Source organism: Litoribrevibacter euphylliae, from assembly GCF_042646085.1.
GTDB classification, from domain to species: Bacteria; Pseudomonadota; Gammaproteobacteria; order Pseudomonadales; family Litoribrevibacteraceae; genus Litoribrevibacter; species Litoribrevibacter euphylliae.
Genome location: NZ_JBHRSZ010000001.1, coordinates 57672 through 173014, shown reverse-complemented (window position 1 = coordinate 173014; position 115343 = coordinate 57672). Strand labels below are relative to the sequence as shown.

Sequence of the window (115343 nt, the reverse complement as noted above, 5' to 3'; positions counted from 1 at the left end):
GCCTTTTGCTGCAACATAACCAGCAACTAAACCAGCCCCAATAACAAACACCCAACCAACAGGAGTTGCGAACATTGCGACACTCAAAGCGGCTTTAGCTACTGCAGAACCTACAATAACACCAGCTGCAGTTCCTGCACCAAATCCTACGGTCTCCGTCACAGCCGTACGCTGCCAATCTTTACCCGCTTTGTAATCAGCATGAACATTATTCACACGTAAACCAGCATCCAGAAGAATAATACCCTTACCGCCATAGTTAGAAGCACGTTCAAAGTTTCGAACCAAATTAAACTCTTTCATTGAAGAAAGCATAATAGGCTTACTGGTTCTAGCGCCTTTGGCCTGGTTAATGCCTCGCTCTGCGTTGGTCCATACATTACCGCGCTTACCCACTTTCCCCATGTACTTATTAATTTCAGCTTGGAACCTTGCATGAAACTCCTTATGCAGCATTCTTGCTTTTTGTTCCAGCTTCATAAGCTCCATTTTAGGAACCTTCGCAATATGGGCTGCTCTCACCTGCTCTAACGCCTTTTGATAGTTAAGTGCCGATTTAGCAAAGACACTCATGCGGCTTTCCATAGCAGTCGCCGCTGCCCCAGAAAGCCCTGGAAATTCGGAGACAGCCTTAGGGATTGCAATATCTGTTAAGTATCTTTTGCTATGTTGACCAAAAGGCTGAATTTCGTTTTGATATAGCTCTGACAATGCCAATAACATTTCAGAACCATAAAACTCATTCATATCTGATATGTTTCGCCTTTCAGAAGCCGACAAAGATTGAATCTTCTGAAACATCAAAGCTAAATCCGGTCTCATTTGCTGCCAAGATTGTGGTTGAGCTGTGTTTGGACGAATGATGTAAGGTGTTCCCTTTTGGATAACCGGGCCGGATAGGTGAGGATTATCCAATTTGAACTGTTCTTCTGATGCTTGGCTACCTGGAAAGCATGGAGTTTGGGTAGTGCTGGACGCACTGAGGCATAGTTGAATTTGATCTGACATACCTGATCCTTTGGTAATGTTTGATAAGTCCTTTGAGGCGCAACTTTACCATTGAGAATCAGATAGTCATAACACCAGAGTGTGACCTGAACAGCAAAAATAAGAATGCTGTCAATAACCTACAAAAAGAAGCGAATGGTCAGGCGAGTTTTCTAAGTACCAGATACGAATTTAGACTCAGATAGCCCCACCGTTGACCATTACTCAAAAAAGGCGTTCTGCCCTAACTAAGACGGCATCACCCTCGGCCCCATCCAATTTAAGGTTTCTTCTGTTTGTTGGGTGGGCTTGTACTCTGCTGCGACATACCCACCGTATGTACTGTCTTCAATGATCTGGAAGAATTGTTTCAAGGCCAAACCGCCAGTTCCTGGTTCTCCTCGTCCTGGCATATCAGCAAACTGAATATGCCCAATTTGATCCGACTTTGTGGATAAATCATGCCATAGGTTTTCGCCCATCATCGCCATATGATAGAGATCGTATTGTGCTTTGATGTTCGAGTGGTTGAGACGATCCATCAGTGACCATAAGTGCTCTGCTCGATGTACCAAGAAACCAGGCATGTCTTTGGTATTAATGGCTTCAAAGGTAGTAAGGATATTATGCTCTACCAACGCATCCGCTGTTTTCACCAAGTTCCACTCAAAGGTCTGCCAGTACTTAGTTTCTTTTTCAGCGTCAAGGCAGCGACCCGCAAGCACATTCACTGCCTTCACCTCTAAAGCAGTTGCATATTGAATACACAAGTCCAGTGCTTGTGAATAGTCTTCCGTTAATTCAGGCACCGAAGCTAAGCCTTCACCTCCGGTCATCAGATCGCCAGCGGGTACATTGATCAAAACGATCTCAACTTGCGCAGCCTCTTTCGCTTTAACTAGATCTTCTACGCTTTCTTCGTAAGGAAACTGAATTTCAACCGACTCAAAACCACACGCACGCGCTTTCGCAAATCGTTCTAATAAAGGCACTTCGGTAAACATCAAAGATAAATTGGCACATAACTTCATGATTACGTATTCTCCGCGCTTAGTTTGTCTTGGTTTTAGCCGTGTATTGTTCAATCAAGGTACAAGGGTCTTGTTCCTTGTAGCCATTACTGCTGTGCATCCGCATCAACTCAGCACCTAAGCCAGCCATTGGGATAGAAGACTCCATAGTTTTGGCTAAATGATTGGCCATATCCAAATCTTTCAATAAGGTTTTGACGTGCCATTTAACGTCATCAAAATCCCGAGAAGCCATTCTTGGACCAGTCAGCTGCAATGGAATGGAATCAGCAAATCCTCCTTTGAGTGCTTCAGGAATCTGACCAGCATCCACTCCTGCTTTCTCCGCCATCGCCATCACTTCGGCCATCACTAACACATTGCAACTTACGATCATCTGGTTGCAAATCTTCGTGACCTGACCACAGCCTACCGGCCCCATTCGTGTCACTCGTTGTGATAGAGGTTCAAGTACCGGAGTCAGGAACTCAATCGTAGAAGCATCGCCGCCGCACATGATCGCTAAAGTCCCTTGCTCAGCACCCGCAACACCGCCTGATACCGGGCTATCAACCCACTCAATGCCGGTGGCTTTCTTGAGCTCATCAGCCATTGTTCGAGTCTGTTCAGGATCGATACTGGAAAAGTCGATCAAATAACGCGCTTTTGAATTCCTGTTATTTTGAACAGCTTGAACAATGCCCTGTTCACCAAACACGACCTCCCGGACTGCATCCGTATCCGAAACACAGGTCATTACCACATCTGAATCAACGACTAACTCAGCGATAGAAGCTTTAGCAATAGCGCCTTCATTCACCACAGAATCCAACTTGGTAGCAGATCGATTCCATACATTTACTTGGTAGCCTGCGGCCAACAGTCGTTTGGTCATTGGCGTCCCCATTAACCCTATGCCAATAAAGCCCAGAACGAGAGATTGCTGAGTCATACTTTTCACCTATTTCCGTACACATTACCGATTCGCTTAACCATCATCTTTGATCAAAAAGTGATCTAAGTCATTAAGGCGTCATTTGAGTGACGTATATTAAAAGAGCTACCCGAAAGGAAAGCAAATTAAGGAACCGTTAAACAATAAAAATTAACACCAAGACGATTAAACCAAGGAGTATAGGTATGTCGAAGATTAAAGTGGGTCAGAAGGCTCAGGTTACCCGAAAATTCACAGAACATGACGTTGGCCTGTTTTCAGAATTATCTCTGGATTTTAACCCTGTTCATTTAGACCCCGATTTCGCAGAGAAATCCATATTTGGACAACGAATTGTTCACGGGATGCTGGTTTCCAGCCTTTTTTCAGGACTGTTAGGGAAACAACTTCCAGGCGAAGGCACTAATTATGTAGGCCAGAATCTGAAATTCAAAAAGCCGGTGTATCTGGATCAAGAAGTAACAGCTATAGTCGAAGTCACTGAAGTGCGCGACGACAAACCCATCATTACCTTATCCACTACGTGCGTAAACGATGAAGATGAAGTCGTAATCTCTGGCGAAGCAGTTGTCTCATATAAAGGTTAATTAGCTACCAGTAAAAAGGCCTCTGAGCGAATACTCTGAGGCCTTTTTACTAAATTCAGATACTAAGTGCAGTAACTATTAATAATTAACAGCGAGCGTACGCTTTACATAAGTTCGTGGTACATCACACAAGATCTCAAACCTACCCTTTTCAGGCATTCAAGCATCCACTGTTTTACCTTTGCTCGACGCTAACCTATGATTCCAATGTGTTCACCAACTGCCTTAATTGCGCTCTAAAATGGCGCTCTAAGTTTTCGAACCACTCGCCTCTAGAGTCTGTATCTTGCTCATTAAGGGCTTCGAAAGCTCCAACTTACTTTTGGAAAAAGTTTTAAAGTGAGTCCATATCACGAACTTCTGATACCCCTTCCACTTATGCCACAATCATTTCAGAGTAACGCAGGGTTGCAGCCATTTAAGCGTTACCAGATCATGAATTGATGCACTCATCAACCCATTGAACTTCATAATAGGCAAAAAGCCTTATTTGGTTTTATCGGAAAATCTTTGAAAAAAGCGTTCGTCATAATGGTATCCTCCATGCGTATGTTTTCTTATTTTTAAGGTGATAAATCGGTTACAACAACTACTTCCGACACTAGTTATGTGATCGTTTAACTACGATATCTTCTGTACATTAATCAACCACCAAGAATTTGATCAGGATCAACAGAGTACTCGTATTTACCACATACAGTATGTGGTAGCTGATAAGAAAGATAACCAATGTTTTTAGGGGATGAAAATGACTAAGGCTCACTACAGTGATGTAAAAGATTGCGTTAATGACGTAATTCAACAATTAAATAAAAACATTGTATTAGGTATCCCTCTCGGTATTGGTAAACCAACGCAATTTATTAATGAGCTCTACCGACGGGCGAAAGAAGACTCATCCATCTCTTTAAAAATCATCACAGCGTTATCCCTGGAACGTCCTAAACCGGCACCGGGTTTAGAAGCCAAGTTTTTGGAGCCGGTATTTGATCGTCTATTCGATGGTTATGTGGGCCCGGATTATGTGGCAGATCTTAAAAAACAACAGATCCCTGATAACGTTCAGTTGTGCGAGTTTTTCTTTAAATCCGGCAGCATGATTAACAACGACTATGCGCAACAACACTACATTTTGAGCAACTACACGCATGTTGCGCGAGATATGATTGATCATGGCGCGAACCTATTAGCACAACAAGTATGTCGCGGAAATTACGATGGCCAGGATTACCTTTCATTAAGCAGTAACACCGACGTCACAGTAGATTTAATGCCGTTAATTCAACAAGAGCGCGCTAAAGGTAAGACCATTAAAATCGTTGCTCAAATCAATCAGAAAATGCCATTCATGTTGAACGACGCCTTAGTCAATGAAGACGACTTTGATATGGTGATTGATAACTCGGATTACTACACCACCTTGTTTGCGCCACCAAACATGCCAGTTACACCGGTGGATTTCGCCATTGGTATGCATGCCAGTGCGTTAGTGAAAGACGGCGGCACCTTGCAAATTGGTATCGGCTCTTTAGGCGATGCCATTGTCTATGCTTGCCAATTAAAAAATTCCGAAAATGCCGTGTATAAAGAAGCCCTCGCTAAATTAGGCGCCAAAAACTATCAGGCTCTGATTGATAAGATTGGTGACACTGAGCCGTTTAAAGAAGGGCTTTACGGCTCAAGTGAGATGTTTGTAAATGGCTTTTTGCATCTCATCAAGAATGGCATTGTAAAACGTAAAGTCTATGACGACTTACACATTCAACGTCTGATCAACGATGGAAAAATTAAAGAAGAACTCACACCTGAGTGTTTGGATGAACTGATTAAAGCAGGGTTCTTTGGCGATTTATTCCACGAAGAACAAGTCCTAAAAGCTAAACACTTTGGCATCTTCAACGAACGTGTGAGTTGGAAGCACGGCCAAATTTACCTAGATAATCGCACTTTGGGCGACAGCCCTCATGAACACGAAGTCGTCGATAAGCTAAAAAGCTGCGGCATAGGTAAGAAGTTAAAACACGGCATCATCATGCACGGTGGTTTCTTCCTCGGGCCAAAAGATTTCTACGATGCCCTTCATAAAATGACCATTGATGAATTAGAAGCGATTGGTATGACCAGTGTCGGCCACGTAAATCAGTTACTCATTAATGAAGATCTGGTGATTGCTCAACGCAAAGAAGCCCGCTTCATTAACACTGGGCTAATGGCCACTCTCAACGGAGCTGTGGTTTCCGATGGTCTAGAAAACGGAAAGATTGTGAGTGGTGTTGGCGGCCAATACAACTTCGTTTCTATGGCTCACGCACTGCCTTGTGCTCGTTCAATTCTCTTGATTCGCAGTACTCGAGAAAGCCAAGGAAAAGTCAGCTCCAATGTGGTTTGGAACTACGGCCACACCACCATTCCTCGTCATTTAAGAGACATTGTGATTACTGAGTATGGCGTTGCCGATCTACGTGGTAAAACCGATGTAGAGGTGATGAAAGCAATGCTTAATGTGACTGACTCCCGCTTCCAGCAAGAACTGTTGGACCAAGCAAAACAAGTTGGAAAAATTGAAGCTAGCTATGAGATTCCTGAAGCCTATCGTCAAAATACACCTGAGTTTGTAGCCAATACTATCGAACACTATCGCCAGCAAGGTTTCTTCTCTGCCTTCCCATTAGGCACCGATTTTACCGAGCAAGAATTACAAATCGGTGCGTGCCTCAAGCAATTAAAAGCCTTGCAGACTCACAAGATGGATTTGATGAAAACCTTGTTCAAAGCCTTCACTCATCACCACCAGGAAGAATCCGTTCAACCCTTCCTTGAACGAATGGCGATGACAGAGACTAAGAACCAGAAAGAAAAAATTGAGCAAAAGCTATTGATCCATCAACTGCATGAATTGGGGGTAATTTCTTAAAGCTCTAACTAAAGGTCGAATTTTAGAAAATCTAACGATAGAGGCACTTTATCGCCTCTATCCGACTACCACCTAATAACACTTGCATCTCAATCAACGTAAGCGAATAATAAGTAACCAATTACTGATGATAATTTGCTCATTAATATAACTACTAAAAAAAGCCCTCAGGATGGAATGCAAACTATCAAAAGAGCAGGAAGGCTCTATCTCTAAGCCCAGTCTTTGGTACTTGGCTGTTTATGCTATTTATGTAGCCACGGGATTTCTCGGCATTGCGTTTGTCAGCTTTCCCCCTGGCCATCTAACCGCCGTCTGGCTCCCTTCAGGCATCGCGTTTCTTGCCATTCTGTTACTCGGCCCGGTAGCCGCCTTACCAATTTTTCTGGGTTCTTTAACCATCAAATTGCCCTATTTGTACGATGACGATAAGGCCTTTTTGTCGTTACTGGTATTAACCTTGGTAGCTATCATCGAAACCGTACAACCCTGGTTGGCGCATAAGCTGTGGAATAAACACTTTCAACAACGGGGCATTTCTTCCGGCGCTGACGTTTTAACCTTTTTCTCTCGTATTGCCTTTGCATCCTGTGCCGTGACCGTCTGGTTTATCGTCGTTTTATTTATGGTTACCGGTTATTTATCACAAGAGATGATTCAACAAGAACTGATCCAGCAAGAACAAGTACTTCAAGAAATGAGCCTGTTCCAGCTGTGGTTTGAAAATACTGTGGTCATCACCATGGCTCATACGCTGGGAATTTTTTTGGTCGTCGCTCTGTATCAAAGCTATTGGTTAGTGAAACAAGACCCATGGTCAGCGAAAGAATATAAGATCGGTTTAACCGCCATTACCACCCTCTTAGTCGTATGTGCGATTTCCTTCTCTGTCACAGATCTAACATTATATCTACTGCTGCCCATCTTCCTGATTTTAATCATACATACCGGTTACGCAGGCTCTAGTGTCGCCCTTACCTTAGTCAGTATTTGGGCGATTGTCGCTACGGCAAATGGCCAAGGTCCGTTTGTTTCTGATGACACTTACATCAGCATGATTCACATAATGATGTTTGTATTATGTTTGGGGTTAACCATGCAATTCTCAGCATTAACCTTAGACAACCTCAATGCCAATAAACGAGAAATGGTCAATACCATTGAGAAACGTACTGAAGAATTAGAAAAGAAAAATCGTCAACTATTAGAGTTAGCATCAACCGATCATCTCACCGGGTTATGCAATCGACGCAGTTTTGAAAAGATCGCCAACAAAGAACTGGAACGAGCTCAGCGTTATCAAACGCCGCTCTCCATTCTTGCTCTGGATTTAGACTACTTCAAACAAATCAATGACACCCACGGTCACCCTTTTGGCGATGAAGTTCTTAAAGCATTCACCAATGTCTGTCTCGACTGTTTAAGGAAAACGGACTTAATGGCTCGTTTGGGTGGGGAAGAGTTTGCGGTGTTATTGCCCGAAACCACAGAGTATTTGGCGACCAATGTAGGAGAGAAACTGCGCATCGCCATCTCAGAAATCAACTTAACCACAGAAACCGGTGAAGTTGTCACCGTAACCTGCTCTATTGGTGTCACCACGGCTACGATGCAAGACGACAACATTGCGATGATGTTGCATCGAGCGGATGAAGCACTTTACGACGCGAAGAAGTTTGGCCGAAATAAAGTCTGTACCTACAAGCGACTCAATGATTCAAACGTAAAGCTTCCTCTTTAGAGAACATCTAAAAGAAAACTTCTTAACATGCCAAGCATCTGCTCTTACACGACATAGATTGATAATAAACACCACTTTCTATTATAGAAATCAGGCTTCTATACTTCATTTTTATCCGAGACTTAAAAGTTACTAACAAACCACTTAAGACGCATTGCGCTGGGCGTACAGCTGTGTAATGATTCGTCGTCGCTTGATCAGAGGGGAGTATTCAGTGAGGAATAAAAAAGCGCTTATCCGTAAGCTAAAGCAGGAGATGGCTAATGCGGAAAACTATGACGAATGGCAAAACGCCGCGCTTTCACTGGATCACTTGGAAGGAAACGATGAATGGAAACGCATCGATAAATCCTCTCTCTACGACTACACCTTAATCTCCCGCCGACTTGAACAACTTAGACTCTGCCATCGCACCAACGATATGGCACAGCTCACCCGTGCGCTTCGTGAAGGTCTTCATCATGACCTAGGCAACATGGGAAATCACAAGCTCTATGAAAAAAGTTACATCGGCACCAAAAAGCTCATCGAAGAATACGTTAACCAAGTATGTTACTCGCTGGATTACCTTTGCGATAACGACATCGACGCCTTACCACTGGATAAGAAGTTAGGTTTCTTTGAAGATACCTCTCTCAGTTTTGGCCGCCCGTCTTTGCTTCTTAGTGGTGGCGCAACCTTAGGTCTTTTCCACCTCGGCGTTGTCAAAGCACTTTGGGAACACAACCTACTCCCTCAAGTGATTGCGGGGTCGTCGGTAGGTTCGATCATTGCAGGCATCATTGGCACACGCACTGATGATGAGTTAGCAGAATTACTCGATCGTGATGATCACGATCTTCAAGCCTGGAAATATTTAGGCTTAAAAGGATTACTGCTTGGCCGCGGGATTTATGATGCTAAAAACCTTGAGCAATGCATTCGTAAAAACGTAGGCGATTACACCTTCCAGGAAGCTTACGAACACAGCGGGCGCAGTATTAACATTTCGGTGTCTCCTGCGGCCTCTCAAAACCAAAAGACCCGTTTACTGTGTGGTTACACCTCACCTTATGTAACTGTGTGGAGTGCCTCTTTGGCATCCTGTTCAATCCCTGGCATTTTCCCGCCGGCAACCCTGATACAAAAGAACGCAAATAACGCGCTCAGCCCGTATCTGCCATTACACCGTTGGGTGGATGGTTCGGTAAAAAGTGACTTACCGATTGAACGTCTAACGCACCTCTACGATGTAAATTACCACGTAGTCAGCCAGACCAACCCACACATTGTGCCGTTCATTCCTGAAGGCGGGCATCCACCCGATCCAAGTTGGACTAACTTGCCGTGGCGAATGATCAAGTCGGAACTGCAATATCACGGCAAAGGCGTATTTGATTTCTTACGGAAAAAAGCACCAACCGAATTGCTCCGACAAACAGCAGGTCATGCGTATACCGTAATGGCTCAACGTTACTATGGCGATGTCACCATTGCACCTAGTTATACGGTGTCCGATTACATGAAAATCACAAAGAATCCAACACAAGAAATGTTGAGACAATTCATGATTGAAGGGCAACGAGCCGCTTGGCCACAAATCAGTATGATCAAAGCCCATTCTCAAATCAGTCAAACGCTGGAACAGTGCATCAAGCGTACTAAGCGCCGTTTGAAGTTAAAGATATTTAGTTAATCCAAAAAGCTGGACAAAAACGTCTGTCCAGCGCCTCTATTTCTCTGACGTTCCCAGTGTCAAAACATGTTTCACTTGTTAACAATTTCTGACAAGAGGCTTCTGTTTTTTACACTTCTTAATTCATGAGCTGTCTATACTGGTTTCATGGATGCAATAATAATTACAGAAGATCATTCACTGACCCATCAGATCGAAAACTGGTGCGAGCACCATTATGTCTCGCTACAACAGTTTTCAACCTCTTCTTTTGCCTCCAACGAAATTACCTGCGAGTGTCTGGCTAAACGCTCGCCAGATCTTTTAATCATCGACCTTCGAGACAGCTTTCTACAAATCAGCGGCGATGAGCTAGCTAACATCCGCTCCTTGGTTTCCAACGACAATCCGCATCTCTATATTCTGTATTTTATTGATGAAATCGATCCTGAGTATTGGCTGAATGCGCATGAGTATGACTACCGTATTCTCATGCCAGCCCCCACCGGAAAGTTGGATGCCAAGCTCAACAGCATTTTGACCAACTACCGCGTCATGCATGAGCTCAAGTCGCAAGTGCTGTTGATGGAAACCCTGTTTGATCGCTCTCGCGACGGCATCGCCATTTCTGATAAGAATGGCAACTTGCTGATCACCAACCACCAGCTGAATTCTTTGTTTGGTTATCAAAATCATGGGCTGGACGGTAAGAACGTATCCGAATTATTGCCGCCACCGTACAACGAACACTTCCGCCAATATTTGTCCAAATTCAGCTCAACCCTTGAAGAATACAAACAAGGGCATAAATTTGTTGAGGAAGGCGAAGGCTTAGATATACACGGTCGTATTATCCCGGTTGAACTCTCGATCACGGAACTGCCTGGTCTGAATGAGATGCGCTATCTGGCAGTGATCCGTGATATACGACAAAAATCGGCAGATAAGCGCGCGCTTTCAAAAGCCACGCAATACGATGCCCTGACTCAGCTTCCTGGTCGCGAATTATTATTATCACGACTTACCAAACGGATAAATCAGTGGGACATCAACAAGATCAGCCAAGCACCTTGCTTACTGCTGATGAACATCAATCGTTTCAAAACCATTAACGAATCGCTAGGGCACAAGGAAGGCGATCAATTGTTAGTTGAGCTGGTACGAAGAATTCGCTTTCAGCTGTCGGAGCAAGACACCCTCTATCGTGTTGCTAACGATGAGTTTGCGGTCGTTCTCAAACAGGACATAACCGAAACCGAGATTGATTGCCTGACCGGGCAAATTCTTGATGATTTAGCCACGCCCTTCTTTGTCGGCACCTTGGATTTATACGTCTCACTGACGTTCGGCATTGCCAAAGCCAATCAGGACACCGATTCAGGCGAGCATTTACTTCAGTACGCCAGCAAAGCGCTGATGCAAGCGAAAGAAAACAGCCAGGCCATCAATTACTATGTCAGTGAGACCACCTCGTCCAACACGTATCGTCTTGAACTGGAATCGTCGTTGTTCAAAGCACTAGAGAACAACGAATTTGAGCTTTATTACCAACCGCAGGTATCGCTCAAATCAAATCAAATAATTGGAGCCGAGGCCTTGCTTCGTTGGAGTGACTCAAGACACGGTGCCATATCACCAATCGAGTTTGTTCCCATTCTTGAAGACACCGGGCTGATTGATAAAGTCGGCAGTTGGGTCATCAACAAGTCCTGTGCTTACTGGAAATTTTGGCAAGACGAAGGGCTGATTCGTGATAATCAAAAACTCTCGGTGAATGTATCCCCTTATCAATTCCGAAATACCGGATTATTAGTTTCAGTCAAAACCGCACTGGAAGAAACCGGTTTAAACCCCGAAAACCTGATATTGGAGATTACTGAAAGCACCTTATTAGCCGACGATGAGAACAATTTGGCTATTCTTAACAGCCTTAAGAGTCTCGGCGTTACGGTCGCACTAGATGATTTCGGAACCGGCTTTTCGTCGTTAAGTTACTTAACCCGCTTCCCCATCGACTACCTGAAGATTGATCGCGCCTTCCTGATTAACATTATGGAATCCACCAACGATGCCCATCTGGTCACAGCCATCATCAACATGGCTCATGGTCTGGAAATGAAAGTGATCGCAGAAGGCGTTGATAGCCTTGAAAAGCTTAACTTCCTGCAGCAAAAAGGCTGCGATAATTATCAGGGCTTTTACTTTTCACGCCCAGTGACAGGTAATGAGTTCATTCGAATACTAAATCAAACCGGCCATATGGAAGCCTGCTAAGAAGACATCGATTAGCGATTCAATTACCTCATAAACACAGTGCAAGAGCGAAAAACAAATCATCAATCAATAGTGACGAATAGCGTGATAATTCACATAAGTGAATGTTTCCGATGCTATAATTCTTTGGCTCCGTTATTTAACTAACCCTACTGCACGAGAATCATCAAATGAGTATGGATACCATCATAGGTTTGGCAGTCGTCATTGGCCTTTTTTTACTGGTTGTCTCCATGTACAACCAATTGGTTTCACTCAGAAACCGTTTCAAAAACAGCTTTGCTCAGATTGATGTGCAACTGCAACGTCGTTATGAGCTGATTCCTAATCTGGTAGAATCCTCAAAAGCCTATATGACCCACGAGCGAGAAACCTTAGCGCAAGTGATGGAAGCCCGTAACCAAGCCTCTGCTGCCAGCAAACAAGCCGCCGCTCATCCAGAAGACGCAACGGCGCTAAAAGCCTTATCAAAAGCCGAAAGTCGTTTAACCTCTATGTTAGGTGGTTTCTACGCAGTGGCTGAGAACTATCCCGACTTGAAAGCTAATGCCACCATCGCACAATTGATGGAAGAGCTGACTTCGACTGAAAACCGTGTTGCCTTTGCTCGCCAAGCGTTTAACGATGCCGTAATGACTTACAATACTTATCGCGAGCAATTCCCTAGTAACCTGGTTGCGAGTATTTTTGCGTTTAAATTTGCCGAGCTTTTGGAAATTGATGATCCTAAAAAGCGCGAAGCCGTGAAAGTCAGTTTTAATTAAATTCCCTCCCGATCTATTCCCAGGTTCCTGTTGCGTCAATGAATAAACGCGACAGGAACCTTGTGCGTTAAGGTTCTTCGATGGATTTTTTCGAACACCAAGCCAAAGCCAACACATCAAGTAAATACCTCATCATCGGTTATCTAATTGCGCTAGCCGTGCTTACGCTTGGCTTTAACCTCGCAGGCCTTCTAACCTGGGCAATGGCGACTCAGGCATTGCCCGTATTTGGAGGTGAAGCGCTTGGCAGTGAAGAGCAACACACCTTTTCCACATTAATTCACCTTTGGCTTGATACTCGTTACAGCTGGCAAGTCACGGTGTCTGTAGTTCTGTTCGTCGGGATGGTGTCCTTTGCCAACTGGTTAGGACTCCGCCAAGGCGGAGGTCAGGTCGCCAAGATGATGGGGGGCCGTCGTATACCAGCGAGTACCTACAATCACGATGAAAAACGCTTATTGAACGTCGTTGAAGAAATGGCCATCGCCGCCGGTTTGCCTGTGCCAGAAATCTTTGTCATGGACCGGGAAGATGCCATCAATGCCTTCGCGGCAGGCTATTCTCCGAACGAAGCCGCCATTTGTGTCACCCGAGGCTTGTTGATCAGCTTGAATCGGGATGAACTTCAAGGCGTTATTGGTCACGAGTTCTCACACATATTGAATGGCGACATGCGTTTAAACATACGCATCATCTCAGTGTTATCGGGCTTAGTCGCCATGGGTCAGCTTGGTCGCTGGATGATCGAATTAGCCGTTCGAGGTGGCCATGACAGCAAGGGTGGCATCCTGTTTTTACTCGTGCCTGGTTTGTTGATCTGGCTACTGGGCAGTTTGGGCGTCATCTGTAGTCGTGTAATTAAAGCGGCACTGTCTCGACAACGCGAATATCTAGCGGATGCCTCGGCGGTTCAATTCACTCGTCAAACGCAAGGCATTGCTTCTGCCCTCTACAAAATTCACACACACCGCTCTGAATCCCTATTAACTTCGCGGCATGCCGAAGATTTAAGTCATATGTGTATCGCTAAGACGTTGAACGTTCGGTTTTCTTCTCTGATGGCCACACACCCGCCCATGGAAGACCGCATCACTCGACTGGATAAAAGCTTCCTGACCAAAGCAAAAATACAATCGGTGCAAGAACGCTCAAACACACAAACCAGCATCCCTACTGATGCAGTACCAAGTGAACCAGCAACGCCTGCAACTGCTTATCAACCATTGGAAATGCATTCCTCTATCGCGGAGGGAACGCCCCCTCTTTCCAGTGATAATCTCTATGGCACGGAAATCCAACCGGAAGAAATGATCGAGTTCAGTTCACCCTTCCAACAAGCCAATGTAGATCACGCAATCGCATCCATTGGCCTGACAGATCAAACCAGCATCGAAGCAGCTCAGCATTGTCTGGCGGCACTCCCTGAGTCGATTGTGATGGGGTTGCGCCAACCTGACTACGCCTCTCTGATCCTGTTACTGCTATTGGCAAAAGCGAACTCAAATCCCAAAGCAGCCCTTGAATTACTGACTGATTCCAATTCACTTCAGTCGGATAAATCAACGGCTCAGATTGGCTTACCCAAAAGCGTCATTGAACACTATTTTTCAGAAGTAAACTCAGTCACCAATCACCCCATCTACCCACTGTTACAACTGGGTATCGCTACCTTAAAAGCAGCGTCCAAAGAGGAAAGACAGTCCCTTCTTGCCACGGCGAAAAAACTGATCCAATCAGATCGGCAAGTATCACCGCAAGAACTGTTCTTATACTTGGTGTTGTTCCGTCACTTTAATCCGAAAGCCAGCAGAAACCCCAAAGTGGAGTTTTCTTCTTTTACCCCAATTAAACAGGACCTCATTTATCTCTTCAGTTTCTTGAGTCGTTACACTGAGGAAAGTGTCCAAAACGAAGCCTTCCACCAAGCCATCAAACCATTCAACTTGGGTCAAGTATCACTTGAGAATGAAGACACTGTAGCCCACGGCAAACTGGCGGATGCCATCTTTAGAATTGAGCATCTGGCGCCGATGCTAAAACGAAGTGTACTCACGGCGGTGATCGACTTGATGAAGCACGATCACACACTCACATATGAAGAACAGGATTGGTTACGAATGTTGGCAGACTGTTGGGATTGCCCCGTGCCTTTGGCGGTAAATGGCAGCAGCGTCAGTCGCTAATCCAATTACAGAACGACTAAGCGGTAAATTGATGGTTCGACGCTTGATCCAAACAATCATCAAGGATTTGGCTTACCTCACCCAGATCATTGCAGTCCACCGCGAAACGATAGTGAATTCCCGCAATGATTGCATCATGGATACCTGCTATGGGTTGATCGACACACAGCACTTCGACTCTCATTCCCAAATTAACGACAGTATTTAACAAATTGGCTAACTGGGGGTTGTCATCGACCAAGCCGGTTAAGCCCGAGATTAGAACAAAACTGCATCGTTTTACTATGTTCGGCCAAACATGCCCTTCTTGTTCAATTTCAGCGAAGTGAATAACCTCAACGTCCTTATTTTCTAACACCGTATTTTCAAGCACTGACAATACGGGTGAATCTGAAACAAAATCTAAATAGAGAATAGTCTTCATGAATACGCAATCCTGTCGTTAATTATCCTATCGGCAGGATATAAGATCTATTTAGGGTTTCCCTTCAAATTAACGAGGTATCGACATCTCTCACGCCCATTTGAGAGATAGTCAGAAGAATAGCGCTGACAGGTCAGAATTAAGCAGGACGAATTACGTAATGGTAAATCGCAAAGAAATGGCAAACACTGCCACCGATAACAAACAGATGCCAAATGGCATGACTGAACGGCAGCTTGGGCATCATATAAAAAATGACGCCTACACTGTAAACCACACCGCCAATCATGAGTAAGGTAAAGCCTTCAGGATCAATGGAGTTAATGAAATCCTTACCACAAAAGACAGCGATCCACCCCATCAACAGGTAAGTCACCACGCGCAAGATTTTAAATCGATGACGGAAACATACCTTTAGAATAATGCCAACAGCAGCAATCCCCCAGACCAAACCAAACACCGGCCAGCCAATGGTTTCTCGCATGTTCACCAACAAAAACGGGGTATAAGAGCCGGCAATCAAAAGGTAGATTGCGCAGTGATCGAGGCTCTTCAAACGATCGCGTTTCACCGGGCAATGCACGGAATGATACACCGTGGAAGCCAAGTACAAAGCAACCAAACTAAGGCCATAAACAAAGGCACTGACGATGGCCCATACATCCTGAGCAGCAAACGCCGCAATCAATAAGAACACCAAACCAACCAAGCTGGCAACCGCACCTGCACCGTGAGTGATCGCACTCGCTAACTCTTCTTTAACGGAAATAAAGATATCTTCGGATTGAATATGATCAGGATATTGGGATGTCATTAAAAGTTCTCAGAATGAGATACGGATTCAAAAGCCCGAAAGATTCATCTCGAGCTTACCTCATAGACCATCGAATAGTACGCGAAAGTGAATCCTGAAACTAGCTACTGAAGCTGGTTGATATGAATCAACCAACGCTAGCTCCAAGCACAACTAACACAGCAGCAAAACTTACTAAGAAAGGAACGGTAGAAGAGATCATGGATTTCATAAGTATTTCCTCAAGCACGCTAAGTTATGTTCTTTAATTCAGATTTTGTGCCAGTCGCACAACACACTTTTTAAAGAATCTAAATATTATGAAGAACATAATAGTTGAGCGTTTTGATTAACTAATTGATCTGGCTCAGGGGACATGACATTCGTTAAGATTCATCCCACTTTTCAAGTGCTTGATCGTCAGAGTCTTTGGCATCCACCCACTGGCCTTCGCCATCGGCGGATTCTTTTTTCCAGAAAGGAGCGGTGGTTTTTAAGTGATCCATAATGAACCACGCCGCATTAAATGCATCCTCACGGTGCCCGGATAGAACCATAACCAAAACAATTTGGTCAGCTGGTTTTAATTCACCGACACGATGAATGATTAGCGCTTTATTGATTCTCCAGCGGCTTGCCGCAATGTCCGCTGTTTTTTGAAGCGACTTTTCCGTCATCCCCGGATAATGTTCCAAGGTCATGGATTGCTGACTGGCCTGAGTAAACTCGCGAACACGACCAACAAACATCACCTGAGCGCCATTTGTTACATCACCGTCCGTCCACCGTTGCGACAAGGCGCCCAAATCAAAATCCGCTTCTTGTACGGAAATTTCGATTTCACAGTTATGAGCACGTGTTGAATCAGACATCGTAAACTCAGACATATCAGCCCCCAGTTACCGGAGGAAAGAACGCGACTTCTGACGCGTTCTTGATCGAATCGTCATAACCCGCATGCTCTTGATCCACGGCCACCAACACACGTTGGCCTTTCAACGCCGATGTCCAAGGTTCTCCTCGCGCCATCAACAAGTCCTTTAACTGACCGGTGGTCTCGACACCTTCAGGTAAGACAAGCTCTTCTTCCGACTGACCAACGGCTTCTCTTAACCGCGCAAAATATACAACTTTCACTCAACTCACCTTGATAACGTTCATGAATAACCAGCAAACTTGTCAATAGAAGGAAGTGCCACAGCTATTCTCTAAAGCCACAGCCTCTCGTTCAGCACTACCGCCGCTCTCTAAAGTGCCGCAGCCTTTCCCTAAAGCGCTACAACCATTCTCTAAAAGGAAGAATTTTAACCTTAGCACCTGCATCAATAGCTCCTTGTTCCCGATCCAACACCATAAAACAATTGCATTCAGCTATGGACGACAACACTCCGGAACTTTGACTATTAAATGGCGTAACGTGAATTCTACCATCTTCACCCATTTCATAGTGAGCACGTTGGAAGTCCATTCGTCCGGGACGCTTCCTCACATCTTGAGTTACTCTGGCGGGTAAGAAGGCTAAAGGTTCCACTGCTTGCCCAGAAAACTGCTGAATGGCAGGTCTCGCCAACAACATAAAAGTCACAATTGCAGAGACCGGATTGCCCGGCAGTCCTAACAAATAGCCCGCCTGTTGTGACTCATCTTTAGTAAGTCGACCACAGGCAAAGGGTTTTCCTGGCTTAATCGCGACCTTCCAGAAATCAATATTGCCCAGCGCTTCCAAAACCGGTTTAACGTAATCGGCATCCCCCACCGATACACCACCCGTAGTGATCACGAAATCCGCTTTGTCAGCAGCTTCTTTAAAGGTTTTCTCAAACAACGCCTGATCGTCTTTTAACGTGCCATAGTCAATGATCTCACAACCGAGTTTTTGCAACATCGGCAACAGGAAGTAACGATTACTGTTGTAAATGGCGCCCGCAGGTAGTGCACTCCCCGGCTCAATCAGCTCATCGCCGGTAGAAATTACCGCCACAATCGGGCGTCTGAATACACAGACTTGATCAATGCCCACAGAAGCAATCAAGCCCAGATGAGACGCATCGATCTTGGTACCTTGCGAAACAATCACGCGTCCTTCTTTGATATCGTTACCCACAGGACGAATGTTCTCAGCCACCCGGTGATCATCCACACCATTGGCACTGTTTAGGGAGATCACATCACCATCGCGATTGATATCTTCTTGCATGATCACAGTATCCGCACCATCAGGCACTTCAGCACCGGTCATGATACGAACCGCTTCGCCCGGATTAACCGTTAATTCAGAAGCATCGCCCGCCAGACGAGTCGCAACAACCTGCCATTGGCCTTGGGCATTTGCGCCCTGAAGACGCAACGCGTAACCATCCATCGCGGAATTGTCTTTTGGAGGCACGTTGATTGGAGAGCACAGATCTTCGGCCAGTACACGGCCAACGGCATCGAATAAGCTAACGTTCTCGGTTGCGTTTTGTGCAGTTGCAACGCTTCCAACATCACTCAATAACTGTGCTAATGCTTCATCGTACGGCCGCATTGATTATCTCCTTGATTCTGAAGGTACTAGGCTCTAATTATCAGCGACTATACACCAAAGCAGACTGCAATAAAGCGCAATTCGCCAGAGCCTTGATCTGAGGCAGAATCAGCAGTTCCATAATGTATGGAGGGAAGGATAAAAAAGAGCACAAGTACCCTTAGGGAATCAAGGGACAAACAGGTACTTGCGCTTAAGGCAGCTCACAAGGAAGAGCCAGGAGACGAAGGTAAAAGGATCTTATCCAGAGGTTCCTAATAAAACTTATCGTATTGGCGCGATAAAACGGCTCTCGACGGTTTCTCTTTGATCTGGACTTTCTATTTCCCAAACCACAAACTCAATCGGAGTCACACGCTGAGATAAATGCTCAGGACGAACGGTAATTGCCATTGGTAATTGACTAATTTCACCTGGCATCAACTCAAGTGTGGTCACACCTTCCAGTGATTCGACATCAACACCTTCAACCGATAGCTGATAGGCCTTGGTTTCTTGAGTTTTGTTCATCACACGCAGGTTATAGCTGTTGATGATATCGCCGCGGTAATTCTCACGGAATAAGTTGGCGCCACGACCACGATCCACTTCCAAATCGACGGTGGATAATGTCATCACACCATATAACAAGGCACCAACAAACACCGACATCACTGCCGTATACCCCAACAAACGACCGTGAATTTTTGAAGGCTCTTTATGCTTGAGAGCATGTTCACTGGTGTAGCGAATTAGACCTCGATCAAAGCCTAACTTATCCATCACAGTGTTACAGGCATCGATACACTTACCACAACTGATGCATTCGTATTGAAGACCTTGACGAATATCGATACCAGTCGGGCATACCTGAACACACAAAGTACAGTCCACACAGTCACCGGGCTTCTGATCGGCACTTTGAACATGTTTACGCTTGGCAGATCTCGGCTCACCACGCTCAACATCGTAAGTTACAACCTGGGTATCTTTATCAAACATAACGGATTGGAAACGCGCATACGGGCACATATAAATACACACTTGCTCACGTAACCAGCCGGCATTCAAGTAAGTAAGCGCTGACAAAATAAATACCCAGCTGGTCGCCCCCCAAGACGCTTCAAAGGTAAATAGATCTACAGTGAGTTCACGTATCGGTGTGAAATAGCCAACAAAAGTTAATGCAGTGATAAAAGCTACAGCCACCCAAGAGAGGTGCTTGATGAGCTTCAAAAACACTTTATGACCGGAGATATCCGCCTTATCCAGTTTTCGTCGGGCATTACGATCGCCCTCAATCTGGGCTTCCAGCCACATGAATACCCATGACCACGTACTCTGCGGACAGGCATAACCACACCACACCCGCCCCGCAAACGCCGTTACGGCAAATAATCCAAAGGCACTGATCATCAAGGTAAAAGAAAGAAGATAAAGATCTTGTGGCCACATGGTCAGGCCAAAGATTAAAAATTGGCGATTGGTTAAATCCCAAAGTACCGCCTGATGCCCATCCCACTGCATCCACGCACAACCAAAGAAAGCTAAGAAGCCAAGTCCCGCCACCAGCTTTCGTATCTTGCTGTGAAAACCATCCGTAGCTTTAACCTGAATCTTCTCGCGGGCGATGACATTATCATCGGGGTTGAAGTGGTTAACGTCCTTGTGATCCGACTCAATTTGCACAAGTTCGATTTTGTTGGTCATTATTCGTCTCTCTCATCATTTTCTAATAGAGCCCAGAGGCTCACTATTGAAAATGCAGTAGACGTACCAACTTAAGAAAAATATTTATTTCTTATATTTCAATAAGTTATAGAAACAATCAAAAATATAGAGCGATATATGGTCACGGTATTTCGTGATGACGACATATAACCACAAACATTATCGGGCTATTCCAAGCTTTTTCATCTTAGAACGCAGCGTACTAGGCGGTAGATCCAGGACATCTGCCGCGCCTTTCTTACCTGAAATAACCCAATCGGTAGACTCCAAAACACGCAAAATATGCTGCCGTTCGGCGTCGGCAAGTGTCTTAAGTTCACTCACAGAACTGATAGTGCCAGTTTGAAGCGCTGACAATGAGTCAAGATCACTCATTTGAGCATCACTTGCTGTTATACCAAAGCCTGTCGGCTCAAACCCTGTCGGCTCGAACCCTGTCACTTCCAACCAAGGTGACTGAGTCACAATGGCGGCACGCTCTAGTAAGTTGTTAAGCTCGCGAATATTGCCAGGCCAACGATAACTGGAAAAACGCTGCATGGTTTGATCCGACACGCCAAACAGCTGTTTCCCTAACTGTTTTTCCAACTTATTCAAGCGATGACGAACCAAAGCGGGCAGATCTTCCTTTCTATCACGCAATGGCGGAATCACCATAGGAAAGACATTCAAGCGGTAATACAAGTCCGTCCGAAAGCTGCCTTCATCCACCATACGCCTAAGATCACGATTGGTTGCCGCAATCACTCGAACATCTACGGGAATTGGCGCCGTGCCACCCACCCGTTCAAATTCGCCTTCTTGAAGCACCCTTAACAGCTTCACCTGAACATCGAGCGGTAACTCGCCCACTTCGTCCAAAAACAACGTTCCACCATTGGCTAATTCAAATCGACCAATATGACGTTTAATTGCACCAGTAAAAGCGCCCTTTTCATGCCCGAAAAGCTCACTTTCCACCAGGTTGGAAGGAATAGCGCCACAGTTAACCTTAACCATGGGTTTATCTTTACGATGACTGGCCTGATAGATGGCATGTGCAATCATCTCTTTACCGGTGCCGCTCTCGCCTTGCACCAGAACCGTCGCATCCGTTTTGGCCACCTGCTCAACCTGAGTTTGGATCATCCGAAATGCGGGGCTATCGCCAATCAGCTCTTGAAGCTCCAGTTCGTCTTCAATTTCGTCTTTAAGGTAACGATTTTCCGCTTCCAGTTTTTCCGTCAGCGTCTGAACTTGATCAAACGCCTGTTGCAGCTTTTGTTCCGCCAACTTGCGTTCAGAAATATCCTGAAATACCACAACGGCACCGACTAATTCGCCGTTTTTGAAAATGGGGGTACTGGAATATTCCACAGGAAAACTGGAGCCATCTTTTCGCCAAAACAGCTCGTAACCAATCTTATGTTCAACACCGGTTTGAGCCGTCTTAAAGATGGGACATTCAGATTGAGGATAAGAACTGCCATCCGACTTGGTGTGATGGTGATAGGAATGAATCGGTTTACCGATGGTTTCTTCAGCGGTCCACCCCGTTAAGCGCTCAGCAGCAGGGTTAATAAAGGTCGCAACCCCATTACAATCAAGCCCATAAACACCTTCATTCATAGAACGAAGAATGAGCTCATAACGCTGAACGTATTCATTAATTGGCGTAGTCACTGCTGGCCTCAATCCTTACTGCACTGATTTGGTTCAAGATTATGACCCGATCCAAGACTATTGAGAAGGGCAATCCGTGATAGGAAGGGGTTTTAGTATGCGCTGATAAACACGTACGTTGGCTGGAATATCCAATTGAATAGGTTCATGGGTTCGAATATCCCACCGTGCGTTCAAGCCAAGCACCGTGGTGTATTGAGCATCGTGTTGACGCTGAATAGTCACTCGTTGTTCTGTCTGCTCATCACGAACCATTTGGTAATCAATGCAAGGCTCATCTTGTTTACGCTCTCGCAAACGCTGATCAACAAAGGTGCCAATGGTGAACCAGTCTGTGGAGTCCGATGCAAAGTAAGTGATTACCAACCGACCTTTGGAATCGGTTTTTTCCTGATACCCCAACTTACCATCGTAAGGCTGATAAACTGTTCCAGCACACCCTTGAAGCAACAAAAATAAAGCACCCAAGAGAAAAGGAAGACGTTTACTGTACATTGACTGACCTCGTTTCGCTTTCACCTTGAACACTCCTTCCTCACTCTATCTCAGTGTAGATTATTCCTGATACCAGCGATTTTCTTTATCCAATCGAATGATCGGCTGACTTAGCCAATAGAATCGGCCCGACCACTGGGATGGCAGCGTGCAATTAAAACGAGATCGACCCACTGGCGGGGCTTTTACGGTTTCCACCAGAAAGCCGTGATATTCATGTTCTTTGCCCACAAGCGCCAAAGGCACTCTTCCCTGCCCTGATGCGTAACAAGTAATCTGTTTCGCCTGAGTGTCCGACAGCATTGTCTCAAAATACACCGCAGGTTTAGTTTCATTATGCAGATACAGCCAGTCCTTCCGCTTCATGGGCGGAAGCTCATCCAACACATGATTATCAGGCAAGGTGTCGATCGACAACTCAAGGCCAAGCTTCACATCATTTACGGGCAAAGCCAGTGCATTTACCTTAGTCACGAAATCATCCAACGAAGTGTAGTAACCACCGAACGGAAACCTGGGAATCGCTTGTAGATCGGACATCACCCCTACTGCGCCAGAATGTTGCGCAAACCCAACATACCCCATTCGTTTCAACAACGCCTGAATTTGAGGGTTATATTCACCAAACGGATACGCCAGCGCCTTATGAGACTGCCCCAGCTCTTGCTCTATTTTGCTTTCCGCCGATTGAATTTCAGCTTTGATACGACTCAGCCATGCTTTATCCGTTTCACCGTCCAACTTACGAATCATGTGTAAATGGCTACTGGTATGATTGGCGAACTCCACACCCTGTTCGGCCATGGCTTTCATTTGAGACCAAGTCATCGAATGACGTAACTTTTGATCCACCGCTTCGGTGTTTACAAACACAGAGAAAGGAAAGTTTCGTTCTTTAAGTAAAGGCCAGGCAACATCATGAATCGAAGTATAGGCATCATCAAACGTAATTACGGCGGTCTTCTGCGAAGTGAGCTGACCTTTCTTCATACGCTCTAAAAACGCACTAAGAGAAATCACATCAAACTTCTGCTGCACCAAATAATCAAGATGCGCTTCAAATTCGTCGGGCTTGATGGAAGTTAGAAACGGCGTCTCTTCGCTGACATGATGATATTGCAACACTGCTATCGCTCGATCATCTTGCTCAAACGCCTTAACGATGGAGTACGTCATTGCCCAGAAAACGGCAACCAGCAAACACTGAGACAGTCTTAAAACAACCTTATTAACCAAACGACGATTAATGCCCTGCTTCATCGCTTTTTATTAGCTCCAAACATCGAAATTAAAGATCCGGGGAAACTTTGAATAAACCCCTAGGCTGTGACAGCGTTTTACTGCAAAAGTTGTCTCAAAGCCATGAATAGTTATTATTTTTCTGCGAAGGATCAACTTACGAATACAAAAACCGGAAACATAAAAACCGAGATATAAACTCTAAGTTTTGAATCTATTGCTCAACTTACAGGCATAAAATACCGAAATATAACATCCGGATTTTTGAGTCTGGTTGCGGGTCCTTCAGACCGAGAGCCACTTCTTTTTGTAAAGAGCGAACCGACGACCTTCGGCCTTACCCGTTTCAAACCCTGCCATAACTTACAGGCATAAAAAAACCGAGATATAAAATCTCGGTTTTTGAATCTGGTTGCGGGGGCCGGATTTGAACCGACGACCTTCGGGTTATGAGCCCGACGAGCTACCAGGCTGCTCCACCCCGCGTCATTGTGGGGCGCATTATATGGAGGTCCCCTAACCCTGTCAAACCTTTTTTACTTAGAATCTGATTTTTTTCGTTCTGCGTCTTTATTTAGTACAGCTTCTGGGGAATCTGGATCAAGGATGGTGTCTTCAACATTCTCCTGTTGCGCCACAAAGTGAAGCGCCATTTCAAACGAAGAACGAGTGAATTTAAGGACTTCAGCAAAGCCTTCGTCACTTAGCTTTCGAGCCGCATCATGACCACGCATGATATTAATAAACTGTCGTTCACGTTCGTACTGCGTAGTCACTCGGGCTGGGCCCCAGGTTTCAAGGAGTTTCCAAACTTCCGGGTTGTATGCGCGAACATACTTCAACACAAAAGGAACCGGGTCATGTCGAGCCAACAGTGCCGACAATCTAAGAATCAATTCAAAGGATAGCGTCGCCGTACCGTTTTCCACCGCTTCAACCAATCCCTTATCCGACAAATCCAACGCTTCGGCCAACTCATCTCGAGTGAGACCGGCCACTTCTCGCATATCTCGAAGCGACTCGCCGGCATCAGCAATCAAACGTAAATTTTCAGGCGACTGAACAAAGTTGGATGCTTTACTTAGGGTCGTAACGCCTGTCTTCCACGCCATTCTCAAAGCATCTTCTGCAACACGACGCACAAACGAAGAGCGCCCTGACGTTTCTGTACTGCCATTACTGTCAGACTTGTGAGACTTACCCTGGCGAAACGGATTATCTTCCGAGTAGGTTTTAGTCGTTTGGCTATCGGCTTTTGAAGCCTTTTGCGTACTTGATGCTTTATCGGAAGCCGATGTCTTGTGCTTATTATCCGGCGATTTATTCTTATTATCCGGCCCCTTCTTAGGCGAATCGGTCATGCTCGAAATCCTTTCTAGTTAGTCGGGAACCTCTGAATAATATGCCATGAGTATGAAAACACAAAGACACAAGACTCAGAATTTACTGAAAACACCTTATCCATCAACAACCTGTCGTAAAATCGCAACGTGCAGATCATCAAAAATTGAACTCTCAAGCCACAAATATTGTCAGAAATCTCAAAATAGCCTTTCCCTAGTACGGGATTGAACTAGGATTCCATGACATCAAGCTCTATAATCAGCGCTTAATTTTTTAACCATACAACTCACCCATATTTAGGAACAGAATATGAGCTACAACAACATTCCTGCGGGCAAAGACGCACCGAATGACGTGTTCGTTGCAATTGAAATCCCAGCGAACCACGCGCCAATCAAATACGAAATCGAAAAAGACTACGATGCGTTGATGGTTGACCGTTTCATGGCGACACCAATGTTCTACCCAGCGAACTATGGTTACATCCCTCAAACGCTAGCAGACGATGGCGATGCGTTGGACGTACTTGTTGTAACGCCATACCCAGTAGCTCCGGGTTCTGTAATCCGTTGTCGTCCTGTGGGTGTTTTGAACATGACTGACGAAGCTGGTGAAGACGCTAAGCTGGTTGCTGTTCCACACACCAAACTAACTAAGATGTACGACGACGTTCAAGACATCGAAGATCTTCCTAAATTGCTTCGTGACCAAATCGCACACTTCTTCGAGAACTACAAAGATCTAGAAGAAGGTAAGTGGGTTAAGGTTGAAGGTTGGGAAGGTGCAGAGGCTGCTAAGAAAGCAATCGTTGAATCTATCGAAGCTTACAACAAAGCTGAAGGTTAATATTGAGTTTTACTTGGTATTGATCGAAAAAAACCGCCCTTGTGGCGGTTTTTTATTGGCTTCGAACACACTATCAACTGGAAAGACGTTACATCCTCTTCAGTTCAGTCACCAAGGAGCCAATGACTTCACGAATTTGGCGACACCCCATTTGACTTATATAGTTCTATATTTCCGTATACCTAAGCTGAAAGTCATTTTCGATACCTTCTTTAGCTAGTGAAATACAATCTTTCAAATTTTCAAACAGCTTATCTAAGATATTATCATCAATACCTATGACAACATCTAATTCCTTTATATGCTCTCCCAAAAAAGGGGAATAGTAATCTCTATTAATTTCTCTAGGCGCTTTGAAGTAATATTTCCAAGAAGAAAATAAGTAAATATACTCCATTAGAATCGCTTTTTTGGTTTTGTACAATACAACTGGATAAATCGACCTTAACGGACAATCGCTGTCGAAAGACAAAACCAAATCCATCATTAGAGATAGAACAACTTTCAAATCATCAGGATGTAATATCGGTCCAAGAGTTCGAAATCCTTCGATTTCATCCGGTAAATTCTGAATAATCTTCTCCAGTCTAAAACCTAAATTTTTTATTTTACTTATCGTTTTCAACACATTGTCGGGAGGTACTGTCCCATAATTTGGAGCAGAGTACTCCAAAACTGTATTAATTGAGTTATGCAATAAAACCACTGACTCACGAAAATCATTATATAACATACTTAATCCAGCACTCTCCAAAACAGTAGTACGATTCGTATCAACAAAAACGCCCCAATAAATGAGGCGTTTTCAAAGAATAGTTAAAAGCGAGAAGCTACTCCTCTGACATCACGTCCCCACCAGCCTCACTCATACCACTGCGTAAATCACGAACTTTTTTAGCCAAGGTGTTTTTCACAAAATTCTTATATTCGAGATTATGGAAGTTCACAATAGTAGCCGCTTGTTTTTCCATGGCAGAGTAGAACTTAAGGTTATCCCTCGCCGTTGTCGCTTTTGACTTTTCTGCAGATTTTTTAACATGATCCATCAGACTATCACTCATGCTAATGGTCTGCTTGGCCATGTCTGACATTTCTTTGATCAGAGTTTCATCCAGGTAGGCGGCATCAAATTCAATCTGATGCGCCAATTGCTGAGCAAGGTTCAATGCCTTTCGGGATTCCGAATAGAAATTTTTAAGATGATCTTCTTGTTTAGTGGCGTGCATGCCCGCTAATTCTTGCGCGCCCAGCTTGGTTATTTTAGTGGCGGCATCGGCACTGGTTTTTCCCCAAACCACAAAGGCTTTGTAGATTTCTTCAACCGCCCGGATGGATTTACTGTCGATAACCACCGGGGAAAAATCCAGAGGAACGGAATCTTCGACCTTATAGTCCTTCATCATCTGGCGGTTCATTTTCACCAATTGTTGTTTGGCTTTTTGTATTTCCGCCTGAACAACCTTACGTGCCTCATCAGAAGCGGATCGCGCTTGCTTCTTTAGGAACCACCAGCCGAGTACGAACATAATCAGCAATATGACGGTAAAGCCAATGATATTAAATACAATGATTGTTTCTACTGAATTCAAACTTATTTCCTCAACTCGGACTCAATCCCTTCAGTCAGCTATCGGCCAATAAAACAAGAACTAAATATCTTTAGATACAATAACTTGGATCTCGTCACTCATCTTAAGCATTAGAAAGTTGTTCGAACAACCTATTTCTACTCTTCAATAATAGCTCAGTAATTACGGCCAGCCGGAAATCAATAAGCCGGAAACACCAACAAAGTGAATCTCCGGCTCAACAAACGATAATCACTTGGACTCGGCAATACCCTGCACTTTTAATCGCTCTCCATTCCCTACAGGCTTAAAGAGTAGAATCAAAGACGGCAGCAACGTAAGCGCGGCAAAAATGGCAGCGACCATCGCCAATCCGGTCAAAATACCAAAGTAAATGGTCGGTACAAAGTTCGATAATGACAGAATCGAGAAGCCGACCACGATGATCACTGAGGTGTAATACATGGCTTTACCAATACTGCCGTGACAACGCTCTACCGTCGCTTTGTAGTCTCGATCTTTCGGGAATTCTTCCAAGAAACGATGGATGTAGTGAATGGTATCGTCCACCGCAATCCCCACCGTAATCGCAGCAATGGTGATGGTCATCATATCCAATGGCAAACCTGCCAAGCCCATCGCGCCCAACACTAAGCCCGCAGCCAGCATGTTTGGAATAATCGCAACCACGGCCAGATATAAAGAACGGAACAACACCCAAAACATCACCATGATTGCCAGAAATACCACGCCCAAGGTTTCAATTTGGGAGGTAAACAAGCTTTGCAACATGTTGTTATACAGAACCATCATATTGGTCAGACGATACTGTTCGACTTCTAAACCGAACTTCTCATGCAGATCATTTTCGATCTTCGCCAGTAATTCAGCACGTTTAAGTTCCGGGTCTGAATCGATAATACGCATGGTAATTCGCGCCGTATTAGCATCTTCTGACAAGTAAGGTTTGATAAGGATATTCGAGACATCTTCCGGCACCATGGTTCGCACCAAGGCCAATTCAAAATCATTGAGTGGCTTATCCTCATTCAGCATGGTCGCTAAATCCATAACCGTACTTAACGACAGCACTTTACCAATTTCAGGATAAGACTCTAAATACTCGTGGATTTCTTTTAACCGCGCCAATTGCTTGGTCGTTAACCAATAACTTGGTTTGTTCGCACCGTCGGCTTGCCCAAAAGCATCGCCACCTTCTGCAAAGGGATCGGTAAAAGCATCACCTAGCTCTTCAAGATCCTCAAAGCCCTCATCGGACTCTTCAGCAAAGGCATCGCCTAATCCTTCATCATCAAAATCTACGGCTTCAAACGGGGTTTCCAGCGCCTTCACAAATTCAAAGAACGCCTGATCCGGTTTGATCACGATATCCAGTGGTGTCGTTCCCCCCAGTTCCTGATCAATGACGGACATCCCTTGGTAGATTTCGGTCTTCTCATCAAAGTAACCAATGAAGCTGTTTTCCACTTCCAGCTTGGTAATACCGTAGATTGAACCTGCCGCCAACCCCAGGCTCAACAGAGTGATCGGAAGATAGCGACGCTTAGCCAAGCCAGCAAAAAAGAGTGTGAAAGATTCAGTAAAATCGTGCTCTTCCACTGGTTCATCCACAGGAATCAATAACATCAACACCGGGAAAATCACGAAAGTCAGCAAGAAAGCCAAGCCTACGCCGGTTGCCATCATCCAACCAAAATCAATTACAGGTTTGATCCCGGAAAACACCAAGGACATAAAGGCAACGATGGTGGTTAATGAGGTGTACATACATGGCTTGATCATGTGCATGGTAGTTTCTTCTACCAATTTAAACTGATTCGCGTTCGGCATTTCCAAATGCAATTCACGATATCGCACCACCAAATGCACACACATCGACATGGTGATGATCAAAACCAAAGATACAAAGTTGGAAGAAATCACTGTGGCCCGCCAGTCTAACAAGGCCAGTAACCCTACTAACCAGACCGAAGTAAGCAAACAGCTCAACAAAGGCACCATCACCCAACGTACTTTTCGGAAGATGATCGTCAACATAGCAATCAGGAAGAGCACCACACCGATTCCGAAGGTCACCAGATCATCTTCAATGAAGCTGATCATGTCGGAAGTAATCATGGTCACGCCGCCCAAGAAAATGTCGGCATGATCCCGATGCTGAGCAAGGATGGCTCGTACATCTGCGATGGTTTGGCTTTCTCGTTTTAAGCGAGCTGCATTGTATTCAGAGAAATCGGCCTCGGCTTTTGCCAACTCATCCGTCGCAGAAAAGCCAGGCTCTTGCGACGCTTTTCTGAGCTCATTACGCGCATTCAATAAACGATAGTATTCGGTGTCTCGCTTTAGCGTCACCTGCAATGCCGTCGTCTTGGCATCATCACTCATTAACAACTGATAATAGAGCGGACTGCTTTGGAACTCTTTTAACGCTAACTCTTTATCGACGCCTGGCGTCATCAACGTTCTCATCCCTTGAGACAAATCCGTCAAACTGATTCTCGGGCTATCCAATAAGGGGACATTGAGAATACTGACCACAGCAGATACATCATCCAACGCTTCCAATTTAGTGGAAAGCAAACTGATTTCATTAATGCTCTTATCGCTGATGATGGATTCTGTTTTCGGTGCGTAAGTAATAAAAAGGAAATCATCGGCACCAAACTCTTTCACCACCTCACGGAAGTACTTGAGATCTTTATCATTTTCCAAGGTTAAAGAATCGGCCGACGCATCAATTTTGAACGATTGCCCTAGCACAACCGCCAAAACAGACAGCCCAAGAATCACCACCAACCAAAGCTTGGGTCTGGATAAAATAAGCGCGCGATAAAAAGAGAACATCAAACTACGTCCTTGTTGGCATTAATAAAGAGTAAAAAGTCAGGAGTCTTGTTCAGAGGTTCCCGTTATAAGATGCAGAACTATAAACCAAGATCAAATCAGTGCCTATGGCATTGATTAAAATCAATACATCATCAGAGCACAATTTTTTCACTTAGGTCTGTGTATTACACTGATGAGTATGACGTCAAACTGTGTCTAAGGGTTCACTATGAGTCTATTTCGATGGAAACCTGAATATGCCGTCGGCATCAAAATCATTGATGATCAACATCAAATTCTGGTTGGCCTGATCAACAAGCTTCATGACGCCATTGAAACCCACTTTCAAGACACGTCCTTAGAGTCTATTCTCGAAGAATTGTTCGACTATACCCGATACCATTTCACCACCGAAGAAACGTTAATGGAAAAATACGGCTATGAGCCCAACAAGCTGTCGAAACATAAAAAGCAGCATCAGTTGTTCATCGCCGAACTCAATAGCAGCCAAACCGACATCGATAACCTGACGCGAGAAGATGCCGCGTTAATTCAGGAGTTTCTAGTCAACTGGCTGAAGAATCACATTCTAAAGATTGATACTCAACTGGCGGAGTTCTTATTGAATCACGAAACGGTTCACGATCATCAACCCGACAGCGAGTTTAAAAACACAGCGACCACCCTAGCTAATCGGCATAAAATCGAGAGTCAGGCAAAACGTAGGGTACAGGAGTTATCCAGTCGTATTAAACCCCTGAAAGCATCCAATGTCACCGATCAGGAACTTCAGGATTTAAACCTTCTTGTTGAAGAATTGGCCGACCTGCTCGATAAATTGGATAGCCAATAAAAAAGGCCAGGTAAAGTAGTACCCGGCCTTTTTATCTTTTGGTTTCGCTGTCTAAGCTCAACCTTGCTTAATCTAGCCCTGCTCAAGCAGACTTCTTAAATCAATAATCGCCGCATGAGCGCGCGCAACGTAAGACGCCATCACCAACGAATGATTGGCTAACAAGCCGAAACCTTCGCCGTTAAGAATTAACGGACTCCACACGGCATCTTGCGTGGACTCTAACTCACGAATAATTTGCTTCAGGCTTATTCGCGCGTTTTTCTTTTCCAACACGGGGCGGAAATCGTTTTCAATGGCCGTAAGAATTTGAATCAATGCCCAGCACGACCCTCGGGTTTGATAGAACACATCATCAATTTCCAACCAAGGTGTTTTTACGATTTGATCCTGAATCCCTGGTGTTGCCTGTTGCGCAGCACTGTCACCGGCCAAATCGGTATTGATCTGAGCCTTACCGACCGCTGCACTCAAGCGTTGGGACAAACTGCCCAAGCGTGTTTCCACATCCGACAACCAACGACTCAGGTTATCCGCACGCGTATAAAACTGTGCACGAGACTCTTTCGGATCTGCCAAGCGAGCTAAGTAAGATTCCAGATAGGCTTTGGCATCATCGTATTGGGATTCAGACGAAGGGAAAAAGCGACTCTTATGTTCGAAGTTTAACAGCGGCTCGGCTTTCGCAAGGTCTTTATCTTCGGTGGACTGGGATTGCGAGCGACTGAAATCACGGCGAAAGGCACGTGCCAAATCACGAACCTGAACAAGCACACCCAGCTCCCAATTCGGCATGTTGTCCATAACCAAACCTGGAGGAAGAATGTCGTTGGCAATATAGCCACCCGGCTTTTCGAGCAGGGTATCAATCACTGTAATCAAAGTGTGCGTGGTCACATACCCTGTCACCAGATTATTACCCTGAGCTTCCGCATGACTGGTCGCTGAAGCAACTACTGGTATAGAGTCAGGTTCAGAACTCCAGTACCAACCCACTAAGGTAAGCAACAAAAGCAGCGCACCCACGCCACCCAAAATACCGATTGTTGTTTTCTTTTCCATAATCCTGTCCTTTTACCCTCACTAATGAGGTTCTGCCAACGGCTTACCAAACAGATAACCAATAGCCCCATCGAGTCCAAGATCTTTCAGCACTTGATACTCTTCTTCTTTCTCAACACCCTCTGCATACACCTTAATATCTAAGTTGTGTGCAATTTGAATTAAAGAACGAATGTAAAATTGGTTATCTTTCGATAAATGTATATCCCGGATATAGCTGCGATCCACTTTCAAATGATCGACTTTGACACGGTTGAGATAGCTAAAGGTACCAGAACTTGCACCAAAATGATCTATCGCCAAAGTCATTCCGTACGTATGCAGGGATTGAGATAGCGCAATAATGGTCTCTGCATCCTGATGAAGAACGTATTCAGACACTTCAAGCACAACGCGTTTGGACACCACAGGATTTTCTTGTGCCACTTTAATAAGCCAAGCCGAAAATTTTTCAGACAACAAGGATTTTGGTGACACATTAATGGTCAAACGGAGATCCTGGGCTTGGCTTGCCATTAACGACATGGCTTTTGTAATGATCAGGCGATCAAATTGCTCTGTCCATTGGAAACGCTCCACCATCGGCCAGAACAAAGACGCGGTCACCAAACTGTCTTTATAGTCTGTTCTCGCCAGCACTTCATAATCCGTAGTACTTGCCAACCCGAAGTGTTTTACCGGTTGATACAGTAACTTCACCGCTCGACGTTCCAACACTTTTTCCAAGTAACCACGCCATGCTTGATCCCCCATTACGCCATCCGATTCAGCGTCATTGGTTTCGCTCGTGGACAGCATGATCACGGTGTTTCGTCCTCGGCCTTGCGCTCGACGCAATGCCTGATCCGCAAGACTGATTAAGTTACCGGTTGAAGGAATATCTGAGCTTTCAGAATAATAAGCCAAACCTAGATGAAGCTTGTCCGCCATTTCCTGATTCGTTTGAACCGCAGGAATCATCGACAGCTCTTTAAACAGTGTTTGCAACGCTTGAAATGCATGCTCACGAGATACATCAGGAATAAACACACCAAATTCAGCCCCCTTCAAACGGGCTGTGACTATCTTGCTGTATTCTTTTCGGAAACTTTTTAGCTGCGAAGCAATTTGAACCAAGAGCTCATCGGCTTTTGCTGTTCCATGAGCCTGATTAAATTTATCAAATGCACGAATACCCACCAGTATCAAAGCACCACTTTTACTGCCCTGACGGGGGTCTAGATAGGCTTTAAAGTGACCCACAAAATCCCGACGATTTGACAAGCCTGTGAGAGAATCCCGGAACGACATTTCTCGTAGCTGCTCTGTCATTTCTGCTTGGTCTGAAAACAGTTTGCTCAATTTTTCAGCCATGCCATTCATTACCATCACCACACGGCGAAGTTCACGAGCCTTTGGTAAAGGAATGGTTCGAAAGTCACGGTTTGAAATAGCGTTCGCCTGATGTTCCATATCCGATAATGGCTTCAGAAGCGCTTTCATAAAGAGCACGATCATGACCAACGCCACCAGCATTAACAACACAACCCACACCACCATGGTACTGGTAATCGACCAAAGTTTGCTGTAACTCTTTTGGGTATTGGGCTCAACGAAGATACGACCGTATTGCTGCCAGCCGTCACTCACTTCACTTTCGGCGGTAACACTGGTGAAACTGACCGCACTCTTGAACCACTCCGGCACATCTGACGTGATTAACTCTGCTTTTTTCTCAATCAACAGTCGGCCATCAACAGAAAACACGCGGATACTTTGATAATCACCGCCATCGAACATCGCATTCAACAATGTCTCAAGACTGGCCTGATCCTTTTCTCTCAGCGCAGTATTCATTGAAATGGCCAGAGAACGTGCAGCATCCTCTGCATTGATATTCAATTGGCGATTAAGATGCTCTTTTACAGACCAGACACCTGACGAAATATTCCCTGCCAAAGCAAGAAACAATACAGCCATTGTCATCATTACGAGCCGTTGAAACAGGGTCACGACTAAATCTCCTTTTCAGCCCACTTTCCCAGAGAGCCGTATCTTCTCAGTCTAATTTATAGGGTGCAAGCACCACTGGCTTGTTGTTCATTCTTTAACTAGGAACGTATTCAAAAACGTCTGAACATTTGATTATGTTGATCCCTCATTGCACGGCATTTTTTGGCAGCAGCTCTAACGGGTCATACTCTGACATTCGCTGCACAAACTCTGTCCACATGGTAACTCGCGAGGAGCCACCCAACCGTACATTGCCAGACATCTTGTTTAGCCAAAAACCACTGGCATTAAAACTGTATACCGGCACTAAATCCCGACGCTTCGACGCCTTTTTGATTTCAGGGATTAAGTTATCCAGCACTAGAGGCTCCGACGATGGCGTTGGATAATAAGCCAAGACCATGTGAGCCTGTCTTAGCTTAACGGCTTTAACATAAGTAATACGCAATTTTTCAGGATCCATCCCTGCCTTAATTAACGTAAAGTATTTTGCCAATGAAAAATCTTCGCAATCGCCCGCTTGCGCGGATAGAGACTCATAGGGCGTAGCCCAATAATCTTCGACATTCCAATGCAGCTGATCACTAATAAAGCGAATCTCTTTATTGAAGTACTGATTAACTTGCTCCAGTTTCTGCTGATCATCGAGAGAGGTAACCGAATCAATTAAGGAAGCGAAGCTCTTTTTCACTTGAGGGGAGATCTGAACATCCGCAGATAACATCAGTACAGGCAGAAAACAAATAAGCACTTTCAACATACGCGAAGTAATCAGCGACAAACATTGAAAGTTTTTATGATCCACGTTCCACTCCACCCTTAAACCATTCATACACTGATTGTCTTTGAACCAGTTAACATCCTGTTACTTATTTAGCATTCTGATACGTTACTTTAATTGCCAGTTCAAAGCTAAAGCCTATAGAGTAATAGCTATGGCTGTCTACAGAGCACTTGTATGAAGCAAGCTATACAAGACAACATATATAAAACAACCTTGAAGCCCATGGCGATATCATTAATTGAAATACACTATCCTATGTTAGTGAGTGTTCATTCACTCATTTCGTAGACATAATAGATACCTTATAGATACCAAACTGCTCAGAACGGGACACTGAGCCTTTTATCGTCAGCCACGTAGAGATTTTAATGCGATCTGGAGAATTCTCTACTAAACTAAATCATTATAAGCATATTTCTCTTAATAGAGATTAGTTCTAAATATACGAAGTGGTTAATCTAGATGACAGATTCGAATACAAATACAACAAATACCGCACCACAAACACCATCATCGGATCAAAACACTGCTGTCAGCAAAGCCACCACCCAATCACGCAGACTTATAAGTACCTGGCAAGCATTCAACAAAGCTGGTTGGAACCAAGACAACCTGAAACAACTAGCACTGATCAATCAAAGACTGATTTCTTACGCTGAACGCTATCAAGACGAAGATCACCTCACCGTTGCCCAAGCAATAGATCAAGTCATCAATCAATGCCTTGAGCAACTAGAACAATCTAAACTGGATTTGTTAACACAAAGGGTCCGAGACTTAGCAAAAATCACCTTAAGAAAGTCAGATAAAAAGCAGGAAGAAGAATCTCCACCTCAATTAAAGCTAAGAAAGCCTATTTATTTAGCGATTAGCGATGAAAACTACGCCAATAAGCTTTCCAAACAATTGAGTTACTTTGGATTACAGTGCAAGCAACTCACCAGCATTCTTGATATTGAACAACATCTACGCATCACGCCGCCCAGCATTCTAGTGATTGATACTGACTTCAGTGGCACGCAAGATTCAGGCGTCAATTTCATTCAAGAATTAAAAAGCCAGAATCGCCTCTCTTTCCCAGTCAGTTTTTTATCTCGGAACAACTGCAACCTAGAAACACGCTTAAAGGCCATTCGAACCGGCAGTAAATCCTTCTATCTGGATTCCGTTGATCCAGGCCGTTTGATTGAGAGCATTGATATAGAAAGCTCAGATAATCAGGACAACGACTATCGAGTATTAGTCCTCGACGATTCTCGCTCACAAGCACACTTTATTGATACTACCCTCAAGAAAGCCAAGATGACCGCAAAAGTCATCACCGATCCCTTACTGATCTTGGATACATTAGAAGAATTCCAACCGGATCTGGTGGTACTTGATATGTACATGCCGGGATGCACTGGCTCAGAACTGGCACATATTATCCGTCAACACGAGAAGTGGGTAAGTATGCCAATTGTCTTTCTCTCTGCAGAAGATGACATCAACAAACAATTACAAGCCATGAGCCTTGGCGGCGGTGATGACTTCCTGACCAAACCGATCAATCCCGATCATCTGATCCGTACCATCCGCAACCGTGGCAGTCGAGCAAAATCGCTGCTCGCATTGATGGTCAGAGACAGTCTAACCGGCCTGTATAACCACACCCACACACTTCACAAACTGGACAATGCCCTTCAACAAAACCAAAGGGACAAAACGCCTCTCTCTTTTGCCATGCTCGACATTGACCACTTCAAGAAAGTGAATGACACCTACGGTCACCCCATTGGCGATAAAGTGATCAAAAGTTTGGCTCTGTTCTTAAAGCAGCGCCTGCGTAAGAGCGATGTGATTGGCCGCTATGGCGGTGAAGAGTTTGCGGTCGTACTGCCAAACACCTCTGCGACGGATGCAGTTATGATTTTCAACGAAATCCTATCAAAATTCCGTAATATCGCGCAGTCGGCTGGCGATAAGGATTTCAACGTCACCTTTAGCTGCGGCATTGCAGCACTATCACCAGATATTAAAGACGCATCCTCTCTTTCAGAACTCGCCGACAAAGCACTTTACGAAGCAAAACGTGCCGGCCGAAACTGTGTTCGCCTCTATTCGGGCACCGAATAACCTCTAAGTAGCGATTTCTCTTTCTCCTAATCTTCCATACAAAAAATGACCTTAAGTCACTTAATTAAGGTCATTTCTCATAATTGGAATGCATTTTCTAAAATCTTAACCTATCCTCTAGGTCAAATATCGCGAACTTTGTAACGATCTTGCAGCGAATGTCTTAAAAGTATCGGCTTTTTCTTAAAGTTTCGATAGAAGTCATGGACACCTGCATCAAATTTGTGCAAACTTTGCGGCAAATTACACAGTTCTTTATTTTGGTGAATCTATGGCGGATATTCTGGTTTTACATGGTCCAAACCTTAATATGCTAGGAGTGCGTGAACCTGGCATTTATGGATCTAAATCCCTCGAAGACATTAATTCAGGGCTTGAGCAAGAAGCAGACTCTTTCGGCATTACGCTAGACACCTTCCAAAGCAATACGGAAGGCGAGTTAGTCACTCGAATTCAACAAGCGTATAAAGAAAACGTTAAGTTCATCATTATTAATCCTGCAGCCTACACCCATACCAGTGTTGCCATGAGAGATGCACTCTTATCGGTTAAGATTCCGTTTATCGAAGTTCATCTTTCAAACGTCCATCAAAGAGAAACTTTTCGTCATCATTCCTATTTCTCTGATAAAGCCGTTGCCGTCATTTGCGGTCTTGGTGCAGATGGCTACAGCTATGCACTGGATGCTGCCTATAAACGTATTTCTCAAGCAAAATAGTTGCCCTGGAGCCCCATCATGGACATAAGAAAAGTTAAAAAGCTGATTGAGCTGATTGAAGAGTCAGGCATTGAAGAACTTGAGATCAAAGAAGGTGAAGAGTCTATTCGTATCAGCCGTCGTATGAGCGCACCTGAAGCACCCGCCATGATGCAACCCATGGTTCAAGCGTCGCCTGCGCCTGTTGAAGACAGCAAACCATCTGAAACCAAAGAAAAGAAAGACGACAAACCCGTTGGTCATGTAGTTACGTCACCGATGGTCGGCACCTTTTACCGTGCACCTTCACCATCCTCACCGGCGTTTGTTGAGGTTGGACAACACGTTAAATCCGGCGACGTCATCTGTATTGTTGAAGCTATGAAGATGATGAATCAAATTGAAGCCGATCGTTCAGGCGTGGTAGAAGCGATTCTAATTGACAATGCACAACCGGTGGAATTCGGTCAGGCACTCATCACTATCGTGTAGTCTTCAATTTCCAACTAACGCCTGATTACTTGGAAACCCCTAATGATTTTAGATAGAGCTCTAATTCATGCCTGAGCTCTACATAATAATGTTGTAGCGCAAGAAATCTGTGCCAATAACCAATTTCGCAATCCACGAGCAAGAGCTACGAGTAAAAGAATGCTGGATAAAGTCGTTATCGCCAACCGCGGAGAAATTGCTCTGCGTATTCTAAGAGCGTGCAAAGAACTTAATATCAAGACCGTTGCCGTCCACTCTCAGACGGATCGTGATTTGCTACACGTACGACTGGCTGACGAATCTGTCTGTATCGGCTCCAATCAACCAATCGACAGTTACTTAAATATTCCTGCCATTATCAGTGCCGCGGAAGTAACCGATGCAGTGGCGATTCACCCTGGTTATGGGTTTCTGGCAGAGAATGCCGACTTTGCAGAACAAGTAGAGCGCAGCGGCTTTACCTTCATCGGACCAACCGCCGATGTGATTCGTTTAATGGGCGATAAAGTGTCTGCCATTCGAGCAATGAAAAAAGCAGGCATTCCAACCGTTCCCGGTTCCGACGGCCCTCTTCCGAAGAATAAAGATGCAATCAGTAAAATTGCTCAACGCATCGGCTATCCAATCATTATTAAAGCAGCTGCCGGTGGTGGTGGCCGTGGCATGCGTGTGGTTCACAGCGAAGCTAGTCTGTTGCATGCCGTGTCTGTCACCAAGGCGGAAGCACTTGCGGCATTTGGTGATGGTACTGTGTACATGGAGAAGTTCCTCGAAAACCCTCGCCATATTGAAGTACAAGTACTCTCGGACGGCCAAGGCAACGCGGTTCACCTCTATGATCGTGATTGCTCGATCCAACGAAAGCACCAAAAGGTGATCGAAGAAGCACCGGCCATTGGTGTTGATGAAGAAGCCCGTCAAGCCGTGTTCGATGCCTGCATTAAAGCCTGTAATGACATTAATTATCGGGGCGCGGGCACATTTGAATTTTTATACGAAGACGGCCAGTACTACTTCATCGAGATGAACACTCGAATTCAAGTTGAACACCCGGTATCGGAAGTCATTACCGGCATTGATCTGGTTCGCCAGCAATTATTAATCGCCGCTGGAGAACCGTTAACAATCAAGCAAAGCGATATTAAGACGCAAGGCCATGCTATTGAGAGCCGCATTAACGCTGAAGATCCAAACAGTTTTGTCCCTTCCCCCGGCACAGTGAAGTTTTATCATCCACCCGGCGGTCCAGGCATTCGAGTGGATTCACATTTATACGCAGGCTATACCGTACCGCCGTTTTACGATTCTTTAATAGCAAAAGTCATCGCGCACGGTGAAGATCGAGCTCAAGCCATCTGCCGAATGCAAAATGCCATGGAAGAAATGCTGATCGATGGCATCCGCAGCAACATCCCACTTCATCGACGGTTGATGAGTGATCAAGGTTTCTGCAATGGCAAGTACAGTATTCATTACCTAGAAAGCATTCTGAAGAAACATCATTAATACGATTATTAATGCCGCTATATATAAAACAACACGTTATTTACCAAAGTACGACATTCGGACAAAACCTATGAGCTGGCTACAAATTAAAATCACAACCCAAGCAGAAAGTGCTGAAGCCTTAGAAGACTTTCTATTAGAACTGGGTGCCAGCTCGATCACGCTGGAAGACCCGGAAGACCAACCCATTTACGAACCTCTTCCCGGCGAAACACCGCTTTGGAAAAGCACTCGAGTGGTTGGGCTGTTCACTGAAGATTTCGATATTGATCTTGTCGCCAAAGCGGTGGAAGAGTTCTCCAATACTCAAAAAATCCAGCATGACATCACCACCGAAACCGTCGAAGAACAAGAGTGGGAACGCGCTTGGATGGACGACTTCAAACCCATCCAATGCGGCCAACGTTTGTGGGTGTGTCCCAGCTGGCTGGAGCCTCCTCGTCCGGAAGACGTTAATTTAATTTTGGACCCTGGTTTAGCCTTTGGCACAGGCACACATCCAACCACGTTTCTATGCCTGGAATATCTCGACAGTCTATCCCTTAACGACCTTCATGTTTTGGATTACGGTTGCGGCTCTGGCATTTTGGCCATCGCGGCATTATTACTGGGCGCCAAAGATGCCGTTGGCGTCGACATAGATCCCCAAGCATTAACAGCTACAGACATGAACATGGCGCGCAATGGCTTAGCCAGTGAACGAATCTCACTGTACGTGCCAGATAACTTTCCTGGCTGCCAAGCAGACATCACTGTGGCGAACATTTTGGCGGGTCCACTGGTCGAATTAGCACCAGAAATTGCTAACAACACAAAGTCAGGCGGTCATCTGGCTCTTTCTGGCATCTTGCAAGAACAAGCACAAGACGTGTATGAGACCTACAGTCAATACTTTAATTTGAATCCCATCAAGCAAAAAGACGACTGGATTCTCATCACAGGTATTAAGAAATAAGCTAATATTCACTGACGTTGATTAGGCTGCTGCAATACCGACATTGCAGCATTTTGGTTTAAGGGACTTAACTAGGACAAGCATTATGGTCGCGGAACTGATCACTCAATGCCCAAAGTGTCAAACTTCCTTTAAAGTAAAGGAAGAGCAATTAAAAGTCGCGAACGGTCTGGTTCGTTGCGGCAGCTGCCTACACGTTTTTAATGCCGTGGAATACAGCGCGATTAATAGTGATGCGCCTGTCCCGCCAAAATTGCAACAAGATGAAGACCTTTCCATAGACGACCTCTTCGAAGAAGACACCCTTAGCAAAATTGATCAAAACGTTGACCTGACCGATGACAGCGTCAATGAGTTTATCTCGTCATCAGCGCGCGAAAAAACACCTCAAACCAATTCAGACGATGATCTACTCGATATCTCAGATGAAGCCCTATCTGCAGACGATGACTACGATGCCGATGAACTCTTTGGTGGTAGCCCGATTGAAGACGAAGAAGACAACGATCCAGATGGGTGGGCAGAAAAATTACTTGAGGAACTGGGGGCTGAATCTGCTGAAGAGAATGAAAAACTTCAATTAGCAGAGAATCAGGAGTCCTGGTCGCCAGATCAAACTGGCAGCCTATCTGCACACAGGAAGGATCCACAACCAGCACACTTCACGCCGTCGGGCGATCATCCCCCGGTTATAGAAAGTGAACCTGTTTACTTAAGTACTGAAAGCAAGGTCAATAAAACCAAGCTCTATGCCACAATAGGTTGGGGAATTGGTTGTTTTCTGGCAACCCTGTTGATCCTCTTCCAAATAGCCTGGTTGAATTTTAATACCTGGGCAAAACAGCCTGAGTTCAGATCCAGTTACACACTAGCGTGTGCGATATTAGGTTGTAAATTACCTGATATTAAAGCCATCAATAAATTACGCGCCAGTAATCTGATTGTTCGTTCCGACAGTGAAAACCCGGAGCACCTGCTGATTGACGCCATCATTACCAACCAAGCCTCTTTCACTCAGCCTTATCCAAAACTTGCACTGATCTTTACCGACAACAACGGTACCCCGATCGCCAGTGGATTAATCCTGCCAGATCAATACTTAGGCGGTGAACTCTCTGGCGCCACCATCATGGAAAAAAACATTCCGATTCACGTGGCCTTTAAAATTAAAGACCCTGGCGCGAATGCAAGAAGCTACCGCCTCGAATTCTATCCGTAATAAAAGCTGAAAATGTCAAGAAAAAAAACGATCATTTTCTAGACAATTTTTTTGACTTATAGCCTTTTCCCTCCCGGTTGAAATGGGTATCATAGCGCCCCTGTCTTTTAGGCAGCGAACATTTTTCAACCAATCGGATAGTTTTAAACGAAGTATCTGATCAATCAAACCTATAACTTTCTGTTATCTATGGAGCTACTGTGATCCAGCTGGGCCCTTATACACTGGAAAATCGCCTGATTCTCGCGCCTATGGCGGGTGTCACTGATCGTCCATTCAGGGTTCTTTGTAAAAAGCTGGGCGCAGCAATGGCTGTCTCCGAAATGGTCACATCTGATAAACGCCTGTGGAAAACCCCCAAGTCTTCGTTACGCATGAATTACGATGGCGAACCAGGTATACGTAGCGTACAAATCGCCGGCGGTGACCCAGAGATGATGGCAGAAGCGGCTGCTTTGAGTGCTGAACGCGGTGCCCAAATTATCGACATCAACATGGGCTGCCCGGCCAAGAAGGTTTGTAATAAAGCGGCTGGATCGGCGCTTTTGAAAGATGAAGCACTGGTCGCCGACATCCTAAAAGCTGTTGTTGCTGCAGTTGATATTCCGGTCACCCTAAAAACCAGAATTGGTTGGTCGAGAGATCACCTTAATGGCATTAAGGTCGCGGAAATGGCCGAAAAAATAGGAATCACTGCCCTCGCTATCCACGGTAGAACCCGTGAGTGCAAATACCATGGCGAAGTCAATTATCAGGCCATTAAAGACATTAAGTCCGCGGTCTCTATTCCGGTATTTGCTAATGGTGATATCGACAGCCCTGAAAAAGCAGAACAGGTTTTAGAGTTTACGCAGGCAGATGGGCTACTGATTGGTCGAGCCGCGCAAGGCCGACCATGGATTTTTCAGGAAATAAATCATTACCTGGAAACAGGGCAACGTCTTGCGCCTCCCCCCCTAAAAGAAGTCGAAGCGCTTTTGATTGAGCATTTAGTGGCTTTATATGATTTTTATGGTGAGTTTATGGGCACTCGTATAGCCCGTAAACACGTTGGTTGGTACCTACAAACCCAACCCGAGAGCACCAGCTTTCGTAAAACTTTCAATCAATTGGATACGCCTTCTGAACAACAAGAAGCAATCCAAGTTTATTTTCAACAACTTACACGCACAGGAAGTATAGCTGCATGAGTACTTTTGAGACGGCCGAAGCCTCTATGATTCAAGCGGATCAGTTGGCATCATCAAATCCAGGCGCCAATCAATTTAAAGAACACTTAACCGCACCGGTAGAACAACACCAGACATTGCGCGACAGTGTCGAAAAAGCACTTAACAACTACTTCAGTCATCTTGATGGTCAAGAAGTTACTGACGTTTACGACATGGTTCTTTCTGAAGTAGAAGCCCCTCTTCTTGAAGCCGTTATGCGCTTCACTCGCGACAACCAAACTAAAGCAGCCGTTATGCTTGGTTTGAACCGTGGCACTCTTCGCAAGAAACTTAAGCAATACGGTCTTCTTTAATCTAAGTATTCATAGACCTAGCCTTTTATCAGGTAACTAACTGATAAAAACTATGAATGCATTAAGTAATGATAAATAGCCTAAACTCGAGTAGTAATCGGTTAGGCGAACAAGAAACCAGCAACAGGTATAGCCAACACCATGTCAACAACAGATCAAAAATCCGTTAAACGTGCGTTAATCAGTGTTTCAGATAAAGCAGGTATTGTTGAGTTTGCACAGTCTTTGACTGATCTAGGGATTGAACTGCTTTCCACTGGCGGTACATATCGTTTATTACAAGAAAATAACATCGCAGTGACGGAAGTTTCTGATCATACAGGTTTTCCAGAAATGATGGACGGCCGTGTAAAAACCCTTCATCCAAAGATTCACGGTGGTATTTTAGGCCGTCGTGGTCAGGACGATGAAGTCATGTCAGAGCATGAGATTGCTCCGATCGACATGGTGGTTGTTAACCTATACCCATTCCAAGAAGCCATTGCACGTCCGGATTGTGACCTGCCAATGGCCATTGAAAATATTGATATCGGTGGTCCAACCATGGTTCGCGCTGCGGCTAAGAACCATAATGACGTGGCCATCGTAGTAAACGCGTCAGACTACGGCGAATTGTTGGCAGAACTTAAAACCAATCAATGTCAGCTTAGCCTTGAAACTCGCTTTGACCTCGCAGTTAAAGCCTTTGAGCACACCGCTCAATACGACGGTGCCATTGCGAACTACTTGGGCAACCGTAATATCGCAGGTAACACCACTAGCGATTTCCCTAGAACCTTCAACACTCAGTTCATCAAAGCGCAGGAAATGCGTTACGGTGAAAATCCGCATCAAAAAGCGGCGTTCTACGTTGAAGAAACCCCGAAAGAAGCCAGCATTGCTACCGCCAAGCAGCTTCAGGGCAAAGAGCTTTCTTATAACAATGTGGCAGATACCGACGCAGCACTTGAAACCGTTAAGCTATTTGAAGAGCCTGCATGTGTCATCGTTAAGCACGCTAACCCTTGTGGTGTAGCAACAGGTGCAAGCATTACCGAAGCCTATGACCGTGCGTTTAAAACCGACCCAACCTCTGCGTTTGGTGGCATCATCGCGTTCAACCGTCCGCTAGACACGGCGACAGCGAAAGCCATCATTGATCGTCAGTTTGTTGAAGTGATCATTGCGCCAAGCATTGAAGCGGGCGTGTTAGACATTACGTCAGCAAAAGCCAATGTTCGTGTTTTGGAATGTGGTCAGTGGTCAGCTGAACGAGCCCAAGCGTTGGACTACAAACGTGTTAATGGCGGCCTTCTAGTTCAGGATCTTGACCTAGGTATGGTTGCTGCAAGCGATCTGAAAGTTGTGACCAACAAAGTCCCATCTGAAGAAGAAATGCGTGACCTTCTGTTTGCATGGAAAGTAGCCAAGCAAGTGAAATCAAATGCGATCGTCTATGCTAAGAATGCCATGACCATCGGTGTGGGCGCAGGTCAAATGAGCCGTGTTTACAGCGCGAAGATTGCTGGCATCAAAGCAGCGGACGAGAACTTGGAAGTACGTGGCTCCGTAATGGCGTCAGATGCGTTCTTCCCATTCCGTGATGGTATTGATGCAGCGGCAGCGGCCGGTATTAGCGCAGTTATCCAGCCAGGCGGCTCTATGCGTGATCAAGAAGTGATTGATGCCGCAAATGAGCATGGCATGGCGATGGTATTCACAGGAATGCGCCACTTTAAACACTAATTTGAATCAAAGGATGGGATCTATGGACACAAATATGACCTCAAGCCGTCATATTCATAGGACTAAATTAATAGTTCAGGATTCCACATCCTAATCAGTGTTTAATAATAAATTTTACGGGTCACACAGGTTGGCCCGTTACTGTTTTTAAATATCAGGAAGAAGAGAGAAGATCATGAAAGTATTAGTGATTGGTTCAGGTGGTCGTGAACACGCACTGGCATGGACTGCAGCAAAAGCAGAGAATGTTGAGCAAGTGTTCGTTGCTCCGGGCAACGCAGGCACAGCATTAGAACCGAACTTGACCAATGTCAACATTGATGTGTTGGATCAAGACAAATTGGTTGCTTTCGCTAAAAAAGAAGCCATTGATCTTACTATCGTCGGCCCTGAAGCACCGCTTGTAGAAGGCGTTGTAAACCGTTTTGAGCAGGAAGGCCTAAACATCTTTGGTCCAACGCAAGGTGCTGCACAACTTGAAGGCTCTAAAGCATTTACTAAAGACTTCTTAGCTCGCCACAACATCCCAACCGCGGAATATCAGAACTTTACTGAAATTGAACCTGCAGTTGCCTACGTAAAAGAAAAAGGCACACCAATCGTTATTAAGGCAGACGGTCTGGCGGCTGGTAAAGGCGTAATCATTGCTCAAACCGAAGAAGAAGCGGTTAATGCCATCGAAGATATGTTGGAAGGCAACAAGTTCGGTGACGCCGGTTCTCGCGTTGTGGTTGAAGAATTCCTAACTGGTGAAGAAGCCAGCTTCATTGTGATGGTGGACGGCACTGACGTACTGCCTTTGGCCTCTTCTCAGGATCACAAAGCCCGTGACAATGGCGACCTAGGCCCGAATACGGGTGGTATGGGTGCTTACTCTCCTGCACCAGTAGTCACTCAAGATATTCATGATCGCATCATGAAAGAAGTAATTATGCCAACCGTTGAAGGCATGCAGGCCGAAGGCAATCGTTATCGTGGTTTCCTTTATGCCGGTATCATGGTGGCTGCGGATGGCACACCAAAAGTACTTGAGTACAACTGCCGCTTTGGTGACCCTGAAACACAGCCTATCATGCTTCGTTTGAAATCTAATCTGGCGGATCTTTGTTTGGCAGCTATTCAGGGTAAATTACCTGAAACCACTGTTGAGTGGGATGAGCGCGCTTCCGTTGGTGTAGTAATGGCCGCAGGCGGTTACCCTGAAGCTTACAACAAAGGCGACATCATCACGGGTCTCCCTCAGATGGAAGCAGAAGGCATTAAAGTGTTTCATGCGGGGACAGCAGAGAAAGACGGTAGCGTTGTAACTAACGGTGGCCGAGTACTGTGTGCTACTGCCTTGGGTAACACTGTATCTGAAGCTCAACAGAAAGCTTACTTGCTTGTGAAGCAAGTTAATTGGGACGGTGTTTACTACCGTACTGATATTGGTTACCGTGCTATCGAGCGTGAACAAAACAGCTAAGTGCACTCTTTAAAAAAAGCAGATCTTCGGATCTGCTTTTTTGTGTCCAGTATTCACAGGTTTGTATATTCTCTTTGTACAGTTGCCTTTTTCAGATGCTCTTTATGCAGAGACTAAGCTCTCCTCTACACTATAAAGAGAACCCGTTCAGATGATTCCAGTATGCTATTCAACGTCGCTACAGTTTTACAAACTTTACAAGCGCTATCCAGATTAGGGCTTGCTGGCTTTCTGTTATTTCTCAGTGTCTTCAGCTTTGCCAAAGACACTATCATTTATCCCAAGCAACAAAACATCACTAGCCATCAAAACGCCTACTTCTTGCAACTCATGCAGTTAGTAATGAGCAAAACCCGGGAAGAATTTGGCGACTATGAGTTAATACCGAGTGCTCAAAGCATCCCACAAAAACGTGCCGTACTAATGCTCGCCCAAAACCAACGACTTGATTTAATGTGGACGATGACATCAAAGAAGCGAGAGCAATTACTACAAGCCGTTTATTTTCCGCTGTTAAAGGGCTTGCTTGGCCATCGTATTTTTATCATTCGCAGATCGGATCAATCCAAGTTTAATAACATCAGAACGTTGGATGATTTAAGGCAGTTGGTCTCAGGTCAAGGCTTGGGCTGGCCGGATGTAAACATCCTAAAACATAATAAATTAAAGGTGATTGAAAGCCCTGACTATCAAAACCTCTTTGATATGTTAAGAGCAGGACGATTTGATTACTTCCCTCGGGGCATCACTGAAGCCTGGGGAGAGTATAAAAACCTCAAAGATGACTCGTTAATCGTCGAACCCAATATTCTGCTCAGATACAAAGCACCGCTCTACTTCTTTGTTAATAAACAAAATCATCGACTTCATGACCGATTGATGCGAGGCCTGACCTTAGCCTTAGAGGATGGGTCGTTTGATAAGTTGTTTTATCAAGAACCCAACATCCGACACAGTATCGAACAAACCGACATTGGCTCTCGTCTAGTCTTCGAATTAGATAACCCGAATGTTCTAAGAACAGATCTCTTTAAAGAACCGTCTCTATGGCTGTCCAACGTTGAACTTCCATTCGAATAGTCAACAAGGTATCAGACCAACGGAAACACTGATTTAAAAAGCACGTCTATACTTAAAGGATCCCCGACTTGGGGTGAGGAGTGTTATTCATTAGGAAACTGGAGGGATACATCATGGAACCCGAAATCTGTGTACCGCACAATGAAAAAGAACAAAAAAATGTTCGCGCCCTAGCGAGCTATTTTGATGAACTGTATTACTGGTGATAAAAGATCACCCTGATATTGAGTTTCAAACGCCGGCTAAGCAATAAAGTCGGCGTTTTTACTTAAGTAAGCTTATTACCTTGGACTATAGTGCCGCCTCAGCCAATCACTCAAGCCGTCCAAACCAGGAAACAATACCCGTTCTGTAATGTTTGCCTGATCCAGCTTATCGCGAACTTCCCATTTCAGTTCTTTTGGAATGATGACCTTTTGGCAAATCTCAGGGTATTGCTCTACCCACTCAGACAGAATCGCCGTCGGATTCGACATTAAAGAAAAGAACGCATATTGGTTAATGATGCGGTCGTCCATGGAAGGCGGCTCCAAAAACAACGCCAAGTCCTGCTCAGAGATATACCCCAATTCACCTAACGACGTCACCACCTCATTTAGCATTTCCACCGTAAACACATTAGCACCTTCATTCTGAAGCCGATCTTTCAACCGAGATGGAAGCATTTGATGCACCTGCACATAATTAACAGCCCAGATGGCACCATCAACATCGTACTTTTCGATATTAGCCGTCGCAAAGTGCATTGCTATAAATGGTGAATAAGTCCAATCCAGAAGGCGCGTAGGTAGCCCGTAGTGCTGAGCCATGGATAACCAGTGCCACAAACTGTCTCCTTCCAACAAATCACTTCTATGAGCATACTTTCGGAAGTTTCTTAAAAGATGATGCTCCAACTCAGCGTAATTTCCACCTAAACGGCTCAACGTCGTTTCGAGCGCATATTCCTTATCGGATAAACCACGAAACGCATAGCGAGATCGAAAACGACCTATCTCAGCCATCCAGGAATCATGAAAGAGCGTTTCCTGTAATTCATTCCAACTCCCAATGACAATTTCGTTCATGAGCCCTCCTTCAACGACAACCAACTCTTACACCATAACTCAAAGCTGATTTCTTCGCCTTACAGTATTGCACAGCTAAAGCCGTCCCAAGCTATCAACAGTGAGTTGTAATCCAGCGTAGCTCGCTTCTGCTACAGTAAAATTATGGTGGCGAGACGAGACCTTAAAAGATGAATGAACAGCCTTCTTATCTTGAACAACAAGAAAAACAATCCTCCAAGGCATTTGTAATAATGCTTGGTGTCATTTGGTCACTCACCGTGCTCATTAGCTTTCTTTTCTTTGCTGAACAGAAAAATGCGTCACCAACGATTAAACCTCAATACCAGGAAGACATGATGTCGCCGTGGGTGCTATCCACTTCAAAAAAAATCGAACAGATACGCCAACTCACGCTGCATCTCGCACGCGACTACCAAACTGTCGAATTTCTGGCCGATACCAGTGAAACAGGCGATGATATTTCAAGTTACTGGCAGTCCTTTAAACAGCAACATAACTACATCTCCCAAATTGGTGTCGTCGAAGAAGAAACCAGCGATCACTTCTACGTAGGACAGCATATTCAGAGATCACCCAGTATGAGTGGCTCTGAAGAGCTTATGAATTATTGGATGCAGGTTGGTTTATTAGAAAATAACGACATTTTGTTTTACGAATTCACAGGCCAGGAACAAGGTATGTTATTTCGATTCACCACACCCGTTCATTACGAAGATATGCGGCTAGGCCACCTGTATATTGATTTGGACGTCGATCAACTTCTAGTCGAGACCTCACTTGAATTCTCTGATAAGACCAACAGAGACAATGTGTTTATGTTGGATATGGAAGGAAACTATGTGGCAGAACTCACCAAAGCTACTTGGTCAGCCAAACAAGCCTTCGAAAAGAGTATTGGATACTATTACCCTGAGTTCTGGCAAAGCATGAACGCAGGCTTATCAGGTCATTTCTCAACGAGTTCTCAACAAGCCTATTTTTCCAAGCTCGATATTCCTTGGTACGAGAACCAAATAAAATATTTCTACCTGATTCAGATTTCAGAAAAAGAGAACATCAATTTGTCAGATCCGAGCGTCTGGAAGCCTGCTCTCTTTATATGGCTGGTCGGAGTCATCGGGCTTTGGTTGATGCAACGACGTATTTCGCAACTGGTCTCAAAATAAACACTCTTCTTTTGTTTCATCACTAGAGACTCCTGTCCTAGCAGCCTCATATCCTACTATCCCCTCTATTACTCTGACCAGTAACACCTCACTTGTTACCTATAACCCCATCACGGTTCCAAAAAGTCTAACATTGGTAACAATATTCGGAACACTATAGTAAGCAATAACATGTACATAATGATGTAATCACTTGTTTTATCTAGCTGTTTCGAAAATGGCACAGAGAGTGTATTTATTAAAGACAAATAAAAACTACAAATGAAAGATTCCGGCCACTAATAAAAATAATAACGGCCACCTACATAACCTCACCAATAACAATAAAAACAGAGGTCAAGCAAACGCACTTGCTCAACCAGTTAGTCAGCCTCACGAGGGCTGACTAACTGAAAGTCCTTTCTTTCCGTTTTCCGTTTTCCGTTTTCCGTTTTCCGTTTTCCGTTTTCCGTTTTCCGTTTTCCGTTTTCCGTTTTCCGTTTTCCGTTTTCCGTTTTCCGTTTTCCGTTTTCCGTTTTCCGTTTTCCGTTTTCCGTTTTCTAACAGCCAAAAAAAACGGTCAACCTAAGTCGACCGTTTTCTTCATGCTTTATAGCGCTTATTCCGAAACCGCTTTATCTTTATTTGGCTTAATTATGACTTCGCGCTGACCTTCAAAGAACTCATCATAACTAGGAGCAATGATTTCAACATCATCCACCTCTTCATTTGATAGGCCTTGCTTCGCTTTATAATTATTAAACTTCAATTCCCACAAACCTTGATATTTATGCTCTGTTAACGATGCTATATCTTGGCGATTACGCTGGATGGTTGGTCTTAAGAAGATCAAAAGGTTACGTTTGGTTTTCTCCAGACTGGTACTTTTGAACAACTCACCCAACCAAGGAATATCGCCCAAAAGAGGAACCTTCTGCACCACGTCTTTTTCTTGATCAGAAATCAAACCACCCAATACAATCGTCTGGCGGTTATCCACCAAAATAGAAGTCTTCAATGTACGTTTGTCGGTAATTAAGTCCGTTGCAATCGCTGACTCACTCACCGATTCTACTTCTTGTTCTACATCTAGCATCACCACATCACCATCGGTGATCTTAGGTACCACTTTTAAAGTGACCCCCACATCCTGACGCTCGATGGTCTGGTATGGGTTTGTTGTTCCATCACCAGAAGTAGTGGTAGAACCAGTAATGAAAGGTACGTTCTGACCGACAACGATTTCAGCTTCCTGATTATCCAGAGTCATAATGCTTGGAGTAGAAAGCAAGTTGCTGTTGTCCACTGCTTCTAACGCCTGGACCAACACCCCCCAAGTGAAATCGCCTTCGCCACCAATACCACCGGTAAAGCCATTTCCTGGAGTGATGTTTTCAGTAGAATCATTTACTAGTGCACCAATCAAAGCAGAAGAACTTACACCGACATTACTAAAGTTCGTTCCCAAGGCTGGTACATCGCCAAAGCCACCTAACGCCCATTGAATACCTAAGTCTTCACCAATGTTGCCTTGGACTTCAACAATCACTGATTCAATCAATACCTGTGCACGACGAATATCCAACTGTCGAATCACATCCTCGATTTCTGCCATATCAGAAGGGGATGCTTTAACGACCAATGCGTTCATATCCTTATCAGCAAGGATATTGGCTTTCTGCTGGCCTTTATTCTCTTTGCCTGATGCACCTTCAGTCACTAGACCTTTAAGCGTTTCAGCTACTTTTTCTGCATCTGCATGTTTCAGATAAATGACTTTGGCAGAGCCATCCTGTTTCACAGGCTGATCCAAACGACTAACTAAGGCTACGATACGCTGGCGAGCAGACTTTTCACCTTTCACAATCAAACGATTACTGCGCTCATCGGCCACTACAGAAATAGTCGAGTTTTTAGCTTTGCTCACGTCTGGGATCAGCTTCTCAAGAATGCCTTTTAAATCACCCACCCAAGCATGCTCTAGCTGAACCACTTCTAACTCTTCACTTTCAGAACTATCGAGGTTCTTGATGATAGCCATCATACGTTCAATATTGCTGACGTGATCACTGATAATAAGAGAGTTAGCAGAAGCAACGCCCGCCAAATGACCGTACTTTGCCACCATAGGTCTCAGAATAGGTACCAATTCAATAGCGCTGGTGTTCGTCACCTTGATAACACGAGTAACAACTTCTTCGCCCTTCTTACGGCGCTTGCCATCAAATGCTGCGCCTTCTTGCTTCACTTCATTCTGCTGAATGACCTTAACCACATGACCGCTTTCAACGGCGGTATATCCATGTACCTGAAGAACCGAAAGGAAAAGTTGATACACCTCATCCGTAGGTAATGCGGTATTTGAAACCACGGTAACCTTGCCTTTTACACGAGGATCAACCACAAAGGTTTTACCAGTAATATCAGCAATCTGACTCACTAATACTCGAATGTCGGCCTCTTTAAGGTTTACTTTCCAGGTGTCTTGCTCTGCCCATACGTGAGACGAGATAGCAAAAGAGGCCATCAATACGACGGCCGCTATCAATCGACTAAACGGAGAAAACATTTTCACTTTCATACCTCAACTCATTTCATCGCTGGCAGACTCTCTCTATTTGAGAGGTACTGTAATTTCAAACTGGCGAGAACCTCGTTCAATCAAAACACTCGCCTGGCCTTGTTGAAAGACCTCATCCATATAATCGCCATCCGAATTGACATCACCTACGTCAATGCCGTTTATAGAACGAATAATGTCACCCTTTTGAATACCGTATCTTTCCATCATCGGGTTCTGACCTGAAAATCGATAACCCATCGCCTGATCCGGGTTGACGGGTTCGAACCCTACCGCTCCTAGCGCCGATAGTGGATTCTTTTTCCATTGCTTTTTCGCAGCGGATGCAAATTGATCAACTGTATCAATTTTCTCTTTCGGCTTTGCATCAGATTTCACCGCCGCTTTCGGCGCTTCAGAAGCCACTTCAAATAAATTCTCTTCATCATCGAAATACAGGGCTTCTAAGCGACCGTTACGATTCAGGATGACTCGATCCGCATGCACCTGCTCTAACTTCACACCGTTTTGAATGGTGTCGCCAACCCGATAAAAATCGGCATCAGATTTCCCACCTTGTTGTGAAACAATTGCAGTAGAAGACGCTTCATTATCAGCCACAAACACACCCAGCAGCTGCAAACGCAGACGAGTCTTAGGCGCATCCACCACCGCTTCTTTTGCTTCTGCTACTTGCTGCTTTGGCGCTTCACCAAACAGTAACGCACTAACAATACTTAAGGACTTACCTGATGCTGCACTCTCATTGTTACCTGAGATCGCCGTTGCAGCCTTTACTATTGGCAAAGGTTCAGGGGAAACAATCATCCATACCGCTTGAGCCGCAATATTGGCAAGCCAAACACAAAACAAAAGTGACAATACCACTTTGGCTTTATTCATCAGCTTCATCACTTTGTCTGGAGTAACACTTGTCAACATCTACTGAGCCACGTCTTAAAACTTACACTCTAAAATAACCACGCTTTCGGCGGTTACCATAATTTTTCACGTACCTGGAAAATCACATCATCCGGCTGTTGATTTCCCACCCAGGTTTGACCGACTAAATCTACGCTTCGCTTGCGAACTTTCAGTCCAGCCCACCCCTGATTCATTACAAATACCGATGCCAATGCTGCACCGTCATCACCGGATAACACACTCAATACAGCGCCTTTATCATCATTCGATAAGCGGCCGGCAATATCGGGTAATGTGATGTTCTCAATGCCTTTCGGCCCAGGATAAGTCGCTTGTGCTTCCTGCCAAAGTAAGCGACCGCTCGCAGATTCAATCGTCTTGGTTTGATGATCAAACGCCAAACTTAAATCATACAGCTTAACAATGCCCTGCCCCGAAACCCGTTGCGTTTTTAAGTAAGGATTCAATAAAGGAACTTGGACTTTTCCCGTTAGCCCACTGAACTCTAGCGACGATGTTGACACCGTCATAGCTGCCGACAACTCAGTCTCTCGACCTACATTCAGATTGACGTTAACTTGAGGAGATAAAGTCAGTAAAGACATTCCATTAACGGACCAGGACACATCTGCGTTGAGCTGTTGATAACTTAATGTCCCTTGACCAGTCCAAATTGTTCCAGACACAGACTGAATTTTCACAGGTGTACGCTGAAGCACATCGTCCGCAACCTTGAGTGCAAATTGAGCTGGAAAATAAACAACCAGAAAAATGACAAACAGCATTACTGTCAAAAAGACATACCAACGAGCTGCTTTAACTGCTGACCACAAATGAGAACCCTCTAATCGTCCTTGCCACTATTATTATTCTGAGCTGATCTATTATAGAGAGGCTCATTCACAGCACAACCATCCTATTAGGTAAAAATACAGTTTTTCGACGTTGTTGCACATTCTGAGGGATGATTATGACTTTTCTGTAACCTTCAAGAAGGAAATTATCGACTAACGATATATTTATCTAATTATTACCCACCTCAACGAGCCTAATTCGTTCCGATTATACCTGTAGACAAGAGCAAGCCCGGCTTGAATTAGCCTCCATCCATCCAATTGACATAGATTGTTATGAATATGGCACTATTAGCATGTTTGTTAAGAACGACTTCAAAGTTCAGGCAACGAATGCCTAAATAAGAGACACAAAAAAGCCTCGCATTTGCGAGGCTTTTCAGCGTTAAGCAACTAGGGGCAGAGATTACATCATGCCGCCCATGCCACCCATGCCGCCCATATCAGGCATTGCAGGAGCACCACCTTCTTGAGGCGCATCAGCAACCATAGCTTCAGTTGTGATCATAAGACCCGCAACAGAAGATGCCGCTTGAAGAGCAGAACGAGTTACTTTTACAGGATCAAGGATACCGAATTCGATCATGTCGCCGTATTCGCCTTGCGCTGCGTTGTAACCAAAGTTACCTTCGCCGGCCTTAACTTTCTCAAGCACTACAGAACCTTCTTCACCGCAGTTTGCTACGATCTGACGAAGAGGCGCTTCAAGAGCACGACGAGCCAAAGCAATACCTACGTTTTGGTCTTCGTTTGAACCTTCAACGTTATCCGCTTTAGTTAGTGCACGTACTAGCGCAACACCACCACCAGCAACAACACCTTCTTCAACTGCTGCGCGAGTTGCATGAAGTGCATCGTCAACGCGAGCTTTCTTCTCTTTCATTTCAACTTCAGAAGCAGCACCTACTTTGATTACTGCAACACCACCAGCTAGCTTAGCAACACGCTCTTGTAGCTTTTCTTTGTCGTAATCAGAAGTAGACTGTTCAATTTCAGTACGAATCTGAGCAACACGTGCGTCGATGTCGTCTTTATCACCAGCACCGTCAACGATGATCGTGTTTTCTTTGGTTAGAGTTACACGCTTAGCAGAACCTAGGTGCTCAAGTGTTGTAGTTTCTAGAGACATACCCACTTCTTCAGAAATCACAGTACCTGCAGTTAGGATTGCGATGTCCTGAAGCATTGCTTTACGACGATCACCAAAGCCAGGTGCCTTAACAGCTGCAACTTTAACAATGCCGCGCATGTTGTTAACAACCAAAGTTGCCAATGCTTCGCCTTCAACGTCTTCAGCAACGATCAATAGCGGACGAGACGCTTTCGCTACTGCTTCTAGTACTGGAAGCAAGTCACGGATGTTAGAGATTTTCTTATCAACAAGCAGAATGAATGGGTTTTCAAGCTCTGCAGACATAGAGTCTTGATTGTTGATGAAGTAAGGAGACAGATAGCCGCGGTCAAACTGCATACCTTCAACTACGTCTAGCTCGTCTTCGAAACCAGAACCTTCTTCAACAGTGATCACACCGTCTTGACCTACTTTCTCCATAGCATCCGCGATTACAGTACCTACTGCATCGTCAGAGTTTGCAGAAATAGTTGCTACTTGTTTAATCGCATTGTAGTCAGAACATGGCGCTGACATCTCTTTCAACTGCTCAACAACAGCAGCAGATAGCTTGTCGATACCACGCTTAAGATCCATTGGGTTCATGCCTGCAGCAACAGACTTAAGACCTTCGTTAACCAAAGCTTGAGCAAGAACAGTAGCAGTAGTCGTACCGTCACCCGCCTGATCGTTTGCTTGAGACGCTACTTCTTTAACCATTTGAGCGCCCATGTTTTCGAACTTGTCTTGAAGTTCGATTTCTTTCGCTACAGAAACACCGTCTTTAGTTACGGTTGGAGCACCGAAAGATTTATCCAAAACTACGTTACGACCTTTTGGACCCAAAGTTGTTTTTACTGCATCAGCAAGGATGTTCACACCTTGCAACATCTTTTGACGAGCGTCATCACCGAACAATACGTCTTTAGCTGCCATTTCATTCACCTAATATAAAAATTCTTATTCCATTGCCAATGAACCATCTAATCGTTCAAAAGCAGTCCACAAATTTATTAAATTTGATTAAGCGTTTTAGCTCTTATGCTTCAAGCACACCGAAGATTTCACCTTCGCCAAGAACCAACAGCTCTTCACCATCAACAGTTACTGTTTGAACGTAACCACCGAAAAGCACGGTATCACCAACTTTCAAATCAACTGGACAAACTTCACCGTTATCCAAAACACGACCGTTGCCTACAGCCAACACTTCACCTTGATTAGGTTTTTCTGTCGCAGAACCTGGCAATACAATACCGCCAGCAGACTTAGTCTCTTCTTCCTTACGACGAACTACAACACGATCACCTAGTGGACGAATTTTCATTGTTAAGTGTCTCCCACTTAATACATTTAACGTTATTGGTTAACTGCACATGATTGTGCAAATTTTTGATAATCCCTATCTATGGACGACCAAATAGAATTCAAGGGATATTTGAAAAAATTTTTTATTTTTTTCGCTCGTACTCACCCTCAATGACATTTGGGTTTTGAGAGGCGTTTGGTCGCGCTTCCGAATGAGAGCTATTTGCTCGGGAGCTATCGAAACCGGACGAGTCAGACTCAAACGATCGATCAAAACCTGGACCTTGCTGGAACGATGAAGCACTGTTCACATAAACCGCACGAGCCGCCATAACTTTCATTCGCGACATTCCATAAGCAATGTACATATGACGAGTGCCAGGCAATAAACAAGAAAAACCGATGACATCTGTCACCAATCCAGGGGTTAATAACAAAGCACCACCAACCGCCAGAACAATACCTTCGACCATTTCAGACGCCGGCATTTCACCTTGTGCCAAACGTTGATTGGCTTTGGTAAATGTCTTAAGCCCCTGTTGTCTTAATAAATTCACACCGATAAAGGCTGTTCCCAAAATCAGGGCAACAGTTGGCCATACCCCTAGCCAATTACCTATCTTGAGTAATATGATGAGTTCAATTACGGGAAGCGTACAAAACAGTAAAAACAACCAGCGCATCTTTTAATTAACTCCAATTGAGAATGTTATCCACAGCGAGAATTCATAACGTGGCTATTTCCCAGCAAGAATTTCACGATGCAGTACTCTTTATATTGGGACAAATTCCAAAAGGAAAAGTCACCACCTATGGAAAAATTGCACAATTAGCCGGTTATCCTAATCATTCCCGCCATGTAGGAAAGATTCTGTCCAAACTTCCATCCGATACCAGCATTCCATGGCACAGAGTAATCAACGGACAAGGCAGAATTTCCTTTCCAGAACACTCAGAACGCTACCACGTTCAAAAAGATAAACTTGAACACGAAGGCATTTCTTTTCTTAACGGCCGGATAAATTTAAAACAGATTGGGTGGCAGCCTTAGCTAACGGCTCAACATGCTTCACGTTCTTGAGTCTTTATCCAAATCCGGACGTTTCTTTAGCAGCCAGAAAATAATCAAAAACGCTGGCACTCCGATTACTGAAGCATAGATAAAGAACCACTCGTAGCCATGCCAATCCACCAGCACACCAGAATAGCCACCAATGAACTTTCCAGGCAGTGTCATCAGAGAACTAAACAAAGCGTATTGAGTAGCTGTAAACGAGCGAGAGGTTAAGCTCGATAAGAAAGCAATAAAAGCAACATTCGCCAAACCGCCACTAAAGTTATCGGCACTGATGACTACAGCTAACATCGTCAGTGTTGGCTCGTTCATCCCCGCCAACACGGCAAACAGCAGGTTGGTAATAGCCACCAGCCCCGCCCCCAATAACAGCGGGCGCAACAAGCCATACTTAACAACAATCAAGCCACCCACAGCTGAACCTGCGATCGTTAAAAAGAAGCCAAATATTTTGGTGACACTGGCGATCTCAGATTTAGAGAACCCCATATCGATATAGAAAGGGTTGGCCATCACGCCCATCGTGATGTCACTGATACGATATATTCCCACTACCAGTAAAAGGTATACGGCCCACATACCGTAACGACGAACAAAATCGGTAAAAGGACAAACAACAGCGAAGGTAAACCAACGCGCTAGTGTACGAAACCAGAAAGGATAAGATTGAACTTCGCGAGTCACCCACTCTACTTCAGCCAGCGATTCATCAATGGCATCACCGTCTTTTCGCTGAACATTGGGCGCAATAAGCACACCTAATACGCCAACGCCAACAAGAACAGTCATCAATAGATAAGCCGTAGACCAATTAAAGAAGTGAGCCATATAAAAGGCCCCGGCTCCCGCCACCAATAACGCTACTCGGTAACCAAAGATATAAGCTGCAGACATAACCCCTTGTCGTTCTGCTTCAGCAACTTCAATACGATAAGCATCAATGGCGATGTCCTGAGTCGCGGAAGAGAAAGCCACTAATAGCGCAAAAAGGGCAAGCATAGTGACGGTATGATCCATCTGGTTTACTTCTGACAGATGTATACCACTCAACGCCATACCTAACAGACCACAAGCAATGCCCATTTGAGCTATCAGCATCCAGCTTCGGCGCTGCCCAAACAATCGATTTAATCCAGGCAACGCTACTCTGTCGACGACAGGCGCCCAAAACACCTTGATCGAATAGGTGATGCCAATCCAACTGAAAAAGCCGATAGTTGAACGGCTCACATCACCATCTCGAAGCCATGCAGATAATGTTGAAAAAACCAAAAGAAAAGGAAGTCCGGCGGAAAAGCCTAATAGCAATAAGACCAGCACTCGACGCTCAAAGTAAGCTTTCAGTGCATCAAACCAACTGACGCTGCGTCTCTCACTGCGACTCAGATCACACTCCGTTTGTGCGTCAATAGCATCCTTCCCCAACTTTTTACCCCAACCTTTTCCTGTTTATTGAGTGAATTGTTAACTTAGTCTTACTTTTGCTTTTTCCTCATGAAGAGCTATGTTGAATTTGGTACATTATTTTCAACAGAGCGTTTCAATAACAAAACAAAAAATACGACGCTTCACTATAAAAATAACAAATCTGGTCGAACCAACGCTGTTATGGCCGGAACAGATCGAATGATCGAACATAAGCGAGAATAGAGCCCAACGGGGACAGCCAAATGACAGACACATCATTACCTATCGTTGTAGTAGACGACGCCAAGTTTTCTGGAGCCATCGTCGAGCGAACGCTGAAAAAGGCAGGATACACCAATATACGTGTTGCCAGCCACCCGGCACAAGCACTAGACATGCTAAATAAAGAGCCTGCTCGCTTATTAATAGCGGACTGGATGATGCCAGATATGGATGGGCTCACCCTTGCCCAACGCATCCGTATTATGGATCAAGAAAAACAACACTTTACCTACATTCTTCTTCTCACCGGTAAAGAAAGCCCAGAAGCTCTATCCCATGCATTCAGCCATGGTGTTGATGATTTCATTTATAAATCAGACATGCATCAACAACTGATTCCTAGAGTCTCAGCAGCTGCCAGAACAACTAACATGCTGAATTTGTTAATGCGTAACAATACAACGCTTAAAAAGAACGTACAGGTACTAGAGCGCTGCAATCACACCGATTTACTCACAGGCTTGGGAAACAAACGCCTAGCGTTGAGAACATTGACTAACGCCATCAAACAAGTAGAAAGCCGACAAGGTGCGGTCTGCTGTATCACCTTCAGCTTGGATAACATTGAAGAAATTGAAGAGCATCACAAAGGCCCAATCGCCCAAGAGATGATCAAAGGCGCAGCACAAAGATTACAGAGCCTAGTAAGACCTATGGATGTGGTGACTCGTTTAGGGAAAAACCATTTTTCTGTGATCACAGTTCAATCCAATATTGAAGACTGCAGCCCTCTCGCATTCAAGCGCATCTATGACGGCATAGCCAACAAACCTTATCCGACTCCAGCAGGCTACTTAACGCTTAATATCAGTGCGTCACTGATCAGTGCAGAACGCTTAGGAAGCATGCCTTCCGCACAACAGTTACTAAACACCAGTCTTGGTAATTTAGGATATGCCAAAGATAAAAACGGGATCTATGCTGAGCAATGGCATTCACAAGCACGCCAATTTCAGGAAAACCCTTCCTCGATGGTAGCGTCCTAAACCACTCCGCAACCATGTAGACCCACTAAGAAGTTCAGTCAAATTTTACTGGACTTCTTTTTCCTCATGACTATGCTTGAAAGTTATGGGAAAACAAGCAATTTTGGATATAAATCAAGGTATTTATCTAGTAAAACTTGATGCAGCCTCACGTAAACAGCTCGTCAATAACAGCTTGGATAACTACCAAATCAGAACTCTGTTAATCGATCTCAGTCATCGGATGGGCATCGGAGTCATAGCTTATTGCATCACAAATCAATCGCTGGTGATTCTCTATCAAGCCCCTGCGTCGCCCGAGCCTTTTATCCAAAACATCATTAAGCAATATTCAGCCTACGCTAATCGTACCAACCAAAAGCGTGGCGCGTTAATCAAAGCGGATTATCAATTAGTACTCATCGAACCTGAACAACCATTATTAGATGCATTCCATTTAGTGCATAACTTTCCAGTAACAGAAGAACTGATTTCAGAAGCGGAAAACTATTCGGATTCCAGCTATCAGGAATACAGTAAGAACCTTCAAAATACTTGGCTATCAACTAAAGTCATTTGCCCATTGATTGGCCGACACGAAACCATGCTCAGCCGTCGCTTCAGAGATCTGATTAAACAACCCGCCGTGTACAAATATCCTGAAGTTATATCAGGTAATCAGCCAGACAAACTGGCTTATTGTTCACCAAATTATCTAGATCAGCTTTATGCCCAACCTGTTGCCCTTCCCAATGGCATAGGTTTAGAAGAAGTCATTCAGTTTGTCTGCAATTTATATCAGTTCAAACCGATTCAATTACAAACAATGAGAAGACATCGTCTCATGCCAGAGTTAAAAGGCATGATTGCATTCTTATGTCAGGAATATGAAATCGCTGATCCCGCCGCAGTTCAATCCGAACTCTTTATGGATGATTTTGATTATGAACGCGGGCTAAGGCTCATCACGCAGCTTTCAGATACGGAAATGTATGAAAGAAAGCATGGCTTTGAACAACTGCTATTTCAAATGGATCAACGTCTACCATACAACAATGACAGTCCACTCACAGATTCCGAAGAGCAACCGGACAACGTCCATGTACTCATGACTTCTCCGCACGTAGCCATCGACAGTCCCGATGAACACAGAGGTTTTGAACACACTGACGATCATACCAATCCTGAGCTGATGGACGAGCAGTTACCTGATTCACAGTCACAGAACGACTCGGATAATCATGTATTAGATGACAATCCGGACGATACTTCGACTAAAGCTGTTTAACTGTCATACCGATCAATCACCCCCAAACACTCGTTTCCTGATAATCATATGTCCCAATCTGATCTTATCGAGCCGTGGCACATTGCAGGCCCTGGAGCAATAGGTTTATTGCTGCATTCCAAGCTTCAACAGGCAACCGAATCACACCTATTCCCGATCATGATTCATCGCTCCCACCAACCTGCTTATGATAACTATCAAGTGATTGATCAGGATTCGACTTCTCTGTATCCAATACACTGGTTTAACCAAGAGCAAGTCATTCACAACCTCATTATCACGACAAAAAGCTACCAGGTACTGGATTGCATAACCCAGCTGATTCCGTTTCTTTCAACAGAAGCAAACATCGTGTTACTCCATAATGGATTAGGTATTCAACAAACCGCGGTTAAGCGTTGGCCTGCGTTCAATTTCTTTGCGGGCTCAACCACGGAAGGCGCTTGGAAGTCGGAAGAAAATAAAGTCATTTATGCAGGGCAAGGCGAAACCTTAATCGGGAGCATGAGCAGTAATGAGTGTCTCTGGTGGGAAAAGTCCTCTTTATCCAAAGCAGGCTTTCATTGGCAAGAAAACATCATGACCCAGCTTCATACCAAAGTAGCCATTAATGCAGCGATTAATCCACTGACGGTCCTTTTTGAATGCCAAAATGGCGACCTTCTAACTTCTGAGAAGCGTTTCTCGTTAATGAAAACGCTTTGCCAAGAAACCCAAACAGTGCTCGCAAAAGAAGGGTATCCTATTGATACCTTGGTGGATATTGTAACTCAGGTTGCACAACGAACCGGCGCTAACTTCTCCTCAAGCTACCAAGATTGGCAACATAACCGACAAACCGAGCTATCCTCTATGAATGGCTATATTCAATCGCTGGCCAAGAAACATAAAATAAATACACCCGTTCATGACAAAGTGATGGAAGAGGTATCCTTAAAAGCATTAATCTAACGAGCTAGCTTCTAAGATAAATACAAAGGATCAACCTGACAGGGATTTCTTAATAACAACATGTTAAACAAACTTAAGAGCTACTTATCCCACAGTAAAGTCAGTCAAAAATTACTTTTGATGCTACTAACGACGGCCATAGTCACGGCTGCTATTGTGCTCTTTTCTACATTCAGTATTTTACGTTTTGCCATACACACACAGGTAGAGCCGGATTACGTATCGAACTTAAAACTGTTTATTGAACAGCAATCCTCTTTTGAACAAATTAAAACACGACTACCATTACTCTCTCGCATCAGCGCACAATCGATAAAGCTTCACCAACTGACCTTTTTTGATGATCAGGGAGAACTGATTCTACACCACGGCAATGCGCCAAAGTCCAAACACTTACACCAGCTTTATGCCCACTTTTTAAATGACACGGGCCATACACCAAAAATCTTTGAAGTCTCTCTGAAAGATGGAAGCCACTTTACAGCTTTGGCCGCTTATAACTATCGAATTGAACAGCTGCTAAACTCCAAGTTTTTACTCATGTCCGTCGCTTTACTGTTCACAGCCATTCTTCTTATTCGAGTTATACAAATGCAGAGTAAGCGCTGGCTCATTGAACCTATCCTGCACCTGAAGGCAGTTACTCACCAAGTCTCTTCCCATCAAAACTACAGCGTCCGGGCGAACAAAGTCTATTTCGATGAAATCGGTAATTTGGTAGACGCCTTTAATACCATGCTGAGCCAAATACAAGCCAGAGATCACTTACTCACAGATGCTAGGGATAAGGCCAATAGAGCGCAGCAAAGAGCCGAAACCTCTTCTATGGAAACGGCCAGAACGAACCTTCGCCTAGAAGAGGAAGCCAGAGTTCGCTCCGCCATGGAAAGGAAGTTACTAGAGTTCCAAGACTTCCTTAACGGCATTATTAACTCCATGCCCTCCATGCTGATTGCGCTCACCCCCAGATATCGAATTACCTTGTGGAACAAACGAGCCGAACAGCTAAGCTCCATTCCAGCTGGACAAGCAATTAATCACCGCATTGATGATGTTTTTCCTAACATGCTGTTTTATTTAGACCTAGTTCATCAAGCCAGCAGTACTGGAACCACTCAAAATGTTAGTCAGGCAGAGTTTAAGATTGCCGGAGAAACCCGCTACTTCTCAATTATGATATATCCGCTAAACGAAAGTGGTTTGGAAGATGTGGTTATCAAGCTAGATGACATTACCGATGAGAAGCACCTCCAAGAATTGGTTGTTCAATCGGAAAAAATGATGTCTCTCGGTGGGCTGGCTGCTGGTATGGCGCATGAAATCAACAACCCATTAGGCGGCATTTTACAAAACGTTCAAAACCTGACTCGACGCCTATCCCCCGGTCTTCCCAAAAATCAACAAGTAGCGGAAGATCTTGGCTTATCAATGCAAGATATTGGACTGTATCTTAAGTCTCGCGAGGTTCCCGAACTTATTGATAACATCACTCGTGCAGGCCACCGAGCCGTTGATATTGTAACCAACATGCTGCAATTTAGCCGTAATGCCGATCCAACCCTTGAGCTCTGCAATATTATTGAACTCACGAAACAAGCGTTGGAAATCGCCCGAACAGAAACCACCTTTAATGAACTCCAGCAACATCACAGCTTAACCATTCGAGAGCATTATACCGATGGCATTCCAGCCGTTCCCTGTATCCAAAGCGAAATTGAACAAGTAATCATCAACTTACTTAAAAACGCCGCTCAGGTTCTCAGTGAACACGGCAGCCCCAGTGGCACCCCTGAAATATTACTGACGGTAAAACAACAGGATAACTATGCAGTGATTCAGGTTCAGGACAATGGGATTGGTATGGACGATAAAACACGTCGTAAGGTGTTTGACCCCTTCTTCACCACCAAAGATATAGGTAAAGGAACCGGTCTAGGCTTATCGGTTTCTTACTTTATCATCTCCAGCCATCACCATGGTTTACTTGATGTGACCTCAGAACCCAATAAAGGAGCGTGCTTTACTATCAAACTGCCCTTCAGAAGTTTACGAGTACAAAGCAGCTAACATTTACGATTCTTCAACAAAAGGCCTTCTATGTCAGACAGATTGTCAAAAATTATCACCAAAGGTGGTGATAAAGGAAAAACCTCCATTGCTGGCGGTATTAGACTTTCTAAATCCTCAGCACGAATCCATGCTATTGGTGATATCGACGAACTGAATTCATCTTTGGGTGTTCTTATGGCAGAACTTGAGGTGCATGAGAATACTGCTCACTTAATGTCTGATATTCTCTCAATACAACACGATTTATTTAATCTTGGCGGTGAACTGGCCATGCCAGAGATGGAAATTCTTCAGGAAGATGCCCTTACCTTTCTGGAAGAAAAATCCGAAGCGATGAATCAGAGCTTACCACCACTTAAAGAATTCATATTGCCCTCAGGAAGTAAACCAGTGGCCTTTGCTCATGTAAGCAGAAGTATTTGTCGTCGAGCAGAACGTCAATTGGTTGAGCTTCACCAAGAAGACAACAATGTTCGTCCGTTGAGTTTGAAATTTCTTAATCGACTTTCGGATTATCTGTTCATCCTAGCCAGAAGCATTGGCCAGCTGGACGGGCAGCAAGAAATTCTGTGGCAGCGGTAGTCAGGCTAATTACAGTCCAGCCCCTTTCATACCGACATAAAAAAACCGCTCACAAAGAGCGGTTTTTTTGAGAACGATCTAAAATTACGCTTCAGTCGTTTCTTCTAAGTCTTTCATAGTCAACTTAACGCGACCGCGCTGATCTACATCCAGCACTTTCACCTTAACTTCTTGACCTTCAGAAAGAACATCGGTCACTTTCTCGATGCGCTCATTCTTAATTTGAGAAATGTGAACAAGACCTTCTTTACCAGGAAGGAAAGCAACAAAAGCACCAAAGTCTACAATCTTAGTAACCTGACCTTGGTAAATTGCACCGATCTCAGCTTCAGCAGTAATTGCTTGAATACGCTCAAGCGCAGCATTGGCACCTGTACGATCATCAGCAAAGATCTTGATGTTGCCATCGTCATCGATATCAATCGAAGCACCAGTCTCTTCAGTGATAGAACGAATAGTCGCACCACCTTTACCGATAACTTCACGAATCTTATCAGGATGGATTTTGAAGGTTTCCATCACAGGCGCATTATCAGACAACTGTGCACGAGGCTCAGAGATCACTTTATTCATTTCACCAAGAATATGAATACGAGCGTCATGTGCTTGATTCAAAGCAATGGTCATGATTTCTTCAGTGATACCCTGAATCTTAATGTCCATCTGCAGAGCAGTAATACCTTCATCAGTACCTGCTACTTTAAAGTCCATATCACCCAAGTGATCTTCATCACCAAGAATGTCGGTTAGGACTGCAAACTGCTCACCTTCTTTTACCAAGCCCATTGCGATACCAGCAACAGGCGCTTTAAGAGGTACACCAGCGTCCATCAAGGCCAAACTTGCACCACACACACTTGCCATTGAAGAAGAACCGTTAGATTCAGTAATCTCAGACACAACTCGAAGTGTATAAGGGAATTCTTCTTCCGTTGGTACCATCGCTTGAACACCACGACGAGCCAAACGACCGTGACCAATTTCACGACGACCTGGGCTACCTAGACGACCACATTCACCTACTGAATACGGAGGGAAGTTGTAGTGGAAAAGGAAAGGATCACGCTTGTCACCTTCCAAAGCATCGAACATTTGAGCATCACGAGCAGTACCCAAAGTCGTAGTAACGATTGCTTGCGTTTCACCACGAGTGAACAACGCAGAACCGTGAGTCTTACCAAGTACGCCCACTTCAACATTAATTGGACGAACTGTTTTGTTGTCACGACCATCAATACGCGGCTCACCGCTTACAACGCGTGTACGAACAATATTCTTTTCTAGAGAAGCGAATACAGCAGAAACCTCATCTGCTGAAGGCTGACCTTCTTCATCGCCAGAAATCGCTTCTACAACTTCAGCACGAAGTATAGAAAGACGGCCATAACGCTCCATCTTATCTGTGATGGTATAAGCTTCACCAATTTGAGTACCAAATTTCTCATTAATCAGTGTTTTTAGGTCAGTATTTTCTGGCTCTGCTTCCCATACCCAAGCAGGGGTATTTACTTCAGCTGCAAATTCTTTTACCGCTGCGATTACTGCTTGTTGCTCTTTATGGGCAAACAATACAGCACCTAGCATCTCTTCTTCGTTTAGCTCATCAGCTTCTGATTCAACCATAAGCACAGCTGATTCAGTCCCTGCAACCACCATATCAAGCAAAGAGTTTTCTAGTTGCTCAATGGTCGGATTAAGGAAGTAACCATCTTCATCGGTGAAACCAACACGAGCAGCACCAATTGGGCCACTGAATGGAACACCAGAAATAGCCAGTGCAGCAGAAGTACCGATCATAGCTGCGATATCTGCATAAGACTTCTTGTCAGCAGACATTACAGTACAAACTACTTGTACTTCGTTTTTGAAGCCTTTCGGGAAAAGAGGACGAATTGGTCGATCGATCAGACGTGAAGTCAGAGTTTCAAACTCTGATGGGCGGCCTTCACGTTTCAGATAACCACCTGGAATTCGTCCTACAGCGTAGAACTTCTCCTGATAATGAACCGATAAAGGAAAGAAGTCCTGACCAGGCTTGGCTTCCTTACTCGCTACCACAGTTACCAGAACAGTGGTTTCGCCCATTGTAACCATTACAGCCCCAGTCGCTTGACGAGCAACACGACCAGTTTCTAATGTGACTGTTTCGTTTCCATATTGGAATGTTTTAGTAACCGGATTCACGGCTTAATATCCTTTATCTAATTAAAATCATTTCTTGAAGAAGTTCTATCTAGCGCATTTGTCTTGAAGAGCAGACTAGCGACGTAGACCTAGACGCTTGATCAACGCAACGTAACGACCGTGATCTTTCTTGTTTAGGTAGTCCAACAACTTACGACGTTGGTTAACCATACGAATCAAACCACGACGAGAGTGGTGATCTTTATGGTTAGCTTTGAAGTGAGATTGAAGACCTTCGATATTCGCAGTTAGCAATGCTACTTGAACTTCTGGAGAACCAGTGTCGCCTTCAGCTTGTTGAAAGTCTTTTACAATTTCAGCTTTTTTTTCTGCACTTAGTGCCATGATAACTTGCTCCAAATAAAAATATGCTTTGAAAGTTTTAAGTCATTAAGACTTAGGAAAATAAAGCCCGTGCATATTTACAGACTCATTCACTCAGTAGGAAGAGGCAAAGCAGATGCATCTATCTCTTCCATGTTTACCAACCGTTTAGGCTGTAAAACGTTGCCCGGTAATAAATCAGCGACGCCTAAAAAGCGTGCACTATTTTCACCAGACTCGACATTATACAGTCTTATAAGCTCTTGAGTAGGGTTTTTATCGCTCTCTTCAAGACCTTGATCAGATTCTCTGATTTGCTCAGCTTCTATCAAAATCTGACGTCCCATAAGGACATTTTCTACCTGTCCAGCATTCAACTCAGCAATCGGCATTTGACCTAGTCCGCAGTCAGCAAGTCTAAGTGCCTCACCCCGAACATCTGGTGACTCTAGGGCCTCCAATATCAGGCATTGATCGAGAACAAACGGGCCTGTTTTTGTTCGGCGCAGTTCTTTTACGTGCGCACCACAGCCTAACGCCTCACCAATATCCCGAACTAAAGACCGAATATATGTTCCTTTAGTACAGGTGACGTTTAATATTAGCTCATCATCCTCGATTGCCACTAATTCCAGCGACTTAATTTCCACGGAACGAGGCTCAATATCAATAACCTTACCTTCACGAGCCAACTTATAGAGAGGCTGACCATCACGCTTAAGTGCAGAGTACATTGGAGGCACTTGCTTGATCGGCCCTCGGAACTCTTGCAACACCTGCTCTACAGTCTCAGCGTTTAACTCAGGCACCAAACGCGTTTCAACTACTTCACCTTCTGCGTCTTCAGTGGTCGTCGTTTGCCCCAACTTTGCTCGTGTAATATAGGCCTTGTCAGCATCTAACAAAAACTGACTAAACTTGGTCGCTTCCCCCAAACAAATGGGTAACAAACCTGTTGCCAGAGGATCCAACGCCCCGGTGTGCCCTGCTTTTTTTGCCTGGTATAACCAACGAACTTTCTGTAAAGCCTGGTTTGAGGAAAGTCCTTTAGGTTTATCCAATAGAACAACACCGTTAATGGACAACCCTTTACGTTTTCTTGCCATGATCAGTTACAACTAGTGATAGGCCTATAAGGACTTAATCTTCGTCTGAATTACGTGCTTTATCTTCACGAACCGCTTTCTCAATTAACGATGAAATGCGCATACCATTCTCAAGCGTATCATCAATAAAAAAGCGTAACTCAGGGGTAATTCGAGCGCGTAGCGCCTGACCGACTTTGGTTCGCAAAAATCCAGCCGCTTTATTTAGCACTTTAACAGCCACATCGTTAGCTTCTGCTTTCGATTCATCCGTTTGAGCACCAAATGGCATAACCGTTATATACACGTCTGCATAGCCAAGGTCACGACTTACACGAACATCCTGAACAGTAACCATGCCTAAACGTGGATCTTTAATTTCAAATTGGATCAGATGAGCCAACTCTTTTTGTAAAAAGTCACTGACCCTATCAGTACGGGCAAATTCTTTCATTTAATTACAACCTGTAAATAGAAAAGCTCGGAGAAAGGTTTCCACCTTCACACCGAGCAATCCTTTTAACGACTCAGCTGCATCCACTAAGTCAGTATTTGACTAAGTTACAGAGAACGTTGAACTTCCACGTCTTTGTAAACCTCAATCTTGTCACCAGCTTTAACATCGTTGTAGTTCTTAACACCGATACCACATTCAAAGCCGTTTCGAACTTCATTTACATCGTCTTTAAAGCGACGTAATGATTCAAGCTCACCTTCATAGATAACCACGTTATCGCGAAGAACACGAATACGTTCATTACGATAAATGATTCCTTCGATAACCATACATCCAGCAATCGCGCCGAACTTAGGTGAACGGAAGACATCACGAACTTCAGCAGTACCCACGATTTCTTCTCTGAACTCAGGAGCAAGAAGACCACTTAGAGCCTGCTTCACATCATCAACAATGTCGTAGATTACAGAGTAGTAACGTAAATCCACTTCTTCACGATCGATAATTTCTTTCGCAGATGCATCTGCACGAACATTAAAACCAAAGACAATCGCATTAGAGGCTAGCGCAAGGTTAGCGTCAGTTTCAGAAATACCACCAACACCACTACTGATGATTCGAACCGCCACTTCATCGGTTGAAAGATCTTGCAGTGCACCTGTTAATGCTTCCAAAGAACCACGAACATCGGTTTTAAGAACGATGTTAAGCTCGCTCACTTCACCTTTGCCCATATTCTCGAACAGATTTTCAAGCTTAGATGCCTGCTGACGCGCAAGTTTAATCTCACGGTATTTACCTTGACGGAAGTTAGCTACTTCACGAGCTTTCTTCTCATTAGGTACAACCATGAAGTCGTCACCAGCATTTGGCGTTCCACCCAAGCCAAGAATCTCAACAGGAATAGACGGCCCTGCAACATCAACAGGCTGACCATTCTCATCAATCAAGGCACGCGCTCGACCAAATTCTTGACCCGCTAAAACGATATCACCTTTTTTGAGCTGTCCCGCTTGAACAAGAATAGTCGCAACAGAACCACGACCTTTATCCAGTTTAGACTCAATTACAACACCTTTGGCAGGTCCTGTAGCAGGTGCTTTAAGCTCAAGCATTTCCGATTGAAGCAATACAGCATCAAGAAGCTCATCAATACCTTGACCGCTATGAGCAGAAACATTCACAAACTGAACATCACCACCCCAATCTTCTGGAATCACATCTTTTGCTGCCAGTTCATTTTTCACGCGATCAGGATCAGCTTCTTCTTTATCGATCTTGTTAACAGCAACAATGATCGGTACGCCTGCGGCTTTCGAGTGCTGAATAGCTTCTTCCGTTTGTGGCATCACACCATCGTCAGCTGCAACCACAAGGATCACGATATCCGTCGCTTTAGCACCACGAGCACGCATTGCAGTAAATGCGGCGTGTCCTGGGGTATCAAGGAATGAAATCATGCCATGACCAGTTTCTACATGATATGCACCAATGTGCTGTGTAATACCGCCCGACTCGCCTTTCGCCACGCGCGATGTACGGATGTAATCCAACAAGGACGTTTTACCATGGTCAACATGGCCCATTACGGTCACAACAGGCGCACGTGTAGTTTCTTCAGTGTCGTACTTAACATCTTCAGCAATTTCAAACTCAACTTCGTTTTCACGAAGCAGTTTAAACTTATGGCCCATCTCTTCAACGATCAACTGTGCCGTTTCCTGATCAAGCACTTGGTTAATAGTTACCATAGAGCCCATGGTAAACATCACCTTAATTACTTCAGCGGCTTTAACTGACATTTTCTGAGCCAGATCGCCAACAGTAATGCTTTCAGGAATTGTTACTTCACGCACAATAGGTGCATTTGGCATCTCAAAGGCGTGCTTATTCTGCTCTTTACGCTTCTTCTTAGGACGACGAATGGTACGTTCTTCACCGTACTCATCATCCAAGCTAACTTTACGACCTGCACCGCCTTTGGTTTTATGCTCTTTACGCTTCTGACCTTCTTCCGGTTTTTTGACGTTAGCACGTTTTTTGGCTGGTTCAGCCTTCTTCTTAGCAGGTTCTTTTCTTGCGCGCTCTTTCTTAGCGGCATCTTCAGAAGAGTCATTTACGTCACCCGCCGATGTTTCAGTAGCAACATCTTTTGAGTCTTCCTTAGTATCTTCAACAGTAGCTTCCGCTTGAGATTTATCAGACGCAGAAACCTCTTCCACTGCAGTTTCTTCAGAAACTGGCGCTTTAGTCTCTTCAACCTCTGCAACTTCAACTACTGGAGTTTCTTCTAACACTTCTTGCTCTGCACTCGCTGCTGCCGCCTCTTCTGCTGCAGCTGCCTCTGGAGTACGTTTCACATAAGTGCGCTTTTTACGAACCTCAACATTTACCGTCTTGCTTTTACCTGCGCCCGCTGGTGCTTTGATGGTAGTTTTGGTTTTACGCTGTAAAGTAATTTTCTTAGGCGATGAACTGCTGTCACCACGACTACGCTTTAAGAAATCCAACAACGTTTTCTTTTCAGATTCAGTTACATGATCAGTTTCTGTTTGCTGATTCAAGCCGGCGTCTTTCATTTGAGAAAGCAATTTATCCGTAGGTACTCCTACGACTTCGGCTAACTGTTTAACTGTCAACTCTGCCATAACTCGGTAATACTCCTTCGTTAGCCCTTATTCTTCACCTTCAAACCAATGTGCACGTGCCGCCATAATAAACTTAGCTGCAACTTCTTCATCATTGATCGCTTGAATCTCCATCAGATCATCAACAGACTGCTCTGCTAAATCATCCAATGTTCTTACACCCGCTTGGTTAAGTGCCAAAGCGGTATCATGATCCATTCCTTCGATTTCAAGAATGGCTTCATCCAACTGTTCTTCAGACGCTAAAGCTTTATTCAATAAAGAATCTTTAGCTCGAGCACGAAGCTCCTCAACGGTATCTTCGTCCAAACCGTCAATCTCTAGCATTTCCTCGAGAGGTACATAAGCAACCTCTTCCAGAGTACTAAATCCTTCTTCTACCAAGAACTCAGCAAACTCTTCATCAACATCTAAGTTATCGACAAAGTTAGAAATCAACGAGGATCGTTCTGCTTCCTGTTTCTGACCAGCTTCTTCTTCAGTCATTACGTTCAGCGCCCACTCAGTCAAGTCACTCGCTAAACGAACATTCTGACCGCCTTTACCAATGGCCATGGCAAGGTTATCTTCAGTCACTGCAACGTCCATAGTATGGCTGTCTTCATCAATAACAATTGAAGCCACTTCAGCCGGTGCCATAGCATTGATCACCAATTGAGCCGGGTTATCGTCCCACAGCACAATGTCAATACGCTCGCCACCCAATTCATTTGATACTGCTTGAACACGAGAGCCACGCATACCAACACAAGCGCCTACTGGATCAATACGCTTGTCATTTGTCTTCACTGCAATTTTGGCACGTAGACCTGGATCGCGAGCAGCACCTTTAATCTCAATGACTTCTTCAGAAATCTCAGGAACTTCTATACGGAACAGTTCAATCAAAACCTCGGGAGCTGCACGACTTAAAATCAAGCGAGGACCACGAGAGTCTTCACGGATAGCCAACAACAATGCTCGTACACGCTCACCAATTCTGAACGACTCACGACCAATCAATTGATCTCTAGGCAACTCTGCTTCCGCATTGTTTCCTAAATCAATGAATAGTTTGTCACGGCCTACCTTCTTCACTACACCAGTAACAAGCTCACCCACTCGCTCACGATATTGAGAAACAATTTTCAGACGCTCAGCTTCACGAACTTTCTGAACGATAATTTGTTTAGCAGCCTGTGCACCAATACGACCAAATTCAATATTTTCAATTTGCTCTTCGTATACATCGCCAGGCTTGAGATTTTCATCTTTTTCCGCGGCTTCTTCAGTAGTGAACTCTGTGCCAAGCTTTGCAAGCTCATCATCAGGAACTACCAACCAACGACGAAACGTATCAAAATCACCGCTTTTACGATCAATATTTACAACAATATCGCTGTCTTCATCTTCGTAACGTTTCTTGGTTGCCGTTGCCAACGCCAGCTCAATAGCTTCAAAGATAATCTCGCGGTCCACTCCTTTTTCGTTGGAAACCGCTTCAGCTACCAGCAGAATCTCTTTTCCCATTTCACTCTACCCTTTAACTAATGTCTGTCACTTGAATTGTGGCTCGACGTTGGCCTTTTCAATCGAATCAATCGGCAAGCAATACTCGTGGTTATCCACTTGAACCACAATATCGCTGTCCTCCACACCATTAAGACGTCCGGTAAATTTGCGACGTCCATCAAACGGAAAGCGTAGTTTTACTGCGACTACCTGACCAATGTATTTCTCGAACTGTTCCAAAGTAAATAGAGGTCTGTCCATGCCTGGAGACGATACTTCCAGGCTATATTCAGAACTAATTGGATCTTCTACATCCAGAACAGCACTCAACTGACGACTGACCTTCGCACAGTCATCCACTTGAATACCGTTTTCATGATCAATAAACACCCGTAAAATCGAATGTTTACCTTGAGCAATATATTCCAAGCCCCAAAATTCGTAACCCAATGAGTCTACGACTGGTGCCAACATCTCTTGTAACTGGTTAGATTTGGTACTCAAATGCACCCAACTCCAATCTACTGATTAAATATCAGAAATAAATTCAAAAAGCCTATAAACAAAAAAAGGGCTTGATAGCCCATTCCTTGAAAGTCTTTATTCCAGCTAGAAAAAAGCCCCTGTACTTGGGGCTTATTTCGAGCGACCTCTCAAGGTCGAGGCAATTATAGTCAACTGCCCTACCCTGGTCAATGATTGGTGCCGAAGGCCGGACTCGAACCGGCACGACCATACAGTCACCACCCCCTCAAGATGGCGTGTCTACCAATTTCACCACTTCGGCTAAATTCAGAACCTAAATCTTAGGATTTATTCTGCAACCTGAGGAACTTCATTCTCAGAAGTAGCATCAAGCGCAGGAAGCTCAGCTTCCTCTGCAACCGGTGCTACGTTTTGCTCTTCTACTGGAAGCTGTGGTAAACCAGCCTGCTCAGCAACACCTGCCTGCTGTTTAGCAATCATTGCCAAACCTAAGCTTGTTGCAAAGAAAAGGGCTGCAAGTAAGGAAGTAGACTTCGTTAGAAAGTTACCTGACCCCTGACTACCAAACACAGTCTGTGAGGCACCACCGCCACCAAAAGCCGCACCAGCATCAGCGCCTTTACCCTGCTGAAGCAAAACGAGCGCTATAATAGCGACTGCGAATAAAACATGCAAACTTAATAAAATAACTTCCATACCGTTATCCCGCTGCCTTACAAATGGCAATAAAATCATCAACTTTCAGTGAAGCACCACCAATCAAACCACCATCAATATCTGCTTGTGAAAACAAATCCGATGCATTTTCAGGCTTAACACTACCACCATATAAAATTCTTACTTTCTCAGAGTCATCCTGAGAAACTTTTGTCAATACAGCACGAATAAACGCATGCATTGACTGAGCTTGTTCTGGCGTCGCCGTTAACCCAGTTCCAATAGCCCAAACTGGTTCATAAGCAACCACCACTGAACCTAAGTCCTTACTTAGCCCATCAAGTGCGGCCAACAACTGAGCTTCAACAATCTCTTCAGCCCTACTTTGCTCACGCTCCTCCAAAGTTTCACCAACACAAATAATTGGCACCAAACCAGCACCTAAAGCGGCTTTAACCTTGGCTGAAACATCCTGATCAGTTTCAGAAAACAAACTTCTTCGCTCAGAGTGCCCAAGAATAACATAACGACACCCAATTTCTTGAAGCATACCTGGAGAAACTTCCCCAGTATAAGCGCCCTCAAGTTCAGCGCTACAGTTTTGAGCTCCAAGAGTGACATTAGAATTCACTAACGCCGCCGACACCCTATCTAAATGGATAAACACAGGACAGAGTACAACATCAACGTCAAGCTCCGAAGCCTGAGAAACAACTCCACTGGTAAGTGCTTGAACTGATTCAACCGAACCATTTAACTTCCAATTACCAGCCACTAAAGACTTACGCATTCTCATCTCCATAACCCTGAGCGGGCGACAATACTATATTCTTTATTTAGTAAGATCAAGAACACTATTAAAAGAGCGCTTCCACAAAGAAGAAAACTAAGACGCGGCTTTCTTCACCACTTCAACCAAACAAGTCACTTCACGGTCAATCTCTTCCTGATCAACACCTTCAACCATGACCCGAACTAATGGCTCAGTTCCCGATGGACGTAAAAGTACTCGCCCCCGCCCTTCCATTCTCTGTTCAGAAAGCTCTACCTCCCGAGCGATTTCGGGCGATGTCATAACTGCTTTTTTATCTTCAACTTTAACATTTACAAGTTTTTGAGGGCACTTAGTCATTCCCTGTCTTAACTCAGCTAAAGATGAGCCGGTTTCAAACATCACCTCAAGAACCTTAAGCGCACTGATCAATCCATCACCAGTTGTGGTCATATCACCCAAGACTATATGCCCCGAGTTCTCTCCTCCCATAACCCACTGGTTCTCTTTCAGTGCCTCCATGACGTAGCGGTCACCCACATCTGCCCGAACAAAAGGAATATCCATACTCGCTAAAGCGCGCTCAAGGCCAAGATTAGACATCTTAGTCCCCACAACACCACCAAGCATTTCGCCCTTAAGTTTTTGATGGCGTGCCAAGATATAAAGAATCTCATCACCATCAACAAATTCGCCATGATCATCCACTAAAATTAAGCGATCACCATCACCGTCAAATGCAATACCAATATCCGCCTTCTCAGCCAGAACAACTCTCTTTAGAGCTTCAGGGCTAGTCGAACCACACCCTTCATTAATATTAAAGCCATCTGGATTCACATGAATTTCACTCAAATTCGCACGCAATTCAGCCATCACAGCAGGCGCCACCTGATAAGTTGCACCATTTGCACAGTCCAGCACCATTTTCATTTCAGATAAATCTAACTCATCCGACACCCGACTCTTGCAAAACTCAACATAACGACCGCGCGCATCCTCAACACGGAATGCCTTACCCAGCTCAGAGGAGTCAACCACTTCCATTGGCGCATCAATCATCGCCTCAATTTCCAATTCAAGCTCATCAGGAAGTTTTGTTCCCTGTGCAGAGAAGAATTTTATGCCGTTATCATAAAACGGATTATGAGAAGCACTAATTACGATCCCCGCCTGCGCCTTAAACGTTCGGGTCAAATACGCAATGGCCGGAGTTGGAATAGGACCAAGCAAACCAATATTGACACCAGCCGCAGATAAGCCAGCTTCTAAAGCCGATTCAAACATATAGCCAGAAACACGAGTATCCTTACCAATTAAAATAGTACTCACGCCCTTACGACGGAATACCTTACCTGCAGCCCATCCTAGTTTCATAACAAAGTCAGGGGTCACAGGAGCTGAGCCCACTTTGCCTCGAATTCCATCAGTCCCAAAATACTTACGACTACTCACGACTTATTTACCTTTATTCTTATATTCAACAAAAACATCAAACATCAAACATCAAACATCAAACATCAAACACAGCTTGAGCGATTTTAATAGCATCAACAGTCTCAGGCACATCATGAACCCGAATAATATTAGCTCCATGCATAGCTGCAATAACCGCACTGGATATACTCGATGATAATCGCTCACCAACCTCTCGCTCTGTAAGCAACCCCAACATAGACTTTCGGGACAAACCAACCAACAAAGGCATACCAAACGACGCAAAGTCCTTCAGACGTTTCAGCAACATTAAGTTATGCGTTAGCGTTTTCCCAAACCCAAACCCTGGATCCAATATCAAGTTTTCTTGCGCTATACCCGCAGAAACACACGCATCAATACGCTGTTGAAAAAAATCTGCCACGTCCGATACTGCATCTTGATAATTCGGATTATCTTGCATTGTCTGAGGGCTTCCTTGCATATGCATCAGACACACAGGCAATCCAGAATCAGCCGCAACGTGTAAAGCACCATCTCGCTGCAGCGCACGAACGTCATTAATTAATCCCATACCCAGCGCGGCGGCTTCAGATAAAAGTTCAGGAGAACTACTGTCCACAGAAATCACAACATCAAGCCGCCCTGCCAACTTTTCAATAACAGGTAATACTCGATCCATTTCCTCCTGAAGAGGCACTTCAACTGCACCCGGACGCGTAGACTCTCCACCAACATCAATAAAAGAAGCCCCCTCTGATACCATCCGTTCAGCTTGAAACAACGCACTATCAAGTGAATTATACTTGCCACCATCAGAGAAAGAATCGGGAGTTACATTAAGAATCCCCATTATATGGATACGATTCAAATCCAGCTCAGTAGAACCAAACTTCATAATTTTTATCTACTCTCGTAACCTAAATCTATAGATGCTATCTAAAAAAATATGGGCGCAGATGAATACTATTCATCATGCGCCCATATTCATTATCCTCACAAAACTCAGCTTTGGTTTGCAGGACCACCAACATTAGAATCTTTAAGATCCGCATTAGAATCAGTCGATTCCTCTGTTTTCACATCATCAACCTTATTTGAAGATCCCGATCCAGAAGAACCATCATCATTCCAGCCTTCGGGTTCTCTAGGTTCTTTACCTTCCATAATATCTGCAATTTGCTTTGAATCGATCGTCTCATACTTCATCAATGCATCAGCCATGGACTCAAGTAAATGCTTATTTTCGGTTAGGATATTTTCAGCACGAGTGTAACACTTATCAATAATATCTCTGATTTCAGACTCTAGTTGGTTCAGAGTAGTACCAGAAATATGCGAAGATGAACCAGCAGACTTACCTAAGAAAACCTCGCCTTCACCTTCCTCGTACAATATTGGCCCCATTTTTTCTGAAAAGCCCCATTTGGTCACCATACTACGAGCAATATCAGTAGCTACCTTAATATCTTGAGACGCTCCACTCGTTACACCTTCAGGCCCACGAAGCATCACTTCAGCAATTCGTCCACCGTAAGCACTCGCAATCTTACCTTCCAGCCACTGACGGGTATAAGAATTACGATCTTCCTCAGGAAGATACATGGTTACCCCTAAAGCCCTACCACGAGGAATAATAGTCACCTTGTGGACAGGATCGTGCCCTGGAGTCAAATATCCAACAATTGCATGACCTGCTTCATGCCAAGCTGTAAGCAGCTTTTCTTTCTCAGACATCACCATGGATTTGCGCTCTGCGCCCATCATGATTTTATCTTTAGCCAACTCAAACTCTTCCATAGAAACTAAGCGCTTATTAGCACGTGCCGCAAATAGAGCCGCTTCATTACATAGGTTTGCCAAATCAGCACCAGAGAAACCAGGAGTTCCTCGAGCAATTACGGAAGCATCCACATCATCAGCAACAGGCACTTTACGAATATGAACACCCAGAATCTGCTCACGACCACGAATATCCGGCAAACCAACCACAACCTGACGGTCAAAACGACCAGGACGTAATAATGCAGGATCAAGCACGTCAGGGCGGTTAGTCGCAGCAATTACAATGATGCCATCGTTAGCTTCAAAACCGTCCATTTCTACTAATAGTTGGTTCAGGGTTTGCTCACGCTCATCATGACCACCGCCTAAACCAGCGCCACGATGACGACCTACCGCATCAATCTCATCAATAAAGATAATACAAGGGGCTTGTTTCTTAGCTTGATCAAACATATCGCGAACACGAGACGCACCAACACCAACAAACATTTCAACAAAGTCTGAACCAGAGATAGTAAAGAATGGAACTTTTGCTTCACCTGCAACCGCTTTAGCAAGCAATGTTTTACCTGTACCTGGAGGACCAACCATTAAAACACCGCGAGGAATTTTACCGCCCAAACGCTGGAACTTACCTGGGTCCTTTAAGAAATCGACTAATTCTTGAACATCTTCTTTTGCTTCATCAACACCGGCAACATCAACAAACGTCGTTTTAATCTGATCTTCACTCAGCAAGCGGGCCTTACTTTTACCAAAGGACATAGGCCCCTTGCCGCCGCCACCGCCGCCCTGCATCTGGCGCATAAAAAACATAAAGACAACAATAATTACTAAAATCGGGAAGCTAGCCACCAACAGCTGAGTCCAGATGCTCTGTTGCTCTGGTTTCTTACCCTCAATTTGAACCCCATTGGCAAGTAACTCATCAACCAATGCAAGATCAACCAGCTCAGGCCGTACCGTTTCAAAACGGGTACCGTTTTCTAACTGACCAGTAATAACCGCACCTTCTACAGTAACAGCCTTCACTTGACCAATTTTAACTTGCTCAACAAACTCCGAGTAACTGTACTCGGTTGATGGAGCAGTTTGATCAAACTTATTTAGCACCATTACAACAACAGTTGCGATAATGGCCCACAATATCAAATTCTTCATTACGTCGTTCAAGGAACAACCCTCTTTCATTTCTATGATGAATACTTAGCTGCTGCCCAGCTATCATCTGCAACAGACTCGTACATGTTACAGTATGACTCCGACAACAAACAATCTCAAACAGTTCGATAAATAAGAATGATTTTCTTAAACCGTCACTCACATTAATCTCTAATGCTTTAGAGATTCATTGCTTATAACCTTGCAACCATACAACACCTAAAAAGAGAGACACTGCGTTGCAGAACAAATACAACCTTTAATCCCTTCAATAAGTTAATGGTATAAGTTTCTAAAAAGAATACCCGTAGCTACTCTTTATATAGGGGCACTTTTAAGAACCTCAAGAGCGAATGAAGATTTCATTAATGAAGAGTTGTCAGATTAGATAACACATTTAGTTAGCAACGCCAGCTGAATAGGTTACAATTCGCGCCAGCTCAACTTTCCGGAGAACAAATCCTCATGGCAAAAAGCCCTGCATCTAAAATTACCAATGCTAAAAAAAGAGAATATCGCAGTATTGGCCACAACCTTAACCCTGTGGTTATGGTAGCGGAGAATGGGATTTCCCAAGGCGTAGTCGAAGAAACCAACCGCGCACTTGATGATCACGAACTTATTAAAGTCAAATTCAACATCAATGATCGAGACGCAAGAGCAGAACTCATTCAAGAGCTATGCAAAGAAACAAATGCGGAATTAATTCAAACGATCGGAAAAATCGCGTTAATTCTTCGATTTGCAAAAGAAAGAAACGAACGCCTTTCTAATCTTCTTAGATAACCTAAGACTTCTAGATTGCAAATATTCAATAAAAAAGGTCACTAAGCAGTGACCTTTTCTATGACAACAGAGTATTCAGTCTTTCCGATTTGCCAGCAGAATAATACCCAGCAATGACACCATGCCGTAAAGTAAATCCTGTTCAGGCATCACAACATCAACCTGATATTGTCGGTAACTATAAACTCCCGAGAGAAGCAACATGATTACCAACAAACTCGATTGAGTTTCCAATAACGGCTTCTTAGCCACTGACAATTCAAACATCCGCCCAATCAAGACAACCAAACCACAAAAGATCCCCACATTAATCGTTAGGTACTTTAGCCCTAAGGCAAGAGACTGCCATTCAGGTAATGATTTAGCGATATAAGGAACTGCCAGATAACCAACAGACCACAGCGCCCCCAACCAGAAAGTCAGAATCAGACGAGATCCCGCTCCTATTTGAGGACTAACGGACTTAGACTCTTCCATCAGATGTAGTGAACCTGTGAAATTTCATATTCCACTTCACCACCAGGCGCAGCAACCACTACGATATCCTCTTCCTCTTTACCAATCAGAGAACGAGCAATCGGAGAAGTCACTGAAATTTTACCTGCCTTGATGTCTGCCTCATCTTCACCAACAATCTGATAACGAACTTCGCCATCCGTATCCAGATTAATCAGATCTACCGTCGCGCCGAAAATCACCTTACCGCTATTCTGCATAGAAGTAACATCGATAACCTGAGCATTTGACAGTTTACCTTCAATCTCTTGAATGCGGCCTTCGATAAAACCTTGCTGCTCACGAGCTGCATGGTATTCAGCATTTTCTTTAAGATCACCATGTTCACGAGCCTCAGCAATGGCAGCAATTACACGTGGGCGATCTTCGGTTTTCAAACGAGTTAATTCGTCACGCAGGCGTTGCTCGCCTGCGATCGTCATTGGTACTTTATTCATTCAAACATCCTTTCGGTGCAATTACGCACTTATACCCTGATGTAACTCCTGAAGGCGGCGAACAGTTTTCTCCTCACCGCTTTCTAGTGCATGTAATGCAGCAAAAGCTCCAGCTAAAGTCGTTGTACAATACACTTTATGCTGCAACGCACTGCGACGGATCATTGCCGAATCTTCGATCGACTTACGCCCTTCAGTGGTATTTACAATCAGGATAATTTCATCATTCTTAATCATATCAACAATGTGAGGACGACCTTCCTTCACCTTGTTCACACGCTCAATGTCCAATCCAGCTTCGATGATAACATCGCATGTACCGCCAGTAGCACACAGTTCAAAGCCTTGGGCAAGCAAACCTTTTGCAAGATCAACCACACCGCCTTTATCCGCATCACGCACACTAATAAACGCTTTACCTGAAGAAGGAAGTACTTCACCACCCGCCTTCACAGCCTTAGCAAACGCCTCACCAAATGTATCCCCAACGCCCATAACTTCACCTGTCGACTTCATTTCAGGGCCAAGAATTGGATCGACACCTTGGAATTTATTGAATGGGAAGATAGCTTCTTTAACACTGTAGTAAGGAGGAACAATTTCAGACGTAAAGCCTTGATCCGCCAAACTCACACCCGCCATACAACGCGCAGCTACCTGAGCCAGAGAACGACCGATGCATTTTGATACAAAAGGTACAGTACGTGACGCACGAGGGTTTACCTCAATCACATAAATCTCACCGTCTTGATATGCCAACTGAACGTTCATCAATCCAACCACGCCCAACTCGATTGCCATGCGTTTAACCATATCACGCATGTCATCCTGGACATCAGCAGGTAAAGAGTATGGAGGCAAAGAACACGCAGAGTCACCAGAGTGAACACCCGCCTGTTCAATATGCTGCATGATGGCACCAATTACAACTTCTTTACCATCAGAAACAGCGTCAATATCCACTTCAATCGCACAGTTCAAGAAGTGATCTAACAATACCGGTGATTCGTTAGAAACACTTACCGCTTCACGCATGTAGCGACTTAGCTCGGTTTCACTGTAAACGATTTCCATCGCACGACCACCCAACACATAAGATGGGCGAACAACCAACGGATAACCAATTTCATCCGCTGCTTTAACTGCTTCTTCAGACGAACGAACCGTCGTATTTGGTGGCTGTTTGATATCCAAACGCTGAACCATTTGCTGGAAACGCTCACGGTCTTCCGCTCGGTCAATCGCTTCAGGGCTTGTACCAATAATTGGAACACCAGCCGCTTCCAACTCACGCGCCAACTTCAATGGCGTTTGACCACCAAATTGAACGATCACCCCCTTAGGCTTCTCAAGATCAACAATCTCAAGTACGTCTTCTAACGTTACAGGCTCGAAGAACAAACGATCTGAAGTATCGTAATCAGTAGAAACCGTCTCTGGGTTGCAGTTCACCATAATGGTTTCATAACCATCATCACGCATCGCTAACGCAGCGTGAACACAGCAATAGTCAAACTCAATACCCTGACCAATACGGTTTGGACCACCGCCCAACACCATAATCTTATCTTTTTCAGACGGATTCGCTTCACACTCTTCTTCGTACGTTGAGTACATATAAGCAGTGTCAGATGCAAACTCCGCAGCACAAGTATCAACACGCTTATAAACAGGGCGAATATTCAAGCTTTGACGATGCTTACGAAGCGCTTTTTCAGAGACAGCCAACAGTTGAGCAAGGCGTGTATCAGAGAAACCTTTACGTTTCAGCTTGAACATTCTCTCAGCAGTTAGATCTGACAAGCCTTGAGATTTCAGCTCATTTTCAAGCGTAATAAGCTCTTCGATTTGAACCAAATACCACGGGTCGATACCAGACAGCTTATACACTTCATCCACTGACATGCCAGAACGGAAGGCATCACCCACATACCAAACACGATCAGCACCAGGAGATTTCAGCTCATGAATCAGAGTATCTTTTGCATCTTCTTCTGAGAAATCCAGAATCTCATCAAAACCACATGAACCAACTTCCAAGCCACGCAATGCTTTCTGCATCGATTCTTGGAAAGAACGGCCAATCGCCATTACTTCACCCACAGACTTCATCTGAGTCGTCAAACGGTCATTCGCTTGCGGGAATTTTTCAAACGTAAAGCGAGGAATTTTGGTTACAACATAGTCAATCGAAGGCTCGAAAGATGCTGGCGTTGCACCACCAGTAATATCATTTTGAAGCTCATCCAGAGTATAACCGACAGCCAACTTAGCCGCGATTTTAGCAATTGGGAAACCCGTTGCCTTTGAAGCCAATGCCGAAGAACGAGATACACGAGGGTTCATTTCAATAACAACCATCTCGCCCGTATTCGGACACAAACCAAACTGTACGTTTGAACCACCCGTCTCTACACCGATCTCACGCAATACCGCAAGTGATGCATCACGCATGATTTGCAATTCTTTATCAGTCAACGTCTGAGCCGGTGCCACAGTGATCGAGTCACCCGTGTGAACACCCATAGCATCAAAGTTTTCGATAGAACACACGATAATGCAGTTATCGTTCTTATCACGAACCACTTCCATTTCGTATTCTTTCCAACCGATCAATGATTTATCAATCAATAGTTCAGAGGTTGGAGAAAGATCCAAACCGCGCTCACAGATTTCCTGGAATTCTTCACGGTTATAAGCGATACCACCACCGGTACCACCCATGGTAAATGAAGGACGAATAATCGCAGGGAAGCCCACTTTCTCAAGTACCTGATACGCTTCTTCCATGCTATGAGCAATGGCAGCTTCAGGTGTTTTCAGACCAATTTTCTTCATTGCCTGATCGAAACGGTCACGGTCTTCTGCTTTATCAATGGTGTCTGCGTTTGCGCCGATCATTTCAACGCCATACTTTTCTAGAACACCTTCGCGCTCAAGATCTAGCGCACAGTTCAGAGCCGTCTGGCCACCCATAGTTGGCAGAAGTGCATCTGGGCGCTCTTTCTCAATAATTTTTTCCACTGTTGTCCAGTGAATTGGCTCGATGTACGTTGCATCAGCCATGGCCGGATCAGTCATGATGGTTGCAGGGTTAGAGTTCACCAAGATAACTCGATAACCCTCTTCGCGTAGTGCTTTACACGCCTGTGCGCCTGAGTAATCAAACTCACACGCCTGACCAATAATAATAGGACCTGCACCAAGGATAAGAATGGATTTTATGTCTGTACGTTTTGGCATTGCTCGAAACCGTAAAAGTAAAATTCGTTCCCGCTTAATCAATCGTTACATATATTCGACTAAGCCTTTAAATCCATAAATAGGATCTCGCATGTGTGCCTGCACCGGAACAGGCACAAATTTGGTTTTACCGGTTATTTAGCTGCCTTGATCAAATCAACAAAGTGATCAAACAACGGAGCAATATCATGCGGCCCCGGGCTTGCTTCAGGGTGTCCCTGGAAGCTGAAAGCAGGTTTATCGGTGCGACGAACACCTTGCAGAGAACCATCAAACAACGATTTGTGAGTTGCCTCCATATTCGCAGGAAGAGAAGCCTCATCTACTGCGAAACCATGGTTCTGACTGGTAATCATCACTTGCTTAGTTGCAAGATCTTGCACCGGATGGTTACCACCATGATGACCAAACTTCATTTTTACAGTTTGGGCACCACTGGCCAAAGACAACAACTGGTGCCCAAGACAGATACCAAATACCGGGATATTCGTTTCAAGAATTTCTTTAATTGCAGCAATTGCGTAATCACATGGTTCTGGATCGCCTGGTCCATTTGATAGGAAAATACCATCCGGGTTCATCGCTAACACCTCACTTGCAGGTGTTTTTGCAGGAACAACGGTCAAACGGCAACCACGAGCAGCCAACATACGAAGAATATTGCGTTTCACACCGAAATCATAAGCAACCACATGATATGGCAATTCAGCGTCAGACATTGCTTTGTAACCTTCAACCAGATCCCACTCACCATCAGTCCATGAGTATGATTCAGTTACGGTAACCTCTTTAGCTAAGTCCATGCCTTTAAGACCAGGGAAAGCTTTAGCCGCCTCAAGTGCCGCTTCTTCAGTTACATTTTCACCAGCGATGATACAACCAGCTAGCGCACCCTTTTCACGCAACAAACGAGTCAAGCGACGAGTATCAATCTCCGCAATACCGACAATATTGCGATCACGTAGATACTGATCCAATGTTTTTTCTGAACGCCAGTTACTCGCGATCAAAGGCAGGTCACGAATAACCAGACCGGCAGAGTGAATTTCTGTCGCTTCTTCATCTTCTGAATTTACGCCAACATTACCAATATGCGGGTAAGTTAGAGTAACGATTTGACGCGCATAAGATGGGTCAGTCAGAATTTCCTGATAACCAGTCATTGAAGTATTAAAAACAACCTCTCCAGTAGACTGACCATCAGCCCCAATAGAGATTCCTTTAAAAATACTGCCGTCTTCAAGAGCCAGTATCGCTGGTTTACTCAATGCAACCTCCCCGCACAATTTGCTGCTTCACATCGCTCAATATCCAGATCGGACACGAACGGAATGGCTAATTTGTTCTTGGCACGAATAAAATGTAACCGTAAATCGCAAAAAAGCGAGATAGAGCGTGTCGATTAAATCGAATTGGCTCTATCTCGCTTTTTACACATAATCTTTTCCGGCCTTCTATCAAAAATGACAGTGAGTTAATTTCACCCGCCCAAAATTTGGCGCATTTTACGCAATTACTAACCTCATGTCATTAAGATTTTTCAGCTTTTTAAAAGATCATTTTTCAAACAAAAACATTAAGCGGGTTAAATGGCCTTTAGGTCCAATACATCTTGCATATCATACATGCCTGCAGATTTATCACCTAACCACTTAGCTGCACGAACCGCACCTTTTGCAAACGTCATTCGACTGCTTGCTTTATGCGTAATCTCCACTCGCTCACCATCCGTCGCAAACATAACAGTATGATCACCCACAATATCACCAGCACGAATCGTTTCGAAACCAATGGTATCTTTCTTACGCGGCCCTTCCTGACCTTCACGACCATAAACTGCACATTCTTTAAGATCACGACCCAAGGTATCAGCAATCACCTCACCCATACGAACTGCCGTACCCGATGGCGCATCCACTTTATGACGATGATGCGCTTCAATAATTTCAATATCAGTATCGTCACCAATCACTTTAGCGGTCATTTCAAGTAGTTTAAGCGTTAGATTCACACCCACACTCATATTCGGAGCGAATACCACAGGAATTTCTTTAGCCGCTGCATTTAGCTGAGCTTTTTGATCATCATTGAAACCTGTGGTACCAATCACAATTGATTTACCTGCCGCTCGGCACTGTTCAATATTATCCAGCGTCATCTCAATGCTGGTGAAATCAACAAGCACATCAAAATCATTTATTACCGCAGCCAAATTATCCTGAGCAATCACTCCCAATTTACCCACACCTGCAATTTCACCTGCATCCGCACCAACCAAAGAACTTTCCGGATGAACTACCGCAGCAGCGAGCTCAACACCTTCCGCCTGAAAAACCGCTTCAATCAGAGTTTTACCCATACGGCCATTCGCGCCAACAATACCTACCTTAACCACAGTAATCTCCACTTATTGATCAATCCAACACATGCACAATGCGAAGCATTCTAAAACAAAACCAACACATTCTCGACAATACATGCACTCTTCAGAAACAAAAACGCCGACTAGAAAGTCGGCGCTTTGTGTATTTCATTGCTTAAAAGGCATTAGAACTTCATATCTTCAAAAAAGTTCTTAACCCCCTCAAACCATGTATTTTTCTGAGGAGACTGATCTTTACCGTCGTCGCCATCCAAAGTTTGCTGAAATTCTTCCAACAACTCTTTCTGACGTTTTGTTAAATTCACCGGCGTCTCAACTAATACACGACACATCAAATCGCCAGCTCCACCACCACGAACAGAAGTAACACCTTTACCACGCAAACGGAATAACTTACCTGTTTGCGTTTCTGCCGGGATCTTAAGCTTTACACGACCATCCAAGGTCGGCACTTCCAACTCACCACCCAGCGCCGCATCGGTAAAGCTGATTGGCACATCACAATACAAGTGTCGACCATCACGTTGGAAAATAGGGTGTTCACGCACTTCCACTTGAACATACAAATCTCCCGCTGGACCACCATGGGTACCGGCTTCACCTTCACCCGCAAGACGAATTCGATCACCCGTATCAACACCCGCAGGAATTTTCACCGATAACGTCTTCGTTTCTTGAGTTACACCCTGACCATGACAATCCCCGCAAGGATCTTTAATGATTTGACCAGAGCCATGACAACTTGGACACGTCTGCTGAACCGAGAAGAAACCTTGGGACATACGCACCTGACCAGCACCACGGCAGGTACCACAGGTTTCCGGCGTAGACCCTTTCTTCGCACCAGAACCATCACACGTTTTACAATTCACATGCGTACGAATTTTGATTTCTTTAGTAATTCCGCGAACCGCTTCTTCCAGATCCAAATCCAACGGATAGCGCAAATCTGCACCTCGACGAGCACGAGTACGTCCGCCACCGCCGCCAGCACCACCAAAGATGTCACCAAAAACGTCGCCAAAGATATCGCTGAAGTTGGCTCCGCCACCACCAAATCCACCGCCACCTTGGCTCGGATCTACTCCGGCGTGACCAAAACGATCATACGCTTCACGCTTTTCAGCATTAGAAAGAACTTCATATGCCTCGTTAACTTCTTTAAATTTGGATTCTGCTTCCGCATCATCCGGGTTTTTATCCGGATGGTACTTCATCGCCATTCGACGAAAGGCTTTCTTCAGGTCGCGCTCAGACACATCCTTAGAAACACCCAAAACCTCGTAATAATCTCGCTTCGACATAACCCTAACTTACCCATGTAACGAGCGTCTAATAGACATTAAAATTTCACTTCAAACTGACGTACTTAACAAAAAGCCTGCCTTCCCCCGTAGGAGATCAATAAGACTCCATAAAGAGACAGGCAGGCTTTTAAAGATTAAGAATTACTTCTTATCTTCGTCTTTTACTTCTTCGAACTCAGCATCCACAACATCGTCACCCGCTGCTGCATTATCTGCCTGCTCTTGTCCTTCCGCTGCTTGAGCTTGCTCAGCATACATCTTCTGAGTCAAACCTTGTGAAGCTTGAGATAGCGCTTCGATCTTCGCATCAAGATCTTCTTTAGAGGCATCAGTGTTCTTAACAGCCTCTTCCAGATCAGTAATCGCTTTTTCAATCGCTTCTTTCTCTTCAGCAGTAGCTTTATCACCAGCTTCTTCAAGCATCTTACGTGACGCATGAACCAGACCGTCCGCAGTGTTGCGAGTTTGAACTAATTCTTCAAACTTACGATCTTCTTCTGCGTGAGACTCTGCATCCTGAACCATTGCATCGATCTCATCATCCGAAAGACCAGAAGATGCCTTAATCACGATGGATTGCTCTTTACCAGTTGCCTTATCTTTCGCAGACACATTCAAGATACCGTTCGCATCAATATCGAATGTTACTTCAATCTGTGGAACACCACGTGCAGCCGGTGGAATGTCAGCCAAGTCAAAACGACCCAGAGACTTATTCAACGATGCCTGCTTACGCTCACCCTGAAGTACGTGAATCGTTACTGCAGACTGATTATCCTCAGCCGTTGAGAATACTTGAGACTTACGAGTAGGAATGGTTGTGTTCTTCTCAATTACCGGAGTAGACACACCACCCATTGTCTCAATTCCCAAAGTTAGTGGCGTTACATCAAGAAGCAGAACGTCTTTCACATCACCCGCAAGAACACCACCTTGAATGGCCGCACCGACAGCTACAGCTTCATCAGGGTTTACATCTTTACGTGGCTCTTTACCAAAGAAGTCAGTAACAGCTTTCTGAACCAACGGCATACGAGTCTGACCACCAACCAAAATTACGTCATCAATTTCGGTGGTTTTCAAGCCTGCATCCTGAAGCGCAATGCGTACTGGCTCAATAGACTCGTTAATCAAATCTTCAACCAAAGACTCAAGCTTAGCACGGGTCACTTTAACGTTAAGGTGCTTAGGACCTGTTGCGTCTGCAGTGATGTATGGCAAGTTCACATCGGTTTGCTGACTGCTAGACAACTCAACTTTTGCCTTCTCAGCTGCTTCTTTCAAACGCTGAACAGCCAATGGATCGTTGTGTAGATCAATGCCGGTGTCTTTCTTGAACTCTTCTGCCAAGTATTCAATCAAACGCTCATCGAAATCTTCACCACCAAGTGCAGTGTTACCGTTAGTTGCTAGTACTTCGAACTGATGCTCACCATCTACTTCTGCGATTTCAATGATAGAAATATCGAAGGTACCACCACCCAAGTCATATACCGCAATAACCGAGTCACCGCGCTTCTTGTCCATACCATAAGCCAATGCTGCTGCAGTAGGCTCGTTAATGATACGTTTAACTTCTAGACCAGCGATACGACCAGCATCTTTAGTCGCTTGACGCTGAGAATCATTAAAGTAAGCAGGAACAGTAATTACAGCTTCTGTTACTGGCTCACCAAGAAAGTCTTCAGCAGTTTTCTTCATTTTCTTAAGAACTTCTGCAGAAATCTGAGGTGGCGCTTTTTTCTCGCCTTTAACGTTTACCCAAGCATCACCGTTATCCGCTTTCTCAACTTTAAACGCGAAGTGCTTTAGAGATTCCTGAAGCGCTTTTTCATCAAATTTACGACCAATAAGACGCTTAACACCGTATAGCGTATTATCAGGGTTCGTTACTGCCTGACGCTTAGCAGACTGACCTACCAAGATCTCGCCATCTTCGGTATAAGCGATGATGGAAGGAGTAGTACGACCACCTTCAGCGTTCTCAAGAACCTTTGCTTTTTCGCCGTCTAATACAGCAACACAAGAGTTGGTTGTACCTAAGTCAATACCAATCACTTTACCCATAATTTATAACTCCGTAATTCGTACATTGACCGCTTACCGGTCTTAATTCTTTGCTTGCTAACTTAATAAGGACGCTTTTCTGCGTTTCAACCCTAATTACTTAAAAAATCCGCTCAAATGATAAGGATTACGCTTCGGTATCCACCTGTGGCTTGCCACCTTTAGCAACCACGACCATCGCAGGACGAAGCAGACGACCACTTAAGGTGTACCCCTTCTGCATAACCGCAATAACTGTATTGGCAGCAACATCCGGCTGATCAATCATTGACATTGCCTGATGCAATTCCGGATTAAAGGTTTCGCCCATGGGATCAACCGCTTCCAGCTTGAATTTCGCCATCATTTGGTTCAACCCATCACGCGTCATAGCAACGCCATCATATAAAGGCTTAATTGCTTCATTGTCTTTATCTGATTCAGACGCCTGAAGCGCACGATCCAGATTATCAGCGACATCTAACAACTCTTTAGCCATTTTCTCTAAGCCAAACTTATGCGCTTTCTCAACGTCCTGCTCAGCTCGACGACGAACATTCTGCATTTCAGCTTGAGTACGCAATGACGCTTCTTTAACGTCATTCAATTCAGCTTTAGCTTGTTCAAGTTCAGCTTGTAACGCAGCCACATCAACTTCTTCCGAATCAACAGATTCAACAACCTGTTCTTCAGCTGCCGCGACAGCTTCTGCTTGTTCATTTAAGGATTCATTCAACTGCTCTTCTGGCTGATCCACTTGAGACATCAGTTATCACTCCAACAAATTTGTACTTAGTTCTAGTAGGATTTTTCAATTATCGGGTAAATAAGGTTGTTTTCAGGAACTTCAAGGGCCAACACCAAAGAAAATACCTGCTGCAGATAAACGAATAACCAATCACGCTCAAATACTGTACAAAAACACTTGATATACAGTATTTTTACTGTATAAATAACCATAAACATTAATAGAGATTATGACCATGCTCCAACAACTCTCTGTTCACAACTTCGCAATTGCAGACCACATAGAGCTTCATTTAGAAAACGGGTTAACCGTGATCACCGGTGAAACCGGGGCCGGTAAATCAATCATGCTGGATGCACTTTGCCTTGCCTCGGGTGACAGAGCTGACTCGGGAGTAGTAAAGCATGGCGCAGAAAAAGCAGAGATTTCAGCCTGCTTCGATATCAACCGACTTCCTGACGTTCAGATATGGTTAGAAAGAGAAGATTTGAATGATGAAGATCTATGCGTCATTCGTCGCGTTATCACTAAAGAAGGTCGTTCTCGCGGCTATATTAATGGTCGCCCCTGCCCAATCAGCAAACTCAAGCTACTAGGGGAACAACTGGTAGAAATCCACAGTCAACACGCTCATCAATCCTTGATGCAACCTCAGACGCACATTCACATGCTCGATAACTATGCTGGGCATATTGACGCACTTAACGAGCTTAAAAATGCTTATAAAGACTGGCAAACCATAAAAAAACAACTTGTAGACTTAGAGCGTCAGCAAGACGAACTCAATGATAGAAAACAATTGATTAGCTACCAGCTAGACGAACTTGATGAGCTTAATTTGCAATCTGGTGAACTTGAACAAATTGAACAAGATCACCACAGACTATCTCAAGCCGAAGAATTAAAACAACAAAGCTACCAAGTGTTCGAGCTGTGCAGCGGAGAAAGTGGCCCAGCGTCGACCAGTGCAAGAGACCTGCTACGACAGATAACCCACATTACCGATCAAATCAATGATCAACACCAGAACCTAGAAACTACTAAGGACTTGCTGGCCCAAGCACTGATCAACATCGAAGAAGCATCGAATGAAATTCATTTCTATCATGAATCATTGGAAATAAACCCTGAGCACCTAACTCAATTAAACCAGCGACTAACCGATATTCATGATCTTTCCAGAAAGCACAGAATTGCCCCGGAAGAAATCCCTCATATTCATCAACAACTGGCGGAAGAGCTTTCAATACTGAACGATGAAAACAACTCACTTGATGCTCTTCAACAAAAAGAAGCAACAGCCAAAGAATCATTTCTAAAAGCCAGCAAACAAGTCCATGAACAACGTAAAGCGGCTGCCGAAAGATTTGATCAATCAATCATCGAGCAACTGACTCGTTTAGGCATGACTCAGTGTAAGTTCAGCACGCGAATTGATGCATTAGATTTATCAAAGGCGAATCATCTAGGGCTCGATTCGGTTGAGTTTGAAGTTTCATCCAACCCAGGCCAACCATACCAAAGCCTAGCTAAAGTAGCCTCAGGCGGAGAACTTTCGAGAATCAGCTTAGCCATTCAAGTAGTAAATGCCTCTCAAAGCCAAATCCCTACGCTGATTTTTGACGAAGTCGACGTTGGCATCGGTGGTGCAACGGCCGAAATAGTCGGAGAACTACTGCAAAAAATAGGACAATCAGGCCAAGTAATTTCTGTCACTCACCAACCTCAAGTAGCCGCTCAAGGTGATCAACACCTTAAAGCCAGCAAACTGATGACAGACACTACAACCAGCACCCAAATGCTGCCGCTAAATCAAGAAGCCCGTATTAAAGAAATTGCCCGCATGATGGGCGGCCAGGAAATGACCGAAACAACACTACAACTCGCTGAAGAAATGCTCTCTTAAATACTATTTATATAGCCCATAGCAGCCAGCAACGTTCTCATAAAAGCACAAAGACATCTCACCAATAAAAAAGCCGCCTAATCTCAAATAAAATCAGGCGGCTTTCTTTGTAACATCCAGTGTTTACTTCTTACGAACGTAAAGCACCAAGCTATGGTCAATCAGCTCAAACCCATGCTCTTCTGCGATCTGGTGTTGAAGCTTTTCAATTTCTTCATTGAAAAACTCAACTACATCACCGGTCTCCAAGTTTACCATGTGATCATGATGTTCACCCTTCGCAAGCTCGAACACCGCATGGCCACCATCAAAGTTATGACGAACCACCAAACCTGCGGATTCAAACTGAGTCAACACACGATACACAGTAGCCAAGCCAACATCTTCACCCGCCTCAATCAAAGACTTGTACACATCTTCAGCGCTCATGTGACGGCTATCAGAGTTCTCAAGAATCTGTAAAATCTTTACTCTTGGTAAGGTAACTTTTAAGCCCGCTTTGCGTAATTCGTTATTTTCAGATGCCATAATCTTTGTAATCTCAGAATTCTATGGTTAATATCGGTAGCCCAAGTGTTTAGGCAATGTATCGAGTCAAAATGAGAACGATTTTACTACTTATTTCAATTTTGTCGACGTTCAGTCTACTATCAGGCTGCTCATCCCTCAATGTGTTCAAGCTAACAATTCAGCAAGGTAATATTATTGAAGAAGAATCTTTGGCATTACTCAAGCCGGGGATGTCGGAAAAACAGGTTCAATATGTGCTAGGTACACCTGTTATTAAAGATCCATTTCATCCAAATCAATGGGATTATTACCACAGCGAAAAGCCTGGCTATGAAGAACGCACTGCCTATGCGGTTCGCGTTTTCTTTGAAGAGGGTAAAATGACTCACTACGAAAAACGAGATATTACAGAGCCCGCGTTTTAAATATCTGAGCTATAGACCTATCTATAAAGCACACAACAAAAAAGGAGCTAATCAGCTCCTTTTTTACGTCTACGCAGAAGACTAGACATGAATGCAATGTGCTATTCGTCCAAAGTTTTCTTAGCTTTTGCTTTAGCAGCACGATTAGCACGAGCAGCTTTAGGGTCTATCTTTAATGGACGATAGATTTCTACTCGCTCACCTTCCTGTAACGCTTGCTCCTTTGGTTTTCTAACCGCTTTCCCATAGATCCCCATAGGCACTGATTCGGGATCTATTTCTGGAAACTGCTGAGCAATACCGGAATGAACCACAGCATCATACAGAGAAGCGCCTTCATCGACAGAAACAGGAAGAATGACTTGTGACTCAGGCGTTGCATAAGCAACTTCAACATGAATTTTATTTGCCATACACCACTCCTGCTCGTGTAACAAATGCATCAACCATAGCACTGGCGACTTGCTGAAATACTTTACCAACTGCCAGACTTGCCAAAGAACTCGATACTTCAAAATGCAAATCCAAACTGACTTTGCACGCGGTATCATTCAGGGCTTTAAAACCCCAAGCGCCAGAAAGACTCGAAAAAGGGCCGTCTACTAACTGCATCTCAATTCGATGCCCGTCCACCAACTGATTACGAGTAGTAAAGCGTTGCTTTACCCCACCTTTATTGATGTTTAACGAGGCGACCACTTCATCATCAGACTGGGAATGAATTTCTACACCGTCACACCATGGAAGGAAAGACGGGTAGTGAATTACATCATTCACTAGATCAAACATTTGGCGCGCACTGTGTAGTACCAGTGCGCTTCGTTCAATAACTGCCACAATAAATCACTCAGTCTCTTAACTGCTTAATCCACGAGAAGTTTTCTTAAGTGACATAGCAATAATTGCAATGTAAGCAATCGCTAGAACTACACCACCAATGAAACGAGGCATCAAGAACGTTGAGTTACCACATTCACCCGTCTCAGCATTTAATAGTTCTGAGTCAAATGAACACTCTGGCAACAAACCATTAATGAATACAATTGCAATTGCAATTGGCGTCAAAAAGCGTAATACCACATACCACAAGTTGAACAACCCAGCATTCTTCATGTTCATTTCGTTATAAGCGTGGTGATACTTCATGCCGAAGCCAACGAACAAGGCAATCAAAAGACCACCTAATGGCAACATGATATTCGCGGTAATGAAATCGAATGAATCAAAGATTGTTTTGCCTGGCAACAAGTGGAACTCTGACCAATCGTTGAAAGATAACACACTGCCAATACCAAGCATCCAAATAATCACACCAATGATTGAACATGCCTTTGCACGAGAAATCTTGAAGCGCTCAACCACCCACGCCGTCGCTGGCTCAATCAACGAAATAGCCGAACTCCATGCAGCAAACGCAACCAAAATGAAGAACAAAGCACCAAAGAATTGACCACCAGGCATTTGGCCAAAGGTAAACGGCAAGGTAACAAACATCAGACCAGGACCTGCAGATGGCTCAAGACCATTTGCAAATACGATCGGGAAGATAGCCAAACCAGCTAGTAGCGCAACTAACGTATCCAAACCAGCAACAGTAAATACCGTTGAAGAAATAGATGCATTACGAGGCATATAAGAACCGTATGCCATGATTGCCCCCATACCTAAACTCAAGGTAAAGAATGAATGGCCTAATGCAACCAACACAGCTTCCTTCGTTAGCTTGCTGAAATCAGCATCAAACATAAAGTGAACTGCAGACATGATATCGCCCTTGCTTGCACCATAACCAATCAATACCACAAGCAATACAAACAACAATGGCATAAGTACTGAAATCGTAGACTCAATACCTTTATTTACACCACGAATAACAACACCCACTGTTAAAATCATAAAAAGGGTGTGCCAAATCATCAACGTTCCCGGATCACCTAACAAGCCTTCAAACTCAGCACCAGCAAGTGCTTGATCAACTTCTGAGAAGGTTCCTGTTGCCAACTTCAAAACATAAGACAACGACCAACCGGCAACAACAGAATAGAAAGATAGAATTAAGAAACCGGCAAGCGCTCCCATCCAACCAATGAGCTTCCAGCCCGGGCCTGCTTTCGCTTCTGATACCAGGGCTTTCATTGAGTTGATTGGACTCTGACGACCACGACGACCCATCGCCACCTCAGCCATCATTACAGGAATACCTACCAATGCGATACACATAAGATAAACAAGTACAAACGCACCACCACCGTACTCACCTGTAATATAAGGAAATTTCCAAATATTACCTAAACCGACTGCTGAACCTGTTGCTGCGAGAATGAATGTCCAGCGATTACGCCAGGCACCATGAATGGATTCATTATTATTAGCCATATATTTTCTTATCCAGAATTTGACTCTCTTTATAGCTAAACCGGTTTCGTCTCCCCCAAAACAAGCTCAGCCCCTAAAAATGCGCTATTCTACCCACACTCGAGAATAAACCCAAATAACAGTTTGTAAGCATAGGAAATATTTTCATTTCGCCCTATAATCCCGCTCCATGGCAAAGAAGAAAAAATTACCCAGTGGTTCATCCACAATCGCACTTAATAAAAAAGCACGTCACGATTACAGCATCGATGAAAAATTCGAAGCTGGTGTCGCCTTGCTAGGCTGGGAAATTAAAAGCATCCGGGCTGGTAAGGTTCAATTGGTGGACTCCTTCGTACAAATTCACGATGGTGAAGTTTGGTTACTTGGTGCCCACATGACGCCTCTCACGCAAGCCTGTACTCATGTAGTTGCAGAGCCTCGTCGCGAGCGTAAATTACTGCTTAACAAAAAAGAAATTGCCAAATTATTCCGACATACGGCAAACGAAGGCAACACTTGTGTGTGTCTCGCACTGTATTGGAAAGGCAATAAAGTCAAAGCAGAAATCGCAACTGTGAAAGGTAAAAAGCAACACGATAAGCGTGCCGCTGAAAAAGAACGCGATTGGAACAAACAAAAAGAACGCATAATGAAACAACATTAAGCGTTAATAAAAGTTTTCGGTTATTTCGTAAATTAATGGTTGGATTACAAAAATTCGCCCATATAATAGCTTCAACAAAGTTTTACAGCTTCGGGGGTGACTTGGCTTCGACGTTGGCGACGAAACTTTAGGTGCATGTCGAGAGGGGTATACGATCTCGTAAATCAACGTTTACCGTTTTTATAGTTGCAAACGAAGACAACTACGCTCTAGCGGCTTAAGCCCGCTAGCACTGCCTGTGTTTTAAGTGCCTATGCTTCACAGACCGGTGTCATCTTTCATAGGATACGCCGACAACAATGCTTACGTGTCTAGGCCGACAATTTAAGTAAGCTCGCCCCATCCACCCTGTCCTTCGGGTCGGTACGGGTTAATCCAATAGAAGTGACTAAGCATGTAGTACCGAGAGCGGAGTGCTCGCGGACGCGGGTTCGACTCCCGCCACCTCCACCACATTGCAGGATGGTTTAGACCACTCTAGACCAACCAATCCCGCTAAATACCTAGCCTCTAGAGATTCCACCCAAACTAATGGGTCGGTCTCTTTTGGTCTAGATATGCCCCCATTGGGGCACAATTTCGGCACAAGCCCATCACAACCTCATTCCCCACTCTTTGAAGCAATATCTCTTACTAAAGAGTTAGGCACTCTTGAATGCCAACTATTTAGAGAGCGAATATTCAAAAAGTACGAATCTCTAAGCCCCTCTCTTGCACATCAATATTTAAGAATTGCAGAACAAAAGAGCGTCCGAGATGCCAACCTATCATTGGTTGATATCGAAAAGCGTCTTTCAATTAAAAATTTAAACCTATCATGGGATAATCAGCATCTATCCAAGTTTGCTAATGAACAATCTCATCGGTGCTCATTGATCGATTCTGGCCTAGATTCCAATAAGGAACTTGTTTATGAGCACTGCAAAGCAATAGCTAACCAATACCAGATAGAGGAACCAGAGCTAAAAGATAATAGAACATTTGATAGCTGCATCAATTGCATGAAAGACAAGGATTGATGGATAAGAAAGCTCAGTGTTATGAGACAAAGAGCTATTGAGGCACTAGCTAGAGACCTAACGTTAAGAATCACACGGCTTACTGTATCGAATATGCCTACCACTTCCATTTGCTTCAAAAACAAAGAATCCAAGAATATCTAGAGTCTCATTTTGATAGCAATCAGTTTGGGCAAGAGCTTCCTCTAATTGACTTAGTGAATGCTTCTGTTTCAAACCCAGCCGTTAGACGTGCTGAACTAATGACCCGCATTAAAGGGTTGGAGACTGTATCGTTGTTAAAGTTCGGCAAGATCAACAAATCCGTTTTCTTGGCCTTGGGGCTAATCTTGATACTCATAAAGAGCTTTTTGGGTATGTGGATTTCTGAAAATAAAGGTGCGAAGTTCTGACTTAGTACAACATAATTGAGGCGTAAGGACATCCTGATCGCCCCTGAAGGGATTCCCTGACACAGAGATCCAGCTCTACATGTTCACATGGTACGAAACTCGTTGAAGCTCGTTCCTTGGAAAAACTATAAGCCATCACTGCCGATTTAAAACGTATCTACCAATCTGTGACTGAAGAGGAAGCTTTACTTACACATGATCAGTTTGCTGCCCGCTGGGACGCTAAATACCCTCAAATACGTCGCTCTTGGCGCAAATCTCAATACCTTATTTGGGTACCCAGAGGACATCCATAAAGCGATTTACACCACCAACATCATTGAACGTTGTACAGCCATCAGTTCTCCATAACCTTCATGAATGTATCCAAATAGATGATACATAGGCACTTATTTCTTTAAACCATTTTAATAGCTCAGGACAACCGACCTTCGCATACTAGTGCGTTCTTCCTGCTATTGATCTATTCGTTCCACTCTAGCCACTACCGATAGCCCCTGATTGTTATCTATTCCGTCCTCCGCTACAAAAAGTATAGCGGCTATAATGAAGCCAACAGTCACTATCTGGGCAAGCATATGTTGTGGGTAATGGATTTTGAAGCCTCTGGTTTAAGTAAAGAAAGCTATCCCATTGAAGTTGGTCTAACCAACGGTGAATCTAGCTTTTCTGCGTTGATTAAACCTATGGGACACTGGACACATTGGGATAAAAACGCAGAAAGGGTACATACTCTGGATCAGAGTAAGCTCACTAGCGATGGCATAAAAGCAACAACTGTAGCGAATATACTCAATGCAATTTTGGAAGGAACTACGGTGTTTTGCGATAGCATCGAATGGGATGGCTTCTGGCTCAATGTACTGTTTAGCGACACCGCTATACACCGACGGTTTGAGATTTCAGACATTAAAGAACTACTCATCGAAGATGAGAAATTGGAACGATACTTAGAAAGAAAAGCTTATATTGAGCAATCACCTCAGCACATATCACATAGGGCTCTGAATGATGCAAACGTAATCCATTCTTCATTGCTGCATGCTATACATCATTAGAGCCTTATTTAGTTGAGAAGACCCTAGCTTAGTGCCCTAGAACAAGCCCTCAAAACACACTCTTGGCCTATTTCACTGAAGGGTTTACACGAATTTCATCATTCCATATCACCACGGGCAGCTCATATCGGCGTGTACTGATCCCATCCGCCCGCATCATTTGATGTAAGTGGTCTGCGACATCACTGCGATCAATGGTTTGATACACATAGTCAATGCCTGCCTGATCCAGTTTCTTTCTCATGCGCTTCGTTCTTGGGCAAGAATCCCGACCATAAATCATTAATGTGTCTGCTGAAATATTGTATTCAACCGGGTCATAGCTTGAGCCGACATTTTGATAAAGTTGGTAGCCTGCAAATACAGCCACCAATACAAGCAATATGTTTTTCATACAAGTTGTCCTTCCCTAGAAAATAAAAAGGGAGAGCCTCTGCCCTCCCTCTAATATTGTGCCAACAATCTATTGATACTCTTCAACCCATACATCCGAGAATGAAGATTGAGTCGTCGAGAATGATTTATTTGATGACGCCGCTAAACCAACCAGAACGTCATTGTCCATTCCGATATTAACTGACCCAACACGCACCCAGTTATAAGCATCATTGGAAATATAACCGGTCAAAGTATCCCCAACACGAACCAGGCGTAGCCAAGTTCCCATAGATGCTGCTTTAAGGCCGGTGTCATAGGTCACCCAGTTTGATGTGGATCGATATTGGAAATCCACACCTTGTTTAGGCGTCATCAACATGAAGGCATGCTTAGCGCCTATCCAGTCGCTGGCACGAATCATTACTCCCGCTTTTGCCCAGTCATGGGAGTGGTCCAGTCGATTGATTTTAGCAACAATTTCACCATCACCTCGCAACGTACGGTACGTAAAGTGGAACACATCCGATATGCCCCAGATATCACCGGCAGATCCTTTTACATGGAAAGATCCATCATAAGAGGTACTACCACCGGCAAACGGTAAACCAATATCTTTTGCAGACCATCCTTCAGGAAGGCCATTCCCACCAACACTGCCTGCGTCTATATCCCATTGAAGTTTGGACGGATCAAACGATGACGTAGTAGGGTATTCCACAACAAAAGTATCAATACTCTCAACTTTGGCACCTGTTGCTACAGTAGGGAAATAAAGTTGGTTACTGTCTCTCAACGTCATTGAACCGCTGACAACAGACACCGTACCCAATGCATTTGGAACCGCGCCACCGATATTTTTCAAGCGAGCACGTAACGTTAGGGATTGTGTCGAGCCATTACTTGCTTGATCAACCACAGAGTAATCACAGACGAACAACGTTTTATCAGGGTCTTCGTTATCAACATTTACAATACTGATATCTTGAGGATCAACCTGATCGAACCCGGAGTCATCACTCACCGCCGCTGACAACACAAGCGATGCTGTCTGATTACCATCGACATCACAATCATCCATACCTTCGATAAAGATAGAACGCGGGACATCCCAATCATCTTCCGTGAAGTAAAGATAATTCGACGCCACAACCTGACCTGCTTGTTCAATTCGGTTGATTTTGATCTCACTACTATCGCTCACCGACACATTAACGGTGACTTTGGCACCATTGTAAGGAGCACGATCTAGTACCACATCCACCTGAGCCAGTGTCTTGCCATATTCATCCACCTCATTCGTTGTACTCACCAAGGTAGGTAAAATATGGCCTTCCAAAGGAACCACAGAAACAGTACAGCACGCATCTACCGAGAAGAAAGACGCTTCATCTTCAATGCCTGCGGTAATGGTGTAATTCCCCACAGGTAAATCCGTGATGTTCCAGCTGAATTGGTCAGACGTACCGTCGAGATCTTCTGAAATATTCTCAGCAATCACACCACTTTCGCCATTGTCGCCCAAATAACTCAAGGTGATTTTAGCGTCGCTGTCTGGATCGGTGTCTGTCCACTGAATTAATACTTCACCGTCGGTCAGTTCCAGATTTTGGTTTGGCAACACCATTGTCAGCTGAGGTGAATCGTTATAACCGTCTTTATTCACAAAGAAACGACTTACCGTTGACCAATCGCTTGCCAAACCGTGTTCATCGATTGCGCGCGCTCGCCAATAGTAAAAATTGTTATCTGGTAACGACGTCGTCACCTGCCAAGACTGATCGGAAACCACGGCAGAGACCACACCTTGAGTTAACGCCAAATCAGCGTACAACTCGATTTCATAAGACAAGGAATCGTTATCTACATCCGTCGCTGGATTCAAGCTCAACGTTGGCTGAATCACTTCAACGGTTGCATCATTCCCTGGGTTACTTACCGTTGGAACGGTTGGCGCTTCATTCACCGCATTAACCGTAAATGACGCCTGAACCCAATCGCTGTCTAACTCCCCATCAGACGCTTTAACACGCCAAAAGTAGGTCTTATTTTCAATCAGTTGATCAAAGGTAAAGGCGGTTTGTCCGGTCGCAGCGTTTGCACCTTCCAACACCTCACCCGACAGAATGCGAGCACCGCTATCAAAAGTGTTAACTTCGTCGAGCTCAAAGAAGTAGCTCAGGCTCTGATAATCCGGATCTTCACCGTTGTTGACTACCAAGGTGACTGCCGCTTGATTCACTTCTTGCTGATCGACCGGCAACACAACCACAGGGGCAGAAGGTGCGTCGTTAGCCAGGTTGATCATGAAACCAGCAACCGCCGAGCTCACTTTGGCCTCATGCTCATCGGTTACCTCGACTTGCCATTGATAGCGCTGGTTCTCTACCAATTCCACAGGCACTTGCCAATCGGTATGACCATTATCACCTGCCGCCAAGCCACTGATTTCAGCCACCGGATTTGCGTCATCCCCTTCCGGGTACACCACAAAACGATACGTCAGCTCATCATTATCGATATCAAAGCTGTTGGTTACCGATAGGGTTGGTTGTAACTCAGATAACTGACTGTCATTGGCCGGTGCACTGATGGCTGGTACCGTCGGTAAATCGTTTTGAGTATTGATAAAGAACTTACCATAGGCCCACTCACCTGTGCCTTCCGGCGCCACACCTCGGACACGCCAGTAATACCAAGCATTATCATTAACGGCTTGTTGAACCAAGCCCGCCTGCATCACCTGAGTGGTTTTCTCGTAGTCTTCTTCTACATCCGCAATGCTGAATACCAAGTCGGTCATACCTTCATCGGCATAGACTTCATATTGATAGGTCACAACCAGCTCATCCGCATGGCGGCTGTTCTGGATAATCAGTTCCGGCTCTAATGTGCTGGTTTCAGCACCAAACGCAGGGCTGTCAATTTGCGGAACATCCGGCGCTTTGGCCGCTTCTTTCGGGTTCCAGCCACGCTCAAACTCTTCCAGATCGGTGTAGCCATCGCCATCAAAGTCACCCGTCCCATCACGAGACAAATCACCAAAGTTATCTAGTTCCCATTCATCCAATAAACCATCGCCATCGGTGTCTGTGGCAGGGTTCACCTTAATGGTCACCGTCAAACTGGTATTCAACTGACCATCACTGGCAGTAAAGGTTACTGGGTATACCCCTGCCTGCCCAAGTTGAGGGAACCACCGGAATATTCCCTTGCCCTGATTGTCGTATTCAAAGTGAGCACCTAACGGCAGTTGATTCACCGTTAGTGTTGGGGTGGTACGATTCGGGTCTGACGTTCGAATTAAAAAGCCGACTTGGCCGCCTTCGTAGGTGGTTTTGTCGTTAATGTACGCAATCACCGGAGGCTGAGGCACACTGGCTAACTCATCAAACACCAGGTCGTAAGTAGAGGTGGGGTTGTCGTCAAAGATGTGAATAAAGTAATCAAAGTTAATGAGATCCGCATTTCGCTCTTGAGATAACCAGGCATTGTTTGCTTGTAGTACAGAGCCATCAGCACGCACGGCTTTGCTTAACACCTTAGAGCCTTGGTACGGGTCTGCCACCTTGATATAACCAAACCCTGGTATGGTTTCAGCAGCCGTTAATAAACGATGTTTGCCGTCCACTTGGTTTTGCTCTGCCCCCAAGGTAGCTGAGATACGAGTCACTTCAGCGCAATCGTCACAGGCGGCGGTTTTAACCCCTAATGGCTCAGATTCATAGACCCATAGCGCAGGCGTATCCGTGTCACCGCCATTATGGGCCAGGAAGTCATTGACTGAATCTCGGCCTGGTAGATCCACCTGAACATCTTTTACCAAAAAGTGGGTATTGGCGGCTTCAATTAACGAAGTTAACTCCCCACCGTATTCAGCGGCATGGGAAACTGTCGCACCAAATTCTATGAATTTACCGGATAAAGTGGTTTCCATAATCCAGCGGCCAACGGTTCGATCACCCGCAGCGATGTCGCCGAAGTTCATTTTTAGACTTGGCTCGGCTGACTCATCGTTCACGTAACTGCCAGTAATTTTAAAACCAATCAACAAACCCATTTCATTCTCTACAATCTTAGGTTCTGCCGAATCAATGGTCACACTTTTTGCTTCGCCTTTGCCATTGTTGGCTAAGCGAATACCCAAACTGTAAGGTACTACCGGCTCAACAATGTCTTTGGTAAAGGCATCATCGCCATAGACTTCTTCAGTTAAGAAGTAATCCAAGGTCAATACTGGCTGCGGCTTGACAATAATGGTATCAGGCGCGACTTCTACACGCTCTTCCTTACCACCAAACTTGTAATTTAAGGTTGCGCCAACAAAATACAATTTACCTGTGGGTAAATCACCAGACGCCCCCGGCGTTGGGATGATCAACCAGCGCATTTCACCAACGGTGTTCGGGGAAATACGGCCATCAACTACTGCACCGTTGGCCCCTGTAGCTAATTCCTCCAGACCATCGTCATAATCCAAACGGATAAAAAAAGTTGCGTTGCTGGCGGCGGAATCCGACGAAGCCAATACATCGTTATCATCTTCATCTTTGAAGTTAATATCCACCTGAATGTCTTCAATGGCGTATAAATCCAAACTATTGGTAATACGCATGGTGGCTTCAAAAGCCTGTCGCTCCAGAGTTATTCCCTGAAGAATCTCAATTTTAACCTGGGCGCAAAGGGCTTCTTCTGCCGTTGCTACTTGCCATTGAAGCAGCAAAATAATGAAGGCCGCCAATAATGCTGTATAACGTTGTGCCACGTTTTATCCTTTAGTGCAGTGCTTTTTTTGATGTTTGCTTAAATGCTTAGTTTCTATTTAAGTAAATCGCCAAAGTAAGGGGCTGATGTATAATAAAGCTAATATCTAGTTATTCTTATCCCATTTCTTTTCCCCTATTTAATACCCATACTTTAGGCTATCAAGAAACTTTAAAAACTAATGGAATGTAAGGGTGTTTAGTTACATAAGAACGATTATCGACATTATACAACCATAAATCCCAACTATTATTCTCAGTGAAGTAACTAATTACACCGTCAAAATCACTCTCTATTAATCGTATATCCTGGCCTTCATCCCACTCATCAGCAAAAACTATATATAACTCTTCAGTCACATCTACTATTAAAGCCTTAGCTAAGTTCTTAACAAACTGTAGGAATTCAGAGCGATCTTTCACCTTGACAAAATAGTCAGTTAAGTCTTCAGATATTTCTGAGCAAGAATATTTTATTTTTTTATTTGATTCAGGAAGACAGTTTATATACGCCATATAGTTACAATTCATTGCACTATAAAATTGGGAAGCACCACCAGAAACTTCAGAATCCAGAGGCTCATCACCAAATGGAGGAGAGATTTCAATAGGATAGTAATTAGCTCCGCGAGAAAGGACAGCAACCTCCTGAGAGAAGGCTGCCAATTTTTCAGTTTGTATATTTCCACAGATCAAAACAGTAAACATTATTCAACAATTTTCCCATTTCTATATCGCAATGCATAACCGCCTTCGCCGTTAAGTGCCTTCTGAAGTTTTTTGAGATGCGGAGTTCGCACATTAACATCTTTAGTCCCTGGAAAAGTTTTATTTCCAGGAGGACCATTTTTAACACTTTGAGTAACTTTGTCTCCATGGCCACTACCCGGCTTATGCACCCTAAAAATATCTTTACCATTTCGAGTGACTGTCGGGTTAGCATTAGTTTTCGTCTTTGCAATTGCCTTGTCAGCCAACTCTCTATACTTCTCTTTGACTGTCTTCCCCTCACAGTCATTATGAACCCAAGCACCTATTTCTCCCACAAAGTAGGAGTGGTAATCCGCTACTTCAAAGTTATAAGTCGTATGTAAACTCGCCGCTAGCGATACTGATTTAACAAACAACTCACGATCTTTAAGACCAATGACCTTTTCACCAACCAATAAATCACCAGCATTAACCCAACCTTTGTTTTCAATATTGAATGGGTGTTCTTGCGTTACGCCGAACTCTTCTTCTACACCTTGTTCATCAACAAGGATTAAATTCAGAATGGGCTTATTGTGATTTACAAATAACTGCACAACCGGTTTTAGTTTAACGTCGCCAGTGACATCATCTTTTGATACCACCAAGTCACCGACTTCAACGTCCTCAATGGGCTTTAAGCCTTCACTCGTGTGAACTTCTGTACCTTTAACAAAGCACTTGTTCTTCTTGTCTCTATCTCGCTTTAATGCTTCTTTGGCCTGTTTACGAGCTTCACGTTTTGCGGCTCTCCTAGCTGCCAAAGTTGCAGCAAGTCTTGGTGAACAACTGCCCACTGCGGCACCAATTGCGACCCAGCCCCAATCAATACAACCTTTCGCCAAGTAACTTCCTAACATACCAGCAACTGCACCAGCAGCCGCACCATAGACAGAACAGCGACCCAACGGGTCAATTTTAGTATGCGGGTTATTTAAACCATAGGTATAAACATTCGGGCCGTCGCCAGCAATGCCTAGCGGGTCTTGAGTAATATAGCGGCCAAGAGTTGGGTCGTAGTAACGGGCAAAGTTGTAATACAAGTCACTTTCTTGATCGTGGTATTGGCCCGGCATACGGATGGGGTTACGAATTTCGGTTTTGTTCGGGTAGAACAACCCAAAGGTGTCGTACTGCGCTTGCCACACCACTTCGCCACTTTTGGTGATAATTCGGGTTGGCGTGCCACGGTGGTCGTTTTGGTAGTAATAGACCTGACCGTTCTGTCGAGTGAAAAGTGGGTCGGTCATCCAATAGCCGTCTGGCGTGAAGCCGTATTCGGCCATTTGCGACAGCTGACCATTGCCGTAGTTGTATTCGCCGGTTAAGCCATCGGCGTTGTAGTGGAAGTAAATACGCTGGCCGTTTGTCTCTTTCCATAATCGGCGACCGAATGGGTCGTAATAGTAAGATGCTATGGTTTGGCCGTTGTGATTACGAATCGCCACCATGCTGCCTGCGGCGTCATAGTCATAATGGGTAGACACGCCATCCGGGTTGGCTTCATTAGTCACGGTTTTCTTAATTAATGATCCGTTGGCATCGTATTGGTAATCAATGCGGGTAGTACCATCGTCCTGAGAAGTTAGCTGGTTGTTCTCGTTGTATTGGTAGTTCACCCCATCCTGACTGATTCGGTTACCAATACCATCGTACTGGTAGTTTTGTGATAGCGTCTCGGCTTGGCCTGATGTATTGGCAGGATCAGCTACACTTGATGGGTTAGGTAACTGTGCCGACGTCACACGATAGAGGTTATCGTAGGTTTGGTCGTAGTTGCCTTCCGGCCCAGAGATTTGAGCCAGGTTGCCTTCTTTATCGTAACTGTAATCATACTGAGCCAATTGATTTTGAGCAGGGTCGAGCAGGATCATATCCAACCGACGTAACAGGCCGTCATACTCATAATTCTGCTGGCTGCCGCCTGGGTAAGTTACCGTGATCGGTGCATGCCATTGATGATTGCTGTAAATGATGTTGCCTTCACCCGGAATCTTCACTGCCACCAAGTCGTTATTGGCATTGTAGATGTAGCCATAAGTCACACCTTCTGGGCTGGTGTAGCTTTTACGCAAACCGCTTGGGTAGTAATCATATTCATGAGTAAGGCTAAAGGCACCGTAATTCACCACCACTTCTTTTAACTGGCCCAGCACATCGTATACGTACTCAGCACTCGTGGTGCCGTCGTTGTAGCCGGTCAACAAGCTCAGGTTGTTGTAAGTGTAGTCGATGACTTTTTGTGGCTGGGCATTAGCTTGCGCGGTTGCATCCACAAAATGTTGGGTTTTGGTTAAATTGCCTGCATCGTCGTACTCAAACTGGCTGATCTGCCCCTTGGCGTCAATCAGGGTTTTCAGCAAGCCGTCGGCGTAATAGCGATATTCGCGTGTTTGCCCTAAATGGCGGGTTTCTTTAACCAGCTGATCGGTTAGGTCGTATTCAAAGGTAAAGTAACGACCTTCTGGGTCGGTAATCTTAATCAGGTTGTCACGATTATCCCACTGATAGTAGGTTATGCCGCCTTCCGGATCGGTAGCAGAAATCATTCTGCCAAGAGCATCGTAATCGTAGGTATAAGTATTATCTTCAGCATCGGTTTCTGCAATCAGGTTCTGAGAAGAGTCATAATTCTTTTTACGACGCTGCTGAGCGGCACGAGAACCGCTAAGCTGACTTTCTACGATACGCCCCAGCTTGTCATAGCCAAAAGATTCACTAAAGGTCGGGTACTGAACGTTCGCCAAATCCAAGCCGGAATAATTATATTGAGTTACATCACCTAAAGGTTCTACTAACTGGGAAATTACGCCTCGATCATTATAAACGTATTGCCACTCTTTTTTGGCAGCGCCTTGAGTATCGCCCTGAAGTTTGAATTTGGTAACTCGATGTCCTTTATCGTATTCGTACTCGATAAACTGACCTAGCCCATCCGTTTCTTTCAGGGCGTAGCCATCACCATCTAATGTATACAAAGTTTCAGCATTGTTAGGGTCTAAACGGCGATAATATTCACCCCGTTCATCATAGAAATATTGAGTGGTTTCATCTTTAGGTGAAATAGCCTTGGTGCGATTACTTAGGGCATCGTATTCATAACGCCATTCTTTACCACGGGCGTCAATAATTAACCACGCATTACCAGCCGCATCATAGTCTTTGTACTGTGTGACGTTACCTTCCGGGTCTGTCTCTTTGGTCATGTTGCCATAGGCATCATACTCATAAGTCCAAACGGCAGTTTTGGTGTTTTCATCGCCCAGATAACGCTCCACAGTGCGATTACCGTATTGATCGTATTCAAACTCGGTAACACGTTGTTCCGGCTGGCCTTCAGCCTCAGTGATTTTGGTGGTATTTCCCCACTCATCATAAAGAAATGATGTAATACCAGTATCCGACGTAACTTTGGTTATTTGACCTACTTTGGAATATTCATACCCGACAATTGAGCCATCATTATATTGAACTTTATAGGGGTAACTTGCTAGATGACGAGTGTAGATCCTGGTTTTACGGTTTTTTCCATCTATTTGGGTTTTGACATCAACTAAAGTCTCATAAGTTGATCCATCGTCTCGGGTAAAGGTATCTTTGCCCCCTACAGACGATCTTGTGGTTTTAGAAACCCTTTCTCCATTTAACCTTGTTTCTTTTAACGGCCCTAATTGACCTTTGTAGTCATCATAGAATCGAGAAAAGACTCTTCCATCGTGATGAATCTTTTCTTTGATGTGCTCTGTTGGTTTACCTTCATTATCAACTAATGAACGCACTTCCAGTCGGTATCCTTCCCCTTCTGAGGTGGTATAAGAGTTCCAACGATCCAAGCCGTAAGTAAAGGTAGTTTCATTACCTTTAGCATCAATAATTTTAACTAGGCGATCTTGAGGTTTAACCTCAACTTCTTCTGCAACAGGGACTGGTTCGTATTGATATGTCCAAACCTCACCATTGGGTTTGGTGATTTTGGTTAAATTACCATTGGAGTATTCATAATGGACGCTTTGTCCACGACGATTGGTTACTCTACTGATAGCTGAATTAGTCTCACCTATATCAATATGATTAATGGTTAAATACACCGTCCCCTGATCGTCTTGTAATGTCTCTTGTAGGCCGTTTTTATGATATGTTAACCACTCTCCATCTTGAATTCTGAACTTAAAACTATCTACGTTACTATATTCAATTGACGATTCGTAATTATAGAACTCACCAATTGCCGAAAATGAGTTTCTCAATTGGAAGCCAAGAACATCATCAGCAGAATAATCTAAAGCGCTTCCCTTATACTTCCCTTTAATGCCTGGTCCTTCAAAGTAAGAAACTCTATTCTTAATTTTTCCAGGGCAGGTATTTGTATATTGGGCTTTAGCATTTGGCCTCCATATGTTCCCCGTTGATGGTCTATGAACAGAAGTTTGACAACTGAACCCTTGTATAAAAATGTCACCATAAGAAATAGAGCCTTGATAGCGCATAGCGGAATATGTCCCGCCACTACTTGATCCAGATACTTTCCCTTCAGCTTCATAATTAAACTGCTTTAACTTGGGATAGAACCAATCCTCTTGAAATAACCAGTTCCCACCTTTTGTCAATTTCCGGGTGAAAGGCAACGTGGCCCCTGGTACTTCAAAATACAAATCCACTTCTTCGAAATTATCAGAAGCAAATACTGTCTTAACACTCGACAAGGACAAGAAAGATACGACTAGCGTAATTAAAAGTGCCATATACTTTTTCATGCTATTTATCCACATCACCAAATACCCTAGTTACAATCATCTTTATCATCGTCATCATCGTCGTCATCGTCGGAACTACAGCCCCCACCTAAAATTCTAAATGATTTAGAGTTACCACCAGAAATGCTGTTGTCTCCATCCCCCCCTCTGCCTATAGGGTTAGGTATACCGTCACCCCCGGAAATACCTCGGCACTTTGGATCATCGACACTAGCAGCCCAGGCAGTGGCGGCACTGCCAGAGATAGAGAAACCACTCGGACATTCTCCCTTATAAGAAACCTTACCGTCATAGTCTCGAGGGCCACATGTAGCACCACCAGAACCAATCTCCAAGCTGGTTTGATCAAAGTCCTGCAATGCCTGAATACGGTATGGAACAACTACTACCTCACCCGGCTCAATACTGTCAGGTACTTCTGATAGAAATTCAAAACGGGCAAAGTTATCACCTTTAGGAAGATCTTCATTGACATCAATGGCTCGAATTAAGCCATGATTGGTATAGGTTAGTTCTCCTTGATACACCTCTCCCTTCTTCATTACGGGGAGGTTCACAGACATAGGTTCTACCACGACTACAGGCGCAGGTACCTTAGTTTCAAACGTCGGCTCTATGTTAATTTCATATCTATCTTCCAAAACAATTTCTTTAACGGAGAATTCCACCGTTACCAATTGATTGGCCAAGAAAATAGACTCACTGCTGGTAACTCCGGCCCGAACCCAAATGCGATTAGTCGCCGAGTTATGGTCGAACGCCATTGCACGATAGATGTAACGACCCGCCGGAATTTCTTCGAACAGTGCCTCACCGTATTCGTTGGTCGTTGCTTCGTAGACCTCGTTCAACACCAATTCATTTTGAAGCTTGATTTTGGCGCCTGCCAAACCTGGGATTGGCTGATTATTTTCGTCCAACGTGGCGGTATAGATATCTGCGACATGGAAAGCCATGCTCCCTGTACCCGATTGAGTCACTGCAACATACACAGGATGTTCAAATCTCAGGTTGTTAGTCTCAGAAGACGCCACCAAACGAAACTCATGAATTGCCTCTGCCACTGAATTACTTGGATTAAACACTAAATCAACGTTGAGACTTTCCCCTACCTTGAGTTGACCTGGCGCACGATCACTTGCGACGTATAACCAGCTCGGTGCAGCTTGCTTATCCGGTGTTTCCAGCGTTAATACCAGATCAGAAATATCGCTTAACCCCTGGTTCTTTAAGGTCACGGTTTCGGAGATGCTGACGCCGCGAGAGGTTCCTGTTTCAAGGTATTGTTTATCAGCAACCAAGCTAGGCGCCGCTTCTGAGAACTTGTAATTCAACGTGATATAACCGATAGGCGTAGAAGATTCATCAGCATGTACCATCATCAAAACCTGCCCTTGTTCAGCCACCGCATTGGTTGCAGCTAAACCAACTGTCATTACTGCTTTTTGTTCTGATGTTACATTTAAAGGTTGTGGTAATGTTACTTGCAAGCCTTCTGGTAGGGTCTGACCTTCTTCGAAATAAATTTCAAAATGTACATTGCCTAACTCAGTATCTTTACCCGCCTGAATCTCGAAAGGTACTTGGCCCGGATAATTGTACGGTAAGTGAACATTCATAGTACCCGGCTTTAAGTCCAGCCCCATCACAGTAAAACTGACCATATCCGGTCTCTCTAGAATAGATGGGTGTAATGCAGCTAAAGTGTGTGTACCAGTGCGTTGTTTAGACAACGGATATAGGAAACTAAAGTTACCTTCTGCATCGGTAGTTACTTCAATTTCTTTGTCAAAACCACGGACTCTAAACAGTAATTTTACTGGCACAAACGGGATCGTTTGAGACGTCTCTCGACTGATCGCTTGACCGGATAGTTCGATAATATCACCAGGGAATAGCGTAGTATTATCGATCGGTGTTACAGATGTGTCTTCATCCACATACTTACCAACTGACAATGTCGCGTAATAAGCGGTTTCCCCCATCGATGCCAACGTCGTGGCCTGTGTGCCCGCAATGGCAACAGCATCGATCTGGCCAGAGTGATAACGGAATTGATCTACTTCAAAACGTACTCGCACCTGATCCAGGCTGGATACCGAAACAGGTAGCTCAATCCACTCTGATTCATAGGTTTCTGAGGCTGGAACTCTGACCACGGTATAACCATTAGCCGTGTTAATCACATTCCCCACAACCATGTGCAGTGGTTGTTTCAGAAGAATGTTGCCTTCTAAATCCTCTATCACAAAACGGGCTTCAGAAGACGCATCCTTTCCGTTGTTTTGCGCTGTAAGCAGTTCCACTTCAACATCCGTATGGTTTCGAATTGAGAACTTAACTTGGCCGGTACCACCTTTGGTAAAGTCCTTCGTTTTAAGTTCGATCAAGAACGCATCTTCTGCCACCAAAGCGTGCTGTTTTTGAATAATGCGAATCTTCTCGCCAGGGAATGGGCTTTGCTCTATACGACTGGTTAACTCGACCGCTGTCTGTAATTCAGCATAACCACCAATCACCACAGGCACTTCCGCAAAACCTTGTGCAGGGACATCTACATATTCCGACTGATGAACCCAGGATGTTTGCTCACCATCAATGGTCACGAACAAGCGAATAGATTTGGCCTCTGTTGAACCTTGATTATCCACTCGGTAGATCACCCTATTCATTACACCCCGCTTCAGAAGTAACTGCCCGTCACTGGTTAACTCATTGCTGTCCGACAGGTTTGCCGATAGCGCAGGTAAGGTAAGGTAATGCGCTGCACTCTCGGCCCCGTTACTATCCTTGGCGATTACGCTGTAAGTAGTTTCTGATGGTGCACCACTTTCAGGCAGTACAGGATAGGTTTCATCTTGCCACGAGGTATCCGTTATTAGTGACGTATTTAAAGGCTGCTCAGAACCTTCAACTCCCTTAAAGACATTAAACCCTTCAATCGTACTGCCGGAATGCTGCCAGCGAATAACCGGAGCATTCGCTTCAACCATTTCTATTTCAAGCTCTGTTACGGGTAGTAGATCAAAGTTAAGGTACACCGCACTTGAAGGCAGAGAAGCATTACCCGCTGCGTCTTTGGCAACCACAACATAGGTATGAGCATCCTCTGACGGGCTCGGATCAAGAGTCTCAGTCGACCTCAATCCAGTTTGAATGGGTTCAACACCAGTAAGATCAACCGCATCACCTTGCCCGATAGCAAGACGATAAAGTTCATAGCGCAACTGTCCTGTTTGAGTCTCTCCGGTTGGCGCAATCCACTGCGCAGCAATACCATTACCGGCAAGCGTCAATACCAAGTTGGTAGGTGCACTTGGCGCTGTGGCATCTGCAATCACAGAAACCGATTCGCTTCTGGCACTTACGCTTTCTTCGCCATCATGGAGGCGCACGGACGCGACCGAGTATTCATAAAGACCTTCGTTTAACGGGTTTTCTATTCCGTCAATCCAGGTAATTGTTTGATTACCCGTAGTATCCGGTGCCTCAGTTCGAGCAACTTGAGTAAACTCAAACTCGTTTTCAGCTTTACGATAAATCAGGTATGCGGCGGCGTACTCAACTGGCTGCCAAGATAACTCAACTTGAGCGTTTGGCAGTGCCTTGGCATACAACTGAGTTGGCGTCGCTAACGGTGGCAAATCACCTTGATACACCTGGAAATAATTGGACGCTCTGATGCGTGTCGATTCATTTCCAAGCGCGTCTGCTGCCTGGTAGTTAAAGCGTAAAGACTCAACATTCGGTTGACCGTTCTCGTCTAACCCTACATCAGCAGGCAAAGTAAACTGCCCCTGCCAAGTTTGGCCATGCGCAGAGTTATTTACCAAACTAAGACTAATGCCATCATCTAAACCAGCCACGGTCAGGTAACCATTCGGGCTACTCACTTCAGGAACCAATACAGGAATCGAACCTTCAGCCACGAAATCGTTCGTATCCAATACCACGGTTAACTCAGGCGTACCTTCATTATCGATGGGTGAAGTCGGGTTTATGGCCAAATTAATCACTTCAGGCCCTTGGCTATCTACCGTGATGTATTGTCCTTCAGTAATATCAGAACCACGATTACCTATCTCATCATGAGCAGATAATACGGCCCACACTTTACCTGTTAGCATTGCCTCTGTGATTTCAAAAGTACCGGTGTAAAGCAAATCGTCGTTATAGTCTTTGTTCAATTCTATCGACGTTGGTGTCCCTCCTTCCGGAGTCATAGCAAAGAACGGATCATTACGAAGTACTTCGTTAAAGCGAATTGAAACTTCGACCATCCCTCGACCAAAGATGTTATTTACTTCGTCATATTGACCTTGAGGCACGTAGCCAACAAGGTTTGCAATCGGCCCCAAACTGTCCGCTACCGCTGATGCTTGATCTGAAGGTAAACTTTCAGTCTCTGCATCATTAACCGCAACAACCCGATAATAGTAATCACCATCTATCTCAAGCGTATCTTCATAAGAAGTGAACAGATAAAGTTCAGCGTTGATTTTTTCTGCACCCGCCAGCGATTGATCAATCTCTTGAGTACTGCGGTATATATTGAACCCTTTTACATGCTCGTCGTTTGGCTTATTCCATGAAAGCGCAATGCGACCATCTACTTTCGAAAGCGCGTTCAGGGTGGTAGGGCGCTCAGGCAAGCTGGTATCCAAAGAAACAACCACAGTATTTGATAACGTACTTTCTGTATGTCTGCCCTGGAACCGAACCTTGGCCTGGATGGTATTTTCACCTTCCGAAAGAGTCACTGGCAATTGCATCTGAGAGGAGGCGACATCCAACCAATCGCCCTGTTCTTCACCGTTTACAACAGCCATT

General features: G+C 44.5%; 88 protein-coding genes, 2 tRNA genes, 1 other RNA gene and 2 pseudogenes (2 of these 93 cut by a window edge). 35 read left to right on the top strand and 58 right to left on the bottom strand.

The annotated features are described in order from the left end of the window. From ACFOEK_RS00650 to ACFOEK_RS00640, 3 genes are all read right to left on the bottom strand, one after another. Positions 1-1008 carry the 5' portion of a hypothetical protein gene (locus ACFOEK_RS00650; protein WP_386714622.1) on the bottom strand. Its footprint begins 69 nt before the window's first position, so 1008 of the gene's 1077 nt are visible here — the first part of the coding sequence; the start codon lies at positions 1006-1008; its stop codon lies beyond the left edge, outside the window. 227 nt (positions 1009-1235) lie between these two features. Then, on the bottom strand, positions 1236-2018 hold the full coding sequence (locus ACFOEK_RS00645) for a hydroxypyruvate isomerase family protein (RefSeq protein ID WP_386714619.1): 783 nt from the start codon (positions 2016-2018) through the stop codon (positions 1236-1238). A gap of 19 nt (positions 2019-2037) precedes the next feature. Beyond that, positions 2038-2949: an NAD(P)-dependent oxidoreductase gene (locus tag ACFOEK_RS00640; protein ID WP_386714616.1), complete on the bottom strand. Its 912-nt coding sequence runs from the start codon at positions 2947-2949 to the stop codon at positions 2038-2040. 188 nt (positions 2950-3137) lie between these two features. On the opposite strand from ACFOEK_RS00640, the gene ACFOEK_RS00635 reads away from it, so the two are divergent. The 7 genes from ACFOEK_RS00635 to ACFOEK_RS00605 all read left to right on the top strand — a co-directional run bounded on the left by ACFOEK_RS00635 (position 3138) and on the right by ACFOEK_RS00605 (position 15069). After that, on the top strand, positions 3138-3539 hold the full coding sequence (locus ACFOEK_RS00635) for a MaoC family dehydratase (protein WP_386714613.1): 402 nt from the start codon (positions 3138-3140) through the stop codon (positions 3537-3539). A 748-nt stretch (positions 3540-4287) separates the two neighbouring features. Continuing rightward, positions 4288-6453 carry an acetyl-CoA hydrolase/transferase C-terminal domain-containing protein gene (locus ACFOEK_RS00630; RefSeq protein WP_386714610.1) on the top strand — a complete coding sequence of 722 codons (2166 nt, stop codon included), beginning with the start codon at positions 4288-4290 and terminating at the stop codon, positions 6451-6453. Positions 6454-6625: 172 nt separating this feature from the next. Continuing rightward, positions 6626-8194, top strand: coding sequence for a sensor domain-containing diguanylate cyclase (locus ACFOEK_RS00625; RefSeq protein ID WP_386714607.1), 1569 nt, complete (start codon positions 6626-6628; stop codon positions 8192-8194). 214 nt (positions 8195-8408) lie between these two features. Then, positions 8409-9869 (top strand): DUF3336 domain-containing protein, encoded by a 1461-nt coding sequence (locus tag ACFOEK_RS00620; RefSeq protein ID WP_386714605.1) that lies wholly within the window; start codon positions 8409-8411, stop codon positions 9867-9869. A 147-nt stretch (positions 9870-10016) separates the two neighbouring features. After that, positions 10017-12122 carry a putative bifunctional diguanylate cyclase/phosphodiesterase gene (locus ACFOEK_RS00615; RefSeq protein ID WP_386714602.1) on the top strand — a complete coding sequence of 702 codons (2106 nt, stop codon included), beginning with the start codon at positions 10017-10019 and terminating at the stop codon, positions 12120-12122. A 176-nt stretch (positions 12123-12298) separates the two neighbouring features. Continuing rightward, positions 12299-12886 carry a LemA family protein gene (locus ACFOEK_RS00610; RefSeq protein WP_386715255.1) on the top strand — a complete coding sequence of 196 codons (588 nt, stop codon included), beginning with the start codon at positions 12299-12301 and terminating at the stop codon, positions 12884-12886. Positions 12887-12966: 80 nt separating this feature from the next. Further along, entirely contained in the window at positions 12967-15069 is a 2103-nt protein-coding gene (locus ACFOEK_RS00605; RefSeq protein WP_386714599.1) for a M48 family metallopeptidase, read from the top strand. A 16-nt stretch (positions 15070-15085) separates the two neighbouring features. Here the strand turns inward: ACFOEK_RS00605 and ACFOEK_RS00600 are convergent, their stop codons facing one another. The 11 genes from ACFOEK_RS00600 to ACFOEK_RS00550 form a co-directional block, all read right to left on the bottom strand. Next, positions 15086-15493: a hypothetical protein gene (locus ACFOEK_RS00600; protein ID WP_386714596.1), complete on the bottom strand. Its 408-nt coding sequence runs from the start codon at positions 15491-15493 to the stop codon at positions 15086-15088. 139 nt (positions 15494-15632) lie between these two features. Further along, positions 15633-16307 (bottom strand): PAQR family membrane homeostasis protein TrhA, encoded by a 675-nt coding sequence (gene trhA / locus ACFOEK_RS00595; protein WP_386714593.1) that lies wholly within the window; start codon positions 16305-16307, stop codon positions 15633-15635. Positions 16308-16672: 365 nt separating this feature from the next. Then, positions 16673-17173 carry a molybdenum cofactor biosynthesis protein MoaE gene (locus ACFOEK_RS00590; protein ID WP_386714590.1) on the bottom strand — a complete coding sequence of 167 codons (501 nt, stop codon included), beginning with the start codon at positions 17171-17173 and terminating at the stop codon, positions 16673-16675. Position 17174: 1 nt separating this feature from the next. After that, positions 17175-17423 (bottom strand): molybdopterin converting factor subunit 1, encoded by a 249-nt coding sequence (gene moaD / locus ACFOEK_RS00585; RefSeq protein WP_386714587.1) that lies wholly within the window; start codon positions 17421-17423, stop codon positions 17175-17177. A 139-nt stretch (positions 17424-17562) separates the two neighbouring features. Continuing rightward, positions 17563-18813 carry a molybdopterin molybdotransferase MoeA gene (moeA, locus tag ACFOEK_RS00580; protein ID WP_386714584.1) on the bottom strand — a complete coding sequence of 417 codons (1251 nt, stop codon included), beginning with the start codon at positions 18811-18813 and terminating at the stop codon, positions 17563-17565. Positions 18814-19077: 264 nt separating this feature from the next. Continuing rightward, entirely contained in the window at positions 19078-20502 is a 1425-nt protein-coding gene (ccoG, locus tag ACFOEK_RS00575; RefSeq protein ID WP_386714580.1) for a cytochrome c oxidase accessory protein CcoG, read from the bottom strand. A 180-nt stretch (positions 20503-20682) separates the two neighbouring features. Next, positions 20683-22185 (bottom strand): sigma-54 interaction domain-containing protein, encoded by a 1503-nt coding sequence (locus ACFOEK_RS00570; protein ID WP_386714577.1) that lies wholly within the window; start codon positions 22183-22185, stop codon positions 20683-20685. Between the two features lie 57 nt (positions 22186-22242). After that, entirely contained in the window at positions 22243-22704 is a 462-nt protein-coding gene (locus tag ACFOEK_RS00565) for a hypothetical protein (RefSeq protein WP_386714574.1), read from the bottom strand. 36 nt (positions 22705-22740) lie between these two features. Next, positions 22741-23940: a polysaccharide deacetylase family protein gene (locus ACFOEK_RS00560; protein ID WP_386714571.1), complete on the bottom strand. Its 1200-nt coding sequence runs from the start codon at positions 23938-23940 to the stop codon at positions 22741-22743. A 388-nt stretch (positions 23941-24328) separates the two neighbouring features. Further along, positions 24329-24405 (bottom strand) — tRNA-Met (locus ACFOEK_RS00555). A gap of 50 nt (positions 24406-24455) precedes the next feature. Next, positions 24456-25280: a helix-turn-helix domain-containing protein gene (locus tag ACFOEK_RS00550; RefSeq protein WP_386714568.1), complete on the bottom strand. Its 825-nt coding sequence runs from the start codon at positions 25278-25280 to the stop codon at positions 24456-24458. Between the two features lie 292 nt (positions 25281-25572). On the opposite strand from ACFOEK_RS00550, the gene ppa reads away from it, so the two are divergent. Beyond that, on the top strand, positions 25573-26109 hold the full coding sequence (gene ppa / locus ACFOEK_RS00545; RefSeq protein ID WP_386714565.1) for an inorganic diphosphatase: 537 nt from the start codon (positions 25573-25575) through the stop codon (positions 26107-26109). Positions 26110-26275: 166 nt separating this feature from the next. Here the strand turns inward: ppa and ACFOEK_RS00540 are convergent, their stop codons facing one another. The 3 genes from ACFOEK_RS00540 to ACFOEK_RS00530 form a co-directional block, all read right to left on the bottom strand. Continuing rightward, positions 26276-26842: a hypothetical protein gene (locus tag ACFOEK_RS00540; RefSeq protein ID WP_386714562.1), complete on the bottom strand. Its 567-nt coding sequence runs from the start codon at positions 26840-26842 to the stop codon at positions 26276-26278. 97 nt (positions 26843-26939) lie between these two features. Next, positions 26940-27698, bottom strand: a complete 759-nt coding sequence (locus ACFOEK_RS00535; protein WP_386714559.1) for a hypothetical protein — start codon at positions 27696-27698, stop codon at positions 26940-26942. 231 nt (positions 27699-27929) lie between these two features. After that, positions 27930-30542 (bottom strand): efflux RND transporter permease subunit, encoded by a 2613-nt coding sequence (locus ACFOEK_RS00530; RefSeq protein ID WP_386714556.1) that lies wholly within the window; start codon positions 30540-30542, stop codon positions 27930-27932. Positions 30543-30753: 211 nt separating this feature from the next. Here ACFOEK_RS00530 and ACFOEK_RS00525 point away from each other — a divergent pair, with 211 nt between their 5' ends. Further along, positions 30754-31377, top strand: a complete 624-nt coding sequence (locus ACFOEK_RS00525; RefSeq protein WP_386714553.1) for a bacteriohemerythrin — start codon at positions 30754-30756, stop codon at positions 31375-31377. Positions 31378-31449: 72 nt separating this feature from the next. Here the strand turns inward: ACFOEK_RS00525 and ACFOEK_RS00520 are convergent, their stop codons facing one another. The 3 genes from ACFOEK_RS00520 to ACFOEK_RS00510 form a co-directional block, all read right to left on the bottom strand. Further along, entirely contained in the window at positions 31450-32439 is a 990-nt protein-coding gene (locus tag ACFOEK_RS00520; protein ID WP_386714550.1) for a DUF2333 family protein, read from the bottom strand. A 21-nt stretch (positions 32440-32460) separates the two neighbouring features. After that, on the bottom strand, positions 32461-34431 hold the full coding sequence (locus ACFOEK_RS00515) for a bifunctional diguanylate cyclase/phosphodiesterase (protein WP_386714547.1): 1971 nt from the start codon (positions 34429-34431) through the stop codon (positions 32461-32463). Between the two features lie 145 nt (positions 34432-34576). Further along, positions 34577-35236 carry a transglutaminase-like cysteine peptidase gene (locus ACFOEK_RS00510; protein ID WP_386714544.1) on the bottom strand — a complete coding sequence of 220 codons (660 nt, stop codon included), beginning with the start codon at positions 35234-35236 and terminating at the stop codon, positions 34577-34579. 441 nt (positions 35237-35677) lie between these two features. On the opposite strand from ACFOEK_RS00510, the gene ACFOEK_RS00505 reads away from it, so the two are divergent. From ACFOEK_RS00505 to ACFOEK_RS00455, 11 genes are all read left to right on the top strand, one after another. Continuing rightward, on the top strand, positions 35678-37330 hold the full coding sequence (locus ACFOEK_RS00505) for a GGDEF domain-containing response regulator (protein ID WP_386714541.1): 1653 nt from the start codon (positions 35678-35680) through the stop codon (positions 37328-37330). A gap of 271 nt (positions 37331-37601) precedes the next feature. Next, positions 37602-38048, top strand: coding sequence for a type II 3-dehydroquinate dehydratase (aroQ, locus tag ACFOEK_RS00500; protein ID WP_386714538.1), 447 nt, complete (start codon positions 37602-37604; stop codon positions 38046-38048). A gap of 18 nt (positions 38049-38066) precedes the next feature. Continuing rightward, complete coding sequence (gene accB, locus ACFOEK_RS00495) at positions 38067-38519, top strand: acetyl-CoA carboxylase biotin carboxyl carrier protein (RefSeq protein WP_386714535.1); 453 nt, start codon at positions 38067-38069, stop codon at positions 38517-38519. 159 nt (positions 38520-38678) lie between these two features. After that, complete coding sequence (gene accC, locus ACFOEK_RS00490; protein WP_386714532.1) at positions 38679-40025, top strand: acetyl-CoA carboxylase biotin carboxylase subunit; 1347 nt, start codon at positions 38679-38681, stop codon at positions 40023-40025. Between the two features lie 70 nt (positions 40026-40095). Then, entirely contained in the window at positions 40096-40980 is an 885-nt protein-coding gene (prmA, locus tag ACFOEK_RS00485) for a 50S ribosomal protein L11 methyltransferase (RefSeq protein WP_386714529.1), read from the top strand. 85 nt (positions 40981-41065) lie between these two features. After that, on the top strand, positions 41066-42199 hold the full coding sequence (locus ACFOEK_RS00480; RefSeq protein ID WP_386714526.1) for a DUF3426 domain-containing protein: 1134 nt from the start codon (positions 41066-41068) through the stop codon (positions 42197-42199). A 200-nt stretch (positions 42200-42399) separates the two neighbouring features. Then, the gene (dusB, locus tag ACFOEK_RS00475; RefSeq protein ID WP_386714523.1) at positions 42400-43389 is read left to right on the top strand and encodes a tRNA dihydrouridine synthase DusB; all 990 of its coding nucleotides are present in this window, start codon (positions 42400-42402) and stop codon (positions 43387-43389) included. Next, positions 43386-43724, top strand: coding sequence for a DNA-binding transcriptional regulator Fis (fis, locus tag ACFOEK_RS00470; protein WP_449280212.1), 339 nt, complete (start codon positions 43386-43388; stop codon positions 43722-43724). The genes dusB and fis overlap by 4 nt, the downstream gene beginning before the upstream one ends. A 141-nt stretch (positions 43725-43865) precedes the next feature. After that, complete coding sequence (gene purH, locus ACFOEK_RS00465) at positions 43866-45449, top strand: bifunctional phosphoribosylaminoimidazolecarboxamide formyltransferase/IMP cyclohydrolase (RefSeq protein ID WP_386714520.1); 1584 nt, start codon at positions 43866-43868, stop codon at positions 45447-45449. Between the two features lie 175 nt (positions 45450-45624). Next, positions 45625-46914: a phosphoribosylamine--glycine ligase gene (gene purD, locus ACFOEK_RS00460; RefSeq protein ID WP_386714517.1), complete on the top strand. Its 1290-nt coding sequence runs from the start codon at positions 45625-45627 to the stop codon at positions 46912-46914. Positions 46915-47076: 162 nt separating this feature from the next. Beyond that, positions 47077-47994, top strand: a complete 918-nt coding sequence (locus ACFOEK_RS00455) for a substrate-binding periplasmic protein (protein ID WP_386714514.1) — start codon at positions 47077-47079, stop codon at positions 47992-47994. Between the two features lie 281 nt (positions 47995-48275). Here ACFOEK_RS00455 and ACFOEK_RS00450 read toward each other — a convergent pair whose 3' ends face one another. Next, positions 48276-49061, bottom strand: coding sequence for an FRG domain-containing protein (locus ACFOEK_RS00450; protein ID WP_386714511.1), 786 nt, complete (start codon positions 49059-49061; stop codon positions 48276-48278). Positions 49062-49231: 170 nt separating this feature from the next. Between ACFOEK_RS00450 and ACFOEK_RS00445 the strand changes: the two genes are divergently transcribed. Beyond that, a complete protein-coding gene (locus tag ACFOEK_RS00445; RefSeq protein ID WP_386714508.1) occupies positions 49232-50230 on the top strand; it encodes a hypothetical protein in 999 nt (332 codons plus the stop codon). 598 nt (positions 50231-50828) lie between these two features. Here the strand turns inward: ACFOEK_RS00445 and gspD are convergent. The 6 genes from gspD to ACFOEK_RS00415 all read right to left on the bottom strand — a co-directional run bounded on the left by gspD (position 50829) and on the right by ACFOEK_RS00415 (position 57649). Then, complete coding sequence (gspD, locus tag ACFOEK_RS00440; RefSeq protein WP_386714505.1) at positions 50829-52790, bottom strand: type II secretion system secretin GspD; 1962 nt, start codon at positions 52788-52790, stop codon at positions 50829-50831. Between the two features lie 33 nt (positions 52791-52823). Continuing rightward, the gene (locus ACFOEK_RS00435) at positions 52824-53711 is read right to left on the bottom strand and encodes a type II secretion system protein N (RefSeq protein WP_386714502.1); all 888 of its coding nucleotides are present in this window, start codon (positions 53709-53711) and stop codon (positions 52824-52826) included. Positions 53712-53764: 53 nt separating this feature from the next. Then, the gene (gene gspN / locus ACFOEK_RS00430; RefSeq protein ID WP_386714499.1) at positions 53765-54526 is read right to left on the bottom strand and encodes a type II secretion system protein N; all 762 of its coding nucleotides are present in this window, start codon (positions 54524-54526) and stop codon (positions 53765-53767) included. Positions 54527-54953: 427 nt separating this feature from the next. Beyond that, a complete protein-coding gene (gene groL / locus ACFOEK_RS00425; protein ID WP_386714496.1) occupies positions 54954-56594 on the bottom strand; it encodes a chaperonin GroEL in 1641 nt (546 codons plus the stop codon). Between the two features lie 103 nt (positions 56595-56697). Then, positions 56698-56985 (bottom strand): co-chaperone GroES, encoded by a 288-nt coding sequence (locus ACFOEK_RS00420; protein WP_386714493.1) that lies wholly within the window; start codon positions 56983-56985, stop codon positions 56698-56700. A 124-nt stretch (positions 56986-57109) separates the two neighbouring features. Beyond that, complete coding sequence (locus ACFOEK_RS00415) at positions 57110-57649, bottom strand: FxsA family protein (protein WP_386714490.1); 540 nt, start codon at positions 57647-57649, stop codon at positions 57110-57112. Between the two features lie 50 nt (positions 57650-57699). On the opposite strand from ACFOEK_RS00415, the gene ACFOEK_RS00410 reads away from it, so the two are divergent. Further along, positions 57700-58017 carry an MGMT family protein gene (locus ACFOEK_RS00410; protein ID WP_386714487.1) on the top strand — a complete coding sequence of 106 codons (318 nt, stop codon included), beginning with the start codon at positions 57700-57702 and terminating at the stop codon, positions 58015-58017. A gap of 18 nt (positions 58018-58035) precedes the next feature. On the opposite strand, the gene ACFOEK_RS00405 is transcribed toward ACFOEK_RS00410, so the two are convergent. Further along, positions 58036-59466: an AmpG family muropeptide MFS transporter gene (locus ACFOEK_RS00405; protein WP_386714484.1), complete on the bottom strand. Its 1431-nt coding sequence runs from the start codon at positions 59464-59466 to the stop codon at positions 58036-58038. A 245-nt stretch (positions 59467-59711) separates the two neighbouring features. Here ACFOEK_RS00405 and ACFOEK_RS00400 point away from each other — a divergent pair, with 245 nt between their 5' ends. From ACFOEK_RS00400 to ACFOEK_RS00380, 5 genes are all read left to right on the top strand, one after another. Next, a complete protein-coding gene (locus tag ACFOEK_RS00400; RefSeq protein WP_386714481.1) occupies positions 59712-60716 on the top strand; it encodes a GGDEF domain-containing response regulator in 1005 nt (334 codons plus the stop codon). 85 nt (positions 60717-60801) lie between these two features. Continuing rightward, the gene (locus ACFOEK_RS00395; protein ID WP_386714478.1) at positions 60802-61983 is read left to right on the top strand and encodes a hypothetical protein; all 1182 of its coding nucleotides are present in this window, start codon (positions 60802-60804) and stop codon (positions 61981-61983) included. A gap of 48 nt (positions 61984-62031) precedes the next feature. After that, positions 62032-62934 (top strand): ketopantoate reductase family protein, encoded by a 903-nt coding sequence (locus ACFOEK_RS00390; protein WP_386714475.1) that lies wholly within the window; start codon positions 62032-62034, stop codon positions 62932-62934. A gap of 60 nt (positions 62935-62994) precedes the next feature. Beyond that, positions 62995-65001 carry an ATP-binding protein gene (locus tag ACFOEK_RS00385; protein WP_386714472.1) on the top strand — a complete coding sequence of 669 codons (2007 nt, stop codon included), beginning with the start codon at positions 62995-62997 and terminating at the stop codon, positions 64999-65001. A gap of 30 nt (positions 65002-65031) precedes the next feature. Then, on the top strand, positions 65032-65586 hold the full coding sequence (locus tag ACFOEK_RS00380; RefSeq protein ID WP_386714469.1) for a cob(I)yrinic acid a,c-diamide adenosyltransferase: 555 nt from the start codon (positions 65032-65034) through the stop codon (positions 65584-65586). 84 nt (positions 65587-65670) lie between these two features. On the opposite strand, the gene pnp is transcribed toward ACFOEK_RS00380, so the two are convergent. The 13 genes from pnp to ftsH form a co-directional block, all read right to left on the bottom strand. Next, positions 65671-67770: a polyribonucleotide nucleotidyltransferase gene (gene pnp / locus ACFOEK_RS00375; RefSeq protein WP_386714466.1), complete on the bottom strand. Its 2100-nt coding sequence runs from the start codon at positions 67768-67770 to the stop codon at positions 65671-65673. 75 nt (positions 67771-67845) lie between these two features. Continuing rightward, positions 67846-68115: a 30S ribosomal protein S15 gene (rpsO, locus tag ACFOEK_RS00370; protein ID WP_386714464.1), complete on the bottom strand. Its 270-nt coding sequence runs from the start codon at positions 68113-68115 to the stop codon at positions 67846-67848. 89 nt (positions 68116-68204) lie between these two features. Next, positions 68205-69200: a tRNA pseudouridine(55) synthase TruB gene (gene truB, locus ACFOEK_RS00365; RefSeq protein WP_386714461.1), complete on the bottom strand. Its 996-nt coding sequence runs from the start codon at positions 69198-69200 to the stop codon at positions 68205-68207. 34 nt (positions 69201-69234) lie between these two features. Continuing rightward, positions 69235-69633, bottom strand: coding sequence for a 30S ribosome-binding factor RbfA (rbfA, locus tag ACFOEK_RS00360; RefSeq protein WP_386714458.1), 399 nt, complete (start codon positions 69631-69633; stop codon positions 69235-69237). A gap of 107 nt (positions 69634-69740) precedes the next feature. Then, entirely contained in the window at positions 69741-72284 is a 2544-nt protein-coding gene (gene infB, locus ACFOEK_RS00355) for a translation initiation factor IF-2 (protein WP_386714455.1), read from the bottom strand. Between the two features lie 27 nt (positions 72285-72311). Further along, positions 72312-73793: a transcription termination factor NusA gene (gene nusA, locus ACFOEK_RS00350; RefSeq protein ID WP_386714453.1), complete on the bottom strand. Its 1482-nt coding sequence runs from the start codon at positions 73791-73793 to the stop codon at positions 72312-72314. Positions 73794-73820: 27 nt separating this feature from the next. Continuing rightward, the gene (gene rimP, locus ACFOEK_RS00345) at positions 73821-74279 is read right to left on the bottom strand and encodes a ribosome maturation factor RimP (protein ID WP_386714450.1); all 459 of its coding nucleotides are present in this window, start codon (positions 74277-74279) and stop codon (positions 73821-73823) included. Positions 74280-74475: 196 nt separating this feature from the next. Continuing rightward, positions 74476-74562, bottom strand: a tRNA-Leu gene (locus tag ACFOEK_RS00340). A 26-nt stretch (positions 74563-74588) separates the two neighbouring features. After that, on the bottom strand, positions 74589-74957 hold the full coding sequence (gene secG / locus ACFOEK_RS00335; RefSeq protein WP_386714447.1) for a preprotein translocase subunit SecG: 369 nt from the start codon (positions 74955-74957) through the stop codon (positions 74589-74591). Positions 74958-74961: 4 nt separating this feature from the next. After that, positions 74962-75708: a triose-phosphate isomerase gene (tpiA, locus tag ACFOEK_RS00330; protein WP_386714444.1), complete on the bottom strand. Its 747-nt coding sequence runs from the start codon at positions 75706-75708 to the stop codon at positions 74962-74964. Between the two features lie 96 nt (positions 75709-75804). Further along, a complete protein-coding gene (gene glmM / locus ACFOEK_RS00325; protein ID WP_386714441.1) occupies positions 75805-77145 on the bottom strand; it encodes a phosphoglucosamine mutase in 1341 nt (446 codons plus the stop codon). Positions 77146-77203: 58 nt separating this feature from the next. After that, positions 77204-78025, bottom strand: a complete 822-nt coding sequence (folP, locus tag ACFOEK_RS00320) for a dihydropteroate synthase (protein ID WP_386714438.1) — start codon at positions 78023-78025, stop codon at positions 77204-77206. A 107-nt stretch (positions 78026-78132) separates the two neighbouring features. Further along, positions 78133-80073 carry an ATP-dependent zinc metalloprotease FtsH gene (ftsH, locus tag ACFOEK_RS00315; protein ID WP_449280211.1) on the bottom strand — a complete coding sequence of 647 codons (1941 nt, stop codon included), beginning with the start codon at positions 80071-80073 and terminating at the stop codon, positions 78133-78135. Positions 80074-80538: 465 nt separating this feature from the next. Between ftsH and ACFOEK_RS00310 the strand changes: the two genes are divergently transcribed. After that, positions 80539-80859 carry a YhbY family RNA-binding protein gene (locus ACFOEK_RS00310; RefSeq protein WP_386714432.1) on the top strand — a complete coding sequence of 107 codons (321 nt, stop codon included), beginning with the start codon at positions 80539-80541 and terminating at the stop codon, positions 80857-80859. A gap of 75 nt (positions 80860-80934) precedes the next feature. Here the strand turns inward: ACFOEK_RS00310 and ACFOEK_RS00305 are convergent, their stop codons facing one another. The 8 genes from ACFOEK_RS00305 to grpE form a co-directional block, all read right to left on the bottom strand. Next, positions 80935-81336, bottom strand: coding sequence for a DUF4149 domain-containing protein (locus tag ACFOEK_RS00305; protein ID WP_386714429.1), 402 nt, complete (start codon positions 81334-81336; stop codon positions 80935-80937). Continuing rightward, positions 81336-81812, bottom strand: a complete 477-nt coding sequence (gene greA, locus ACFOEK_RS00300) for a transcription elongation factor GreA (protein WP_386714426.1) — start codon at positions 81810-81812, stop codon at positions 81336-81338. The genes ACFOEK_RS00305 and greA overlap by 1 nt, the downstream gene beginning before the upstream one ends. Before the next feature lie 21 nt (positions 81813-81833). After that, on the bottom strand, positions 81834-85055 hold the full coding sequence (gene carB / locus ACFOEK_RS00295; protein ID WP_386714423.1) for a carbamoyl-phosphate synthase large subunit: 3222 nt from the start codon (positions 85053-85055) through the stop codon (positions 81834-81836). A 134-nt stretch (positions 85056-85189) separates the two neighbouring features. After that, positions 85190-86323 (bottom strand): glutamine-hydrolyzing carbamoyl-phosphate synthase small subunit, encoded by a 1134-nt coding sequence (gene carA, locus ACFOEK_RS00290; protein WP_386714420.1) that lies wholly within the window; start codon positions 86321-86323, stop codon positions 85190-85192. Between the two features lie 317 nt (positions 86324-86640). After that, a complete protein-coding gene (gene dapB / locus ACFOEK_RS00285) occupies positions 86641-87450 on the bottom strand; it encodes a 4-hydroxy-tetrahydrodipicolinate reductase (protein WP_386714417.1) in 810 nt (269 codons plus the stop codon). Between the two features lie 152 nt (positions 87451-87602). Further along, a complete protein-coding gene (gene dnaJ, locus ACFOEK_RS00280; RefSeq protein WP_386714414.1) occupies positions 87603-88742 on the bottom strand; it encodes a molecular chaperone DnaJ in 1140 nt (379 codons plus the stop codon). 144 nt (positions 88743-88886) lie between these two features. Beyond that, positions 88887-90812, bottom strand: a complete 1926-nt coding sequence (dnaK, locus tag ACFOEK_RS00275) for a molecular chaperone DnaK (protein WP_386714411.1) — start codon at positions 90810-90812, stop codon at positions 88887-88889. Between the two features lie 127 nt (positions 90813-90939). Further along, a complete protein-coding gene (gene grpE / locus ACFOEK_RS00270; protein WP_386714409.1) occupies positions 90940-91557 on the bottom strand; it encodes a nucleotide exchange factor GrpE in 618 nt (205 codons plus the stop codon). A 217-nt stretch (positions 91558-91774) separates the two neighbouring features. On the opposite strand from grpE, the gene recN reads away from it, so the two are divergent. Then, entirely contained in the window at positions 91775-93445 is a 1671-nt protein-coding gene (gene recN, locus ACFOEK_RS00265) for a DNA repair protein RecN (RefSeq protein ID WP_386714406.1), read from the top strand. Positions 93446-93568: 123 nt separating this feature from the next. Here recN and fur read toward each other — a convergent pair whose 3' ends face one another. Then, on the bottom strand, positions 93569-93973 hold the full coding sequence (gene fur / locus ACFOEK_RS00260) for a ferric iron uptake transcriptional regulator (RefSeq protein WP_386714403.1): 405 nt from the start codon (positions 93971-93973) through the stop codon (positions 93569-93571). A 71-nt stretch (positions 93974-94044) separates the two neighbouring features. On the opposite strand from fur, the gene ACFOEK_RS00255 reads away from it, so the two are divergent. After that, positions 94045-94380, top strand: coding sequence for an outer membrane protein assembly factor BamE (locus ACFOEK_RS00255; protein WP_386714400.1), 336 nt, complete (start codon positions 94045-94047; stop codon positions 94378-94380). 101 nt (positions 94381-94481) lie between these two features. Here ACFOEK_RS00255 and ACFOEK_RS00250 read toward each other — a convergent pair whose 3' ends face one another. The 3 genes from ACFOEK_RS00250 to ACFOEK_RS00240 are packed head-to-tail and all read right to left on the bottom strand — an operon-like array spanning position 94482 to position 96756. After that, the gene (locus ACFOEK_RS00250) at positions 94482-94793 is read right to left on the bottom strand and encodes an RnfH family protein (protein ID WP_386714397.1); all 312 of its coding nucleotides are present in this window, start codon (positions 94791-94793) and stop codon (positions 94482-94484) included. Then, on the bottom strand, positions 94783-95217 hold the full coding sequence (locus tag ACFOEK_RS00245) for a type II toxin-antitoxin system RatA family toxin (protein WP_386714395.1): 435 nt from the start codon (positions 95215-95217) through the stop codon (positions 94783-94785). The genes ACFOEK_RS00250 and ACFOEK_RS00245 overlap by 11 nt, the downstream gene beginning before the upstream one ends. A gap of 18 nt (positions 95218-95235) precedes the next feature. After that, positions 95236-96756, bottom strand: a complete 1521-nt coding sequence (locus tag ACFOEK_RS00240) for a sodium-dependent transporter (RefSeq protein ID WP_386714393.1) — start codon at positions 96754-96756, stop codon at positions 95236-95238. A gap of 169 nt (positions 96757-96925) precedes the next feature. Between ACFOEK_RS00240 and smpB the strand changes: the two genes are divergently transcribed. The 5 genes and pseudogenes from smpB to ACFOEK_RS00215 all read left to right on the top strand — a co-directional run bounded on the left by smpB (position 96926) and on the right by ACFOEK_RS00215 (position 99871). Next, positions 96926-97402, top strand: a complete 477-nt coding sequence (gene smpB / locus ACFOEK_RS00235) for an SsrA-binding protein SmpB (RefSeq protein WP_386714390.1) — start codon at positions 96926-96928, stop codon at positions 97400-97402. Positions 97403-97494: 92 nt separating this feature from the next. Then, positions 97495-97855: a transfer-messenger RNA gene (gene ssrA, locus ACFOEK_RS00230) on the top strand. A gap of 676 nt (positions 97856-98531) precedes the next feature. Continuing rightward, positions 98532-98633, top strand: a pseudogene (locus tag ACFOEK_RS00225) (hypothetical protein); the annotation flags it as partial. A 53-nt stretch (positions 98634-98686) separates the two neighbouring features. Beyond that, positions 98687-99152: pseudogene (locus ACFOEK_RS00220) on the top strand (transposase); the annotation flags it as partial. A 251-nt stretch (positions 99153-99403) separates the two neighbouring features. Beyond that, entirely contained in the window at positions 99404-99871 is a 468-nt protein-coding gene (locus ACFOEK_RS00215; protein ID WP_386714388.1) for a hypothetical protein, read from the top strand. A 67-nt stretch (positions 99872-99938) separates the two neighbouring features. Here ACFOEK_RS00215 and ACFOEK_RS00210 read toward each other — a convergent pair whose 3' ends face one another. The 5 genes from ACFOEK_RS00210 to ACFOEK_RS00190 all read right to left on the bottom strand — a co-directional run. Then, a complete protein-coding gene (locus ACFOEK_RS00210) occupies positions 99939-100265 on the bottom strand; it encodes a glutaredoxin family protein (RefSeq protein ID WP_386714385.1) in 327 nt (108 codons plus the stop codon). Between the two features lie 69 nt (positions 100266-100334). Then, positions 100335-105011 (bottom strand): putative Ig domain-containing protein, encoded by a 4677-nt coding sequence (locus tag ACFOEK_RS00205; protein ID WP_386714382.1) that lies wholly within the window; start codon positions 105009-105011, stop codon positions 100335-100337. A gap of 160 nt (positions 105012-105171) precedes the next feature. Further along, complete coding sequence (locus ACFOEK_RS00200; RefSeq protein ID WP_386714379.1) at positions 105172-105717, bottom strand: hypothetical protein; 546 nt, start codon at positions 105715-105717, stop codon at positions 105172-105174. Continuing rightward, positions 105717-110513: a polymorphic toxin-type HINT domain-containing protein gene (locus tag ACFOEK_RS00195; protein WP_386714376.1), complete on the bottom strand. Its 4797-nt coding sequence runs from the start codon at positions 110511-110513 to the stop codon at positions 105717-105719. Before ACFOEK_RS00195 ends, ACFOEK_RS00200 begins: the two co-directional genes overlap by 1 nt. A gap of 26 nt (positions 110514-110539) precedes the next feature. Next, positions 110540-115343: the end of an Ig-like domain-containing protein gene (locus ACFOEK_RS00190; RefSeq protein WP_386714373.1), read on the bottom strand. Its footprint extends 7067 nt past the window's final position; 4804 of the gene's 11871 nt are visible here — the last part of the coding sequence; its start codon lies off the right edge, out of view; it ends in the stop codon at positions 110540-110542.

What these genes read in the sequence shown, in the direction of transcription:
- rbfA (WP_386714458.1), bottom strand. Translation starts at nt 69,633, where the DNA reads ATGAAAGAATTTGCCCGTACTGATAGGGTCAGTGACTTTTTACAAAAA.
- ACFOEK_RS00505 (WP_386714541.1), top strand. Translation starts at nt 35,678, where the DNA reads ATGACAGATTCGAATACAAATACAACAAATACCGCACCACAAACACCA.
- ftsH (WP_449280211.1), bottom strand. Translation starts at nt 80,073, where the DNA reads ATGAAGAATTTGATATTGTGGGCCATTATCGCAACTGTTGTTGTAATG.
- ACFOEK_RS00390 (WP_386714475.1), top strand. Translation starts at nt 62,032, where the DNA reads ATGTCCCAATCTGATCTTATCGAGCCGTGGCACATTGCAGGCCCTGGA.
- ACFOEK_RS00455 (WP_386714514.1), top strand. Translation starts at nt 47,077, where the DNA reads ATGCTATTCAACGTCGCTACAGTTTTACAAACTTTACAAGCGCTATCC.
- ACFOEK_RS00210 (WP_386714385.1), bottom strand. Translation starts at nt 100,265, where the DNA reads ATGAAAAACATATTGCTTGTATTGGTGGCTGTATTTGCAGGCTACCAA.
- ACFOEK_RS00215 (WP_386714388.1), top strand. Translation starts at nt 99,404, where the DNA reads ATGGATTTTGAAGCCTCTGGTTTAAGTAAAGAAAGCTATCCCATTGAA.
- ACFOEK_RS00525 (WP_386714553.1), top strand. Translation starts at nt 30,754, where the DNA reads ATGAGTCTATTTCGATGGAAACCTGAATATGCCGTCGGCATCAAAATC.
- ACFOEK_RS00395 (WP_386714478.1), top strand. Translation starts at nt 60,802, where the DNA reads ATGGGAAAACAAGCAATTTTGGATATAAATCAAGGTATTTATCTAGTA.
- secG (WP_386714447.1), bottom strand. Translation starts at nt 74,957, where the DNA reads ATGGAAGTTATTTTATTAAGTTTGCATGTTTTATTCGCAGTCGCTATT.
- ACFOEK_RS00600 (WP_386714596.1), bottom strand. Translation starts at nt 15,493, where the DNA reads ATGAAGACTATTCTCTATTTAGATTTTGTTTCAGATTCACCCGTATTG.
- rpsO (WP_386714464.1), bottom strand. Translation starts at nt 68,115, where the DNA reads ATGGCACTAAGTGCAGAAAAAAAAGCTGAAATTGTAAAAGACTTTCAA.
- fis (WP_449280212.1), top strand. Translation starts at nt 43,386, where the DNA reads ATGAGTACTTTTGAGACGGCCGAAGCCTCTATGATTCAAGCGGATCAG.
- ppa (WP_386714565.1), top strand. Translation starts at nt 25,573, where the DNA reads ATGAGCTACAACAACATTCCTGCGGGCAAAGACGCACCGAATGACGTG.
- ACFOEK_RS00445 (WP_386714508.1), top strand. Translation starts at nt 49,232, where the DNA reads ATGAATGAACAGCCTTCTTATCTTGAACAACAAGAAAAACAATCCTCC.
- accC (WP_386714532.1), top strand. Translation starts at nt 38,679, where the DNA reads ATGCTGGATAAAGTCGTTATCGCCAACCGCGGAGAAATTGCTCTGCGT.
- accB (WP_386714535.1), top strand. Translation starts at nt 38,067, where the DNA reads ATGGACATAAGAAAAGTTAAAAAGCTGATTGAGCTGATTGAAGAGTCA.
- ACFOEK_RS00625 (WP_386714607.1), top strand. Translation starts at nt 6,626, where the DNA reads ATGGAATGCAAACTATCAAAAGAGCAGGAAGGCTCTATCTCTAAGCCC.
- ACFOEK_RS00415 (WP_386714490.1), bottom strand. Translation starts at nt 57,649, where the DNA reads ATGCGCTGGTTGTTTTTACTGTTTTGTACGCTTCCCGTAATTGAACTC.
- ACFOEK_RS00250 (WP_386714397.1), bottom strand. Translation starts at nt 94,793, where the DNA reads ATGGCAAATAAAATTCATGTTGAAGTTGCTTATGCAACGCCTGAGTCA.
- ACFOEK_RS00560 (WP_386714571.1), bottom strand. Translation starts at nt 23,940, where the DNA reads ATGAAGCAGGGCATTAATCGTCGTTTGGTTAATAAGGTTGTTTTAAGA.
- greA (WP_386714426.1), bottom strand. Translation starts at nt 81,812, where the DNA reads ATGAATAAAGTACCAATGACGATCGCAGGCGAGCAACGCCTGCGTGAC.
- ACFOEK_RS00480 (WP_386714526.1), top strand. Translation starts at nt 41,066, where the DNA reads ATGGTCGCGGAACTGATCACTCAATGCCCAAAGTGTCAAACTTCCTTT.
- ACFOEK_RS00635 (WP_386714613.1), top strand. Translation starts at nt 3,138, where the DNA reads ATGTCGAAGATTAAAGTGGGTCAGAAGGCTCAGGTTACCCGAAAATTC.
- ACFOEK_RS00195 (WP_386714376.1), bottom strand. Translation starts at nt 110,513, where the DNA reads ATGAAAAAGTATATGGCACTTTTAATTACGCTAGTCGTATCTTTCTTG.
- carB (WP_386714423.1), bottom strand. Translation starts at nt 85,055, where the DNA reads ATGCCAAAACGTACAGACATAAAATCCATTCTTATCCTTGGTGCAGGT.
- ACFOEK_RS00550 (WP_386714568.1), bottom strand. Translation starts at nt 25,280, where the DNA reads ATGACCGATTCGCCTAAGAAGGGGCCGGATAATAAGAATAAATCGCCG.
- infB (WP_386714455.1), bottom strand. Translation starts at nt 72,284, where the DNA reads ATGGCAGAGTTGACAGTTAAACAGTTAGCCGAAGTCGTAGGAGTACCT.
- ACFOEK_RS00605 (WP_386714599.1), top strand. Translation starts at nt 12,967, where the DNA reads ATGGATTTTTTCGAACACCAAGCCAAAGCCAACACATCAAGTAAATAC.
- ACFOEK_RS00435 (WP_386714502.1), bottom strand. Translation starts at nt 53,711, where the DNA reads ATGTTGACAAGTGTTACTCCAGACAAAGTGATGAAGCTGATGAATAAA.
- ccoG (WP_386714580.1), bottom strand. Translation starts at nt 20,502, where the DNA reads ATGACCAACAAAATCGAACTTGTGCAAATTGAGTCGGATCACAAGGAC.
- trhA (WP_386714593.1), bottom strand. Translation starts at nt 16,307, where the DNA reads ATGACATCCCAATATCCTGATCATATTCAATCCGAAGATATCTTTATT.
- ACFOEK_RS00450 (WP_386714511.1), bottom strand. Translation starts at nt 49,061, where the DNA reads ATGAACGAAATTGTCATTGGGAGTTGGAATGAATTACAGGAAACGCTC.
- folP (WP_386714438.1), bottom strand. Translation starts at nt 78,025, where the DNA reads ATGAAGTTTGGTTCTACTGAGCTGGATTTGAATCGTATCCATATAATG.
- ACFOEK_RS00530 (WP_386714556.1), bottom strand. Translation starts at nt 30,542, where the DNA reads ATGTTCTCTTTTTATCGCGCGCTTATTTTATCCAGACCCAAGCTTTGG.
- tpiA (WP_386714444.1), bottom strand. Translation starts at nt 75,708, where the DNA reads ATGCGTAAGTCTTTAGTGGCTGGTAATTGGAAGTTAAATGGTTCGGTT.
- ACFOEK_RS00385 (WP_386714472.1), top strand. Translation starts at nt 62,995, where the DNA reads ATGTTAAACAAACTTAAGAGCTACTTATCCCACAGTAAAGTCAGTCAA.
- ACFOEK_RS00540 (WP_386714562.1), bottom strand. Translation starts at nt 26,842, where the DNA reads ATGTTATATAATGATTTTCGTGAGTCAGTGGTTTTATTGCATAACTCA.
- smpB (WP_386714390.1), top strand. Translation starts at nt 96,926, where the DNA reads ATGGCAAAGAAGAAAAAATTACCCAGTGGTTCATCCACAATCGCACTT.
- purD (WP_386714517.1), top strand. Translation starts at nt 45,625, where the DNA reads ATGAAAGTATTAGTGATTGGTTCAGGTGGTCGTGAACACGCACTGGCA.
- ACFOEK_RS00420 (WP_386714493.1), bottom strand. Translation starts at nt 56,985, where the DNA reads ATGAAAATTCGTCCACTAGGTGATCGTGTTGTAGTTCGTCGTAAGGAA.
- dnaJ (WP_386714414.1), bottom strand. Translation starts at nt 88,742, where the DNA reads ATGTCGAAGCGAGATTATTACGAGGTTTTGGGTGTTTCTAAGGATGTG.
- ACFOEK_RS00380 (WP_386714469.1), top strand. Translation starts at nt 65,032, where the DNA reads ATGTCAGACAGATTGTCAAAAATTATCACCAAAGGTGGTGATAAAGGA.
- purH (WP_386714520.1), top strand. Translation starts at nt 43,866, where the DNA reads ATGTCAACAACAGATCAAAAATCCGTTAAACGTGCGTTAATCAGTGTT.
- ACFOEK_RS00645 (WP_386714619.1), bottom strand. Translation starts at nt 2,018, where the DNA reads ATGAAGTTATGTGCCAATTTATCTTTGATGTTTACCGAAGTGCCTTTA.
- ACFOEK_RS00610 (WP_386715255.1), top strand. Translation starts at nt 12,299, where the DNA reads ATGGATACCATCATAGGTTTGGCAGTCGTCATTGGCCTTTTTTTACTG.
- gspD (WP_386714505.1), bottom strand. Translation starts at nt 52,790, where the DNA reads ATGAAAGTGAAAATGTTTTCTCCGTTTAGTCGATTGATAGCGGCCGTC.
- dnaK (WP_386714411.1), bottom strand. Translation starts at nt 90,812, where the DNA reads ATGGGTAAAGTGATTGGTATTGACTTAGGTACAACCAACTCTTGTGTT.
- ACFOEK_RS00615 (WP_386714602.1), top strand. Translation starts at nt 10,017, where the DNA reads ATGGATGCAATAATAATTACAGAAGATCATTCACTGACCCATCAGATC.
- groL (WP_386714496.1), bottom strand. Translation starts at nt 56,594, where the DNA reads ATGGCAGCTAAAGACGTATTGTTCGGTGATGACGCTCGTCAAAAGATG.
- ACFOEK_RS00305 (WP_386714429.1), bottom strand. Translation starts at nt 81,336, where the DNA reads ATGGAAGAGTCTAAGTCCGTTAGTCCTCAAATAGGAGCGGGATCTCGT.
- recN (WP_386714406.1), top strand. Translation starts at nt 91,775, where the DNA reads ATGCTCCAACAACTCTCTGTTCACAACTTCGCAATTGCAGACCACATA.
- truB (WP_386714461.1), bottom strand. Translation starts at nt 69,200, where the DNA reads ATGGCAAGAAAACGTAAAGGGTTGTCCATTAACGGTGTTGTTCTATTG.
- ACFOEK_RS00630 (WP_386714610.1), top strand. Translation starts at nt 4,288, where the DNA reads ATGACTAAGGCTCACTACAGTGATGTAAAAGATTGCGTTAATGACGTA.
- nusA (WP_386714453.1), bottom strand. Translation starts at nt 73,793, where the DNA reads ATGGGAAAAGAGATTCTGCTGGTAGCTGAAGCGGTTTCCAACGAAAAA.
- ACFOEK_RS00240 (WP_386714393.1), bottom strand. Translation starts at nt 96,756, where the DNA reads ATGGCTAATAATAATGAATCCATTCATGGTGCCTGGCGTAATCGCTGG.
- prmA (WP_386714529.1), top strand. Translation starts at nt 40,096, where the DNA reads ATGAGCTGGCTACAAATTAAAATCACAACCCAAGCAGAAAGTGCTGAA.
- moeA (WP_386714584.1), bottom strand. Translation starts at nt 18,813, where the DNA reads ATGCGGCCGTACGATGAAGCATTAGCACAGTTATTGAGTGATGTTGGA.
- aroQ (WP_386714538.1), top strand. Translation starts at nt 37,602, where the DNA reads ATGGCGGATATTCTGGTTTTACATGGTCCAAACCTTAATATGCTAGGA.
- ACFOEK_RS00255 (WP_386714400.1), top strand. Translation starts at nt 94,045, where the DNA reads ATGAGAACGATTTTACTACTTATTTCAATTTTGTCGACGTTCAGTCTA.
- ACFOEK_RS00640 (WP_386714616.1), bottom strand. Translation starts at nt 2,949, where the DNA reads ATGACTCAGCAATCTCTCGTTCTGGGCTTTATTGGCATAGGGTTAATG.
- grpE (WP_386714409.1), bottom strand. Translation starts at nt 91,557, where the DNA reads ATGTCTCAAGTGGATCAGCCAGAAGAGCAGTTGAATGAATCCTTAAAT.
- ACFOEK_RS00590 (WP_386714590.1), bottom strand. Translation starts at nt 17,173, where the DNA reads ATGTCTGAGTTTACGATGTCTGATTCAACACGTGCTCATAACTGTGAA.
- ACFOEK_RS00520 (WP_386714550.1), bottom strand. Translation starts at nt 32,439, where the DNA reads ATGGAAAAGAAAACAACAATCGGTATTTTGGGTGGCGTGGGTGCGCTG.
- fur (WP_386714403.1), bottom strand. Translation starts at nt 93,973, where the DNA reads ATGGCATCTGAAAATAACGAATTACGCAAAGCGGGCTTAAAAGTTACC.
- ACFOEK_RS00400 (WP_386714481.1), top strand. Translation starts at nt 59,712, where the DNA reads ATGACAGACACATCATTACCTATCGTTGTAGTAGACGACGCCAAGTTT.
- ACFOEK_RS00200 (WP_386714379.1), bottom strand. Translation starts at nt 105,717, where the DNA reads ATGTTTACTGTTTTGATCTGTGGAAATATACAAACTGAAAAATTGGCA.
- ACFOEK_RS00310 (WP_386714432.1), top strand. Translation starts at nt 80,539, where the DNA reads ATGGCAAAAAGCCCTGCATCTAAAATTACCAATGCTAAAAAAAGAGAA.